The 115,343-nt window shown below is 40.7% G+C and carries 108 protein-coding genes and 1 pseudogene (2 of these 109 cut by a window edge); 63 read left to right on the top strand and 46 right to left on the bottom strand.

Annotated features, from left to right (window positions below):
• On the bottom strand, positions 1 to 1,189 hold the 5' end (the start) of the coding sequence (gene ponA, locus B9T33_RS07130; RefSeq protein ID WP_086178245.1) for a penicillin-binding protein PBP1a. Its footprint begins 1,364 nt before the window's first position; 1,189 of the gene's 2,553 nt are visible here — the first part of the coding sequence; its start codon is at positions 1,187 to 1,189; its stop codon lies beyond the left edge, outside the window.
• Positions 1,190 to 1,353: 164 nt separating this feature from the next.
• On the opposite strand from ponA, the gene B9T33_RS07125 reads away from it, so the two are divergent.
• The 16 genes from B9T33_RS07125 (at position 1,354) to B9T33_RS07050 (ending at position 23,340) form a co-directional block, all read left to right on the top strand.
• The gene (locus B9T33_RS07125; protein ID WP_086178244.1) at positions 1,354 to 2,412 is read left to right on the top strand and encodes a pilus assembly protein PilM; all 1,059 of its coding nucleotides are present in this window, start codon (positions 1,354 to 1,356) and stop codon (positions 2,410 to 2,412) included.
• A complete protein-coding gene (locus B9T33_RS07120; protein WP_086178243.1) occupies positions 2,412 to 3,095 on the top strand; it encodes a PilN domain-containing protein in 684 nt (227 codons plus the stop codon). Before B9T33_RS07125 ends, B9T33_RS07120 begins: the two co-directional genes overlap by 1 nt.
• Entirely contained in the window at positions 3,092 to 3,814 is a 723-nt protein-coding gene (locus B9T33_RS07115) for a type 4a pilus biogenesis protein PilO (protein WP_086178242.1), read from the top strand. The genes B9T33_RS07120 and B9T33_RS07115 overlap by 4 nt, the downstream gene beginning before the upstream one ends.
• Positions 3,811 to 4,338 carry a pilus assembly protein PilP gene (locus B9T33_RS07110; RefSeq protein WP_086178241.1) on the top strand — a complete coding sequence of 176 codons (528 nt, stop codon included), beginning with the start codon at positions 3,811 to 3,813 and terminating at the stop codon, positions 4,336 to 4,338. The genes B9T33_RS07115 and B9T33_RS07110 overlap by 4 nt, the downstream gene beginning before the upstream one ends.
• 62 nt (positions 4,339 to 4,400) lie before the next feature.
• Entirely contained in the window at positions 4,401 to 6,533 is a 2,133-nt protein-coding gene (gene pilQ, locus B9T33_RS07105) for a type IV pilus secretin PilQ family protein (RefSeq protein WP_171263602.1), read from the top strand.
• A 36-nt stretch (positions 6,534 to 6,569) separates the two neighbouring features.
• Entirely contained in the window at positions 6,570 to 7,115 is a 546-nt protein-coding gene (gene aroK, locus B9T33_RS07100; protein ID WP_086178239.1) for a shikimate kinase AroK, read from the top strand.
• Between the two features lie 16 nt (positions 7,116 to 7,131).
• A complete protein-coding gene (gene aroB / locus B9T33_RS07095; protein ID WP_086178238.1) occupies positions 7,132 to 8,211 on the top strand; it encodes a 3-dehydroquinate synthase in 1,080 nt (359 codons plus the stop codon).
• An 11-nt stretch (positions 8,212 to 8,222) separates the two neighbouring features.
• On the top strand, positions 8,223 to 9,062 hold the full coding sequence (locus tag B9T33_RS07090; protein WP_086178237.1) for a hypothetical protein: 840 nt from the start codon (positions 8,223 to 8,225) through the stop codon (positions 9,060 to 9,062).
• 445 nt (positions 9,063 to 9,507) lie between these two features.
• Positions 9,508 to 13,983, top strand: coding sequence for a glutamate synthase large subunit (gene gltB / locus B9T33_RS07085; RefSeq protein WP_086178316.1), 4,476 nt, complete (start codon positions 9,508 to 9,510; stop codon positions 13,981 to 13,983).
• A gap of 72 nt (positions 13,984 to 14,055) precedes the next feature.
• Positions 14,056 to 15,477: an FAD-dependent oxidoreductase gene (locus tag B9T33_RS07080; protein ID WP_086178236.1), complete on the top strand. Its 1,422-nt coding sequence runs from the start codon at positions 14,056 to 14,058 to the stop codon at positions 15,475 to 15,477.
• Between the two features lie 243 nt (positions 15,478 to 15,720).
• Positions 15,721 to 16,605 (top strand): metal-dependent hydrolase, encoded by an 885-nt coding sequence (locus B9T33_RS07075; RefSeq protein WP_086178235.1) that lies wholly within the window; start codon positions 15,721 to 15,723, stop codon positions 16,603 to 16,605.
• A gap of 165 nt (positions 16,606 to 16,770) precedes the next feature.
• Positions 16,771 to 17,361, top strand: coding sequence for a LemA family protein (locus tag B9T33_RS07070; RefSeq protein WP_086178234.1), 591 nt, complete (start codon positions 16,771 to 16,773; stop codon positions 17,359 to 17,361).
• Positions 17,362 to 17,384: 23 nt separating this feature from the next.
• A complete protein-coding gene (locus B9T33_RS07065; protein ID WP_416202588.1) occupies positions 17,385 to 18,473 on the top strand; it encodes a TPM domain-containing protein in 1,089 nt (362 codons plus the stop codon).
• Positions 18,467 to 19,027: a TPM domain-containing protein gene (locus B9T33_RS07060; RefSeq protein WP_086178232.1), complete on the top strand. Its 561-nt coding sequence runs from the start codon at positions 18,467 to 18,469 to the stop codon at positions 19,025 to 19,027. The genes B9T33_RS07065 and B9T33_RS07060 overlap by 7 nt, the downstream gene beginning before the upstream one ends.
• Before the next feature lie 205 nt (positions 19,028 to 19,232).
• On the top strand, positions 19,233 to 19,646 hold the full coding sequence (locus tag B9T33_RS07055; protein WP_086178231.1) for a pilin: 414 nt from the start codon (positions 19,233 to 19,235) through the stop codon (positions 19,644 to 19,646).
• Between the two features lie 58 nt (positions 19,647 to 19,704).
• Positions 19,705 to 23,340, top strand: a complete 3,636-nt coding sequence (locus B9T33_RS07050) for a fused MFS/spermidine synthase (protein WP_086178230.1) — start codon at positions 19,705 to 19,707, stop codon at positions 23,338 to 23,340.
• Between the two features lie 94 nt (positions 23,341 to 23,434).
• On the opposite strand, the gene bfr is transcribed toward B9T33_RS07050, so the two are convergent.
• The 6 genes from bfr to gmk form a co-directional block, all read right to left on the bottom strand.
• On the bottom strand, positions 23,435 to 23,899 hold the full coding sequence (bfr, locus tag B9T33_RS07045; protein WP_086178229.1) for a heteropolymeric bacterioferritin subunit Bfr: 465 nt from the start codon (positions 23,897 to 23,899) through the stop codon (positions 23,435 to 23,437).
• A 253-nt stretch (positions 23,900 to 24,152) separates the two neighbouring features.
• Entirely contained in the window at positions 24,153 to 24,347 is a 195-nt protein-coding gene (locus tag B9T33_RS07040) for a bacterioferritin-associated ferredoxin (protein ID WP_086178228.1), read from the bottom strand.
• Positions 24,348 to 24,565: 218 nt separating this feature from the next.
• A complete protein-coding gene (locus B9T33_RS07035; RefSeq protein ID WP_086178227.1) occupies positions 24,566 to 24,949 on the bottom strand; it encodes a RidA family protein in 384 nt (127 codons plus the stop codon).
• 55 nt (positions 24,950 to 25,004) lie between these two features.
• On the bottom strand, positions 25,005 to 27,113 hold the full coding sequence (locus tag B9T33_RS07030) for a RelA/SpoT family protein (protein WP_086178226.1): 2,109 nt from the start codon (positions 27,111 to 27,113) through the stop codon (positions 25,005 to 25,007).
• Between the two features lie 219 nt (positions 27,114 to 27,332).
• Positions 27,333 to 27,614 carry a DNA-directed RNA polymerase subunit omega gene (gene rpoZ, locus B9T33_RS07025; protein WP_086178225.1) on the bottom strand — a complete coding sequence of 94 codons (282 nt, stop codon included), beginning with the start codon at positions 27,612 to 27,614 and terminating at the stop codon, positions 27,333 to 27,335.
• A gap of 76 nt (positions 27,615 to 27,690) precedes the next feature.
• Entirely contained in the window at positions 27,691 to 28,314 is a 624-nt protein-coding gene (gene gmk / locus B9T33_RS07020; RefSeq protein ID WP_086178224.1) for a guanylate kinase, read from the bottom strand.
• A 134-nt stretch (positions 28,315 to 28,448) separates the two neighbouring features.
• Here gmk and ispH point away from each other — a divergent pair, with 134 nt between their 5' ends.
• The 12 genes and pseudogenes from ispH to rplS all read left to right on the top strand — a co-directional run bounded on the left by ispH (position 28,449) and on the right by rplS (position 39,928).
• Complete coding sequence (ispH, locus tag B9T33_RS07015) at positions 28,449 to 29,399, top strand: 4-hydroxy-3-methylbut-2-enyl diphosphate reductase (RefSeq protein ID WP_086178223.1); 951 nt, start codon at positions 28,449 to 28,451, stop codon at positions 29,397 to 29,399.
• Between the two features lie 163 nt (positions 29,400 to 29,562).
• Positions 29,563 to 29,985, top strand: a complete 423-nt coding sequence (locus tag B9T33_RS07010) for a pilus assembly FimT family protein (RefSeq protein ID WP_086178222.1) — start codon at positions 29,563 to 29,565, stop codon at positions 29,983 to 29,985.
• Positions 29,986 to 30,002: 17 nt separating this feature from the next.
• A complete protein-coding gene (gene pilV / locus B9T33_RS07005; protein ID WP_086178221.1) occupies positions 30,003 to 30,491 on the top strand; it encodes a type IV pilus modification protein PilV in 489 nt (162 codons plus the stop codon).
• Entirely contained in the window at positions 30,481 to 31,476 is a 996-nt protein-coding gene (locus B9T33_RS07000; protein ID WP_086178220.1) for a PilW family protein, read from the top strand. The genes pilV and B9T33_RS07000 overlap by 11 nt, the downstream gene beginning before the upstream one ends.
• Positions 31,476 to 32,162, top strand: coding sequence for a pilus assembly protein PilX (locus B9T33_RS06995; protein WP_086178219.1), 687 nt, complete (start codon positions 31,476 to 31,478; stop codon positions 32,160 to 32,162). Before B9T33_RS07000 ends, B9T33_RS06995 begins: the two co-directional genes overlap by 1 nt.
• A 17-nt stretch (positions 32,163 to 32,179) precedes the next feature.
• Complete coding sequence (locus B9T33_RS06990) at positions 32,180 to 36,517, top strand: pilus assembly protein PilC (protein WP_086178218.1); 4,338 nt, start codon at positions 32,180 to 32,182, stop codon at positions 36,515 to 36,517.
• 133 nt (positions 36,518 to 36,650) lie between these two features.
• Positions 36,651 to 36,714 (top strand): annotated as a pseudogene (locus B9T33_RS16675) (pilin); the annotation flags it as partial.
• A 493-nt stretch (positions 36,715 to 37,207) separates the two neighbouring features.
• Positions 37,208 to 37,618, top strand: coding sequence for a type IV pilin protein (locus tag B9T33_RS06980; RefSeq protein WP_086178315.1), 411 nt, complete (start codon positions 37,208 to 37,210; stop codon positions 37,616 to 37,618).
• 144 nt (positions 37,619 to 37,762) lie between these two features.
• A complete protein-coding gene (gene rpsP / locus B9T33_RS06975; RefSeq protein ID WP_086178216.1) occupies positions 37,763 to 38,020 on the top strand; it encodes a 30S ribosomal protein S16 in 258 nt (85 codons plus the stop codon).
• A gap of 17 nt (positions 38,021 to 38,037) precedes the next feature.
• Positions 38,038 to 38,586, top strand: a complete 549-nt coding sequence (rimM, locus tag B9T33_RS06970) for a ribosome maturation factor RimM (protein ID WP_086178215.1) — start codon at positions 38,038 to 38,040, stop codon at positions 38,584 to 38,586.
• Between the two features lie 27 nt (positions 38,587 to 38,613).
• On the top strand, positions 38,614 to 39,360 hold the full coding sequence (gene trmD / locus B9T33_RS06965; RefSeq protein WP_086178214.1) for a tRNA (guanosine(37)-N1)-methyltransferase TrmD: 747 nt from the start codon (positions 38,614 to 38,616) through the stop codon (positions 39,358 to 39,360).
• Between the two features lie 196 nt (positions 39,361 to 39,556).
• Positions 39,557 to 39,928, top strand: coding sequence for a 50S ribosomal protein L19 (gene rplS / locus B9T33_RS06960; protein WP_086178213.1), 372 nt, complete (start codon positions 39,557 to 39,559; stop codon positions 39,926 to 39,928).
• Positions 39,929 to 39,989: 61 nt separating this feature from the next.
• Here rplS and B9T33_RS06955 read toward each other — a convergent pair whose 3' ends face one another.
• The 5 genes from B9T33_RS06955 to B9T33_RS06940 all read right to left on the bottom strand — a co-directional run bounded on the left by B9T33_RS06955 (position 39,990) and on the right by B9T33_RS06940 (position 44,604).
• Positions 39,990 to 40,955, bottom strand: a complete 966-nt coding sequence (locus tag B9T33_RS06955) for an esterase/lipase family protein (protein WP_086178212.1) — start codon at positions 40,953 to 40,955, stop codon at positions 39,990 to 39,992.
• Positions 40,956 to 41,178: 223 nt separating this feature from the next.
• Complete coding sequence (locus tag B9T33_RS06950) at positions 41,179 to 42,162, bottom strand: esterase/lipase family protein (RefSeq protein WP_416202589.1); 984 nt, start codon at positions 42,160 to 42,162, stop codon at positions 41,179 to 41,181.
• Between the two features lie 14 nt (positions 42,163 to 42,176).
• Entirely contained in the window at positions 42,177 to 42,350 is a 174-nt protein-coding gene (locus B9T33_RS16455; protein ID WP_171263592.1) for a hypothetical protein, read from the bottom strand.
• A 205-nt stretch (positions 42,351 to 42,555) separates the two neighbouring features.
• Positions 42,556 to 43,536, bottom strand: a complete 981-nt coding sequence (locus tag B9T33_RS06945; protein ID WP_086178210.1) for an esterase/lipase family protein — start codon at positions 43,534 to 43,536, stop codon at positions 42,556 to 42,558.
• Positions 43,537 to 43,575: 39 nt separating this feature from the next.
• Positions 43,576 to 44,604, bottom strand: coding sequence for a lipase secretion chaperone (locus B9T33_RS06940; RefSeq protein WP_086178209.1), 1,029 nt, complete (start codon positions 44,602 to 44,604; stop codon positions 43,576 to 43,578).
• A gap of 152 nt (positions 44,605 to 44,756) precedes the next feature.
• Between B9T33_RS06940 and truB the strand changes: the two genes are divergently transcribed.
• The 3 genes from truB to B9T33_RS06925 all read left to right on the top strand — a co-directional run bounded on the left by truB (position 44,757) and on the right by B9T33_RS06925 (position 47,052).
• Complete coding sequence (truB, locus tag B9T33_RS06935; RefSeq protein ID WP_086178208.1) at positions 44,757 to 45,665, top strand: tRNA pseudouridine(55) synthase TruB; 909 nt, start codon at positions 44,757 to 44,759, stop codon at positions 45,663 to 45,665.
• Positions 45,666 to 45,691: 26 nt separating this feature from the next.
• Positions 45,692 to 46,465, top strand: coding sequence for a sulfite exporter TauE/SafE family protein (locus B9T33_RS06930; protein WP_086178207.1), 774 nt, complete (start codon positions 45,692 to 45,694; stop codon positions 46,463 to 46,465).
• Positions 46,466 to 46,590: 125 nt separating this feature from the next.
• A complete protein-coding gene (locus B9T33_RS06925; protein ID WP_086178206.1) occupies positions 46,591 to 47,052 on the top strand; it encodes a hemerythrin domain-containing protein in 462 nt (153 codons plus the stop codon).
• 70 nt (positions 47,053 to 47,122) lie between these two features.
• On the opposite strand, the gene B9T33_RS06920 is transcribed toward B9T33_RS06925, so the two are convergent.
• From B9T33_RS06920 to serA, 3 genes are all read right to left on the bottom strand, one after another.
• Entirely contained in the window at positions 47,123 to 47,998 is an 876-nt protein-coding gene (locus B9T33_RS06920; protein ID WP_086178205.1) for an EamA family transporter, read from the bottom strand.
• A gap of 205 nt (positions 47,999 to 48,203) precedes the next feature.
• On the bottom strand, positions 48,204 to 49,073 hold the full coding sequence (locus B9T33_RS06915) for an EamA family transporter (protein WP_086178204.1): 870 nt from the start codon (positions 49,071 to 49,073) through the stop codon (positions 48,204 to 48,206).
• Between the two features lie 114 nt (positions 49,074 to 49,187).
• Entirely contained in the window at positions 49,188 to 50,420 is a 1,233-nt protein-coding gene (serA, locus tag B9T33_RS06910; protein ID WP_086178203.1) for a phosphoglycerate dehydrogenase, read from the bottom strand.
• 351 nt (positions 50,421 to 50,771) lie between these two features.
• Between serA and B9T33_RS06905 the strand changes: the two genes are divergently transcribed.
• The 4 genes from B9T33_RS06905 (at position 50,772) to B9T33_RS06890 (ending at position 55,477) form a co-directional block, all read left to right on the top strand.
• Complete coding sequence (locus tag B9T33_RS06905; protein ID WP_086178202.1) at positions 50,772 to 52,181, top strand: FAD-binding oxidoreductase; 1,410 nt, start codon at positions 50,772 to 50,774, stop codon at positions 52,179 to 52,181.
• 185 nt (positions 52,182 to 52,366) lie between these two features.
• Positions 52,367 to 52,738 (top strand): hypothetical protein, encoded by a 372-nt coding sequence (locus tag B9T33_RS06900; RefSeq protein WP_086178201.1) that lies wholly within the window; start codon positions 52,367 to 52,369, stop codon positions 52,736 to 52,738.
• Positions 52,739 to 53,112: 374 nt separating this feature from the next.
• Entirely contained in the window at positions 53,113 to 53,997 is an 885-nt protein-coding gene (locus B9T33_RS06895) for a pirin family protein (protein ID WP_086178314.1), read from the top strand.
• Between the two features lie 250 nt (positions 53,998 to 54,247).
• A complete protein-coding gene (locus B9T33_RS06890; protein ID WP_086178200.1) occupies positions 54,248 to 55,477 on the top strand; it encodes an MFS transporter in 1,230 nt (409 codons plus the stop codon).
• Positions 55,478 to 55,573: 96 nt separating this feature from the next.
• On the opposite strand, the gene B9T33_RS06885 is transcribed toward B9T33_RS06890, so the two are convergent.
• The 6 genes from B9T33_RS06885 to B9T33_RS06860 all read right to left on the bottom strand — a co-directional run bounded on the left by B9T33_RS06885 (position 55,574) and on the right by B9T33_RS06860 (position 61,441).
• On the bottom strand, positions 55,574 to 55,873 hold the full coding sequence (locus B9T33_RS06885; RefSeq protein WP_086178199.1) for a DUF3817 domain-containing protein: 300 nt from the start codon (positions 55,871 to 55,873) through the stop codon (positions 55,574 to 55,576).
• 130 nt (positions 55,874 to 56,003) lie between these two features.
• Entirely contained in the window at positions 56,004 to 56,570 is a 567-nt protein-coding gene (locus B9T33_RS06880; RefSeq protein WP_086178198.1) for a hypothetical protein, read from the bottom strand.
• A gap of 19 nt (positions 56,571 to 56,589) precedes the next feature.
• Complete coding sequence (gene yccS, locus B9T33_RS06875; protein ID WP_416202587.1) at positions 56,590 to 58,740, bottom strand: YccS family putative transporter; 2,151 nt, start codon at positions 58,738 to 58,740, stop codon at positions 56,590 to 56,592.
• Between the two features lie 119 nt (positions 58,741 to 58,859).
• Positions 58,860 to 59,408: a superoxide dismutase family protein gene (sodC, locus tag B9T33_RS06870; protein ID WP_171263591.1), complete on the bottom strand. Its 549-nt coding sequence runs from the start codon at positions 59,406 to 59,408 to the stop codon at positions 58,860 to 58,862.
• A 118-nt stretch (positions 59,409 to 59,526) separates the two neighbouring features.
• The gene (locus B9T33_RS06865) at positions 59,527 to 60,645 is read right to left on the bottom strand and encodes an AI-2E family transporter (protein WP_086178313.1); all 1,119 of its coding nucleotides are present in this window, start codon (positions 60,643 to 60,645) and stop codon (positions 59,527 to 59,529) included.
• 151 nt (positions 60,646 to 60,796) lie between these two features.
• Positions 60,797 to 61,441 carry a ParA family protein gene (locus B9T33_RS06860; protein ID WP_086178195.1) on the bottom strand — a complete coding sequence of 215 codons (645 nt, stop codon included), beginning with the start codon at positions 61,439 to 61,441 and terminating at the stop codon, positions 60,797 to 60,799.
• Between the two features lie 132 nt (positions 61,442 to 61,573).
• On the opposite strand from B9T33_RS06860, the gene B9T33_RS06855 reads away from it, so the two are divergent.
• On the top strand, positions 61,574 to 62,044 hold the full coding sequence (locus B9T33_RS06855; protein ID WP_086178194.1) for a Holliday junction resolvase-like protein: 471 nt from the start codon (positions 61,574 to 61,576) through the stop codon (positions 62,042 to 62,044).
• A 48-nt stretch (positions 62,045 to 62,092) separates the two neighbouring features.
• Positions 62,093 to 62,683, top strand: a complete 591-nt coding sequence (locus B9T33_RS06850; protein WP_086178193.1) for a hypothetical protein — start codon at positions 62,093 to 62,095, stop codon at positions 62,681 to 62,683.
• A 65-nt stretch (positions 62,684 to 62,748) separates the two neighbouring features.
• Here the strand turns inward: B9T33_RS06850 and B9T33_RS06845 are convergent, their stop codons facing one another.
• On the bottom strand, positions 62,749 to 63,375 hold the full coding sequence (locus tag B9T33_RS06845) for a class I SAM-dependent methyltransferase (RefSeq protein ID WP_086178192.1): 627 nt from the start codon (positions 63,373 to 63,375) through the stop codon (positions 62,749 to 62,751).
• Between the two features lie 339 nt (positions 63,376 to 63,714).
• On the opposite strand from B9T33_RS06845, the gene B9T33_RS06840 reads away from it, so the two are divergent.
• Both B9T33_RS06840 and B9T33_RS06835 read left to right on the top strand, forming a co-directional pair.
• Positions 63,715 to 64,275 (top strand): hypothetical protein, encoded by a 561-nt coding sequence (locus B9T33_RS06840; RefSeq protein WP_086178191.1) that lies wholly within the window; start codon positions 63,715 to 63,717, stop codon positions 64,273 to 64,275.
• A 56-nt stretch (positions 64,276 to 64,331) separates the two neighbouring features.
• Entirely contained in the window at positions 64,332 to 64,748 is a 417-nt protein-coding gene (locus tag B9T33_RS06835) for a protease inhibitor I42 family protein (protein WP_086178312.1), read from the top strand.
• Positions 64,749 to 64,956: 208 nt separating this feature from the next.
• Here B9T33_RS06835 and B9T33_RS06830 read toward each other — a convergent pair whose 3' ends face one another.
• Positions 64,957 to 65,289, bottom strand: coding sequence for a HopJ type III effector protein (locus B9T33_RS06830; protein WP_086178190.1), 333 nt, complete (start codon positions 65,287 to 65,289; stop codon positions 64,957 to 64,959).
• A 163-nt stretch (positions 65,290 to 65,452) separates the two neighbouring features.
• Between B9T33_RS06830 and crcB the strand changes: the two genes are divergently transcribed.
• Positions 65,453 to 65,833, top strand: a complete 381-nt coding sequence (crcB, locus tag B9T33_RS06825; protein WP_086178189.1) for a fluoride efflux transporter CrcB — start codon at positions 65,453 to 65,455, stop codon at positions 65,831 to 65,833.
• A 125-nt stretch (positions 65,834 to 65,958) separates the two neighbouring features.
• On the opposite strand, the gene B9T33_RS06820 is transcribed toward crcB, so the two are convergent.
• Both B9T33_RS06820 and B9T33_RS06815 read right to left on the bottom strand, forming a co-directional pair.
• Positions 65,959 to 66,213 (bottom strand): type B 50S ribosomal protein L31, encoded by a 255-nt coding sequence (locus B9T33_RS06820; protein ID WP_086178188.1) that lies wholly within the window; start codon positions 66,211 to 66,213, stop codon positions 65,959 to 65,961.
• 109 nt (positions 66,214 to 66,322) lie between these two features.
• Complete coding sequence (locus tag B9T33_RS06815) at positions 66,323 to 67,621, bottom strand: ABC1 kinase family protein (RefSeq protein WP_086178187.1); 1,299 nt, start codon at positions 67,619 to 67,621, stop codon at positions 66,323 to 66,325.
• Positions 67,622 to 67,825: 204 nt separating this feature from the next.
• Between B9T33_RS06815 and B9T33_RS06810 the strand changes: the two genes are divergently transcribed.
• Positions 67,826 to 68,038, top strand: a complete 213-nt coding sequence (locus B9T33_RS06810; RefSeq protein ID WP_086178186.1) for a DUF1737 domain-containing protein — start codon at positions 67,826 to 67,828, stop codon at positions 68,036 to 68,038.
• A 1-nt stretch (position 68,039) separates the two neighbouring features.
• Here B9T33_RS06810 and B9T33_RS06805 read toward each other — a convergent pair whose 3' ends face one another.
• The 3 genes from B9T33_RS06805 to B9T33_RS06795 form a co-directional block, all read right to left on the bottom strand.
• A complete protein-coding gene (locus B9T33_RS06805) occupies positions 68,040 to 68,465 on the bottom strand; it encodes a hypothetical protein (RefSeq protein ID WP_086178185.1) in 426 nt (141 codons plus the stop codon).
• A 144-nt stretch (positions 68,466 to 68,609) separates the two neighbouring features.
• A complete protein-coding gene (locus B9T33_RS06800) occupies positions 68,610 to 69,908 on the bottom strand; it encodes an MATE family efflux transporter (RefSeq protein WP_171263599.1) in 1,299 nt (432 codons plus the stop codon).
• 101 nt (positions 69,909 to 70,009) lie between these two features.
• Positions 70,010 to 70,468 (bottom strand): DMT family transporter, encoded by a 459-nt coding sequence (locus B9T33_RS06795; protein ID WP_086178183.1) that lies wholly within the window; start codon positions 70,466 to 70,468, stop codon positions 70,010 to 70,012.
• 124 nt (positions 70,469 to 70,592) lie between these two features.
• On the opposite strand from B9T33_RS06795, the gene hemW reads away from it, so the two are divergent.
• The 4 genes from hemW (at position 70,593) to B9T33_RS06775 (ending at position 75,528) form a co-directional block, all read left to right on the top strand.
• Positions 70,593 to 71,747, top strand: a complete 1,155-nt coding sequence (hemW, locus tag B9T33_RS06790; RefSeq protein ID WP_086178311.1) for a radical SAM family heme chaperone HemW — start codon at positions 70,593 to 70,595, stop codon at positions 71,745 to 71,747.
• Between the two features lie 1,234 nt (positions 71,748 to 72,981).
• The gene (locus tag B9T33_RS06785) at positions 72,982 to 73,362 is read left to right on the top strand and encodes a hypothetical protein (protein ID WP_086178310.1); all 381 of its coding nucleotides are present in this window, start codon (positions 72,982 to 72,984) and stop codon (positions 73,360 to 73,362) included.
• On the top strand, positions 73,356 to 74,606 hold the full coding sequence (locus B9T33_RS06780) for a CsgG/HfaB family protein (protein WP_086178182.1): 1,251 nt from the start codon (positions 73,356 to 73,358) through the stop codon (positions 74,604 to 74,606). Before B9T33_RS06785 ends, B9T33_RS06780 begins: the two co-directional genes overlap by 7 nt.
• Positions 74,607 to 74,688: 82 nt before the next feature.
• Positions 74,689 to 75,528 (top strand): hypothetical protein, encoded by an 840-nt coding sequence (locus B9T33_RS06775; RefSeq protein ID WP_086178181.1) that lies wholly within the window; start codon positions 74,689 to 74,691, stop codon positions 75,526 to 75,528.
• A 123-nt stretch (positions 75,529 to 75,651) separates the two neighbouring features.
• Here the strand turns inward: B9T33_RS06775 and B9T33_RS06770 are convergent, their stop codons facing one another.
• Positions 75,652 to 77,475: an acyl-CoA dehydrogenase C-terminal domain-containing protein gene (locus tag B9T33_RS06770; protein ID WP_086178180.1), complete on the bottom strand. Its 1,824-nt coding sequence runs from the start codon at positions 77,473 to 77,475 to the stop codon at positions 75,652 to 75,654.
• Positions 77,476 to 77,706: 231 nt separating this feature from the next.
• On the opposite strand from B9T33_RS06770, the gene B9T33_RS06765 reads away from it, so the two are divergent.
• Complete coding sequence (locus tag B9T33_RS06765) at positions 77,707 to 80,217, top strand: hypothetical protein (protein ID WP_086178179.1); 2,511 nt, start codon at positions 77,707 to 77,709, stop codon at positions 80,215 to 80,217.
• Between the two features lie 78 nt (positions 80,218 to 80,295).
• Here the strand turns inward: B9T33_RS06765 and aroE are convergent, their stop codons facing one another.
• The 3 genes from aroE to hemF form a co-directional block, all read right to left on the bottom strand.
• Complete coding sequence (aroE, locus tag B9T33_RS06760) at positions 80,296 to 81,084, bottom strand: shikimate dehydrogenase (RefSeq protein WP_086178178.1); 789 nt, start codon at positions 81,082 to 81,084, stop codon at positions 80,296 to 80,298.
• A 145-nt stretch (positions 81,085 to 81,229) separates the two neighbouring features.
• The gene (locus tag B9T33_RS06755) at positions 81,230 to 81,505 is read right to left on the bottom strand and encodes a hypothetical protein (RefSeq protein WP_228145793.1); all 276 of its coding nucleotides are present in this window, start codon (positions 81,503 to 81,505) and stop codon (positions 81,230 to 81,232) included.
• A 165-nt stretch (positions 81,506 to 81,670) separates the two neighbouring features.
• Positions 81,671 to 82,612 (bottom strand): oxygen-dependent coproporphyrinogen oxidase, encoded by a 942-nt coding sequence (hemF, locus tag B9T33_RS06750; protein ID WP_086178176.1) that lies wholly within the window; start codon positions 82,610 to 82,612, stop codon positions 81,671 to 81,673.
• Positions 82,613 to 82,859: 247 nt separating this feature from the next.
• Between hemF and hemN the strand changes: the two genes are divergently transcribed.
• On the top strand, positions 82,860 to 84,233 hold the full coding sequence (gene hemN, locus B9T33_RS06745) for an oxygen-independent coproporphyrinogen III oxidase (protein WP_086178309.1): 1,374 nt from the start codon (positions 82,860 to 82,862) through the stop codon (positions 84,231 to 84,233).
• Between the two features lie 94 nt (positions 84,234 to 84,327).
• Here hemN and ribA read toward each other — a convergent pair whose 3' ends face one another.
• Positions 84,328 to 84,930, bottom strand: coding sequence for a GTP cyclohydrolase II (gene ribA, locus B9T33_RS06740; protein ID WP_086178175.1), 603 nt, complete (start codon positions 84,928 to 84,930; stop codon positions 84,328 to 84,330).
• A gap of 311 nt (positions 84,931 to 85,241) precedes the next feature.
• Here ribA and dxs point away from each other — a divergent pair, with 311 nt between their 5' ends.
• The 8 genes from dxs (at position 85,242) to B9T33_RS06700 (ending at position 94,076) form a co-directional block, all read left to right on the top strand.
• Entirely contained in the window at positions 85,242 to 87,152 is a 1,911-nt protein-coding gene (gene dxs, locus B9T33_RS06735) for a 1-deoxy-D-xylulose-5-phosphate synthase (protein WP_086178174.1), read from the top strand.
• A 112-nt stretch (positions 87,153 to 87,264) separates the two neighbouring features.
• On the top strand, positions 87,265 to 88,095 hold the full coding sequence (locus B9T33_RS06730; protein ID WP_086178173.1) for an inositol monophosphatase family protein: 831 nt from the start codon (positions 87,265 to 87,267) through the stop codon (positions 88,093 to 88,095).
• Positions 88,096 to 88,617: 522 nt separating this feature from the next.
• The gene (locus tag B9T33_RS06725; RefSeq protein WP_086178172.1) at positions 88,618 to 90,450 is read left to right on the top strand and encodes a DEAD/DEAH box helicase; all 1,833 of its coding nucleotides are present in this window, start codon (positions 88,618 to 88,620) and stop codon (positions 90,448 to 90,450) included.
• Between the two features lie 402 nt (positions 90,451 to 90,852).
• A complete protein-coding gene (locus tag B9T33_RS06720; RefSeq protein ID WP_086178171.1) occupies positions 90,853 to 91,671 on the top strand; it encodes an ABC transporter ATP-binding protein in 819 nt (272 codons plus the stop codon).
• Entirely contained in the window at positions 91,668 to 92,447 is a 780-nt protein-coding gene (mlaE, locus tag B9T33_RS06715) for a lipid asymmetry maintenance ABC transporter permease subunit MlaE (RefSeq protein WP_086178170.1), read from the top strand. The genes B9T33_RS06720 and mlaE overlap by 4 nt, the downstream gene beginning before the upstream one ends.
• Positions 92,447 to 93,124 carry an outer membrane lipid asymmetry maintenance protein MlaD gene (locus B9T33_RS06710; protein ID WP_086178169.1) on the top strand — a complete coding sequence of 226 codons (678 nt, stop codon included), beginning with the start codon at positions 92,447 to 92,449 and terminating at the stop codon, positions 93,122 to 93,124. The genes mlaE and B9T33_RS06710 overlap by 1 nt, the downstream gene beginning before the upstream one ends.
• Positions 93,125 to 93,140: 16 nt before the next feature.
• Positions 93,141 to 93,776 (top strand): MlaC/ttg2D family ABC transporter substrate-binding protein, encoded by a 636-nt coding sequence (locus tag B9T33_RS06705; RefSeq protein ID WP_086178168.1) that lies wholly within the window; start codon positions 93,141 to 93,143, stop codon positions 93,774 to 93,776.
• 12 nt (positions 93,777 to 93,788) lie between these two features.
• A complete protein-coding gene (locus tag B9T33_RS06700) occupies positions 93,789 to 94,076 on the top strand; it encodes an STAS domain-containing protein (protein ID WP_086178167.1) in 288 nt (95 codons plus the stop codon).
• Positions 94,077 to 94,293: 217 nt separating this feature from the next.
• Here the strand turns inward: B9T33_RS06700 and B9T33_RS06695 are convergent, their stop codons facing one another.
• Positions 94,294 to 95,310, bottom strand: coding sequence for a CorA family divalent cation transporter (locus B9T33_RS06695; protein WP_086178166.1), 1,017 nt, complete (start codon positions 95,308 to 95,310; stop codon positions 94,294 to 94,296).
• Between the two features lie 156 nt (positions 95,311 to 95,466).
• Here B9T33_RS06695 and B9T33_RS06690 point away from each other — a divergent pair, with 156 nt between their 5' ends.
• On the top strand, positions 95,467 to 96,069 hold the full coding sequence (locus B9T33_RS06690) for a TIGR00730 family Rossman fold protein (RefSeq protein ID WP_086178165.1): 603 nt from the start codon (positions 95,467 to 95,469) through the stop codon (positions 96,067 to 96,069).
• Positions 96,070 to 96,071: 2 nt separating this feature from the next.
• Positions 96,072 to 96,476: an NUDIX hydrolase gene (locus B9T33_RS06685; RefSeq protein WP_086178164.1), complete on the top strand. Its 405-nt coding sequence runs from the start codon at positions 96,072 to 96,074 to the stop codon at positions 96,474 to 96,476.
• A 42-nt stretch (positions 96,477 to 96,518) separates the two neighbouring features.
• Here B9T33_RS06685 and B9T33_RS06680 read toward each other — a convergent pair whose 3' ends face one another.
• Both B9T33_RS06680 and recG read right to left on the bottom strand, forming a co-directional pair.
• Positions 96,519 to 97,151 carry a ComF family protein gene (locus tag B9T33_RS06680; RefSeq protein ID WP_086178163.1) on the bottom strand — a complete coding sequence of 211 codons (633 nt, stop codon included), beginning with the start codon at positions 97,149 to 97,151 and terminating at the stop codon, positions 96,519 to 96,521.
• Between the two features lie 102 nt (positions 97,152 to 97,253).
• A complete protein-coding gene (gene recG, locus B9T33_RS06675; RefSeq protein ID WP_086178162.1) occupies positions 97,254 to 99,299 on the bottom strand; it encodes an ATP-dependent DNA helicase RecG in 2,046 nt (681 codons plus the stop codon).
• 33 nt (positions 99,300 to 99,332) lie between these two features.
• Between recG and B9T33_RS06670 the strand changes: the two genes are divergently transcribed.
• A complete protein-coding gene (locus tag B9T33_RS06670; protein WP_086178161.1) occupies positions 99,333 to 100,130 on the top strand; it encodes an NAD(P)H-binding protein in 798 nt (265 codons plus the stop codon).
• Between the two features lie 36 nt (positions 100,131 to 100,166).
• Here the strand turns inward: B9T33_RS06670 and B9T33_RS06665 are convergent, their stop codons facing one another.
• Together B9T33_RS06665 and plsB are read right to left on the bottom strand one after the other, a co-directional pair.
• Positions 100,167 to 100,592, bottom strand: a complete 426-nt coding sequence (locus tag B9T33_RS06665; protein ID WP_086178160.1) for an acetyltransferase — start codon at positions 100,590 to 100,592, stop codon at positions 100,167 to 100,169.
• 95 nt (positions 100,593 to 100,687) lie between these two features.
• The gene (gene plsB / locus B9T33_RS06660) at positions 100,688 to 103,261 is read right to left on the bottom strand and encodes a glycerol-3-phosphate 1-O-acyltransferase PlsB (protein ID WP_086178159.1); all 2,574 of its coding nucleotides are present in this window, start codon (positions 103,259 to 103,261) and stop codon (positions 100,688 to 100,690) included.
• Positions 103,262 to 103,549: 288 nt separating this feature from the next.
• Between plsB and B9T33_RS06655 the strand changes: the two genes are divergently transcribed.
• On the top strand, positions 103,550 to 104,422 hold the full coding sequence (locus B9T33_RS06655) for an acyl-CoA thioesterase (protein WP_086178158.1): 873 nt from the start codon (positions 103,550 to 103,552) through the stop codon (positions 104,420 to 104,422).
• A 62-nt stretch (positions 104,423 to 104,484) separates the two neighbouring features.
• Here the strand turns inward: B9T33_RS06655 and B9T33_RS16645 are convergent, their stop codons facing one another.
• Positions 104,485 to 104,613 carry a YHYH domain-containing protein gene (locus B9T33_RS16645; protein WP_213033191.1) on the bottom strand — a complete coding sequence of 43 codons (129 nt, stop codon included), beginning with the start codon at positions 104,611 to 104,613 and terminating at the stop codon, positions 104,485 to 104,487.
• 199 nt (positions 104,614 to 104,812) lie between these two features.
• Here B9T33_RS16645 and B9T33_RS06650 point away from each other — a divergent pair, with 199 nt between their 5' ends.
• The gene (locus tag B9T33_RS06650; RefSeq protein ID WP_086178157.1) at positions 104,813 to 106,066 is read left to right on the top strand and encodes a dicarboxylate/amino acid:cation symporter; all 1,254 of its coding nucleotides are present in this window, start codon (positions 104,813 to 104,815) and stop codon (positions 106,064 to 106,066) included.
• A 23-nt stretch (positions 106,067 to 106,089) separates the two neighbouring features.
• On the opposite strand, the gene B9T33_RS06645 is transcribed toward B9T33_RS06650, so the two are convergent.
• From B9T33_RS06645 to B9T33_RS06615, 7 genes are all read right to left on the bottom strand, one after another.
• Positions 106,090 to 106,509 (bottom strand): VOC family protein, encoded by a 420-nt coding sequence (locus tag B9T33_RS06645; protein ID WP_086178156.1) that lies wholly within the window; start codon positions 106,507 to 106,509, stop codon positions 106,090 to 106,092.
• A 162-nt stretch (positions 106,510 to 106,671) separates the two neighbouring features.
• A complete protein-coding gene (locus tag B9T33_RS06640) occupies positions 106,672 to 107,616 on the bottom strand; it encodes a metal-dependent hydrolase (protein ID WP_086178155.1) in 945 nt (314 codons plus the stop codon).
• A gap of 154 nt (positions 107,617 to 107,770) precedes the next feature.
• Positions 107,771 to 108,637, bottom strand: a complete 867-nt coding sequence (gene yihA / locus B9T33_RS06635; RefSeq protein WP_086178154.1) for a ribosome biogenesis GTP-binding protein YihA/YsxC — start codon at positions 108,635 to 108,637, stop codon at positions 107,771 to 107,773.
• A 112-nt stretch (positions 108,638 to 108,749) separates the two neighbouring features.
• Positions 108,750 to 109,193 carry an RrF2 family transcriptional regulator gene (locus B9T33_RS06630; protein ID WP_086178153.1) on the bottom strand — a complete coding sequence of 148 codons (444 nt, stop codon included), beginning with the start codon at positions 109,191 to 109,193 and terminating at the stop codon, positions 108,750 to 108,752.
• 87 nt (positions 109,194 to 109,280) lie between these two features.
• A complete protein-coding gene (gene hmpA / locus B9T33_RS06625) occupies positions 109,281 to 110,489 on the bottom strand; it encodes an NO-inducible flavohemoprotein (protein ID WP_086178152.1) in 1,209 nt (402 codons plus the stop codon).
• A gap of 172 nt (positions 110,490 to 110,661) precedes the next feature.
• Complete coding sequence (locus B9T33_RS06620) at positions 110,662 to 112,245, bottom strand: helicase HerA-like domain-containing protein (RefSeq protein ID WP_086178151.1); 1,584 nt, start codon at positions 112,243 to 112,245, stop codon at positions 110,662 to 110,664.
• A gap of 14 nt (positions 112,246 to 112,259) precedes the next feature.
• Entirely contained in the window at positions 112,260 to 113,462 is a 1,203-nt protein-coding gene (locus B9T33_RS06615) for a PLP-dependent transferase (RefSeq protein WP_086178150.1), read from the bottom strand.
• 159 nt (positions 113,463 to 113,621) lie between these two features.
• On the opposite strand from B9T33_RS06615, the gene B9T33_RS06610 reads away from it, so the two are divergent.
• From B9T33_RS06610 to rplC, 3 genes are all read left to right on the top strand, one after another.
• Positions 113,622 to 114,359, top strand: a complete 738-nt coding sequence (locus B9T33_RS06610) for a type 1 glutamine amidotransferase (RefSeq protein WP_086178149.1) — start codon at positions 113,622 to 113,624, stop codon at positions 114,357 to 114,359.
• 271 nt (positions 114,360 to 114,630) lie between these two features.
• Positions 114,631 to 114,942: a 30S ribosomal protein S10 gene (gene rpsJ / locus B9T33_RS06605; RefSeq protein ID WP_000070912.1), complete on the top strand. Its 312-nt coding sequence runs from the start codon at positions 114,631 to 114,633 to the stop codon at positions 114,940 to 114,942.
• Positions 114,943 to 115,001: 59 nt separating this feature from the next.
• A protein-coding gene (gene rplC, locus B9T33_RS06600; protein WP_086178148.1) for a 50S ribosomal protein L3 crosses the window boundary here: on the top strand, positions 115,002 to 115,343 show its 5' portion. 297 nt of this gene lie beyond the right edge of the window; 342 of the gene's 639 nt are visible here — the first part of the coding sequence; its start codon is at positions 115,002 to 115,004; the stop codon falls past the right edge of the window.

Raw genomic sequence — 115,343 nt, 5'->3', positions numbered from 1 at the left:
TAACTTTTACAATTTGTGATGCATTGCTGGGCGCATTACCTACACTGTTTGCATTACGATAGGGACGTGCCCAAGAAAGGCCTGACCAAGGTACGGTCACAGTGCTGCCATCTTGCATTAAGGCTTCAATACTGGTGTTGTTGACCTTGGTGACTTCAGCAGGATAAGTGTTTGCATATGGAGTGAAATTTTTTAAAGGCTCATCATGTGCTTCTGCGCCACGCCAGCCGTGACGTCGGTCATAGTCTTCTAGACCATCTTGTACCGCTTGTTCAGCATAGGCTTGGCGTTGACTGTTAATGGTGGTGTAAACTTTATAACCAGAATCGACCGCTTGATCACCAAACTTCTCAACCAGTTCAGAGCGCACCATTTCACCTACATAGGGAAATTTGTTACTCACTCCACGATCGGGCATATCGAGATTAATCGGTTCAGCAATCGCTTTTTGATATTCAGATTGATTGATGTAGCCCAATTGCAGCATACGGCCTAAAATCCAGTTACGGCGTTCAAGTGCACGCTTTGGATTGGCAACAGGATTATATTTCGAAGGTGCTTTAGGTAAACCCGATATCATGGCCATTTGAGCCAAACTGAGTTCATCTAAGTTTTTGTTATAATAAATTTTAGCAGCCGCTGCGATACCATAAGCATTTTTTCCTAAGAAAATTTTATTGACATATAAGGTTAAAATTTCTTGCTTACTTAGATTTTGTTCGATTTTTCGAGCAAGAAATACCTCAGTCAATTTCCGCTTTAAGGTACGCTCTGAACTTAAATAATAGTTCTTAGCCACCTGCATGGTAATGGTAGAGCCACCTGTTTGAACATCAGAGCCCGTAATGGTTTCGCTGACTGCACGGCCTAAGCCTTTAAAGCTAATGCCACTATGTTCAAAGAAAGATGAGTCTTCAGCCGCTAAGAAACCATGAATGAAATGCGCTGGAATTTGATCGTATTCCACAGGCACGGAAAGTTTGCCGCCATACTCTGCAATGAGCTCATTATCAGCACTATAAACCTGTAAGGGTTTTAATAATGGTGCCTTTTTTAAAATGGACATTTCAGGCAAAGACGGGGCAATATAGAGATACATGCCATAGAAACCCATTGGAATTGCGACCAAAATAATAATAATGACCAAAAAAAATGGATGAACAAGGCCTGAACAAGATAGCTTTTTCATAACAAGTAAGTTTTAATAAGAGCTAATGGCAAACTAATTGGTGGTCAGTATATCCTTTCGATATACGGATTGTTAGATGAGTTATTGTATCTGTAGAAAATTATAGACCAATACTAATTAGTGGGTTACTTTTTTGGGGATAAAAAAATAATAGGAAATATATTGTGCTCAGGTTATATCGTAAGCCAAATAAGGGGTTGATGGGAGTAGATATTAGTTCGACTTCTGTTAAGGTTTTGGAACTTTCTGTAAAAAGTGGACGGTATTGGGTTGAAAGCTATGCTTTGGTCCCGCTACCAGAAGGAAGTGTTGTTGAAAAGAACATATTGAATCCAGAAGCCGTAGGTGACTGTTTAGAGCGCGCAATTAATTTGGCCAATACTCAGACATCAAATGCGGCTTTGGCTGTTCCAACTTCGATGGTGATTACTAAAATCATCGAAATGGATGCAGATATGAATGATGATGAACGTGAAATTCAGATTCGTGATGACGCTGAGCAATATATTCCTTTCCCACTTGATGAAGCGAGTCTCGATTTTGAGGTCTTGCCGGATCGTTTATCCAATCCAAATCGTGTCAATGTATTACTCGTTGCAACTCGAATTGAAAATGTTGAAGGTCGCGCTGAAGTTTTACAGCTAGCAGGTTTAACACCGAAAATTGGTGATGTTGAAAGCTTTGCTTTAGAAAATGCCTTTAAAGTATTTTCAGATACCTTGCCAATGGGTGTAAACACAGTCGGTATTTTGGATATTGGTCACAGCATGACGACACTTTCTGTCATGCAAAATAATAAAGTGATCTATACCCGTGAGCAGGTGTTTGGGGGGAAACAGCTGACTCAAGAAATTCAAAATCGTTATGCGCTTTCATTTGAAGAAGCGGGCCGTGCGAAAAAAACACGCGCATTGCCAGATGATTATGATGTTGAAGTCTTAGAGCCTTTCCTTGAAGCAGTTGTTCAACAAGCTGCACGCTCATTACAATTCTTCTTTTCATCATCTCAGTTTAACGAGATTGATCATATTTTATTGGCTGGAGGAAATGCCAATATTCCGGGGCTTGCGAAACTGCTGCAACAAAAACTGGGTTATCGTGTGACCATTGCCAATCCATTTTTACAAATGGGTTTTTCACCTCAAATTGATATTAAAAAAATTGAAAATGATGCTTCATCACTCATGGTGGCATGCGGTCTAGCATTGAGGAGTTTTGATTAATGGCAAGAATTAACTTACTCCCTTGGCGTGATGAGCTAAGAGAGAAACGAAAAAAAGAATTTATAGCACTGTGTGCTGGGGCATTTTTAGTTGGGGCACTTGGGGTTGGGTCGACTTGGTTGTATTACGATCATAAACTGGAAGATCAAGAACAAGCCAATCAATTAATTATTAGTCATAACCAAAATTTAGATGTGCAGTTGAAATCACTCGATGGTTTGCAAGAACAGCGTAATGCCATTATTGAGCGTATGAAATTGATTCAAGGCTTGCAAAGTCAGCGTCCAATTGCAGTGCATTTGATTGATGAATTGGTTCGTGTCACACCTGCGAATATGTACATCACGAAATTTGAGCGTACGGGCGATAAGTTTACCATCGAAGGTCGTGCGGAAAGTCCAAACACAGTGGCTGAATTATTACGTAATTTGGAAGCTTCACCTTGGTATCGCAATGCCTTTATGAGTTCCTTCTTGGTTACTGAAGAGAAAAAGGACAAAGCGCCAAGTTCAGTGGTTCCACGTGTTGAAGAAACTTATGGTTCATTCATTGTGACTGCGGATTTAGATCAAATTACGCAGCCAACAATTACTGATCCTGCGGCGACAACTGCATCTGGGGCAGCATCTGCTCCAGCAACCAGTACTCCTGCTGCAACGTCAACTACGGAGGCTGCAAAATGAGTCGTGATGAATTTGAACAATTGAATCAAGAAGCGGTTATTGCTCCGAAAAAGAAAATGACCCTTGAAAAATTCATGCAGCAATTTAATACCTTAGATCCAAATAATTATGGTAGTTGGCCGCTGTCGGTTAAAATTACTTGCTGGATTTTTATTATTATTCTTGTAGTAATTTTGGGTTACTTTTTAGCAATCAAGAGCAAAATAGAAGCAATTTCAAGTGCAAATGCGCAAGAACAGAACTTGTTAAATGAATTTCGTGAAAAAGATTCTAAATTACGTAATTTACAACAATACGAAATGCAATTGCAGGACATGGAAGCGCGTTTTAATCAGCAATTAGAACAGTTGCCTAAAGAAACTGAAATTCCAGGATTGGTTGAGGATATTAACTTAACAGGGGTAAATTCAGGTCTGAAATTTAAAACAATTCGTCTTGAGCCTGAGGTTAAACAAGAATTCTTTATTGAACAACCAATTAGTATAGATGCAACTGGCGATTACCATGCCTTTGGTTCGTTTGTTAGTGGAATTGCTGGTCTTTCACGTATTGTCACTTTGCATGACTTCACGATTATTGCAACTGAAAATAAAGAGAAAAAATCAGATATTCCAAAAGTGGATTATGTATTAAAAGCAAAAACATATCGCTATGTTGGAAATGCTGAAACTGCAGCAACCGCAGCGGACACTGCAAGTACAACGGAGGCTCCAAAATGAAAATGAATAAATTGGTTGTTTCTGTTGCGACAGTGATGCTGCTGGCAGGATGTGAATCACGGATTGATGTGGTAAATCAGGAAATGGCGAATATTCGAAATCAGGCACCTATGGCGATTGAGCCTGCACCTGATTTTGTGCCTGTTGAGACTTTTAATTATGCAGCACATTCATTAAAGAGCCCATTTTTACCAAGTTCACTCGCTGCAGAATTAAAAATTATGGCGGGCAAACGTGTTTATCCGAATTTGAACCGTCAACCACAACCATTAGAAAGTTATGCGCTTGAAACATTAAATATGAAAGGCAGCATGCGGAATCAATCTGGTCAAACATTGGCATTGATTCAGACGCCTGATGGTGAGGTTGAGCGTATTCAACGCGGAAGTTATATGGGGCTGAATCATGGTCGTGTGGTTAATATTACTCCGACTCAAATTGATTTAATTGAGATTATTCCTGATGGTCGTGAAGGCTATGTGGAGCGTCCGAGAAGTTTGATCTTAATCGGGCCAGCGCCATAAGCGAAAGGAATAAAAAAATGAAAAATACTGTACAAGATTTTATATTTGGGGATGGCAATACAATGAAGCATGTGTTTCGTCAGTTTTCGATGGGTGCTGTTGCAATGGCGATTATGCAAGTTGCTAATGCACAAGTAAGTGTAACCAATATTGTGCCGATGCAGATTCCGGGTCAAGGTACTGAAATTCGTGTGATGTTTAATGGTTTACCACCACAACCACAAGCTTACCAACTGGATCAGCCTTCACGTCTGGTTTTGGACTTTGATAAGACACAACAAAATTTAAAGCAAAGTTCAATTCCTGTGGCAACCAATGAGGCAAGTTCTGTTGATGTTACTTCGGATGCACAGCGTGCGCGTTTAACGGTAAATTTAACCAATGCAGGTGCATTTACCACACGTGTTGAAGGCAATACTTTTATTTTAAAAATTAATTCTGCTCAAGCGGCTAATGTTGCACAACCGGTTGCTCAGCGTCAGCAACAAGGGATTTCAAATATTGGTTTCCACCGTGGTTCAAATGGTGAAGGTCAAGTTGTGGTCGATCTTTTAGGTGGTAATACACCTGTGGATGTGCAGCAACAAGGCAGTAAAGTGGTAATTCGTACACTTGGTAATAAAATCCCAGCACATTTGACACGTCGTTTAAACGTCAATGATTTTGCAACACCTGTAGTAACTGTTGATGCGCATAATGATGGTGGTAATGGCATCATTACCATTCAGTCGACGGGGAGTTATGAGTATATGGCATATCAGTCAGATAATAAGCTGACGGTAAGTTTAAAACGCCCTGAAGATAAGAATCCATTACGTCCGAAAGCTGCAAATCACTATACCGGTAAAAAGATTTCTTTAGATTTTCAAGATATTGAAGTGCGTCGTGTACTACAACTGTTGGCTGATTTTACAGAAATCAATATGGTTGCAGCAGATACGGTTCAAGGTAATATTACACTACGTTTAAAAGATGTGCCGTGGGATCAAGCACTCGATATCGTACTGAAAACTAAAAATCTGGATAAGCGTCGTAATGGTAATGTGATCTGGATTGCACCCGTTTCTGAGCTAATTAAAGCGGAAGAAGAAGAAGCCAAAGCGATTGCACAAAGTGTTAAGTTAGCTCCACTTCAAACTGAATACATTCAACTCAGTTATGCCAAAGCTTCAGATGTTGAAAAGCTTATTACAGAAGGTCGGAATTCTAAAAACTCAAATTCAAACTCAAACTCAAATTCATCAAATAGTAATGATTTTACAGGTGAAAATGTAGGAAGCTTGCTTAGCCCGCGCGGAACTGTATCAACAGACCCGCGGACCAATACTTTAATTATTAATGATACCTCAACAAAAATTGATCAAATTCGTAAGATGATTGATCTATTAGATGTGTCGGTAAAACAGGTGATGGTTGAGGCGCGTATTGTTAAAGCTTCTACGGATTTCACTAAAGAGATGGGTGTGAAATGGGGAATCTTGTCTCAAGGGATTAACCAAAATAGCGACCTTTTGGTTGGTGGTAGTGATACTACACTTTGGGATCTTAAAACACCTGATGATGATGGTAAATATACCATCCAACGTCCAAGCAACCTGAACGTAGATTTAGGTGTGACCAAGGCAGGCGCAAGTCGTATAGCTTTTGGTTTGATTAGTTTATCTGACTTTATGCTAGATTTAGAGCTTTCGGCGCTTCAAGCTGATGGTTATGGTGAGGTCATTTCTACACCAAAAGTACTGACAGCTGATAAACAGCAAGCTAAAGTTGCATCTGGTCAAGAAATTCCGTATCAAACCACAACAGGTACAGGATCTAATGCGACTTCATCAACAGAGTTTAAAGATGCTTTACTAAGTTTAGATGTAACACCGAGTATTACACCTGATGGTAAGGTCCAGATGAAGCTTAATATTAAGAGTGATTCACCTGCGGGTTATGCACAAAATGGTGAAATCATTTTAAATAAAAATGAAATCAATACAGATGTACTCGTAAATAATGGCGAAACTGTTGTGCTAGGTGGTATTTTTGAACAACAAAATACTTTAAGTCAAACTAAAGTGCCGTTCTTAGGGGATTTGCCATATGTTGGTCGTTTGTTCCGTAAGGATACAAAGTCTGATAAAAAGACTGAGTTGCTAATTTTTGTTACACCACGAATTGTTAATGACAGTGTTACCAGAAATCATTAATATATTTTCAATTTAACAAAAGAAATAGGTGACTCCTTGCCAAGCAAAGAGTTTGAAACCCTACCAAATATATATTTGGTAGGGCCAATGGGGGCAGGAAAAACAACCGTAGGGCGACATTTAGCAGAATTGTTAGGGCGTGAATTTCTAGATAGTGATCATGAAATTGAGCGTAAAACTGGCGCAACAATTCCTTGGATTTTTGAGAAAGAAGGGGAAGTTGGCTTTCGAAGTCGTGAAACGAATGTGATTGATGAGTTGACTACAAAAAAGCAACTGGTTTTAGCAACTGGTGGTGGTGCAGTCACTCAGCCCCCAAATCGTGAATTTTTAAAACAACGCGGCATAGTTGTTTACTTATATACTCCGGTTGAGATACAACTTCAACGGACCTATCGCGACAAAAACCGTCCACTCCTTCAAGTTGAAAATCCAGAGCAAAAGCTTCGTGATTTATTGGCTATACGCGATCCACTTTATCGCGAAGTGGCACATTATATTATTGAAACAAATCAGGGTGCAGCGCGTGATCTAGCGCAACGAATCTTCAATTTGATTGTTTCACAAAATACATCTCGTTAGAAAATCGGTTAAATTCATGCAAACTTTACATGTTGAACTAGGTGAACGTCGTTACCCCATTTTTATTGGGAGTGATTTAAACCCAGAAGTCTTACTTGAACCTTATATTCATGGTAAACAAGTCATGATTGTGTCAAATACAACAGTTGCACCGTTGTATTTACAGCATTATGTTGATGCCATTGATCGTTTAGGTAAGAAAGTTGCGACATGTATTTTACCGGATGGTGAGAAATACAAAAATAGTGAACACTTGAATTTAATATTTGATGCTCTGCTTGAGGCAGGCTTTAATCGTGATTGTACCGTGTTGGCATTAGGTGGTGGTGTCATTGGGGATATGGCGGGTTTTGCTTCTGCATGTTTTCAGCGCAGTGTCTATTTTATACAGGTACCAACGACATTATTGTCTCAGGTCGATTCAAGTGTTGGCGGGAAAACGGGGATTAACCATCCACTGGGTAAAAATATGATTGGAGCCTTCCAGCAGCCACAAGTGGTGATGGCGGATATGGCACAGTTAAAAACATTACCTCCACGTGAACTTTCAGCGGGTTTGGCTGAAGTGATTAAGTATGCATTGTTGGGTGATGTTGAATTTTTAAGTTGGCTTGAACAGCATATGGATGCTTTGGTTGCTGGTGACGCGGCATTATTAGCTGAAGCGGTGTATCGTTCATGTGCACATAAAGCACGTATTGTGGCGAATGACGAGAAAGAGCAGGGTGAACGTGCGCTTTTAAACTTAGGTCATACCTTTGGTCATGCGATTGAATCCTATCTTGGTTATGGTGTTTGGTTGCATGGTGAAGCAGTTGCAACAGGGATGGTCATGGCGGCAGATTTGTCACAGCGTATGGGCTGGATTTCTGCAGAAGATTTAGAACGTACAAAAAAAATCATTTTACGTGCACAATTACCGATAGTTTGCCCTAAAATTCCGCTAGAAGAATTCTTATCTTATATGGCTCATGACAAAAAAGTCTTAAATGGTCAATTAAGATTGGTTTTGATGCAATCATTAGGTCAGGCGATCATTACCAAAGAGTTTGATGTTGAGTTAATGAAACAAGCAATTTTGGCAAATCAGGCATAAGCAGGTACAACATGGCAGCGCGTCAGTCACAGTGGCAAAAGATTCATCACTATGTATGGTTGGTGGGCGGTGCTGTATGTCTATTCGCTGCCTTGGTATTTTGGGCGATTACCGATAGCAAAGAATTGATTGAAGTTGAAAAAAAGGCTGAAACTGAGGTTGATCTGCAAATTCAACCTGAAAAAGTTGCTGCAATGTCCCATCTTGGTGCATTAACGGAGGAAGTTCGTCCCTTAGAGATGACGACACGTGTAGTCGCTACTGCACAACATGAGCCGGAATTCCGTGGCACCAAATTTATCAATGAAGCCTCGAAACAATATGCAATTGAGCTGTTTCGTGTTTCTGAAGAAGATATTTTAAAAAGCTTTTTGCGTAAGCAACCGACACGCAATAAATTTATTTATTTACGACTTTCAGGTGAAGATCATCCTGAACAATATGTGATTTTAACTGGTCCATATAAGTCAGAAAATGATGCCAAAACTGCATTGGCTGGATTCGATCTGAAGCTTCCTGCATCCATTAAACCTGTTGTCGTTGAACTTAAACAATATCAAGCCTATGTTAACGATTTGGGTTCAGATGAAATGTCTTCAAATCAAAAAATGTATGTGGTTAAGTTGAAATCGGTTCCGCTACCAAAAGTAGATGAAGCACAAATTGCTGCACGTAAGGCCGAAGAACGTCAGGCTGCCACAAGCACTCCAACGCAAACTACTAATACAACAGTGACACGCCGTGATGCATCTGGCAATGTGGTGGATGTGCAAAAATCACAAAGCAGTGTCGATGCGCCACGTCAGAAACCTGCACCGGTTGAACAAGAAGTCACAGACCCGTTTAATTAGAACTAAAATAGCGCAGCTTATCGCTTAAAATAAATTTAATGCACATTTAGAGTGCATAAATAAGTATAAAAAACGGAACTAAAAATAGGCTGAGAATAAAACTGCTTGAGAATAGGTGAGTTAAAAGAAAATGCATTAAGTTGGCATATAAATTGCTTAATTGGTGCATGTATCGAAATTTTCTCCCTATTTTGGCGCGAAAATGATTCGATAAAAGTGCGAAGTCATTAATCTAGTCGTTATCCCTGATCTGAACTGCAAAAGCAGAAAATTGACTTTTTATTCATGCATGGAAGATAAATTCAGTTTATCTTAAGAGTATGTCTAAGAAAAAATTTTGCTCGACAGAACAATTCATGAGAGTAACTTAAGACATATCGCAATAAGAAATTAGTTTGTTCAGTGCTCGCAAGAGCTGTAAAGAAAAGAAGGGTACGCTATGCACATGCCATCGCCAAATACTGTAGCTCCCGCTCAAGGTTTATACCAACCGGATGAGTTTAAAGATAACTGTGGTTTCGGTTTAATCGCCCATATGCAGGGTGATGCAAGCCATGATCTCGTCAAAACCGCAATGCATAGTTTAAGTTGTATGACCCACCGTGGTGGTATTGCCGCAGATGGCAAAACCGGTGACGGCTGTGGTTTGCTCCTTGCTATGCCTAAAGAATTCTTCCGTGAAGAAGCGAAGAAGCTGAGTGACATTACACTAAGTGAAATTTTTGCTGTCGGTACGGTGTTCTTAAATTTAGATCCTGCATTAGCTGCGCACGCAAAACAAGTTTTAGCCAAAGAAATTGAAGAAGAAGGCTGTAAAGTATTGGGCTGGCGTGTGGTGCCAACCAATAATGATGCGCTAGGTTCGATTGCGATGCAGTCTTTACCTGCATTTGAACAAATTATCGTGAATTGCCCAATGGGTGTGTCAGAAGTTGAGTTCAATCGTAAGTTGGTCATGGCGCGTCGTCGTGCAGAGCAACAACTCACTGCTGACCCATATTTCTATGTAACGACTTTATGCTCAACTGTGATCAGCTATAAAGGTTTAATGATGCCAGCAGCCATTGCTGACTTCTATACAGACTTAGCTGATGAGCGTTTAAAGTCTCATATTGTGGTGTTCCACCAGCGTTTCTCGACCAACACTTTACCGCGTTGGCCTTTGGCACAGCCGTTCCGTTACTTAGCACATAATGGTGAAATCAATACCATCACTGCTAACCGTAACTGGGCAATGGCGCGTACACCAAAATTTGAAAACCCATTACTACCTGGCTTAACGGAACTTAACCCAATTGTGAACCGTACAGGCTCGGATTCTTCAAGCTTAGACAATATGCTTGAAATCCTTGTGGGGGGTGGTATGGACTTATTCCGTGCCCTTCGTATGTTGGTTCCGCCTGCTTGGCAAAACGTTGAAACACTCGATGCGGACTTACGTGCATTTTATGAATTCAACTCAAAACATATGGAAGCGTGGGATGGTCCAGCAGGTCTAGTGATCCAAGATGGTCGTCATGCGATTTGTATGCTTGACCGAAATGGTTTACGTCCAGCACGTTGGGTGATCACGAAAAATGGTTACATCACTCTTGCATCAGAAATTGGTGTTTGGGGTTATGAGCCTGAAGATGTCGTTTCAAAAGGTCGTGTAGGTCCAGGTCAAATTCTGGTCATTGATACTCACACGGGCAAAATGCTAGACACACAAGATGTCAGCAATCACTTGAAACGTATGCGTCCATACCGTGAATGGTTACGTGAAAACTCTGTGCGTGTTCAAGGTAGTCCTGAACTCGAAGAATATTTATGTGATCAAGGCTTGAAAGGCGATAACCTAAAAGCATCACAAAAAATGTTCATGGTCACTTTTGAAGAACGTGATCAGTTGCTTCGTCCAATCGCTGAAAGCGGTCAAGAAGCTGTCGGTTCAATGGGTGATGATACGCCTATGGCTGTCTTGTCTCGTCAAGTTCGCCATGTATCTGACTACTTCCGTCAGCAATTTGCGCAGGTGACCAATCCACCTATCGATCCACTTCGTGAATCTATCGTGATGTCGTTGGAAACATGTTTTGGTCGTGAGCAAAACGTGTTTGAACAAGGCCCAGAACATGCCGATCGTCTAATTGTTTCAAGTCCTGTACTTTCAAATTCAAAAATGCATCAAATCCGCACCATTGGTCGTAAAGGCTATGAGATTGCAGATATTGATTTGAACTATGCTGAAGCTGAAGGCTTAGAAGCAGCAATCGCACGTATTTGTGAAGAATCTGCACAAGCGATTCGTGACGGCAAAACATTATTAGTGCTTTCAGATAAAAAAATTCGTGAAGGTTATTTACCAGCCAATGCCTTAATGGCGACTGGTGCAATACACCACTACTTGATTAATGTTGGTCTACGTACAGATGCCAACATCATCGTGGAAACGGGTCTTGCACGTGATGCACATCAATTTGCGGTTATTCTTGGTTTTGGTGCAACGGCAATCTATCCATACCTTGCTTATGACGTGATCAATGACTTGATCGCAAAAGGTGAGTTATTGGGTGACCCAATCCATGCTCAAGCCAACTTCCGTAAAGGGATTGAGAAAGGCTTATTGAAAGTTCTTTCTAAAATGGGCATCTCAACCGTTGCTTCATACCGCGGCGGTCAATTGTTTGAAGCAGTTGGTCTGTCTGATGAAGTGGTTGCAAAATGCTTCACAGGCGTACCAAGCCGTATTAAAGGTGCAACTTTCTCTGACCTTGAAAATGATTTGAAAAAATTGGCAGATTTGGCGTGGAAATCACGTAAACCAATCGATCAAGGCGGTATGTTGAAGTTTGTATTCGGCAAGGAATACCACGCATTTAACCCAGACGTGATTAATGCACTGCATAAATCAGTACGTTCAGGTAACTATGCAGACTTTAAAGAATATGCAGAGCTAGTGAATAACCGTCCAATCGCAACGATTCGTGACTTATTCAAACTCAAAACTGACAATTCAATTGCACTTGATCAAGTTGAATCAGTTGAAGAGATTCTTCCACGTTTTGACTCAGCAGGGATGTCTTTAGGTGCACTTTCACCTGAAGCGCATGAAGCGATTGCGATTGCGATGAACACCATTGGTGGTCGTTCGAACTCTGGTGAGGGCGGTGAAGACCCTGCGCGTTACGGTACAATTCGTAACTCGAAAATCAAACAAATTGCATCTGGCCGTTTTGGTGTAACTCCTGCATATCTAACGTCTGCAGAAGTACTTCAAATTAAAGTGGCACAAGGTGCAAAACCAGGTGAAGGTGGTCAGTTGCCGGGCGGTAAAGTGAATGGCTTAATTGCACGTTTACGTTATTCAGTACCAGGTGTAACACTGATTTCTCCGCCTCCGCATCACGACATCTACTCAATCGAAGATTTATCACAGTTAATTTTCGATTTGAAACAGGTTAACCCACAGGCGATGGTGTCAGTTAAGCTGGTTTCTGAGCCGGGTGTTGGTACGATTGCGGCAGGTGTAGCGAAAGCTTACGCAGACTTCATTACCATTTCTGGTTATGACGGTGGTACAGCGGCTTCTCCACTTTCTTCAATTCACCATGCAGGTTCACCATGGGAACTAGGTTTATCTGAAGCGCATCAAGCACTTCGCGTAAATGACTTGCGTGGCAAAGTCCGTGTTCAAACGGATGGTGGTTTGAAAACAGGTCTAGATGTTGTTAAAGCAGCAATTTTGGGTGCTGAAAGTTTCGGTTTTGGTTCTACACCAATGATCGCATTAGGTTGTAAATACCTACGTATTTGCCACTTAAATAACTGTGCGACTGGTGTTGCAACACAGCAAGACCATTTACGTCAGGAACACTATATCGGTGAACCTGAAATGCTCATCAACTTCTTCCACTTTATTGCAGAAGAAACGCGTGAATGGTTGGCGGCACTCGGTGTGTCTAGCCTGAAAGATTTGATTGGTCGTACAGATTTACTGGAAATGTTACCGGGTGAAACTGAGAAACATGCACACCTTGATCTCAGTGCATTGCTTGAGTCGCATCCATCTGCTGAAGGTAAAGCGCAGTACTGTGAAGTACAAGGCAATGCGCCATTCGACAAAGGCTTATTGGCTGAAAAAATGGTAGCAGAAATGCTTCCAGCGATTGAAGCAGGCACAAGCGGCGAATATGGCTTCAAGATCGGTAACTGTGACCGTTCAATTGGTGCGCGTATTTCAGGTGAGATTGCAAAACGTTATGGCAATCTCAGTATGGAAGCGCATCCAGTTAAAGTGAACTTAAATGGTACTGCAGGTCAGTCATTGGGTGTATGGAATGCCGGTGGTCTACATATTAGCCTTGAAGGCGATGCAAACGACTACGTGGGTAAAGGTATGGCAGGTGGTCGTATTTCGATCTTCCCACCAAAAGGTTCACCATTCCAAACACAAAATACAGCGATCATTGGTAACACGTGTTTGTACGGTGCAACAGGCGGTAAATTGTTTGCTGCGGGTACTGCGGGTGAACGTTTTGCGGTACGTAACTCAGGTGCCTTCGCTGTGATAGAAGGCGCGGGCGACCATTGCTGTGAATACATGACAGGCGGTATCGTGACTGTACTGGGCAAAGTGGGTCATAACTTCGGTGCGGGCATGACAGGCGGTTTTGCTTATGTACTCGACCTAGACAATGACTTCGTTGACCATTACAACCATGAGTTAATTGAATTGAACCGTATCTCTACAGAATCGATGGAAGAACACAAAGAGTTCTTGTGCCGAATCTTAGATGAACATATTAAAGAAACAGGTAGTGCTTGGGCGTACAAGATCCGCCATGAGTTTGATTTCTACGGCCGTAAATTCTGGCTTGTGAAACCAAAAGCTGCTAATTTGCAGACTTTGTTGAAAACAACTCAAGCTGATCCACAATAATTCCACTACTGCAGATTTGATAGGCAGGTGTAGCGCGGTTAACACAGACTACACCTACCCACGGAGAGAGACATGGCAGAACGCCTAAATAATGACTTTCAGTTCCTGGATGTAGCACGCCAAGATCCAGAGAAAAAAGATCTAGTTGTCCGCAAAGCAGAATTTGTGGAAATTTATAAACCGTTTACAGCTGAAGTTGCAGCAAATCAAACTCACCGTTGCTTAGGTTGCGGTAACCCATATTGCGAATGGAAATGTCCAGTACACAACTACATTCCAAACTGGTTAAAATTGATTGCAGAAGGTCGCATTTTCCAAGCGGCGGAATTATGCCATCAAACCAATACATTGCCTGAAGTATGTGGTCGTGTTTGTCCACAAGACCGTTTATGTGAAGGTGCTTGTACCTTAAATGACGGCTTTGGTGCAGTCACCATTGGTAATGCAGAAAAATATATCAACGATACCGCCTTCGCGTTAGGCTGGCGTCCAGATATGTCACACGTGAAATGGACAGATAAAAAAGTCGCAATTATTGGTGCAGGCCCTGCAGGTTTAGGCTGTGCTGACATTTTGGTCCGTAATGGTGTGAAACCCGTTGTCTTTGACAAACGTCCTGAAATTGGTGGCTTACTCACTTTCGGTATTCCAGAATTTAAAATGGAAAAAGACGTGATGAAACGCCGCCGTGAAATTTTCACGGGTATGGGTGTGGAATTCCGATTAAATACTGAAATTGGTACAGATGTGACCATTGATCAACTCCTTGCAGACTATGATGCTGTATTCATGGGTATGGGGACTTATACCTACATGAAAGGTGGCTTCGCAGGTGAAGATCTAAATGGCGTATACGATGCACTAGATTTCTTAATTGCCAACGTTAACCGTACTCAAGGTTGGGAAAAAGATCCTGCTGAATACATCAGCATGGAAGGCAAAAAAGTGATTGTATTGGGTGGTGGTGACACCGCGATGGACTGTAACCGTACCTCAATTCGCCAAGGTGCTGAATCCGTTGTATGTGCTTACCGTCGTGATGAAGAAAACATGCCGGGTTCTCGTCGTGAAGTAAAAAATGCGCGTGAAGAAGGAGTAGATTTCCAATTCAACCGTCAGCCAATTGAAATTGTGGGCGAAAATGGCAAAGTGACTGGTGTGAAAGTTGTTACGACCCAGTTGGGTGAGCCAGATAGCCGCGGTCGTCGTAGTCCTGAGCCTGTTCCAGGCTCTGAAGAAATTCTACCTGCTGATGCTGTTTTATTGGCATTCGGTTTCCGTACCAGTCCTGCAGATTGGTTTAGCACATCAAATATCAATATGGATGGTTCAGGTCGTGTAATTGCTGCTGAACAGCAAGAATTCAAATTCCAAACATCAAATCCGAAAATTTTCGCAGGCGGTGACATGGTACGTGGTTCTGACTTGGTGGTGACTGCGATTTGGGAAGGTCGTCAAGCTGCTGAAGGTATCTTGGATTACCTAGATGTTTAAGTAATCAAGTTTTAGTCCTAAGACTCGATTCATTCAAAAAAACCCGCTTAAGCGGGTTTTTTTATTGTCTCGGATTTTGCCTGAAATGATAAGAACTTGGTGTCTACAGATAATTTCAAATCTAAATTGTTCGACAGCAGCTTAATTTGGCTAAATATGCAAATCTGCTTAGATTTTTTGCCATGTGTTGTACATCTTGTTATCGACATACTGCATGCATTCTTTGAATTTTTGAAAACTACAATGACTCAAGTGACGGCACAAAAAACATATCTCAATCGTCCTAAAGCCTTGGGAATTACCGTGCGTCGACCACAATTTAATCCTAAAGCCATACGGCGTCACTATTTTGCCAACTCACCTGTGATGTCGCATTTACTCACGGCATTGTCTTCGACATTTCCCATTGGAGAGCAGTTTTTTGTGCATAGTGTGAGAAATGTCCGCGATAAAATTACAGATGAAAAATTGCAGGCTGAAATTGCTGCGTTCATCGGGCAGGAGGCCATGCATTCTAAGGCGCATGCCGAATTTAATGATGCATGGCGTCGAGATGATTATAATTTAGATCGTTTCCAAGCTTGGCTTGCGCGCAAAGATAGCTATGTGAAAAGCCTACATCCCAAAATTCAACTGGCCATGACCTGTGCATTTGAGCATTTTACCGCTTTACTGGGTGGTTATATTTTAAGACATCCTGAAGTGTTGAGTACATTAGATGACGATGCCGTAAAACTTTGGGTCTGGCATGCGATTGAAGAAATTGAACATCGGGCCGTGGCTTTTGATGTCTATCAACATGTATATGGTGATGACAAAATTCGCCGCTTGATCATGCGCAGTGTGACCACTGGTTTTGCAAGTTTAACCTTCTATTCAGCAACACGCTTATTTATGCAAGATAAGAAAAAGAGCCTACCGAAAATAGGCGGAAATCTATTTGGTATCTATTTATTGGGCAAAATGTTTATCCAACTCCTGCCCGAATATTTATCCTATTACAAAGCCGAATTTCACCCAACTGAAATTGACTACAATAATCTAATCGCGTATTGGAAAAAGCGGTTGGCAGAAGACTATCATCATGCAAGCTTTGAGCAGCAACCGAATCAAATGCTATATAGCTAGAAAATAAACAATAATTGCCCTCAATTTGAGGGCATTTTTTATGAGGAAAAAATAACCTTTAAAAGGATGAAATCAGTCACAAAGAAAATACATAAGAATCATCAAAAATAAGGTTAGAATGAATTTATTTAAACAAATACAAATAAATACTTGAGGTTTAGGGATATGAATTTAGTTAAAAAAAGCATGCTCACTATCGCTCTAGTGAGTACATTAACCCTTAGTGGTTGTGGTTATAACACCTTACAAGTTAAAGATGAGGCAGTCACCGCAGCATGGTCTGAAGTACAAAACCAATATCAACGTCGTGCGGATTTGGTGCCAAATTTGGTCAATGTCGTGAAAGGCTATGCCAAACATGAAGAACAAGTGCTGACAGAAGTGACTCAAGCCCGTGCCAATGTGGCAGGATTAAAAGTAGATAAAGAAGTCTTGGAAGATCCTGCATTGTTCCAAAAATATCAAGAAGCCCAAGCACAGATGACCGGTGCATTATCACGATTGATTGCTGTGTCAGAAAATTATCCAGACTTAAAAGCCAACGAACAATTCCGTGATTTACAGGTTCAGTTAGAGGGCACAGAAAACCGTATCGCTGTAGCACGGAATCGTTACATTACCACGGTACAAGACTTCAACGGTTATGCACGCCAGTTCCCACAAGTGATGACAGCCAAAGTGATTGGAATGGATACCAAACCAAACTTTAGCGCTGAGCAAAGTGCACAAACCGCACCAAAGGTTGATTTTAACTAATCTGACTTGTTGTTACTGAGGGAATGCTGATGGTTCGATCTCAAAAATACAATTCATGGCGGCATATTGTTCAGTATTTTGTATTGTTTAGCTTGTTAGGTTTCGCTGCTGTTGTTCAAGCCGAAACTGCAACGGCTGTTGACAATTCGGATGCTGAAACTGTTGTTGTGGGAAAAATTTTAAAAGATCAACAAGCAGCAAATCAAAAAACCAATCCGATAGATGCGACAGCACAGCCCGAAATTAAAATTCAGCAACCACAAATTGCGAACGATATGGCAGAGGGTGAATCGATTCGTGGTTTACCTACATTAAATGAGCCTGTAATCGATCAGGCAAATTTGCTGACTGCCTCTGAAAAGCAAGCCATTAGCCAAAAAATTTTACAATTGCATGAGCAAGGTAAAGCACAAATTGGCGTCGTAATTGTACCAACGACAGGGCAGGAAGATATTTTTGACTATGCCATGCGCGTGGCTGAAAAATGGCAACTCGGTTCAGCTAAGCGAGATAATGGCATATTAATGGCGATTGCTGTGAATGATCGCCGCATTCAAATTTTAACAGGCTATGGCTTGGAAGGCATAATGCCAGATATTATTGTTAGTCGAATTATCCGTAACCAAATCACGCCATACTTTAAGCAAGCGCAATACGCTCAAGGGATTGATGCTGGCTTAAATGAAATCACCAATATATTAAATCAAGATCCTGAAGTTGCGGCACAGGCAGCGCAAGATTTAAAAGAACGTCAGGAACAAGCTTTACACGAGCAACAAGCCCAAGAAAAAACTTTGACGACCGCACTCATTATTTTGGTAGTCGGGATATTTGCCTCGTTTATTGTCGGGAAACGTTTGAGTGCATCGACAGCTGCTGTCGCTGGAACTGTAGCGGGCTTGGTTAATGGTGCAGGTTTATTAACGAGTTTACTGATGGGCGGAGCAATCTTCTTTTTGCTGATTACGGCTATCGCACAAACCATTTTCCAAATGTTCCTTGCGGGCGGTGTCGGTAGAGGTGGTCGCAGCGGAGGCGGCGGCTTTGGTGGCGGTGGATTTAGCGGAGGCGGTGGTGGCTTCGGCGGTGGGGGAGCATCAGGTTCATGGTAACGAAAACAGAAACGACAGAAATTGTCACTTGTCCAAAAACACAAGAAATTCATAAGCCAAGTTTTAAACGCTGGTTTAAACATTTCTTTTATATGCCTGCGGCGAATCGCTATTTTAATAAGCAGGATCAGCATGCTATTGCACAAGCAGTAACAGCAGCTGAGCAAGGACATGTAGGAGAGATTCAAGTGGTCATTGAAGGTCACATTCCTTCAAATCAAGCCTACTATCAAAATACCCGCGCGAGAGCTGAACAGCTCTTTGCTGAGCTAGGCGTTTGGGATACGGAATATAACAGTGGCGTTTTGCTTTATTTAAATTTGTGTGAGCGCCAAGTTGAGATTGTGATTGATCGTGGTATAAGACAAGCGACTGAAGCGCAAATTTGGCAAGAGATTTGTCAAAATATAATTATAAAAATGCAAAATAAAGATTATCGTGATGCCTTAATCAATGGTGTCGAAAACATTGGCAAGGTCATGAATGATTTTTATGCAGGCAAAACAATAGATCGAGCAAATGAACTTTCGAATGAACCTATAATATTGAGGTAAGAAAACAGCAGGAAAGTGACACAAATCGTCACTTTTATACACAAAAAGAGACGGAATATTTACAAAAATAAAAAATATTTTTTTAAAGTGCTGTTTTTTCTGTCATTTTCACTATAATAAATCTTGGCACGATCTGTGCTATTTATAAAACAAGCTACATAGCTTTATTAAATAATTAAATTAAAAAACATTTGTGGAGAATGTTATGAAATCAGTTCAAAAAGGTTTTACCCTTATCGAATTAATGATCGTTGTTGCAATTATCGGTATTCTTGCTGCGATTGCGATTCCTGCTTATCAAGACTACACAGCACGTGCAAAAATGGCTGAAGTTATTGCTCAAGCAGCTCCAGCAAAATTAGCTGTAGCAGAAACGGCAAGTTCTTTAGGTGCCTTATCTGGTGTTACTGCTACAAACACTGGCTATGATTTCCCAGGTGCTACTAACTACGTTAGTGGTGTTGCAATTGCTGCTTCAGGTGTAATTACTGTGGATTCTACTGTACCTAATGCATCAGGTGCCCTTGTTCTAACACCAACTGGTACAACTGGCAACTTAACATGGGTTTGCTCTAGTTCAGCTATCTCAGCAAAATTCTTACCAACCAATTGCCGTTAATAGAATATTGAAGAAAAAGAGGGCTATGCCCTCTTTTTTTGTAAGAATAGGTTAATAAATGCGACTTAATAATGATTTAAAATTTTGGTTATTCATAGCCTTATCCTCAACGATAGTTTTACAAATAACAGCTCTAATTCTTTTTAATACAAATATTTCATTAAATTTGTTTAATAAAAGTAATATATTTTTGAATTTAGGTAGTTTTTTAGGTGTTAGTGGGCTAATGTTCGCGTTAGCAAAACCTAAAAATATAAATTATAAAATTTTATTAATTTTAATATTATTAGGATGTGTTTTATATATATATATATATAATTTTAAACAAGATTTAGTTTTTTTTAGTCCTGTTAATAACTTAATGACAATTTTAAGTTTATTGGGTTTTATTATTTTTTTATTTAACTTAAAAGAATTATATTTAAATAAAAATAAAGAAAATTATCTTCTTTATTTTTATTTAACTTTACTTTTTATATTAATGGCCTTGTCAACTTCATCAGCCTTATCCATTACAAAGGTAATCTATCCTTTCACCTTTGATCAAATCATATATAAAATTGACTCAGCTTTTTTAAATATAAATATACCAATCGTAAATTTTTATGAAAAATCTCATCCAATAATTATCACGATAGTTATGGAAGCATATAGTCTATTATCTTTTTTACTATTTATGGTTGTTGCTTTATTTATAAGAGAGTCAAAACATGAAAAATATCATATAGTAAGAGTTTTAGTTGTACCATTTGGATTGGCTTTTATATGTTATAGCATAATACCTCTTACAGGCCCAATATATGCGTTTGGCACACAGTATTTTCCATCAAATATGCCAAACTCAAATGAACTTCTTGCAAATACAATTTTTGTAACTCCTGCCGCTAGAAATGCTATGCCATCTATGCACTTAACTGGTGCGCTTTTAATTTTTTTATTGACAGCAGCACTCAATAAAAAAATATATTTTTACGCATCAATATTATTTTTGTTTTTAACAGCTTATGCCACATTAGCATTAGGAGAGCACTATGTTCTCGATTTGGTTGTAGCATTACCATTTTCAGCCTTTATAGGTATTGGATTGGCAAATCCTGATAATTTTATATTCAAAAATAAAAAAGTTACTACCCTCTGGGTTGGGGCAGGTATAACGTTCACTCTATGGATGCTCATGCTATTAACATCAGCAGAATGGCTATCCAATAATTTATTATTGGTACAAGTATTTGCCTTTTGGAGTGTATTGGTAGCAACTATTTTATTCAGTATATATATCAAATATGTATGGAATGATACTGAACTAAAAATTCCTAGCTTGGAAATAGAGGATGCTAAAGAATTAGAAACATCGACTACCCCTCGCTGGGTGATTGGTGTATTTGTTGCTTCGGGTTTTGCAGGTTTATTGTATGAAGTGGTTTATGCAAAAAGTTTAGCAGTTACATTTGGTAGTACCTCTTTAGCTTCATATACTGTTTTAACAACCTATATGTCTGGTATGGCTTTGGGGGCTTGGTTAGGTGGGTATATTGCTGATAAAGTAAAAAAACCGCTTTTGTATTATGCAGGCATAGAAGCATTTATTGGTCTATATGCAGTTATTACCCCATTTTTATTTAAGTTCATTCAGAATATTTATGTTATATCTGTCACTGGATTATCCGCAGATGACCCATATGTAACATTTTTACGAGTGGCGTTGGGTGTGGTTGTTTTAGGTATTCCTACTATTCTGATGGGGGCAACTTTACCCATCATGTTTAAATATTTAAAACAACTCAACATCCAAAGTGATACAGCAATTAGCCGCCTATATAGTGCCAATGTGATCGGTGCTGCATTAGGTTCATTTGTAGGTGGATATTTCTTTATTTCTGCAATAGGACGAATCGGTGCGACTAATTTAGCTGCTGTCTTTAGTTTGATGATTGCGCTATATACTATAGAGCAGTTTAAAAAACAAAAAAAACAAACTCAGGAAATTAATGATCATCCATCTATCATTTCTCCAGTTTATGTACCAAAAATATTTGGCATAGTCGCACTAATTGTATTAACTGTTGGTGGAGCAGTTACGCTAGGCCTAGAAGTTGTTTCAATTCATATGCTAGCAGTAGTTGCTGGTAATAGTGTTTATGCTTTTGCCTTAATGCTTGCGGTATTTTTATTGGGTCTAGGTTTAGGCTCAATCTTTGGTAAAAAAGCACTTAACTATATAGATAGAACAACATTAATTGTTCTTGCCCAATGTGGAATTGCTGCATCTATTATTATTACAGCATTATTGTGGGATAAAATTCCTGCTTATTTTGCTAGTTTTGGTGAGATGCAAAACTATATTCATTTAGGATTTTGGGCAAGAGAGATTTTAAGAGGAGTAATTTGTGCTTTGGCCATGCTGCCAGCAACACTCTTTATCGGTGCAAGCTATCCTGCGGCAATGAGTTTAGCAGCGGATTGGTTGGGACAAGGTAGTGCAAGAGGTTTAGGTATTTCAAGCGCATTAAATACTATTGGTAATATATCTGGAGTCTTATTGGTAGGATTTTTATTGTTACCATTAATGGGTTCAAATAAGGTTTTTTTATTACTTGCTGTAATTTCATTAATCTTGGCGGTATTGGTATTATTATGCGTAATTAAAATAAATTATAAATTTAATCCATATACTGCTGGAGTTGTAACATCAATTTTTCTACTTTTTCTTATCTATCCAAAAAATTGGAATTTTACCAGTTTGGCACAAGGGGCGAATGTTTACTTTATGCCATCATATTGGGGAGATGTGATAGATCATACTGAAAGTATAGAAGGCGGCGTGACTTCCGTTACACGTAGTTCTGATGGAAAATATATAACATTACTAACTAATGGTAAATTCCAAGGGAATAATTCGGGAGAAACGCTAGCACAGGAATCCTTTGCTTTGATTCCTCTTATGCATAATAGTGAACGGAAAAGCGCTTTAGCCATTGGTTATGGTACAGGTATGACCGCTCGGGTATTACATGAGCAAGGCTTCGAAAACCTTGATGTTGTTGAGTTATCTAAAGATATTGTATTTATGGCAAATAAATATTTTTCTGATATCAACCATAATGTAATAAATCAATCAGGTGTGAATTTAATTTATACAGATGGTCGGAATTTCTTATTAACTCAAGATGAGAAATATGACTTAATTAGTTTAGAAATTACTAGTATTTGGTTTGCTGGTGCAGCAAATCTCTACAATAAAGAATTCTATGAGTTATCTCAAAAGCGATTAAATAAAGAAGGTGTTTTACAGCAATGGGTTCAACTACATCATATGCATCCGATTGATTTGGTGTATATTTTGAATACAGTTCGCTCTGTCTATAAACATGTGTGGCTTTATTCTGCTGGGGGGCAAGGCATTATTGTTGCCTCGAATAGTGATGAAGCATTAAAATCGCATAGCTTAAAATATCCTTATAATAATTTAACGATTGATGAACTAAAGAATAAAGAAAAATCCTTTAAAGAGTCTATCGTTTTGTCACCTAAAGGAGTAGATAATCTTGCAAATAATACAGATAAGACATTAAGTCGATTAATTTCGACTGATAGTAATTTATATTTAGAATACGCAACACCAAAAGGTAATGCTATTATGAGTGATAGTCTAAAAAATAATTTAGATTATCTTTCTAAATTTGAACCACATTAATTTTTATAGGTTTAAATATATTAGCTAAAGAAGTTGCTAATTAACAATTTAATTGATTCATTGAAAACCCGCATCTGCGGGTTTTTTTATAATTTTAAATCTGACTTTGAATATAATTCTCTATACCCACAGACTCAACTAAGTCTAATTGGGTTGTTGTCCAATCCAACCATTCTTCTTCTTTCTCTAAAATTTCTTGAACTAAATCGCGCGTCACATAGTCCAGTTGTTCTTCTGCAAGCTTCACAGTGGCTTGTATAGACTCAATATTCTCTTTGACTTTACGCACATCACAATTCAGTACTTCAACCGTGTGTTGACCAATATACAGCTTACCGAGGTGCTGTAAGTTTGGCAGGCCTTCTAAAAATAGAATACGTTCAATAATTTTGTCGGCATGCTTCATTTGACGGATCGATTCTTTATATTCAGCAGAACCCAGTTGTTCAATGCCCCAATCATTAAACATACGTGAATGAAGAAAGTATTGATTGATCGCAGTTAAATGATGATAAAGCACCTGATTTAACTGATTAATTACATCACGATTGCCTTTCATGTCAGACTCCTTAACTGCATGTATTTAAATGAATTCATTTAAAATTTAATTTCGACTAGAAATATCTTAAACAACAATAGGCGACTTTGCGAGTGTTTTATAGAACAGCAAATGAAAATCACAATCAAAACAATGAGCTGATGATATAAGTGCTTGCAAATAAAAACCCGCTTAGAGTCATAAGCGGGGGAGGAGGAATGGTCGAAGACCATTAAATTTATAATTATGGTTGTTGGGGGATTTAAAATTGATGTTAAGCGGCTATAGCAATACGTGCAGCGATTTGGGAAACTTCGTCACTGATGATCATGCGTGCTTCAGGTGCGCAGCGACCACAGCAAGTCCCAAGGTCAAGCATATCACGTACGTCACGATAGCTTTCAGCACCATTGGCGATAGCATCTTTAATATCTTGATCGGTAATACCACGGCACAAACAAACGTACATGAAAGTAAACCAAATGAATAATGGGATAAGTGATATTATTGATAATTATTATCGTTTGTCAATAAAAATCATTTAAAAAAACATTTAATGTGATTGGGTTTTTGAATAAAAAATGCCACTTGAGCGGAAATCTGAGTGTTGCTCAGATTAACGCGCAAGATTGATAGATTGTATAGAATTAAGTTTCAAAACTTATTTTAGAGAATTTGTGTTTTAAGCTATTGATTAATAATAACCACACCATCCATTTCTACTAAAGCACCTTTGGGTAGGCTCGCAACACCAAGTGCGGCACGTGCAGGGTAGGGTTGAGCAAAATACTCGCCCATAATTTGATTGACCAATTGGAAGTTTGAAAGATCAGTTAGGAAAATATTGAGTTTTGCAATATCGGCCAAAGAGCCACCAGCGGCTTCACACACTGCTTTTAAATTATCAAATACACGACGAATTTGAGCTTCAATGCCATCTACCAATTCCATGCTGTATGGATCCAAGCCAATTTGTCCTGATAAATACAAAGTATCGCCCACTAAAATGGCTTGTGAGTACGTACCAATTGCAGCGGGTGCATTTTCAGTATGAATTACTTGGCGGGACATCTATTTCTCCTATTATCATCTCAGAGATAAGTCAAACGATTTGTCTTATCTCTTGTTAACTGGCTACTTTCGCGGATTCAGTTATGGCAATGGGTTGTGCCAAACGGCTGATACGAGGGAAGCCAAAATGCATTCTTAAATTACGGATAACTTCGGCAATTTGTTTACGATTGTGTACAACGATATTAACGTAAGTTTTATCTTCGTGCGATCGAACAGTTTCAACACCGACTTTTTCTTTACGACATAAATAAATTAGTTCTGAAATTTGTTCATCATTTAATAACATGTTTAAGCAAAGGTAAGCAGTAAAGCTGATATCTTCACTATCTTCAGTTGTCCATTGTAATGGCATGATATTTTCAGGATGTTGCTGTTGTTCATGCAGTAAATTATGGCAACGTGCACGATGTACGATTAAACCGCGACGTGAAAGATGACCTTGAATAGGGTCGCCCAATACAGGATTGCAGCAATGTGCGTATTTCACATCAATGCCATCTGTCCCTAAAATTAAGCGTGATGAATTGTTTGATGTCTGAATCGTATCTTGGGAAAATAAATGATTGGCAACCAGCTGTGGGAGTAGATCTCCAACCGCAATTTGTTCAAATAATTGTTCTTTGTCATTTAAATGACGCCAATTGAGGAGATTTTCCCAGTCTGCAAGGCTAAGGTCGCTGACGGAACGATTAAATAGCTTTAACGCACGGTTTAATGCTTGTTGACCCACAAGACGCTGTTCGTCTTGGTCTTGATCTCGCAGGATATTTTGCAATGCCCGACGAGCTTTTTGCGTATTAATAAAACTGAGCCAATCAGGATTTGGTGTTGCAAGTACATCCGTGATGATTTCAATCACTTGACCACTGAGTAATGGGGTGGATAGTGGCTTAGTTTCACCGTTAATTTTTGCACCCACTGCATGGTTTCCAAGAAACAAACTTGCGGAGTAGGCAAAATCTACAGCAGTTGCCCCTTGTGGTAATTCATGTAAATGACCATGTGGGGTATAGACCCAAATTTTTTCCTGATGTAGATAATCTAGTAATTCACTAAAAGTGGTTTTTGCGCATTCACCATCAACCAGCACGTTGAGGTTTTGCATTGATGCTTGAATTGCGGAGCGGCAGGCTTGAGGAGCATTTTCACCCAACACAACGCCGAAACGAGCCGCTTTACGCATCAATTCAGTTTGAATGGTTAGAGAAAGCGTAGTTTTTTCGCCTTTTAGACGCAGCATCAAAGATTGGTTCCCACCGGGAAGGGGGCGACGAATATGATCCGCATAACTGAGAACTTTAAAGCTTTCTTTCAGGATCTCTGCTAGACGGTCACAGTCAGCAATGCTTTGTAGAATAATTTCAAAAGCATGGCTGTGAGTGAGTTCTTGTAAATCGATATCGTTTTTAACAAAGTGTCGCAGTAATTCAATATTATTATTTTTCTTTTTAATTCGACCTGTAATCTGGTGTTGTTCGAGTAGTGTGGTGAGATTATTTTCCCACTTGGTTTGATATTCGCAGCGTTTTGGTTTGGTTTGTAATAAAGCTTCTTGAACATTGTTATACATATCTAAATCAAGATTTTGATAACACAGATGCTCAAGGTTGTCGGCCATTTCATTCATGCCGACTAAACGTGCCATCGGCACAAAAATTTCAAATGTTTCTTGTGCAATACGCGCACGTTTATCTGGGCGTAAAGCACCTAAGGTTGTCATATTATGATAGCGATCGGCTAATTTAATAATAATGACACGTGGGTCTTGTAGAGTCGCTTGCAGAATTTTACGGAAGGATGCTGCTTTATTATATTCTTTATCGCTCGATTGACTCAGTTTGGTTACGCCATCAACCAATTCCGCTACAGTCAGTCCAAATTTTTCAGTGATATCTTGCTTGGTAAATTCGGTGTCTTCAATCACGTCATGTAGTAGGGCTGCCATGAGTGTTTCAGCATCAAGACGCATATGTGCCAAAATACAACTGACGGCAATCGGGTGTAAAATATAGGGTTCGCCACTTTTACGCGCCACGCCGTCATGGGCAGTATCTGCATAGTCGCAAGCTACAAGCACACGTTCGACATCACTTACGGAAAGGTAAGCGTCGATAATTGCATTTAACTGTTGCTTGGCTTGGCTGACCATTGGGCCTGGCATAGAACACCCTTTTACTGCTGATATTACGATTGGAACGGTTAATGCTTTAATGAAATGCATATTGAATGACTTGTCAATTTTTTATTGAAAAAAATGAAAATCTTTTTTGGGTTGCTTAGCACTTCTTAAGCTTATGTTATAACTGTTCTGAGCAAAATATTAAAGACAATCCATAAAAAAAGCCTAGTTAAAAACTAGGCTTTTTTTATCTGGTTGATCTTATTGGAAAGAAAAACCATCTAAGTTGAGATTATTTGCAGAAAGTGCAAGATCTAAACTTGAAGTTTGGTAGTCTTGTTCACGTTGTTTCAAAATATCTTTAGAAACGTGACCAGCTGCAATTTCACGAAGTGAAACAACAGTTGGTTTGTCATTATCCCATTCTACAGTTGGTTCAATGCCTTGACGTGCCAATTGACGCGCGCGTTTGCTTGCCACTAGTACAAGCTCAAAGCGGTTGTCTACATGGTCTAAACAATCTTCAACGGTTACGCGTGCCATAAGAATTCTCGTTTGAATATAAATTTTTAACAGACTGTGCAGTATAAGGTGCTTTGTCTATAGACTCAAGTTTTAATCATTGATCACTGGGCGTGATTAATTTTTGAATCAAGTTCTCATGGCGAGTTGCTTGCTGTTTTAAAACAAGGCGATTGGCAATAATCACAGATTCAAGATCATGCAATGCTTTATTAAAGTCGTCATTAATAATGACATAGTCAAAATTGACATATTGCTGCATATCTTCAACCGCACAACTTAAGCGATGTTCAATGACTTCAACAGAGTCCGTGCCGCGATTGGATAAACGTTGACGCAAATCGAACTGACTTGGAGGGAGAATGAAAATTTGTCTAGATTCAGGAAAAAGCTTACGAACTTGTTCAGCACCTTGCCAATCAATTTCAAGTAAAACGTCATGACCTTTTGCCAATTGGTCTTTTACAGTACGCTGAGCAGTACCATAGTAGTTGCCAAAAACTTCTGCATATTCAATGAAACCACCTTCATTTACGAGCGCTAAAAAGTCTTCTTTTTTTGCAAAATGGTAATGAACGCCATCTAATTCGCCAGGACGCTGACCACGAGTCGTATGAGAAACAGAGACATGTAAATTGTTTACACGTTCAAGCAGGGCTTTAACGAGGGATGTTTTGCCTGTTCCCGAAGCAGCAGAAACGACAAACAAGAGACCCGACATGATATTTTTCCTGATATGATAAAATATCTTCTCTATTTTAGAGTAGACGCGCGCCAAACAAAATAGTCAGACGTCTATTGTTTGCATTTATTTCAAGTGATACCCGTAAAAAATGAGTGGGCATTGAGGATTCTATGGAAATTGTTTTAGCTAATCCACGTGGTTTCTGTGCAGGGGTAGATCGTGCTATCGCGATTGTAAACCGTGCACTTGAATGCTTTAACCCGCCTATTTATGTACGTCATGAAGTAGTGCACAACAAATTTGTCGTGGATGATCTTCGTCAACGTGGCGCAATTTTTGTCGATGAACTTGATGAAGTGCCGGATGACAATATCGTGATCTTCAGTGCGCATGGTGTATCTAAAGCGGTACAACAAGAAGCGGAACGCCGTGGTTTAAAAGTGTTTGATGCGACATGTCCACTGGTCACGAAAGTACATATAGAAGTCACTAAGTATGCGCGTGAAGGTGTTGAAGCAATTTTGATTGGGCATGAAGGGCACCCAGAAGTTGAAGGTACAATGGGGCAATATGACACCAAAAATGGTGGCTCAATTTATTTGGTTGAAGATGAACAAGATGTTGCTGATTTAGATGTTCGAAATCCAGAAAAAGTAGCTTTCGTTACTCAGACTACACTATCTATAGATGATACAGCGAAGGTGATTGATGCCTTACGTCAGAAGTTTCCTGAAATTCAAGGCCCACGCAAAGATGATATTTGCTATGCCACACAAAACCGTCAAGATGCGGTGCGTGATTTGGCGGAGCAATGTGATGTTGTGTTGGTTGTGGGTTCGCCAAATTCATCGAATTCAAACCGACTACGTGAACTCGCTGAGCGTATGGGGAAACATGCTTATTTGGTCGATAATGCCGATCAATTACAACAAGAATGGTTTAATGATCAGACTAAAATTGGTGTCACCGCAGGTGCATCTGCGCCAGAAATTTTAATTAAGCAAGTGATTCAGCGTTTACAGGATTGGGGGGCAAAAGCACCACAAGAGCTAGATGGGCGTGAAGAAAATATTACATTTAGTTTGCCAAAAGAGTTACGTATTCCTGTAACTCAGGCTTAAAGTGTTAATCGCTTAACATTCTGAATTTTTTTAAGAATTGACAGATAATTGCTTTTTGGCAATTATCTGTTTTTTTATGCCATTTATCCTTATTTGTGTTGGTTTTGTAAAATTATTAGATATTATTTTTAATAGGGTAAAGTTTTGGTGCCTTGGGGGGAGTATGCAGAAAAATAAAGGTTTTACGTTAATTGAGTTGATGGTGACGATCGCTGTATTGGCGATTATTGCCATGATGGCTGCACCTTCATTTATTAATTTAGTTCGAAATTATCAGTTAACGACAGATACTCGTGATTTTATTGACCTGTTGGCTGAAACTCGTTCGGAAGCCATTTTTAAGCAGAAACCACAGATTTTAGCTGTAAATGCAACGGTTGCTGATTCATATAAAACTTGGGAGCCGTCTTATATTCAAAAAGATAGTGGTGAGACGTCGATAACATTTAAACGCTTAGGTCAAACAGATAATGCAGAGTGCTTTATTTTTTCGCACAAAAGTGATTCAACATTAAAAGCTTATGTCTTTGTACAAAAAGGTGGAACAGTCGTGTACAACAAATCTTTAACCAGTTGCCCAACCTAAAATTAGGGAAAAATATAATGATAAATTCTCAAAAAGGTGTTGGTTTGATTGAGGTGTTGGTCGCGCTTATATTGCTTAGTATCGCAGTATTGGGTTTTGTTGCATTACAAATTCGAGCTGTTACAGCAACGACTGAAGCCAGTATGAATGTTCAAGCAACTAATATTGCACGTGATTTGGCAGAAAGAATGCGTATGAATCGTGAAGGCCTACTTGACTATAAAAGTGATGAGAGTGCGGCAACAAAATGTGCTGCAGAATTTTGTACACCTACGGAAATGGCTCAATACGACTATGCGCAAGTAAGTAAACATGCTACCGATTTAGGTATGAATATGAATGTTTTAAATTGCCAAGGCTCAACATTGGTTCGTAAATGTGTATATGTTGCATGGGGTGGTACTACAGCAACAAATGGCACGGCAGCAACAGACTGTACAAACGGTGCCGCATATATCCCAAATGCACAATGTATCATTATGGAGGTCTATAACTATGGGAGCTAATAGACATACGACTTCTTATCACTCGACCTATGGTAATCGAGTAAATGCTGGTTTCACCTTAATCGAGCTTATGATTGCATTGGCATTGGGGCTAATCATCGTTGCTGCGGGCTTAGCTATCTTCTTTAGCAGCTCGAGATCCTTAAATTTACAAAACAGCATGGGCGAATTACAACAAAATGCGAATTTTGGCTTATCTGTAGTTACGCATGATATTCGTCATACAAATCTAAATACATTGTCTTCTCAGCGCGTCAACAATATTACTAATGGTTCAGGTGTCATTTTTACTAAAGAAAATCTTCCAACCACTTTAGCTGCTTTTAGTGATTTAGAAAGTAAATATGCGACTGCACAAAATAATGATGCTGATAATACTTCGGGGAATAGTGACCAATTTACAATGCAATATGTTCCTGCGGAAGAAATAATCACAGATTGCGAAGGGAATGATATTGACGATGCTTCATCAAAGATTATTGTACAACGCTATTTTGTAGCTGAAACACCACAACAAGTTGCAGGGGAGCCAAAGTCTTATTCTTTGTATTGTGATGCAGGTTCTTACGAATCGACTAGCACAACGATAGATGGTTTGGGCGCGAATGCACAACAAATTATGCAACGAGTGGATGCATTTAGAATACGTTTAGGTGTTAAGAATCCAGCTGGAAACTTAAGATATATGACGATAAGTGATTATAAAGATGAGATGAATGGTATTTTAGATGCCGAGCCTTGTGAGGCTGATAAATATGCGACATCTTGTACAAAGACTTATTTAAATGTGGTTTCAATTGATGTTGGCGTATTATCTCGTTCGACTGGCACAATTGGGGCAGATGCAAGTCTAAATACAAAAAAGACATTTGAAGTGGCAGGACAGAATGTGACTTTAAAAGGTGATGAGGCATTAAACAAAAAATATCTTCGCCAAGCTGTAAATCAAGTTGTTGCCATTCGTAATACATTGGGGGCATCGTAATGAATCAACAAAAAGGTGCGACATTAATTACAGTATTAATTATTTTAGTCATTATTACTTTAATAGGAACAATTGCGGTGAAGTCGGGTATTTTGGGGCTTAAAATTGCTACGAATAGCCAGGTTAATTCGCTACTTATGGGGAATTCTGACTCAGCATTATTTAATATTGAAAACCCAAATCAAATTGCAAGACAAATGGCATTAGATGGCATGTTTGCTTATTTTAACTCTGCGGCGAATGCAAAAGATGAATTGGTTTTTTGCTATAGAGCTAGTGAAAGTAGTTTTTTTAAGTTGTCTAAAGCAAGTGCAATTTCTGCAGATGGTTCAACGACTAAGCAAGGTGTCAGTGGATTTTGTAAAGCAAATCAGTTTTCAATGGGGCGTTCAGCTGTTATTTCCCAAATTTATTTAACTAAAAATACAACGACCGAAGCACCATTTAGTAGTGTTCCTAAGGGTACCAGTGTTGGTCAAAGTCCAGTTCCATCAAGCACCAATAATATTGGTGCAACAGTAATTTCTATACTACCAAGTTTTTCTGCTGCATCTAAAGCTGATATTGAGGCTTGCTTTAAAGAGAAAAGTTCAGAAGTAGCAGCATGTTTTGATGGCTTAAATATTCCATACAATATGCAACATTCTGATTATGTCGTTGGCGGTCAGCCAAAATTGGTATCGTAAGGAAAGAGGATTTAGTGATGAAAAAGTTATATCAAAAAAATATACTTTCGGCTTCGGTATCAATGATGATGACTTTGGCACTATGTCAAAGTGTGGCAACGCAAGCCAGTGATATTGATATTTATACAAATGCGACTGGTGGGCAAACTTCGATTTTACTAATGTTAGATACTTCAGGGAGTATGGGGATTAGTTCTTTGGTTATGCCTAAGAATTATCTTTGGGGAAGTCCTGGAGATGTTGATGGGGCATCTTTATGTAGTAGGACAGATGTTTCAGAAACAGGAAGTGGCACTAGAAATTTTAAAGCTTGGACTTATAATTTAGCAGGATTTCAAAATTCTATTCCTGTAAAGGCGGAAACAACCTCTACAAACGCTACGGCAATATCTAAAACTGTCACTATTGTAAATTCTGAAAACTCTAACGAGAGTACTACAATTACATATTATCTGCGTGGTTGTACTAATGGTGTTAATTGGCAGTATGATCGGTTGTCGCGTTTAAAGGATGCAATAATTCCTTTATTGGCTGGTAATGATTTATCAGATAAGGTCGTAATGGGTTTGGGGCAATTTTCTGCAAAAACTGGGCTAAATGTATCTGGTTCTGAATTAAAGTTAATTGACGGACATTCAGGTGCTATTTTAGTAAAAAACCATGAGCTTGATTATGGCCATCGTGTTGAGTTGGCTAAGAAAGTGGCATCGTTTCAATCGTTGGATAATAAAACATATGGGAATGGGAGGCAAAAGGTAAGTTTGGGTGTAGATGGTGAGTCATATATTTCTGCAACTAGTGATACAAAATACGTATCAAATATATTGCGTAAATCTAGTAATTTATATCCTTTAGGAACTAAGCAGTATAAAACTGCTGGCGGTACACCTGCTGTTCAAGCTTATGCTGAAGCTGGAGCTTATATGATGGGTACCACAACGGGGGTTAATAATTCACATTCATCTTTAACCGCCATAGAGTGGATATATGATGGTTCAATGACTATGCAGAATGTTAATTCTCCATATGATCAAGTGCATTTTATTTGTGTAGAACTTACAACAGGAGCGAATGCCTTAACTTCTTCTGATTTTAAAATTTCAGGTAAAGCAAATGATGTTAAGCAATGTATTAATAATTGGCCAAGTGTAGATGCTGGCAATAAAACAGTTAGTACCAATGTTGTAAATGGCGTTTATCAAAATAGTAATCAAAGTGGAACGGTTTTTAGACCAGATGGAAATGGTGGTTGGATTCAAATTGTAGGGCAGACTAATTTTAAAAATGCTTTAAAAGCGGCTGGTGTCTCTAGTAATGGTGAAATGACTAGTGGTTGGGAGACATTAAGTAAGTTGCCTGCAGGTTGGCGTTATGGTGGTTGGATGAAGGTGGATCAAGAGCCATTGGATATTGAGCCGATAGTAGGTAAGGTTTGGGGACCATATGCAAACAATTCGGCATATGGCATTGTTGCATACAGGAGTAATCCATTTGCTTTAGTTGAAAAAGCAAGTACTAATTTAGCAGATTCTTACACTGATAATTTGGTAGGTGGTTACAGGTACTCAGTCGAAAATAGTAAGAATATATCTACAGGTAAATATCATCCAGCAGGAAGTGCAAATACATGTAATGGTAATGGGATTTACTTTTTAACAGATGGAGCTCCTAACTCAACAAAAGATAATATGGCACAAGCCATTATGAATACAACTCTAAGTTCAGTGGATTATGAATTTAAAGGTAAGCCATCTGGAACTGGAACGTTAATTTCACCTAGGTTAAAATCAAATCTATTTTCTGGTGAAACAGGTGGTTGGGAATATATTGGTGAATACTCGAAGAAGATTTTAGATCCGACCAAAAATCCCGGCAGAATGAAAATTAAAACGGCTGTCGTTGGTTTTGGTTCTTCTTTTTCAGGTTTAACAAAAAATACAGATGATACATATAATTGTGCAAGTGCACCCAATGATGATGCAAAAAATGCATGTTTATGGGGAAGCTCAGCCTATGGTGATGGTGGTTTCTACTATGCTGAAGATGCGGATGATATTAAAAATAGTATTATAAAATTCGTCACTAATGTAACCCCTGATTTTGAACCTATTGCAACAGGTTCACCTACACTACCGCAAGATGCCTTAAATCCATTAACAATCCAACCTTATGGTTATTACGCATCATTTACACCAAAGCCCCAGGCGGAATACCGTTTGTGGATGGGTAATCTTAATAAATATAATATCCATAATGGCCAACTTTATAATAGTTCTAATACTATTAAGTTGATTAAAGACGATGGTTCGCTTAACTCAAATGCAAACGGACTTTGGAGCGGAGGCGTGCTCGGTCAATTGGCTTTAGGTACCGCACTTAATTCGGAGAGTGAAGCATATGTTCGACGGACTATTTTTACCAATAGAGAGATTAGTTCGTCGACGCCATATACCGCAAATGAAACAAATTCTCTAAAAGAATTAAATGTAAATGCATTGTTTGGTACAGGTACGAACGCCTCATTTGTTAATGATCCACAAAAAAATTATTGGTTGAACTTGTTGGGTTACAACGTTGCTGCTAATGCAACTGGAATTACCTTAAATAGTTTGTCTTCTGCTACTGAACTTCGTCAGTTTGGTACAGTAATGCACTCAACACCAATTTTACTTACCCAACGTGGTGCAATTAAAGTTGATGTTGCAACGGGCGCATTAGATACAACAGATCGTGATGATTATTTGCTCTTTGGTAGCTCACAAGGGCTTTTACATGTTGTAGATGTTAAAACAGGTAAAGAAAAATTTGCATTTGCTCCTCATGAGATGATGGAAAGGCAGCGAGATGCATTTTTAGCTGAAAAATCGACCACTGGCGGATCTGCTAATTTGTTTTATGGGATTGATGCACCATGGACTGCGTATACTCAATATGTTTCAAAAGAGGATGGTTCATTAACAGTTCAAACTTCCGATAAGACAAGTGATGGTGGTACAAACACAGATTTAGCACTCAAAGGCTTACAGTGGGTATATGGTGGTCTGCGCATGGGCGGTAACAGTTACTATGCATTGGACCTTACTAACTTAGATAAGCCTAGCTTGAAATTCCATATAGATCCAAAATTAACAGGCTCGAAAATATATAAATCTGGCTCCACTGTGTCTGTAGAAGCACTAGATTACATGGGGCAAAGTTGGTCTAAACCGACGCTGGCTTATGTAAACTTTGGGGGTGAAAAACGTCCAGTGATGTTTGTAGGTGGTGGTTATGATGCAGGTTATGAAGCTGCTGATTACAATCAAACTACAACCAACGGTGGTGGTGCTGGTGTTTATATGTTTGATGCAGATACGGGTGATTTACTGTGGTGGACAAGCGCAAATGCTACAAAAGCCTTAGGAGCTCAGGCATTCACTGATGCGAGCGACGCAAATATCAATATGAAATACAGTGTTGTGAGTCAGATTAATGCAGTCGATCGTGATAATGATGGTTTAGTGGATAATCTTTATTTTGGCGATTTAGCAGGGCAAGGCTTCCGTGTTGATTTAAACAATCTTGCAACGGGTACAGATGAAAATGCTAAAAAAGCTAACTTTGCTAAACGCGTTGTTCGCTTATTTGATGAGCATGCAGCGGGTGGTGCAAGCCCACGTTTCTATGAAATGCCAAGTGTATCGATTCATGAAAGTAACAATGGCTATATCGCCGCAGTTGCTTTTAGCTCAGGGAATAGAAGTAAGCCTTTAGTCGGTGCTACAGGAACAAACCATAATGGGTCTACAGTTAGTGCAGATGATGGTGTATTTGTTGTTTATGACAAAGATGTTGCTAAACCAGCACTATATGATGAATTGACACTTGTAACGAATAATATAGCCTTAGAATCGTTAAATCATGTAATGGATGATGGTGTTCCTGTCGCCGATAACGATGGCTGGAAATATACTTATTCTGACAAGGCAGGTGTGTATAAAGGCATGAATGAACTTTATGCACTGGATAGCATGCTCTATGTAAACGTATTCCATCGCGATGGTACGGGTATTGGTGGTAATTGTGGTGCTGGTGTTAAAGGTGATTCCTATGTGTATCAGTTCTGCTTACCAACAGGAAAATGTCCGTTTGCAACAACAACATCAGGTGAACCTAATAAAGTTAAAATAGGTGCTGGTATTTTAGGTTCTGGCCTTGGATTAGGTCATAACAATAATAAAGATAATACTGGCTTGGTAGTGCCACGTCCGGGTAGTGTGGATTGTGAAGTTACTGCAAATAAAAACTTGCCTGAATGTCAATTGTTTAGTACGACCGCAAATTTAAGACAATTGCGTTGGTATGAAACACGCTAGGAGTAAAGAGATGAACTTTTTTTCTAGTTTAATACGAACGCATAATACACAGCTGACTGTTTCTGCTACAGCTGTGCAATTAAATTCGGTAGCGCAATTAAAAAAGGCAAAAGGTTTTACATTAATTGAGTTGATGATCGTGGTTGTTGTTGTTGCAATTTTGGCAGCAATCGCGATCCCAAGTTACAGTCAATATATTGAACGTAAAGATCTTGCCATCGCTCGTCAAGAAGCCTTGCGGTTGGCAGGAGAGCTTGAGCGTTTTAAATCTAAAAATTTTAGTTATAAGGGTTTTGATGCAACTTATTTATATGGTTATCAAGGTACTGATTCCGATGGGAATTCTACCAGTGAAAGCTATTATGACAAAGCGACAGGAAAATTGTCATTGCCTTTAGGTGCGAGTGGCGCAGATGTTAAATATATCATTACCTTAGTTGATGGTGGTACTGGTCATAAACCTTTGACAATTGTAAATAGTGAGGGTACAGAAACAACTGATTCTGAAAGCGTTAATGGATTGAGTTGGGCTATTTCTGTGGAACGTGCTAAAGACGGTTCGGAGCCTAAACAGCCACGTAATTATGATTTGCTTTTAACCAATACGGGCCTTCGTTGTATGACAAAAGTAAAAAATGTTGTGACAACATTCGTAGACTGTGGTGATGATGATAATAGTGAGTCATGGTAATGAAGAGCGTGAAAGGATTTACATTAATTGAGCTGATGATTGTTGTGGTTATTATTGCAATTCTTGCGGCAATTGCTTATCCCTCATATCAAAACTATGTACAGAGAACTAAACGTGCTGATGCGCAAGCAGAAATGATGCAAATTGCACAAAAAATGCAGAGCTATTATGTTATCAATCATAATTATTCATCTGCTACGATAGATGGTTCAAATACTACAGTAGACTTCCCTAGCCATGATGCATTGTACTCACTAGATTTAGATGCAGGGGATCAAACTTGGACACTCACAGCAACTCCTAAAACTACTGGCGCAATGAAAAGTACAGGAAGTTTAACTATAGACAGCACAGGTAAACAATGTTGGGAAAAAACATCGGGTACGTGTGAACCATGGGACGGCAAATAACCTCAAATTCAAAATTGTGGATAAACAATTTTTGATCTTTCATTCGGGGCAAATTTCACGTAAAATATTGCCCTCTATGAAAGGGGTTTGAAATGTATCGATGGTCGGTACAGGGATAATCCGTAAAAACTATAAGGTTCTATCATGGTTGTTATTCGTCTTGCACGCGGTGGTGCTAAAAAACGTCCATTCTATCAAATCATTGTGACTGATAGCCGTAATGCACGTGATGGTCGTTTCATCGAACGTATCGGTTTCTTCAACCCTACAGCTCAAGGTAAAGCAGAAAAACTTCGTTTAGATGCTGACCGTTTTGCTCACTGGGTTTCACAAGGTGCTCAACCTTCTGAACGTGTTGCTTCTTTAGCTGCTGAAGCTAAGAAAGCTACAGCTGCTGCTTAATTCGTAGTAGGTTACCCATGACACCAACACAGAATGTTCCCGAAGATCGTATTCAGATTGGACAGCTACGTTCAGCATATGGATTAAATGGGTGGCTCTGGGTCTATTCCAATACAGAACCTATGAGCAACATCTTTGACTACCTTCCTTGGTACATTGAGACCAAAGCGGGTTGGCAAACGACAGATGTTAAACGTTGGAAACCACATGGCAAAGGTTTGGTTGTTTCGCTAAAAGGTGTGATTGATCGCACTGCAGCAGACAATTTAGTCGGCGCAAATATCTGGATTTCAAAATCGCAACTGCCTCAACCGGGCGTGGACGAGTACTATTGGTCAGATTTGAAAGGCTTAACTGTGTTAGGTCTTGGCGATGAAGAGCAAGAAGTAAATCTCGGTCAAATTCACGAACTGTTTGAAACAGGTGCTAACGATGTGATGGTGGTTCGTGCCACTGCCGAAAGCGTCGATAGTGAAGAGCGAATGATTCCATGGCATAAAGATGTGGTACAGCGTGTTGATCTCGAAGCTGGTCGTATTTACGTAAATTGGGGCGTAGATTACTAATATTTTTTGGAAATAAGGGAGTCTGCGATGTTTTTTGCAGTCATTACGCTTTTTCCTGAAATGTTTGAAGCGATTACAGCCCACGGAATTAGCGGGCGCGCGGCAAAACGTGATTTGATACAAGTTCATTGTATCAATCCACGCGAATTTGCTGAGGGCAACTACAAACGAGTGGATGAACGTCCATTTGGTGGTGGCCCAGGCATGGTGATGATGGCTGAGCCTTTGGCAAAAGCAATCCAACGTGCTAAAGAGCTTGCAGTGCAAGCGGGTGCAGTTCATGTTCCTGTGGTGTATATGTCACCGCAAGGCAAAACCTTAAATGAACCTGCGGTACAAGATTTCGTCAAATATGACGGGTTGATTGTATTGTGTGGTCGTTATGAAGGGGTAGATGAACGTTTGATCCAAAAATATGTTGATCAGGAATGGTCAATAGGCGATTACGTATTATCGGGTGGTGAACTCCCTGCAATGGTTCTGTTAGACAGTATTATTCGGAGACTTCCGGGTGCGATGTCTGATGAACAATCACATGTGCAAGACTCATTTGTGGATGGTCTTTTAGATTGCCCACAATATACCAAGCCAGACCATTTTGAAGGTTTGGATGTTCCTGAAATTTTAAAGTCAGGACATCATGCAAACATTGATAAATGGCGGTTTTTGCAGCGATATCAGCGCACTTTAGAACGCCGACCTGAGTTGGTTGAAAAAGTTGAGTTGACGAAGCAGCAAAAAAAATGGCTCAAAGATTCGCACATTCAAAAGTAGTCTCTATTTTTGAGTTTGCAAAATCAGAAGCATAGCTTCAAACAGATACTTAGAAATGATTTTAAGTATTTTAATAGGCTCTTAATACATTGAAGTGGTCAAGTATTGAGAGAAAGTTAAACGGGTAACATGCGCTTTAGCCTCTATACCCTGCGATGATCAGACCTCTTCTGACTCGCGTAATCGGAGATACCCCATGAGCGGTAAACATCCTTTAGTACAAGCTGTTGAAAATGCACAGTTGAAACAAAACATCCCTGCTTTTGCTCCTGGTGACACAGTAGTTGTTCAAGTAAAAGTAAAAGAAGGTGAGCGTGAACGTCTTCAGGCATTTGAAGGTGTTGTAATTGCTAAGAAAAACCGTGGTTTGAACTCTGCGTTCACAGTACGTAAAATTTCTAGCGGTTTCGGTGTTGAGCGTGTATTCCAAACTCACTCACCAATCGTTGCTGGTATCGAAGTGAAACGTCGTGGTGACGTTCGTCGTGCTAAACTTTACTACCTACGTGAATTGTCTGGTAAAGCTGCACGTATTCGTGAAAAATTACCAGCTCGTAAAGCAAAATAATTTGTTTTACAACGCTGAAAAAAATGCGCCTTTTGGCGCATTTTTTTATGTGAGAAAAATATTATAAACCTTGAAGTTTTAAACGATTGGCATGTTGACGATAGACATCCACTGGATCAGGTGCGAATAATGCTTTCAAGCCCAAGACTTGATTGACTTCATCCAGATGGTTCCAATTGTAGTTGTCGCGGATGGTTTTACCGAATTTAGCGCTGCATTTTGAAACTAATCCATCATTGTCCTTACCACCGTCAATCAGTAGCGCAGTCACTTTTAGGGCAGAATCCAAATCGAGAATATTGGTCACTTGCCCGACCCCAGTAAATGAATAGTTGTAAATTCCCTTCTCTACACTGTTGCCTTCAGCACAAGCGGACTTAGGTAAGCCAAGAGGGAATGCGGCATTAAATTTTGCAGAGCCAGCGAGAGTTAGGCTACCACCACCTGCCAGTGAATCATGCGGGTATGTGTTTGGATCCAGTCCTTGTGCCCAGACAATTGCTTTAGAGACAAAATTGACTACACTCACCAGTGGCTTTTCCACCGCTGTTCCTTCAGCTTTTAATATTAAATCCGCGACTGGCGAGCCTTGATGTGGCCCACCGATACTGGTGAGTGATGCCACGACATCTGGGCGCACACCCGCAACATAACGAATAGTCGGGCCGCCATGACTATGTCCCACCAAATTCACTTTAGCTGCACCTGTAATGGCACGTATTTCCAAAACTTGTTGGAGGAGTTGTTCACCACGAACTTCAGTGGAATTAAAAGGAGACACACGTGATGCCCAGACATTCGCACCATTACGTGCTAAGTCGGGTAAAATTTGATACCAGTAGTCTAGTCCAAAAGCGTCTGTACCAACTTTAATAAAACCACCCATGCCATGGTTAAACACAATTGGATATTGAGTTTTAGCGTAAGTGGATGTTGCTTTTGCAGTTACTTGAGAAGCTTGAGATGCCGATGCGCTACTGATAACCGTCGCAGCAAGCAGACCTGCAATGAGTGTTAAGTATTTCATGAGTGATCCTCAAATATTTTTGTTTTATGACAATTTTTATTGTCATCTTTAATAAATCAATCAACGCTTTCCTTTGCAAACAGAACTAGATTAAGTGAACGTAGAGATGTAACAAAAATCACAAGAGTGATAGCGGTTTATGACGAATTCATAGCAAATTTATTTTTAATAAAAAATAGGAGGACAGCAGCCCTCCTATTTATAACTATTTAGCAAATAAGATTTATAGGCCTTGAAGTTTTAAGCGATTGGCATGTTGACGATATAAGGCTACAGGGTCTTGAGCGAATAGACCGGTTAAGCCGAACATCATGTTCGCCAAGTCTGTATGGTTTAGTTTATAGCTGTCATTAATCACTTTACCCATGTACGCGCTGCAACGAGAAACCATACCGTCGTTATCTTTGTTTCCGTAAGATAAAGGCCCAAGCTGCATCAGAATAGTATCAATATCCAGAAGGTTGGTGGTTTGAGCGACACCTGTCCACGAATAGTATTGAATCCCTTTACTGTCGACTTGCTTAAGGTTCTTACTACAATTCTCAGAAGCTGCCAATACGCCATCAGAAATTGCAGATTTTGCCACAGTGCTATTAAATGTCGCTGAACCTGTTTGACTTAAAGATTTCATTGACGCATCAAAATCAATTTCAAGTTCAGGTTTTGCCTGACCTAAAGCAATCAGTGGACCAACAATATAATCGCCTAAAATGTTGAAAGCGGTACGAGATATCTTATTGCCTTGAATATCATCAGCCACTTTAGAACCATGATAAGTTCCTGCGACACCTGTGATTGATGCGATGTATTGTGGTTTGGTCTGTGCAACATACAGCACAGTTGGACCGCCATGTGAGTGACCAATTAAGTTCACTTTACTTTTGCCTGTAATCGCCATCACATCTTCAACTTGCGCGATCAGTTGCTCACCACGATGGGCAGTGGTATTTGCTGGAGATAATTGTGCTGCGAAGACCGTTGAACCGTTACGTGCCATATCCGGAAGGATTTGGTACCAATAATCTAATCCGACAGAGTCAGTACCAATGCGTGACCAACCTAACCAACCATGTACCATTAAAATCGGATACTTGGTTTTGGCATAGTCTGATTTTGCAGTTTCCTTAACTTGTAGGACACTTGGAGCTGCTTGTGCGCTTGCCGATAATCCTATCGCTAAGCCTGTGAGTGCAGCAAATGAAGCCATCTTGGCCTTGTTGATTAAAGTTTGCATAAACTTTCCCTTATTGATGTTGTTTTTATTGCTTTGTAATAATTTGAAGCATTCTCTCTTTGTTCTTTCGCATCTTTGCTGTTGGCAAAACCAACACATTTGAGAGTGATTAAGGCACAAAGACGCCACAACATTTTTTCATGCTTAACTTGAAATTCCATGTCATTTTAGGACATGGAATGTGCTGAAATGACAGTGAAAATTATATACATTTGTCCTTTAATGACATGTGAATGCTTAACTGTTGTTATTTAATATATTATTGAAAATATTCAGTTTATATTTACAAATAAAAACATTGTAAATAAAAAAGGACGCCAAGTAGGCATCCTTTTTTTAATTTGAAACTCGTAAAATTGATGCCAATTACAATCCTTGTAATTTTAAGCGATTGGCATGTTGACGATATAAGGCCACAGGGTCTGGAGAAAATAAACTGCGTAATCCAAATACCATATTTACTTCATCGAGATGGTTATGGTTATAGTCATCACGAATAACCTGACCTAAATGTGCGCTGCAACGGCCGACCAAACCATCATTGTCTTTATTGCCATAGGCCAATGGGCCTAGTTGGCTAATGACGGTATCTAATACATCAAGTACATTGGTCGTCTGAGCTGTCCCTGTCCAAGAATAATAGTAGATTCCTTTATCGATTTTAGCACCTGATTTATTACAGTCAGATGCTAAGGCTGCTGTTGGAAATTTAGCATTAAAAACAGCAGAACCTTTTTCACTGATAGATGTTAATGAAGCATCAATGCTGTTTGGTAGGTTTGAATTGCCTTCTGCCCAAGTAATAATTGGTGCGAGCAATTTGTCACCGAGTACCCCAAAAACCGTATTCAGACCTTTATTGGCTTGAATTTTATCGGCAACCAATGACCCTCGGAATGTCCCCGCAACCCCTGTAATCGATGCGACATATTGTGGTTTTACCGCAGCAATGTAACGTGTGGTGGGTCCACCATGAGAGTGACCGATTAAATTCACTTTAGCTTGGCCTGTTAAAGCCAATACATCTTCGACTTGGGCAAGCAGTTGCTCGCCACGAACTTCGGTCGACTCAAGCGGGGAAACTTGCGCGGCAAAAGTATTGGCACCATTACGTGCCAAGTCTGGCAAAATTTGATAGAAATAGTCCATGCCAAAGCTATCAAAGCCAATGCGCGTAAATCCAAACATACCGTGGGTAAATACAATCGGATATTTAGTTTTGGCGTAGGTTGCTGTGGTCTTTGCCGTCACATGTTGTAAACCTTCTCCAGCTTGAGCTGCTGACATCGCAAGCACGCTAGAGCAGGCAAGTAGGGCAGTGCAGGCGATATTCTTTTTGTTTTGCATAATTTCATCCTGAAATGATGGTGTTGTTTTATGATCCTATTATTCTGAAAAAGGCAGTTTTCCACCTTGATCATGGACCGCTTCAAAAGTGCTTAAGCGCAATTGATCTTCTTTAGATTTAAATTGTTGATTACGTAATTGTTGAACCGCTTGTAGTTTGGCGCTATCACTCATATTGCTTTTCATAATGGTGTCGCGTTCATTCAGATATTGGTTCACATTTCCTTTCCACTCACTGCGTTGACTATCAAGATTTTCAAGGCGTTGCGTTGCTTCAGCGCCCACCAGATTTAAACGCATTTGACGGATTTCATCACTTGAGCCACCACGAGCTTTAATGTCTGAGGTTAGTTTGCGTAGATCATCCAGTTTATTGATTTGTTCTAAACTTTCTTTCCAATCTTCTGGCAGCTCATCAAACAGTGCTTTGAGTTTTTGGGCTTTTTCAGCTTCAGAGAGCTTTTTGTCGTTAACCACTTCCATTCGTTTCAACGTATATTCATGGTAGGTATTTTCCTTACCAAATAGACCTTCAATTTCATAGTCCGAGAAGAACTGTTTACGCAGATTTTGCGTGCTGTTGTAAATTGAACGGTAATACTGTGGTGATTCTTTATCATCACCCGGTGGTTGTAAGTCGCCTAAACGTTCACGATATTTCATGTAGCGATCCCACAAATCATAAATTTGCGAGAGTGCAGGTTCTTTATGACCTTGAGCGATATAGGTTTTAAAATCTTTTTTGATTTGATCAATCGATTTTTCACCATATTGGGTAATGAAATATTCAAAGCAATTGCGAGTTTGTTCATTTACAATTAGGCGGTTTGAACCATCCATACTAATTTGACAGTTCACTTCAGTGTCGCTTTGACTTGGACTCATGAGTGACGAGCCAGCGCTATTTGCTAAAGTTGCTGTTTCCCCAGATGCAGCCATGGCAGTTTGTTGCAGTTCAGCATTTGGATTGTTCTCGTTTTGAGTTGCTTTCGGTGAAAGCCAATAAATAAAAGCCGCAGCAATGATGATGACTGAGGCTAAAATGAGCCAGAGTTTATTTTTTTGCATATCCCAATGCACCTTTTTTCCGTTTTAATTGTTTTATGAGTTCTAAATGTGAACTGAATATGACATAAAAGTTCGATAAAAATATAGAAGAGTTGTAAATATTTCATTTAGATTGATACCATGGCGCTGTACTTTTTTAGCCCGATTTTTTCATGAAAAAAGCTTCTCCTAAAATTCAGCGCCGTCCTGTACATGGTGTATTTCTTTTAAATAAACCGCTTGGCATTAGTTCAAATGCTGCCCTACAAAAGGTACGTTGGTTATTTAGAGCCCAAAAAGCAGGACATACGGGTGCACTTGATCCAATGGCTTCAGGTTTATTGCCAATCTGTTTAGGTGAGGCGACCAAGTTTTCACATTTCTTATTGGATTCGACCAAGCGTTATCAAACCACGGTTTTTTTAGGGCATAGCACAACCACGGGCGATGTCGAAGGAGAGGTACTGCTAGAACAAGCCGTTCCAACATTGACTGAAGAAAATATTCAAAATGTCTTGGCGCAATTTGTGGGGGATATTCAACAAATTCCACCCATGTATTCGGCACTGAAAAAAGAAGGCCGCCCTTTATATGAATTGGCACGTAAAGGGATAGAAATTGAACGAGAAGCACGCCCAATCACCATATATGCCATCGAGTTATTATCATTCAATGAGAATAGTATTACACTCGACATTACTTGTTCGAAGGGTACGTATATCCGTGTTTTAGGCGAAGATATCGCAAAAGCCATGGGCACTTACGGACATTTAACCTATCTACATCGTATTCAAACCGGTCATTTTGACCTCAACCCAAGTTATACCATTGAATATTTAGAGAGCTTGACCGAAGCTGAACGTGAAGCCTTGCTATTGCCCGTGTTTTCACCTGTGGATCATTTTACCAAGATCCAAGCACCTGAAGGTCGAGCTGAATATTTTAGTCGGGGTATGGAAAGTAATATTGAGCATGCTGCGGAAGCTCAGGTTTTGGTGTTTGATGGGGAGCGTTGTTTGGGCCTAGCGGAAATTACTGATCGTAAACGTTTAGTGCCAAAACGTGTATTAAATCTTGAATAGTCATTAACAGCAATTGAAGCCACATTATGGAAATTGAACTGATCCTCAGCCTGCTATTTTTTGCATTTTTTGCTGGCGCAATTGATGCGGCTGTTGGCGGCGGTGGATTAATTCAAATTCCTGCCATTATGAATGCCATGCCGCAACTGTCGCCTGCGACAGTTTTTGGTACCAATAAACTTTCATCAATTTGTGGTACGGCTTCAGCAGCTGTGACCTTTTTAAAAAAGGTGAAGCTGCGCTGGAAATTATTGGCAGTCATTGCCAGTTGTGCATTTGTTGCGTCTTTTGCAGGCGCAGCTTGCGTGTCAATGATTCCGAAAGAAGTGCTGCGTCCTTTTGTTTTGGTGATGTTAATTATCATTGCGATATATACCTTTGCAAAAAAACAATTTGGTCAGGTGCATGTGCGTCAGGAACTCACACCTAAGATTTTAATCTTGGCAGCAGTGGGTAGTTTGGCGATTGGATTCTATGATGGGATCTTTGGACCGGGCACAGGCAGCTTCTTTATTTTCTTTTTTATACGCTATTTGCAGGCAGACTTTTTACATGCATCAGCGTTATCCAAAGTCGCCAACCTCACCACTAACCTTGCAGCCCTAAGTTTCTTTATACCGACAGGACATGTGTTATTTGCGATTGGTGCCATGATGGCGGTGGCGAATATTATCGGTTCGATTGTAGGTGTGCGTGCTGCAATCAAATATGGCAGCGGCTTTATTCGAATTTTATTTTTGATTTTGGTGAGTATTTTAATTATTCGTTTAGGCTATCAAACATTTACTGGTCAAGCTTGAACAAATCTTAACAGAGCGACGCTGTTTTCTGCTGCTGATGTGGTTAGTATAAAAAATAAGCATTTTAAGATTGCTGAATAAAAATAGATGAACTAGCCCATTAAGCATCAGAGGACATCATCCACATGAATATTTTTGAAGCTTTACGCCAAAGTCATGAAAAACAAAGAGCACTTTCAGAACAACTAATTCAGACATCGGGTGATACACCTGAGCGACGTGATTTATTTGAACGTCTCAAAAATGAATTATTTGCCCATGCCGTAGGGGAAGATCGGTATTTTTATATTCCTTTAATGATGACCGATTCAGGACTGAATATTACTCGACATGCATTGTCCGAACATCATGAAATGGATGAACTTTTGGAGCAGTTGACGGAAACGGAATTTAGCAATCCGGGTTGGTTAGCGATTGCCAAAAAACTCTCAGAAATAGTTCATCACCATTTGAAGGAAGAAGAACATGGCTTCTTTCAGCAAGCAGGTAAAATTTTAAATGACAAGCAAAAGGAAACGCTAGCAACCCAATATTTGGCTGAATATAAAAAATATAAAAAAGCCGATAAAGATAGTCTCACAGGTTAGAACTTGATCTTGTATGAATGAAAAAAGACGGCATGACCGTCTTTTTTATGCGATTTACTTTTTATCGATTTTAATTTGCAGTGTTGGTTGTTGCTTTAGCAGATCTAAAGGTCACGCCTACAGAAGCCAACATAATGCAGACTAAGGCCAACCATTGCCACATGCCAATGGTTTCACCTAGTAAGACCATCCCAGTGATTGCAGCAAGTGCAGGGGAGATACTCGATAAGGTGCCATAGCTCAGTTTACTCAGAATCTTTAACGCTTTTAAATCCAGTGCATAAGGAATGGCGGTTGCTAAAACCGCGATAACCAATGCTTTAGGCCAATATTGGGTGTCTAGCAATGCAGGCGCATCACGATATAAACCAATCGGCAATAAGGACAACGCAGATAAAGTAATGGCAATGGTGAGCGCATGCATGCCAATATTTTGATGTACGACCTTTTGACCAAAATAAATATAGAAGGCCCAACATAGTCCTGCGGCTAAGGCACATGCTGCACCGAACAGGGAGAAATTTCCGCCCTGCGCTTGTCCCCAAGGCACCATGAGTGCAATACCCAAAATTGCTAAAAACACCCAAATATAGTCACTGCGATTTTTAATTGAAAGCAATGCTAAACCGAGAGGTCCTATGAACTCTAAACCCACCGCAATGCCTTGAGGCAATTTGCCCAGTGACATGTAAAACAACACATTCATTAAACACAGTGCAGCACTATAGCACAGCAGATCACGCCATTTCAGGAAGGACAATCGTTTTAAAATCTGCCATGAGCGAAACATTAAACAAATGATGATGGACGCAAAGCAGAGTCTTAAAATAGTGACGCTGAGCGGATCGAGTACTAAAAATAATTGTTTAGCAAATGAAGCACTGATCTGATATGAAATCATCGACAGCACCATGAACACGACAGCAATGAGTTGTGAATTTGGCATGTGGCACGCAGTTGGTGGGGCAGTGAAGGCCCTATTTTTGAATGTACACAGTATAGCGGTTTAGATCGAATGTGGCGTGATGTTGAGCGTCGGAAAATGAATTTAAAGCCAGTTTCAGCACTTTGAATTTAAAAATATATTGGTTGTTATCGCTTGAACATAGAGCGTAAAAGTTTAAATTCAAAGTTTCCGTATAGATTTGAATTTAAAGTTGTTTAGCCTTTTGCGTGGTATAGGTACAACCTATGGAGGCGCAAATAATTACTGCCAATGCCATCCATTGTGTCCAAAGTAGCTGTTCATGCAAAAAGACAAAACCAGAGAGAGCAGCAATTGCTGGTTCTAAACTCATGAGCGTACCAAAGCTCAGCGCGCTTAAATTACGTAGCGCAATCATTTCTAAGCTAAACGGTAAAGCACTTGCCAGTGTCGCTAATGCGACAAAGTATAAAAGGCTCATGGGTTCAAAAGTCTGCGCGGGAATACCCGCAAATAGAGCAATGGGCATCAAGACACACATGCCGACAAACATGCCTAAGCACACGGTATGATTGCCCGAAACCCCTGACGGTTTTTGACCTGCCACGATGTATAGTGCCCAACACGCGCCTGCACCTAAGGCAAATAAAATTCCAATCGGGTCAAGTCGCTGAGCAGCTTGATCAAATGGGAACAAGAGAATTAGACCAAGAATGGCCAGTCCGACCCAAACAAAATCGAACTTTCGACGTGCTGCAAATAAGGCAACGGAAAGCGGGCCAATAAATTCAAAAGAAACGGCAATGCCGAGTGGGAGACGATCAATCGACAAGTAAAACAGCATGTTCATACCCGCTAAAGCAATGCCATAGCTGATAATCGCTGACCATTTCACCTGTTTGAAATTGATCTGCCAAATTTTAAAAATAAGCGCCAAAATCAATGCACCCAGTAATAGGCGCATGGCGGAAACTGTCAAAATGGGAAATTGCCCAAACAGATATTTGGCAAAAGAACCACTGCTTTGCATGCTGATCATGGCAATGAGTAAAATCAACGGAGCTTGTATCGCAGGGGCAACTTTAAAATTTGGCATACTAAATTTGGATCGATAGTTTAAATAGCGGGAGATTGGCAAAGGCCAGATGGTAAAAACTATCTAAAATAAAAAACCACAGCCCGAAGGCTGTGGCTTCAATATTTGAATAACTTAGAACAATACGCGAACGCGAATCGTACCTTCAACTTCGTGAAGTGTATCCAAAGCTTCTTTAGATGCAGTTGCATCAACGTCCATCACTAAGTAACCCACATCACCTTTAGTCATTAAAGACTGACCAGAGATGTTGATACCGTGTTCAGCAAACAAGTTGTTGATTTTTGAAAGAACGCCCGGCACGTTTTTGTGGATATGAAGTAAACGGTGTTTACCTTCAGTCAACGGTAACGCGATTTCTGGGAAGTTCACTGCAGATAAAGTCATACCTTTATCAGAGTAAGCCACGAATTTTTCAGCAACTTCTAGACCGATGTTCGCTTGCGCTTCCATCGTTGAACCGCCCACGTGAGGAGTCAAAATCACGTTGTCTAAGCCACGAAGTGGAGAAACGAATTCTTCACCGTTTGCTTTAGGTTCTTTAGGGAATACGTCAACCGCAGCACCAGCAATGTGACCAGATTTGATCGCATCTGCAAGGTCTTCAATGATTACACATGTACCACGTGCAGCATTTAGGAAGATTGAGCCTTCTTTCATTTGAGCAAATTGGTCTTTGCCGAAGAAGTTACGAGTTGATGGAACGTCTGGAACGTGTAGAGATACGACGTCTGCATTGGCAAGAAGTTCACCCATAGAACCGACTTGACGTGCATTACCCATTGGAAGTTTAGTCACTGCATCGTAATAAATCACGTGCATACCTAAGCCTTCAGCAAGTACAGAAAGTTGCGAGCCAATCGAACCGTAACCAACAATACCTAAAGTTTTACCACGAGTTTCAAATGAACCAACTGCAGATTTGTTCCAACCACCACGGTGAGTTGAAGCAGATTTAGCAGGAACACCGCGAAGCAATAGAATTGCTTCAGCAAGTACAAGTTCAGCAACCGAACGTGTATTTGAGTATGGTGCGTTGAATACTGGAATACCGCGAATCATGGCAGCATTTAAGTTCACTTGGTTTGTACCGATACAGAAACAACCCACAGCAATCAGTTTGTTCGCAGCTTCAAAAACTTCTTCAGTGAGTTGAGTACGTGAACGAATACCGATGAAGTGAGCATCTTTAACCGCTTCTTTCAACGCTTCACCCTCAAGCGCAGTTTTACGGGAATCGATGTTGGTGTATCCAGCAGCATTTAAAGTGTCGACAGCGTTTTGGTGAACGCCTTCTAACAACAAGAAACGAATTTTATCTTTAGGTAGAGAAAGATGTTGGCTCATTACGGCTCCGCTACAAAGGCCAAATTTAGTGCGCACATAATAGCATAGGACAAGCGCTGATATATATTTCCTTTATGACCGCAGTGTGAGTTATTTGGGCAATAGATGTGTCAAAACTTGTCGCGGTTGGTCTAATTAAACCTGTAATTTCAAAGGTGACATTGGAAAAACCGCTTTTTCTACGGGTTTTGCCTAAAAATACTTTATAATATGCACTCGTGAAAAAAGGTCATTTAATTTGGCTCCTTTTTAATCACGAATGCCTATTCAAAATTTTAATCATTTTGTATTCAACTGAATGATTAATAGGCTATTTATTACTTGTTTTACTTCTTGCAAGGTCTGAAAACGATGAATGCTCCAGTCGCTTTAACCCCAGAGTTATTAACCCAATTGACCGCTATTGTTGGCGAAAGCCGAATTAAAACTGATGCGGATTCCCTTCAAAATTGGGGTCGTGACCATACTAAGCACTTCGATCCAAATCCATCGGTCGTCGTTTTCCCTTCAAGCACTGAGCAAGTTCAACAAATTGTAAAACTTGCCAACCAATTTAATGTGGCGATTACCCCAAGTGGCGGTCGTACTGGTTTGTCTGCTGGCGCTGTTGCGGCCAACGGTGAAATCGTGGTGAGCATGGACAAGATGAACCAAATCTTGGAATTCTTCCCCGCTGACCGTATGGTTCGTGTACAAGCAGGTGTAGTGACTGAACAACTTCAGAATTATGCTGAAGAACAAGGTATGTATTACCCAGTCGATTTTGCATCTTCAGGTTCGTCTCAAATTGGCGGTAACATTGGTACCAATGCTGGCGGTATTAAAGTTATTAAATACGGCATGACACGTAACTGGGTGTTGGGCATGACTGTTGTTACAGGTAAGGGAGACATCCTACGCTTGAACAAAGGCATGGTTAAGAACGCAACGGGTTATGCGCTTCAACACTTATTTATTGGTGGTGAAGGGACTTTGGGTCTAGTGACAGAAGCTGAAATCAAACTTGAACGTCAACCACATGACTTACAAGTGTTGGTGTTGGGCGTGCCTGACTTCGATGCGATTATGCCTGTACTGCATGCCTTCCAAAATAAAATTGACCTCACAGCATTTGAGTTCTTTGGTGAGCTTGCGATGCAAAAAGTATTGGACAATGGTCATGTTCAACGTCCGTTTGAAACACCATGTCCGTTCTATGTATTACTTGAGTTTGAAGCGCCATTTGAGCCGATCATGGATGCGGCAATGGAAATCTTTGAACATTGTATGGAACAAGGTTGGGTGCTTGATGGCGTGATGAGCCAAAGCCTAGACCAAGTACATAGCTTATGGCGTTTACGTGAAGACATTTCTGAGTCAATCGCACCGTTTACACCATACAAAAATGACATCTCAGTTCTGATTACACATGTACCTGCATTCATTAAAGAAATTGATGCGATTGTGGAAGCGAACTACCCAGACTTTGAAATCTGTTGGTTCGGTCACATTGGTGACGGTAACTTGCACTTAAATATTTTGAAACCTGCGGATTTAAGCAAAGATGAATTCTTTGCGAAATGCCAAGTGGTGAACAAATATGTATTTGAAACCGTGAAAAAATATGACGGTTCAATTTCAGCAGAACATGGTGTGGGTATGACTAAAAAACCTTACCTTGATTACACCCGTTCAGCAGAAGAAATCGAATACATGAAAGCGTTGAAAAAAGTGTTCGATCCAAATGCGATTATGAACCCAGGTAAATTGTTCGATCTTTAATTTTTAAAGACGATAAAAAACGCATCTTAGGATGCGTTTTTTTATGCTTCAACATTTTCCAATTTAAGGTTTATGTTTTGAGCGGAGTAGGCATTTGTTTTGTCATGCTTATTTACATTGCTTAAATAGTGTTTTGGACAAATGATCGGCATGATAGGACTGAATAATAAATTTGAGTTGGTTCTATGTATCGTTTAATTGCTGTGTCTGCATTGTGTATGGGGATGTTGGCGGGTTGTGCGACAACGCAGAAAATTGTGTCTAAAGTGGGTTCTTCTGCTACGCCACTCGATCAGGTGTTAAAAGAACGTCCTGATTTGCGTAAAGAGCTGGCGACTGTGGAAATTCGTCAGTACTTTAACCGTGTTGAGTCACCAAATGCAGGGCAGGTAAAAGTCACTGAAACGGGTTTGATGGATGATTCGGTGAAATCGGTTCGTACCATTTATAGTTTTAAATTGGTGGATGGCGACTGGCAGCGTGTAAATACGCAGAAGGAATATCAGTGCCAACGTGGTAAAAATACCAAGACTTTCCAAACAGCGAAGTGTCCTTAATTTATAAAAAGTTAAGGTCTAAATTTTTTATTAAATATTCAGCATGACGGGATCCTTTCATTTTAAATTCGATGATTGGAGCTCGTATCTACTTTTGTTTCGGCAAAATGAGAAGCGTGCTTCGTAAGGAAACCAACTTGCGTAGCATGCTCCTCACCGCAAAACTCGTCAAATGTCATCTTCTATTGTGTAGGTCGCAGAAACTTTACATATTGAAGTATGTCCTGACTCGGACAATTGCGGATGAGTTTCCGCGTACCTTAACTTTTCATCCTAAACATAGAATATTCAATCCTAAAAATATTCTAGTGAATTTGTATAGTTCTTAATAATATTGAACCGAATTCAAATCATTATCAGATTTCAATTGTATGATGAAAACCCTAGCCTTTATCCACGTCAATGACTCAGGCGCACCTGTGGGTGACTTCTCCCCAGTCACCTCGGTATTTTCCCATTATGAATTGGGCAATACGGTCTCACCATTTTTATTGCTCGACCATTTAGGGCCTGGGGTGCTTAAGCCAACAAAACTGAAAAAAGGTGTACTCGAACATCCACATCGCGGTTTTGAAACCGTGACCATGGTGTTTAAAGGTGAGCTTGAACATCGCGACAGTACGGGCGGTGGCGGTGTGATTGGCGAGGGCGATGTGCAGTGGATGACGGCAGCATCTGGTATTTTGCATGAAGAAGTGTTCAGCCAAGCTTTTGCACAGCGGGGTGGGCCATTTGAAATATTGCAACTCTGGGTGAATCTTCCTGCCAAAGATAAAATGAATCCTGCACGCTATCAAAGCTTAGCCAAAGCCAGTATTCCTGTAGTGAATTTAGCGCATGACGCAGGTTATGTACGTGTGATTGCAGGTGAATATGAAAAACACCGAGGCATTGCAGAAACTCATACCCCCATGCAGGTGTTTGATGTATATCTACGTGCAGGGCAAACACTGAATTTACCCGCATCGTCTGGTGATACCACATTGTTGTATCTACGTTCGGGGCAGTTACAGTTTACTGAGGCGGATGAACGTTTAAACGCACAGCATATGGCGGTCATGTCGAGTCAAGATGAAAATGTCGAATTTACGGCAATGGAAGACAGCCATCTTTTATATTTGTCAGCACAGCCTTTAAATGAACCTCTATATGGTCGAGGCTATTTTGTGATGAATCATTTTGATGAAGTGATGCAAGCCTATGAAGACTTAAAACAAAATCGTTTTTTTGCATGTAAATGTGAAAGCGCCAGATTTTAAGTCAGGCAAAAAATAAGCATACAAGTCCAGAAAACGCTGCTAGAATATTCAGACTTGTACAGTAGAATCACTGTGCAATATTTAATTATTTCGCATTAGCGTCTTGTGAATACGGCGCAAACCTCGCAGTTTTCCAGCAATCTCCAAATTTTATATTTTAATATTTTACAGTGCTTGTCATTGGGCTGACGTGTCTCTTCTCGAAAATAGACCTTGCCTGATCGTGACACTTCATTATACGTAGATAAAAATGCAAAAGGTTCATACGACAACGTTAAGCCGTGCCACATTGATGTTTCCATTGGCATTGGTTTTATTCGAATTTTCAGTCTATATCGGTAACGATTTAGTCCAGCCTGCGATGCTCGCCATTACCCAAGACTTTGGGGTGAGTAGCTCATGGGCACCATCTTCTATGTCTTTTTATTTACTCGGCGGTGCATGTGTTGCAGCAATATTAGGACCTTTGTCAGATCGGCTTGGACGCAAAACCGTACTGCTTGGTGGCGTGGCATTTTTTACCTTATGTTGTTTAGCTATTTTACTGACCCATAATATTGAAAGCTTTTTGACTTTACGCTTTTTACAAGGCTTTGGCTTATCTGTCATTTCTGCTGTCGGATATGCTGCGATTCAGGAAACCTTTGAAGAACGTGACGCCATTAAAGTCATGGCGCTCATGGCGAATATTTCCTTGCTCGCCCCTTTAATTGGTCCTGTGCTCGGTGCGTTTATGATTGACCACGTGTCATGGCATTGGGGCTTTATTGGTATCGCTTTTTTATCTTTTCTGAGTTGGTTTGGTTTAAAAGCCAAAATGCCAAAACAGCAAATCAGTATTCCTAAGCAGCCGATCAGTTATATTTTTGATGACTTTAAACAGGTGTTTAAAAATAAGCGCTTTTTAGCACTGACATTTGGTCTACCCATGGTGGCGATGCCTTTGATGCTATGGATTGCACTGTCACCCGTGATCTTGGTGGAACAGCTTGGACTCAGCAGCATGCAATATGGCTTGGCACAATTTCCAGTGTTGGGCGGTCTGATTATCGGTAATTTAGTGTTAATTAAAATCATCGATAAATCGCCTTTAGGCCAGTCGGTAATGATCGGCTTGCCACTCATGCTTTTGGGAACAGTATTCGTCGTGATGGGTACATTTAGCCAAACTTATTTTCTGACATTGCTGATTTTAGGCATGACCTTGGTGAGCTTTGGGGAAGGCATTAGTTTTTCGGTGTTGTATCGTTTTGCCTTAATGTCCTCAGATGTTTCCAAAGGCACGGTGGCAGCAGCAGTTTCAGTATTGATGATGGTGTCTTTCTTTGCTGTGATCGAGTTGGTACGCGTACTTTATGAAAGCTTTGGTTTGTGGGCGTATAGCTTGGCAGGTCTGGTTTTAATTGCGCTGTGGTTTAGTTTTCCACGTTCGATTGTGAAGCAAATTATGCAGCAGCGAAAAGCGGAAGGTGAGTTTTAAACGGATTCAACCTCGCATGTAGAGCTTAGGTAGCGTGAAATAAAAAAAGCCCAACAGCGTGATGAGACATGCTGTTGGGCTTTTTCATTGCAAGCTTTAATTTTGTGTTGCAGGTTGCTCAGACTGTTTTAATTTACGGTCAAAGATAAAAGGACCGAATGGGAGAATCGAAGCGATGAGACCCATTAGAAATACGCTGAGTGACCATTTCTGTTTTTCACAAACGACAAACAGCACTGCCAAGAAGGCAATAAACAAAACCCCATGACCCATACCGACATATTTCACCATAATTGGATTGTCCATGAGATATTTCATAGGCATGGCAATAAACAACAATAAGAGAAAGGAGATGCCTTCAAGTAGGCCCACAATACGTAAGGTCTTGATATTCATATGAAGTCTAAATTCAAAATAATTGAATCTTCGAGTGTACCTGAAACTCCAACAGGAACGAAGCGTTCCTGTTGAAATATATGATTCTAAGTTTTTGTATTTAAAGTTAATTCTGAGTTTTTAACTCGGATTAATCTTCTAAGCTAGCAAGCGCTTCTTCAAGCGAGCCTTGGTCAAATTCATAATTACAACCGAGTAAGACCATTGGACTTTTTCCAGTCATTTCAGACAAGCTCAGTTTATGATTAATCGCATGTAGGTCATTGGTTTCAGGCTCTGTACGCAAGATTTTTTCACCGCGGAAAAAAGGCTGATCGGCAAACATTGGATGCTGTTCAATGCCGAATTTCTTTGCCATTTTTTGCACATCAGCTTGGCGATAAATAGCAAATACAGCGTTGGAAGATAAGCCAATCTCTTGGGTTGGCATGCCAAAAAACTCAACAGGTTGCTTATTTTTATAGATATAAATAAAAGGTTGGTGAGGGTCATCATGACGCTTCCAACCTAGCTTCGGTAGGTCTTTTTCATAGTCTGATAAGACTTGACTATAATCGTCATAGTCGGACTGACATTCTAAAACACGTTTTAATTCGTTGGCAGTGGGTGCTGCAAATACGCTGCTTGCAGTGAAAGCACTTACTGCCAAGAGTATAGAAATTCTAAGGTTTTTAAATAATTGTGTGGAAAGTTGCATTGTTATCTCTATTTCAAAGTTATTTAATTTCAGCATGAATTAATTGCGTTCTGAGTCGTATTAACTCTGGCAAGGTTTCTAATAATAAACTGATCTGCTTGAGCACCAGTTGCAGGTGATTAGACAGTATTTCTTCGGTATTGATTGTTTGAATTTCGAAAAGTTTTTGCTGTATATGAGTCATATCTAACGGTATGTGTTGTCGCAGCACCTCATCCAGCGTTTGTTGGCACCATTGCAGCAGTTCCAATACTTGCGCATCCAGTACTTGCTCTCGATGACTGCCCAAGGCAGAAATATAACTGAGCTGACTATGGCTATAGACCAAGTAGCGAAAGGCATGATGAATCAAGTTTTGGTCAGGTTCTGGTTCAGTACTGAGGCTGGAAATCATGCTTGCCAGTTCGGTCTGGGCATTATGTGCAGCACGACGTGCACGGCGGTAAGCAATGCTATTGGTTTTACCTTGTACATATTGCTCAACCACGGCATCAAAATAATTTAAGGTTGCGTCAGAACTTTTTTCTATGGTTTTGGATATGTTTCGAAAATTCCAATCTGGCCAAATGGTGTTGACAGCAATCCATGCAATCAAGCAACCAATCAGTGTATCTATAATGCGGGGTAAAATGACCGCATAGCCTGCACCTTTTAAGTTGAAAATAAGCAGGACCATCAGTGTAGCCATTAAGGTTGCCATGGCGTATTTTTTGGCACTTAAATAGAAAAAGCACACACCAAAAATAATGGTAAGGAGCAGTTGTCCTTCTACACTGGGTACAAAATACAAGACGGGTATGCCGAGCAAGACCCCTAACAATGTGCCTAATGTGCGCATTTTGAGTCGACTTTTGGTCGCAAAATAGCGCATTTGGCAGACAAATAAACTGGTCAGCAAAATCCAATAACCGTTTTTAGCAAAAGGCAGTAGCGAAATGGCGTAGCCCAGTGCAAAGACAAAGGCAATGCGTACAGCATGGCGAAACAGCGCGGATTCAGGTGTTAGGTGTTGCTTTAATTTGAGCCATAAGTCATGTACGCCATGAATATCGTCATCCAATAAATTGAGATTGTCGACATGCTGTTGATAGTGTTGCTGTTGCTGACGATCTAAATCATTTATATGGTTAAAACGCTCTTGCACACTGTCTAAATTGCTTAAAATCAATTGCAGATTTTTCACTTCAATATTTTGCGGGTTGTCACGAATCCATTCTTGCATAGAGTCATGCAAGTTATTCAACGCTTGGGCAGCAACGGGGTTGGGTTGAAATGGCTGCTGATGCAAAATGCAGCGCGCGAGTTGTTGGCAGGCTTGGGCTTGCAGACGAATATTTTTCTGAAAGCGAAAAATCAAATCGGTACGACTAAAATTTTGATGAATTTGCTCGTAGTGCAAATAATTGGCGCTGGCTTGCTCATGTATGTCTTGGGCAAGGAAATATAAATTGAGCCAATACATGGTGTTTTTATTGGCGCGAGAGGCTTTAAGTCGGGTTAATAGCGAGGCTTTGGTAGTATTGAAGCTTTGGACCACCTCGCTATTTTTGAGTGATAATTGGTATAAAAGTCCTTCAACATTTTCGACATTATCAGGGTCAAATAAACGGGCTTTGGCATCTAATAGAGCGGCAATTTGGCTAAAACAACGGGACAAATTGTCTTGTACAGGCAAAGAGGGCTTAATTAAATAGAACACAATGGCGATCAGCCCATACCATAAAACCCCTAAAACATAGCATGTGGGCTGAAAATACCAATCTTGATATTCTCCCAAGCCGAACATGGTATAGATAGAGAGCAGAATGGTGCCAAAGGAGATTGTGGCGTAACGTTGCCCCAACGCACCCAATAAAATAAAGCCTGCACTCGATAGGGATAAATATAAAATAAACAGTAATTTATAGGGATATAGAAAATCTAAAATACTGCTCACGCAAAAAAATAACAGGCAGACAAAAGCAAGGTTGCGTAGTCGTATGCTGAGTCGGTCATCAAAATCAGTCAGGGCAGTGGCGATTGCACCGAGTGTGACAGGAACAATCAGTTGATTCTGCCCCAAAAAATACAGTCCTAAGGTGCTACCCGACAGCACGATACAAATTTGCAGGCAATACATCACGATTGCACTAGATTGAAACTGCTGAAACCAAGAGAGTCGCGTGTTCACAGGCAATGACATGCTCAGTATGTTTTGGAAATTAGACTGAGCTTTTTTCGCTGTACTGTCAATTTTTATTCAATAAAAAAGCGGACTTAAAGTCCGCTTCTAAAGGCATGTAATTTCGATTATTTAATCACACCACAGGCAATGCGATCACCGCCACCGCCTAATGGTTTAGGATCATCAGAGTAGTTATCACCACCAGCATGAACCATGATTGCTAAGCCTTGAACATCTGCCAATTTTAGACGTGGCGCAATTAAATTAACTTTCGCTGTACCGTCGGTTTGAACTTGTAGAATTGGTAAATCACCCATGTGTCCAGTTAAAGGCGTACCATGGTTAGGTGCAGCTTTCGGATTAAAATGACCACCTGCTGCAAGAGCAGCACCGGCTTTTCCATCTTTTTCCGCAGGAGAACAAGAGCCTTTCTCATGGATATGGAAACCATGTGGGCCGGGTGGTAATTGGCTTAAATTTGTATTGATGACGAGCCCAGCAGGGCTATCGATCAATTGAATTTGACCAATACTTGGACCAACACCTTGCGCCGATACAGCATTCACCGTAACGGTTTTAGCATTTAAGCCAGTAGAGGTTGGGGTATTGGCACAGCCTGTGAAAATGAAAGCGCTGATTGCGGCTAAGGCACTCAGTTTAAATAAAGAAGACATCATGGGCATCCTGTCTGTTTTATGGTTTAAACCATTGAAGCAGAAGCTTCGACAGGATGACAGCCAATTTAAGTATTTGATTGTAAAGTTTGTTTAAGCCAACTGGATGATTTACATCTTATTTGCTAGGTGTATCGTCCGAAGCATCCAACTCGTGAGCCATCGTGGCTTTAGGCATCATCACGGGTTCAATATTGGTTTCGTGTAGCCATTCACGCCAAATAGCGAGGAGTACAGCCAAAATAACAGGACCAATAAATAAACCGACCAAACCGAAGCTAGCAATACCGCCTAGTACACCGAACATGATCAACAGGAATGGAATTTGAGTCGCCCCTGAAATCACCAATGGACGAATGACATTGTCGGCAGTACTGACGATACATACACCCCATGCCATGACACCAATGGCTTCGATCGTTTGACCTTGTGAAAATAACCACAACGAAACGGCGGTATAAGAAATCGGTGGACCAAATGGGATCAATGCCAACATGAATGTAATGATGGTCAGCAGCATCGGATTAGGCACACCTGCCACAAAGTAACTGAGACCAGCCAGCAAAGCTTGGGCAATCGCGGTTAAGCCTATGCCATAAACCACAGCACGTGTGGTGTCTGAAATAGTCGCAAGATAATGATGAATACGTGGACCAATCACCATCTCTAGTGCTTTACTTACCTGACTTAAAATGGTTTGACCATCACGGTAGAAGAAGAACAACGACATCACGGCAAAACACAGTTTGAAAATATTTTTGCTGACTTCGCTAAATAACACTTTGCCGTAATTGAGATGACCTTGGAACCAAATTTGCACGGATTGAATAATACTGTTTGGATCACTGTTCAGCTCATTCAGCGTGCGAGTAATTTCTTTGCCAACAAAAGGCAAATGACGAATAAAGTCAGGAACGTTGACATGACCTGAGAACACTTGCTTTTGTAGTTCAAAATACAAATTACGACCTTCATGCTGTAACAGGAAAATCGAAAAAATCACGGGTAAGCCAACCACCAAGATGACCAATAAAATCATTAAAGTCGCGCTTAAATTGGCACGATTACCACAAAAACGATGTACAGACTGATATAAAGGCCACGTCATATAGGCAATAATCGCCGCCCAAACGACAGGTACAATAAAGTATTTGAGGACACTAAAGCTCAAAAAAATCAGGATAAAGAATAATCCAAATAACAACACTTTTTGTAAAGTTGGTGCGAAGGTTGGCAATGATGTCTCGGTATTTTTCTTCAAGGTGTGCTCAATCTTAACTGAAAAAAAAGCTCCCGAAAACGAGAGCTTGTTAAGTTATGGTGAATATCTTTCAATCTCGATTGCGGATTGATATATCAATGACGTTGAATATGACGTGCTAAATGGATTAAAACCATTCCGATTCATCTTCAATAATGGCATTGAGCACAGGTTGCCATTGTTGTTGCATTGCCAAATAGGCTTTTTGAGGCTTATCAAACACCGTTAAACCTTGCATTGCCAATTGTCCGTATGCGCTACGTTCAGAGATCCATGCCACTGGTTGTTGCTCGACTTTATGAAAGAAATCTTGAATCTCTTTGGAATTGGCTGAATTGGGTTTGACACGATTGGCTAACAGTAAAATTTGTACTTTGCCTTTACGTATGCGTTTGATGTCTTGTAAATGCTTTAGAAATCGACGGGTCGAATCAATATCAAAGAACGAGGGTTGTAGTGGCGTGATAATCGCATGTGCTTCACTGACCAACTGATCGGCGTGATCCCCAGACAGTGCACCCGGTGCATCAATAATTAAATATTCAATGCCTTTCGGTACATCACCAATCGATTTTTCATGACGCCAATCTAAGCTCTGAATCGGCGCAGCATTTTCAGGTCGATGTTTCAGCCATTGACGAGCAGACTTTTGATTATCGGCATCTGCCAATCCGACTTTATAGCCTTTTTGTGCTAAAGCCGATGCTAAACTGATTGCTGTAATGGTTTTGCCACAACCACCTTTCTGATTGGCAATTAAGATTGTTTTCATTGACCTAAATCGATTTTATTCTGCTCATCCCTAGCATATCATTCTTTAATGCGAGGAATATGACAAAGGACTAAAGTCTTGGGTATTCCTGAAAATAGTCATGTAGCAAATTAAAATATTTAGGAATTTTAAATGTCTGTCTGGATGGCCATGTTAATTGGCGCAGCTATAGGAATTGTACTGACCACCCTAATTTTAAGTGGCAGTCGCAATGGTCGAATTAAGGCAGAGTACGAGCAATATATTGCAGAGCTAGAACTAGAACATCAGCAAGCTTTGGCACATGCACAAAAGCGCAGCGTCAATACCAGTCGTGCAGTGCTCAAAGGTAAAATGGCGGAGCAAATGGCACCGATCATGCCTCAATTTCAATACTTACCGAGTGATGCGAAATTTTTAGGCGATCCCATCGACTATATGGTATTTGACGGTTATACCGACTATCGTGATGGTGACGGTCGCGCTGAAGACATTGAAGTGGTACTGATTGATATTAAAAGTGGGGGCGCGCGTTTAACCAAAGGTCAGCAAGCGATTGCGCAAGCGGTTGCTGAAGGACGCGTACGCTTTGAAACCATTCGCATTGATTTTGAAGAACTATAAGTTTGCTGTGACATACGCTGAATATTGGCGAAGGACTGTATCTCTTTCATGCAAAAATTACTAATAGCAGCTGCGCTTTTTGCCCTCATGCTGTGGATTTGGTCTGAATATTTTCGTGCCATTCCAAATTTGCAACAAACTGGCGTACTGAAAAACTTTCAGGTTACGCCTAGCACGGCATTTTCGGGTCAATATTTAGTGTTGGATAAACGCTACTACAGTGCGAGTGGCCGTACCTTACACCCTGCATCACCGACCGTCGTGGGTGGCTTTCAAGACTTGGCTTATGTCAGTAATATTGACCTGTTACTGAGTTCAGGATCAGCAGATATTCAGTCTTTAGAAGACCAGCTTGATTGGTCGCAGCAAAACCGATGTTTTAGTGTAAAAGAGAAAAAGGTTCCATCGACACAATTTGAACAGTTAAAAGCTGAATTGCAAAATGTCAGTGTCATTGCACAATCAGAAGCAGTTGCAAATCGTATTCGTCGCTTAAAATCAGGTGATCGCGTAGAAATCCAAGGTGAATGGGTGGATGTGCATTCAATCAAAACTGGGAAGTCGTATAACACCTTTAATGTGTTGAATAAAAAGCCCTGTCACATCCTAAAAATCAATAGCATAACCCGCATAAAATAATGCAGTTGAAGAGACTCACGCGCTGAATGCAAATGGTGTATTTATATTGGGATATAACTACACCATTAATCTAATTTTCGTGCCCGTGCCAGTAGCATACGTCGTCCAATTTTAGGAATGCCTTCTGCATCAAAATATTCACATTGCATGAACTCAAATTGGGCATCTTTAAGTAATTTCTCCATATTTCGGTTGAGATGACAGCCATCTGCAACTTTTTTCTGAATGGGTGTGAGGAGATGTTGAAGCTGCTGAATGCGTTGATTTTCATTGTGTAGCACATGTTCGAGCAAATGAAAGGTGCCGCTAGGTTTTAGCACACGATAGATTTCATCAAGAGCTTGCTGCACATGGGCAATGCTGCACAGTGTCCACGTACTCACAATATGGTCTAAGCTCGCGTCGGCAAAGGGGAGTTTCTCTGCACTTGCTTGGACATGGTGCACTTCAAACGGTGTGGCATGAATACGCTCTGCAGCCAAATGGTAAATATCTGCATTCGGTTCAAGTGCATATAAAGTATTGACATTTTGGTAAAATGCTAAATTTAATCCAGTGCCAAAACCAATTTCCAAAACTTCACCAGAGAGCGGCAAAAGCAATTCACGGCGTTTATCCATCAAACTTGGCGTTTGCATCACCTGATTGAGTAAATGCGGAAAAATATGCTGCTGATAAAACTTATAAATCATTTTTAATCTTTATTGTTTACTATGAGCGTGAGTGTACTGGAACTGGTTCTGAGCTGTCATGCTTAGACTGACTGAATTACTGTATTTTGTTACCAAGTTCATAAGGTTTATACCCAACATCTGCGTAATATAGAGTTACAACTACCACCAATACATTTCAAAACTGAATTTAAGCCTTCAGTTTAAGTTTATTTTCAGCTTTGAATTTTAGCCTGACGAGATTGTAACTATTGCAGAACGCCAAAATGCATTTTTGGCAATCAATTTACAGTCGATGATTTGGTCGTTGCATGAAGTGTAAATTGTAGAATATAAGTTAGAGATAAAGAGGATAACTTGATGATCAAACGAATAGTATTAAGTACTGTACTGGCAGGCTTATTATTGAATGTCGGTGTTCAAGCCTCTACAGATAATAATATTGCCAAAGGGCTCTCGCCAGTGGCTAAAGGTCAGTCCATTTCATCCCTGAAAGAATTTAAAGGTGATTTTCGAATTTTAGGTTCAAAAACCTACCAGTCTGATGAACAAGCCAAATTTTCACCGATTGATTATGCAGTGAGTTGGGGGCTATTTGCAGAGCCTGAAATTGCACGAACTATTTCAGTTAATCAATATGACCGTTTCCTGAACTGGAAAATGGATCGTGTTCCTGTACCTCAAAAGCAAGCCATGATGATGGTCTCGAATATGCACATTATTCCGGCCAATCCACACATTGCGAAACAAATTACCCAAGTGAAACGTGGTGATTTGGTGCGTCTAAAAGGCGATTTGGTTGAAGTGAAGGATAATGATTTGGTCTGGACATCTTCACTAACCCCAACCGATACTGGTGATGGCGCATGTGAAGTATTTCGGGTGAGTTCGATTCAGTGGATTGAGAAAGTGAAAGGCTAATCGGTCGATATTCACTTTTTCGTTTAATAATTAAGTATGAGATGATGAAAAATACGATGAAGCAGCTTTTTATTGGGCTGACGATGGCCTTTGGTTTAACTTTAGCGGGATGTACCAGCATCAGTTCTACAGTCGATGGTAAAACGCATGTCTTTACCGAACAGCAAAATTGCCCTGCATTGTTGGAAATGGATCGTGGGCAAACCCTAGAACTTCTACTGAATGAGAACCCAAGTACAGGTTTTATGTGGTCCTTGGTTGCACAACCAAAATTATTCAAAGTTGAAGAAATTTATCAATCTGATCAGCAAAAAATTGAAAACGACCAAGCTCCAATGGTGGATGTGGGTGGGAAAAAAGTCTATCGGTTTACTGCCATACAGGCGGGTGAAGAGTTGCTGCATTTAAAACATGCAAGAACTTGGGAACAGGCGCCTATTGATGAATGGACATGCCGAGTTCGAATTTCTTAATGTATTGCTTTTAATTAAGTAGATTCTTTAGCTTTGATTAGCGCAAATGAATCTCATTGGGAAGTGACTTTACTTTTGTCGGGCCAAAAGTAACAAAAGCCCTTTGTTTTTCTGATGATGCATCCCTGCATCACAGAAAAACGGCCAGCATCCCTGCTGGCTTCCGCGTATCGATGAGCAGTTGAGCGTCAGCAATACGGCTAGTGTATTATTTCGCTGTCAGCGCTTGACCATCAAACTGGATGCCTTCCCAACCATTTTGCATAAACTGACGAATGTTTTGATGATCGCTGGCTTCAGGTGTTGCCAATACAGATGCATAATGTTCAGCAAACAGGCTCAAGGTTTCAGCTTGGTTTAAACCATTCAATTGAGCAAAAGAAAATACTTTTGCACTGCCTTGATTTTCAGTCGCAGCATTCACTTGTTTACCATTGGTAAAAGCGGTCGGTGTATGATTGTAACGTGTTTCGATATATGCAATTACATCTGAAAATTGAGCAGTCCCTGCTTGAAGCTGTGCCAATAATTCCTGAGCCATAGTGTCCTCAAATCATAAAAAATGTTGCAAAGTGTGCCGACTATAGCAAGTTTTTCGCTAAATTTTTAAGACTATTTGCGTAAATTAAATGCGTGTATAGTGGTTTATCGAAGCAGGTGAATGTATCTGCTAGATCGGTATGAAATAACCCAATAGGAAAATTATGAACTGGCTTTTGGTCGCACTGGGCGGTGCAATCGGTGCAACTTTTCGTTATGGCACTGGTGTTTTACTGATAAAACCGACAGGTTTATTTCCATGGACGACGTGGTGGGTCAATATTTTTGGTTGTTTCCTTGCTGGTGTGTTCTTTGCATTTAGTCAAAAATATCCAGCGCTACAAACGGAAGCACGTTTATTTTTGATGGTGGGTATATTGGGTGGCTTTACCACATTTTCGAGTTTTGGCTTGGAAACCTTTCAGCTCCTTCGTCAGGGACAAAGTGCTATGGCGTTTAGTTATGCACTTTCGAGTTTAATAATTGGTGTTATTGTATTGGGGTTGGGCTATTACCTATTCCAAAGTATTCTAAAATTTGAATAAAAATAACAAATAATTAATCGATTTAAAAAATGACAGATAAAAAAAGAAGCTCAGGCTGGAGGAGGGGATCCCTGAACTTCTTTAATAGTTTTACTTTAAAAGCAGAAACTTAACTGAATATGAACTTATTGTGAGCGTTTGAAACGTGCAAAACGTTTATTAAAGTTCGCAATACGACCTTCATTATTGGCTTGACGTTGTTCACCCGTATAAAAAGGATGTGATGCGCTCGAAATATCCAGTGTCACATAAGGATAAGTCTTCCCTTCATACTCTTTGGTTTGATTGCTGTTTAAGGTGCTGCCAATGACAAAAAAGGCATTGGCATTGGTGTCATGAAATAACACTTCACGGTATTCGGGATGAATGTTTGTACGCATTTTAGTCTTCCTCAAATTGAGTGATATAAGATATGTTATAACATAACAACTAAAAATGCAAATATTGCCCGAACAGTGTCGGGCAATACTGATGTTACTTAGATCATACTTAAGCAGTGGGTGGCACTAATTCATTAAAGAGATCTGTTAAATCATCATTCACTTTCAAATGAATCAAGTTCCAATAATGACCAGACACTGTACGATTCACCATTAAAGTATCTGGTGATGGCTTAAATACATCCCAATATTTCAGTGACGGTTTGATCAGCTCCACACCATCATGATGGGCAGAGTTTTCTGCAAAATCATATTGCGTGGTGAGTGGACGCATAAGGACTTCAAGCCACTGCTCATAAAGTGCTTCAGGGAATTTACCGAGTTCATTCAAGGATTGAAGCGCATCTAAATGTTGTTCCATTTGTGCAATATCATGCTGACGTGCAGCATTAATCAACTGTTTAAAATGGGACACGATGTCAGGAGATATGGTTTTGACACCACCATAGTCATAGACGATGACCGAACCATCTTCACGAAAGGCAAAGTTCCCAGGATGCGGATCACAGTGGAAGCGCTTGAGGAAGAATATTTCTTGTCCGATGGCTCTGAATAGACGTCGGCCTAATTCGTTACGTGTTTGCTGTGACCATGTACTTGCAGTTTCCATACTTTCCCCAAGCTCAAGGCTCAGGGTTAAAATATGCCGCGAAGAGTAGTCGTTAAAGACCTGTGGAATAATGATTTTACTATCAAGGGCACTGTGAAAAGCACGTGCCACATCGAGGTTTTGAGCCTCAATTTCATAGTTCAGCTCATTGTCCAAACTTTCTTGAATTTCTTTAAATAGCTTGTCTTGTAGCTTACGGTCAATTTTTAATACACCCATCAGGCGTAGTGCCAAACGGACTTGTTTTAAGTCACTCTCACAGGCTTCATCTACACCTGGGTATTGCACTTTCACCACGACTTGCTGACCATTTGGCAGCACAGCTTTGTGCACTTGACCAATCGACGCTGCGGCAAAAGGCGTTTCATCAAAACTTTTAAAAATTTGGGTGAGGGGTTTACCAAGCTCTTTTTCGACTTGTGCCTTAATGTCAGCAAAGGGCATTGGTGGCGCTTGGCGTTGTAATTTACTAATCGCCTTCGCCACTTCAGGTGGGAAAATATCTTTGTACTGTGAGGCAATTTGCCCCACTTTCATCACGGCACCTTTCATTTCACCGAGCGTATCTGCAATTTGCAGACCGATGTCCTGAAAAAGTTTGCTACGAGAGGCATTTTTCTGCTCTTCGTCAGCAGTGAGATTACGAATTGAATTTGAGACGGTTTTGGTTGCAATACTTGCGGTCATGCCTGCAAGCTTCATAAAGCGACGACCGGGAGTACTAGCCGTTTTTGCCATGTGATGTTCCTCAAGATCATCAATTTATTATCTATGACTGATCATAGGTGACAAAACACAAACTGCATACTTTAATTTGTTAAGACTTTATTTCTGTTGATAAAGCGCTTGGCAAAAATGTAAGTCATGAAAAAATTTCAGGCAAATTTAAGCTACATACAGAATGGTTTAAAATAGCCATCGTATCTAGATGGAAAGTTGAAAATGAAGTTATATCGTTATTTAACAGGTAAAGATGATGTGAACTTTTGTGCACGCGTGACCAAAGCGTTGAATGAAGGCTACGAACTATATGGCGCACCAACCATGACTTTTAATGGTACAGATGTGATCGTGGGGCAAGCAATTGTTAAAGAAGTTGAGGATGAGACAGCAGTGCCTCAAGGTTTGAAAAAGGCCTTATCTGCTCTCGATTAAGTTATTGCTTCACTGAGTCTCCTGATTCTGTATCTAATTCTAAGTGTGGCGTTAAATATTTGCTGCATTGGTTATGGTGCAAATTCGCATTAAATTCGATTAGATTTTTCGTTACCAAGAAATCTTGATCGTCATGAGAGGCAAATTTTTTATTGGCTTCAATAAAATCTTGATAGGCATAAGCCATACCTGTTTGCTGACAACTTAGTTTTAAGCGTGCGTTATAGGAATCTGGCTGTTGTTCATGATAAAAACGAAAAGCAGTCCATAAATAGCCATTGATGTAATCAAATTCCTGTTGGTTTTGTACCTTGATTGGGGCTTGATAAAGTGGGAACTCTTGCGGGTTGCTGGTTTCTTCTGCGTGCGTGCTCAAAGCAACAATTAAGAGTGTGATGCCACAGATGGGGCGAAATATTTTTAACATTGTTCTGATCCTATCATTTAAGTTTTTATAAATGATTTGAGCCTGCTTCGCATTAGATGCATACAGCAGTAATACAAAACAGGCTCATGACTTATATTTTTAGGGCTTCAATTTTTAGAGCTGACAATATTTGTAACTGAAAGCTTAGCTGGAGTGTGCCAGACGCTTATTCATCATAAACAAACGAGTTAATAACAAAACACAAGCCACTGTTAAACCGACGATCAGACCAATCCAGACCCCAGCAGCGCCAGTGTCTGTAAAGCGGGCCAAATAAATACCCACAGGGAAAGCCACAATCCAATAGGCCACCATGGTAATCCACATCGGGCCTTTGGTATCTTGCATGCCGCGTAGGCAGCCTGCTGCACTAACTTGCCATGCATCCATGAGCTGATAAGCAATCGCAAAGAAAACTAAATACACTGCAAGTTTTGCAACATCGTAATCATTGGTATACAGCGAAACAATTTCATTGCGCAGTAGCCAAAGGAGCAACATGGTAATGAGGGCAAAGACAGTACCCGTCAGCATGCCAACTTTTTGCACTTTGCGCATTGCCAACCAGTTCTTTTCGCCATAATAGGTCCCAACTCGAATCGTCAGTGCAATCGCTAAAGACATGGGAATCATAAATAGCTGTGAGGTAATCGAAATCGCAATTTGATGCGCAGCGACGGTAATTTCTCCTAAAGGACTGAGGACGATGGCTGCCGTACTGAAAATACTCACTTCAAAGAAAATCGCCAGACCAATCGGCAAGCCGAGTTTTAAGATGCGCTTGATCCAATAGCCATTCATTTTTTCAAATGCAGCAAAGGGCTGAGTTTTTTGATAGACCGAACCTTTAAATACATAGGTGGCTAAGGCAAAAAACATTAACCATTGCAAAATAGCGGTAGCAAAACCACATCCTGCCGAGCCTAATTCAGGAATCGGGCCTAAGCCATACATGAAAATAAAGTTCAGCGGAATGAGCACCAACAGCGCGATGAGACTTAAGGCTGTCACAGGTCGTGGATAACCCAATGCTTCAGAATAACCACGCAGTGCTGCGTACATGGTTACGGCAGGCATCCCTAAGCTAATCGCATGTAAAAATAAATTGGCTTTTGGCAATAAGACTGCAGGCACACCTAAAATCGGCAATAACAGTGGCATGGCTTGTAAAATCAGAGCCGCAATAATGCCAAGAAATAATGCAACCCATAAAGATTGGCGTGCAATGGTGGCAATTTTCTCAGGCGTGCGCGCACCATTGGCTTCTGCCACCAGCGGCGTAGTGGCAATCATAATGCCGCTAAACAGCAGCATCACAGGTATCCATAGACCCACACCCACTGCAATTGCTGCGAGGTCATTGGCAGACATATGCCCCGCCATAATGGTATCAATCAGACCAAATCCCGCTTGCGCAAATTGCGTAATCAAAATCGGGATCATCAGGTGGAACAAATGTTTTAATTCATACTTGCTGCTGGTTGCAGCCGTGACAGTAGACACAGAACGTACTCATTTCTTGTGAGGTGCTTAGGAATGAGGTCTTAGCGTTGTAAAGTGAGAAGCACACCAATAAAAATCACTACGCCACCCAAAAAGCGTTGCCAGTTAATCGGTGTTTTATCCGTCCCCAATAGACCAAACTGATCGACAATCATCGACGTAATGATCTGTCCAAAAATGATTAACCCTGACAGGGTTAAAAATCCAAGTTTCGGCACGGTATAAATGCTTGCACTAATGGCATAGACGCCAAGACATCCGCCAATCCATGAAAACCATGGAATTTGACCGAATGTTGAAAGATCTGGTTTTTCAGCCGATTGAAAAAACACGATAAAGGCGAGGACTATTGTACCAACCAAAAAAGAAAAAAGGGCAGCTTGAAAGGGAGAATATAAATATTCACGTAATTGGCTATTAATGGCAGTTTGAAATGTCATCGCAATGCCAATACCCATCGCCAAGGGCATGAGGAGCAACAATTGAGAGCTAAATTTCATGTTCTGATCTTCTAATTCTTCTTTAATTTTATCAGTCTACTGCATTGCTCTAACGAATTCACAAGCACTGTGATGCAGTCATGTTAAAATGAGCGACTCTTCATTGTTCCTTTTGAGCTTTTCCTTGGCTGAATTAAATCCTGCACTGATTCCTTTGTCTTTATACATCCACATGCCGTGGTGCGTGCGTAAATGTCCGTATTGTGATTTTAATTCGCATGCCGTACCGAATGGCGAATTGTCTCTGGATTTGGAGCAAGAATATTTGCAAGCATTGGTGGAAGACTTTAAAACCCAAGTCGATTTTGCCCAAGGCCGCGTCATTCATAGTGTGTTTATTGGTGGAGGCACACCGTCGCTTATTTCAGCCAAAGGTTATCAATGGTTATTTGATCAGTTGCGTGCAGTGATTCCCTTTGAAGCAGGCTGTGAAATTACCTTAGAAGCCAATCCCGGCACGGTAGAACACGATCCTTTTGCAGGTTATTTAGAGGCAGGCATCAACCGACTTTCAATTGGTGTACAAAGTTTTAATCCAGAGCATTTACAAAAACTGGGTCGTATCCATTCCAATAATGACGCAATTCAAGCCATTCAACATGCGCGAGAAGCAGGCTTTGAGCGAGTGAATGTTGACTTAATGCATGGCTTACCTGAGCAAACCTTGGAACAAGCACTGTTGGATTTAAAACTTGCTGTTGAAAATGGGGCAACGCATGTGTCGTGGTATCAATTGACCATTGAACCCAATACGGTTTTCTTCCGCACAAAACCGATTTTACCTGTCGATGATGTATTGGAAGACATTCAGGAACAAGGCGAAGCGTATCTAATTGAACAAGGCTTTATCAATTATGAAGTGTCGGCTTGGCGTAAAGAAAAGCCTTCTGCACATAATTTAAATTATTGGCAGTTTGGCGATTATCTTGCGATTGGCGCAGGTGCACACGGTAAAGTGACCCAGCCTGATGGGGTGTACCGTTATCAAAAAACCCGTCTGCCAAAAGACTATTTAGCCAAAGTGCCTGCAGAGCATTTGCAATATCACCGTATTGAAGCAGCCGACATGCCCTTTGAATTTATGATGAATGCGCTGCGCTTAAATCATGGGGTGGAAGCCAAGCTATATAGCGAGCGTACAGGAGAAAGTTTAGAGCCGATTGCTGAGTTATTGGATTCATTACGTGAACGTAAATTGATGGTCAGTGATCCAACACGTTTGTCTTGTACTGAGCAGGGGCATATCTTTTTAAATTCGGTGTTGGAAGAGTTTCTTTAGAATGACAGATTCTACCTGCGAAAAATGATCAAAGAACTTGTGTGAAACCTGAAGAATGATCAAAAGTCCACTGAGCAATATGTGGGCTTATTTTTTTAAGATTTGGCGTTTGTAAATATTTAACATAAAAAAGCCCAGACAGGGATGTTAGGGCCAGAAAGCAGAAACTACAGCATCATTTCTAAAAAGAACTGTATTTCACTATAGGTTGGAATGAGGTAGGTTTAGCCAATAAAAAATGAATAAATTTTTTAAATTAAAACAATTTTTTATTGATTTTGTAAGACGTGATTTTTTAGCTAATGAAACTATTTTTTGATGGATTGAGCATCGCCTCAGCATCATACAAACGATACGTGTGGTTCCACTGTGCGAAAATCTTAGTTTAGCCCCTTGCAAAATGAAAGATATTGTATGTATTTAAATAAGCAATATTGTGTTGGATGCTTTTATGTATTTTAAATATATATAATAGGTTCTTATAAGATAATATTTTTTATGTATATTGTTTTTAATTTATTTTGATGATTTAGGTTGGGGGTGTCTATTTGATTTTTTAGTTTGACTTTAAAAAGTATTATTGTTTATTAAGAAAATAGTGTTGTTATATTTTTTTGGGTTTGTTTTTTTGGGTTTTGTATTCTGGTGATAGGTTGTTTTTATGGTTTCTTATAATATCTACGGCTTTATTTTAAAAAATAAACTCATAACTCTGTAAAAATTAAAACATTAATAGGTAATATATGTATTACTGAAGTCTAGGCTAAAAAGATGTAGAAGCACATTGAAGCAAAGCTAAGGTTAAGAACAAAGCATGGGGTTCGAGCTCAAGAGATCACACAGTAGAGTAGAAAAGGCATTCAGTTTATGCCTGTATCTGTGAGATGCTTAAATATTTGACCTAATGTTTAAATTAATTCTTAGAATTTAAACTAGTTTAATATATGAAGTGTTTTAATTAAATTATTTCTTTGGCATTATTTTTACTTCAATAGACGATTTTATTAAAAAACTAGAAATAATTTATTACATTTAAAATTATATACCAATTTTCAGTTATTAAAAAAGAAAACAATAAGATGTATTTGATTCTATTTTATTTCATTTATTTATTTTTTTGGTGCTTGTTTGTATTTATTTTTTATGTGATTTAATGATTTTAGATTAAATTCAATTTTAAATTTATTGAACTGAGAGTGTGAAAGTAATATGGGCTAAAAGGATGGTTAAGGTCATGAAAGTATTAGCAATCAATATAGGATTATGTTTTTTATTTATTCTAAATAATACCTATGCGGCAGATGCTTGGAGTCAACGCTGGGAGTCATCGAGAACACGTGCAGCGGAGCATTTGGCCCAAGCCAATCTAATTGAGCTCATGGACTCTGATTATTATGATGGGCTAGGAAAAACCACAATTTATAGCAATACAACATCAACGAGTTCGATCGGCACAGTCAATTCATCTACGAGTAACGTTAACCTGAATGGTTCAGACAACAATGTTGATATTTCTAGCGATGCGGTGAATGAGGCCGAAGTTAATTCGACGACCAATAAAGCCAGTCAAGCATGTCCTAATTTAGGGACCCTAACGGGAGCGACGCTATGCTGAATTGTCGAATTAAAGGAACCCTATCTTCTTTGGGTGTTGTGATTGCCATAAGTCAAGTTGTAGCAGGTTGTACTGGACTAGCGCCCTCCAACAAGAAACCTGTAGCTTTGGTACAGGGACCTCCAATTACAGATATTTTTACCCCTTTTGATATGGCTTTGTCTTGTTTAAAAGGGCAGTTGCGTAATGATGTGAATTTCTCTGTTGGTGCGATTTTAGACCAGACAGGTAAAGATTTAGTCACTGATGGGGGAACTGGCAAAATGGTCACCCAAGGTGCAGGTGATATGGTGCAGTCTGCATTGTTCCAAGCTGGTGTCAGCCTATTAAATCGACGTGATCCCCGTATTATTGAAAGTGAGGCGAAGTGGGGGATTCGCGATCCAAGAAATATTCAGGCTTCGAATTATTATGTCACGGGCAGTATTAATAGTTTGGATTTCATCCCCGGCGGTGGATTTGATATGCAAATAGGCGGTGTTGGGCCGACCTATAGCCAAACTCGGATTATGGTCGGTCTGGATTTATCGCTTACCGATACGCGTACCAGTCGAGTGGTGGCGAATGTTTCACTGCAAAAGCAAATTGTTGCACAAGATTATGGTGTGAATGCAGGTCGATTTGCAGGACATACCTTACTGAATATTCAAATAGGTAAGGGGGAGCGTGAGGCGACTAACTTTGCCTTACGCCAAATGTTGAATCTGGCGACCTTTGAGCTGTTAAGTCAGGTGATTCCGCCAAATGCATTTGAAAGTTGCCGAACTGTTATTCCGCCTGAATATGGACAGCTCAATTTAACGCGAAGTGCAGTAGCGTTGCATAGGTATCGAACCAGTCAGCAACAGCAGTCTCAAACTGAAAACACAGTTCCGCAGGCTTCCCCGACAAATGAAACGACTGCTGTAGTAGACCCAAATAAGTCAGCCGACCTAACTCATAATGGTACGGCAGTAACGGATAAGAATAAATTAACAGATAAGCCGAATAAAGGTACTCAGCCGCCTAAGCAAAAAGAGTCTGATTTGATTCAGGATCCTGATGCAGAGCCTGAGATGAGTAAACAAGATCTTATTAAATATATTAGTAAAGATCAGCCAACTCCATTAAAGCAGACCAAGGTTGGAAAAGTTGGAGATCTAAAAAAAGTTGAAAATGAAAAAGAAGATGATCAGTTACAACAGCTTTGGAGTGTAAACCCAGCAGTTGTTGAAAACTATTGGTCTACACCCCAGCGTGATTAAAAAATCTTAATAGGCTCGCTCCCCTATGGCGATAAAAGAAGTACTTGGCGAGGAGTATTTCAGCATAAACAAGGAAATGAATATGAAAACGTCAATTAAAACAATTGTCTTATCAGTATCAACGGCCTGTCTATCAAGTGTGGCTATGGCAGGTGGTGGTGGTCATGGTACAGTCGTATCTGTTGATACCAATTTAACAAATACGTTAGATGCCATATCCAAACAAGGTAAAAATGGTGTTGCATTGAATCTTGCCGTGAACACTGGTGATGTGGATGCAAGTGTGAACACAATTGGCAAGGGCTCTTATGTTAGCGGTCACCCTTTTCAGTATGATAGTACATCTATAAATGCTTTGCAGGGAGAGATTAAAACCACAGCAATTGGTGCAGTCAACAATGGTACCATCTCATTGCAACAAGGTAATATGACTTCAGGAAGTGGAGGAGAGTTTTCTAAAGAACTTTCGGGTTATGTGGAGCATTCAGTAAGTAATGCGACTACAAGTACTAGTTCGGGAGCAGAACAATCTTCAGCAGCACATCAGGCTGCATCAGCACATCAAGCTGCAGAATCTGCATATTCTGAAGGATGGCATCATAGTGTATCTGATGAGGCCTCTAACCACAGTAATAGTGCTAACCACAGTGCAAGTAATAGCGATGCAAGTAATTATTACTCAAATGCTACTACAGATTTCTCGGCAGGAGCTGCGGCTGGGATGAACTCTGCAATCAGTGGTAGTCATTATGACTATGATACAAGCACTTTAAGTAATTACGGCGCTGCCAACGTTGCCTTTAACTCGGGTTCTATCGATGCTTCTGTGAATACCACAGGATTTGATAATACACTGGGTAATATCACTACAACAGCAATTGGTGCTGCAAATACTGGAACCATTACTGTTACTGTAAAATAAATCCTATGCCATTAATTAAAAAAAAGAACCTAACTTTCGATAGAAAATTAGGTTCTTTATTTTTGTAGATGCTCATCCTATTGTATGTGTACATCTACAGGATGAGGCACTTAATTTCTTTACTTAGTAGTCAAAGCTAAAATGTTCAGCAGCCAATGAAGTCATGGTTTTCGATGGATTAACCATTGCTTCAGCATGACCTTGTGAGCGAGGAAGCATACGTTCAAAGTAGAAATCAGCCACTTTGATTTTCGCTTTATAGAATTCAGGAATTTCAGCACCATTGCCTTCTGCTAATTTCTCAGAAGCAACCGCAGCTTGTTGAGCCCAGAAATACGCCATCATCACATAGCCAGAGAACATCAAGAAATCAACTGAAGCAGAAGATACGATGTCACGGTCTTTACGTGCAGCAAGCATGATACGAACGGTTAATGCGTTCCACTGTGCACAAAGCTTAGTTAAATCCCATGCAAAACGACGCATGTATTTGTTACGTGCATGTTGACCGCAGAATTTTAAGATTTCAGCAGTGTAGTCACGAATCACTTTGCCTTTAGAAGTCAGTAATACTTTACGACCAATCAAGTCCAATGCTTGAACGCCGGTTGTACCTTCGTACAGGGTAGAAATACGTGAGTCACGTACGATTTGTTCCATACCCCATTCTTTAATATAACCGTGGCCGCCGTAAACTTGCATACCGTGGTTTGCGGCTTCATAACCCAATTCAGTTAAGAAACCTTTCAAAATAGGGGTGTAGAAACCTAAATGATCGTCATGCGCTTCAAACGCTGCTGTATCACCACGCGTTAACGCATCTGCCATTTTGTCGGCAATTTGTGCAGCGTAGTAAATCATTGAACGACCGCCTTCAGCGATGGCTTTTTGCGTCAATAACATACGACGGACATCTGCATGGTGAATAATTGCATCTGCAACTTTTTCAGGATCCTTTTTACCTGATAGTGCACGCATAGACATACGTTCTTTTGCGTATGGTAGCGCGCCTTGGAATGCCAATTCAGCATGTGCAATCCCTTGGATCGCTGTACCGATACGTGCAGTGTTCATGAATGTGAACATTGCATGTAAGCCTTTATGCTTTTCACCAATAAGGTAACCAATGGCATTGTCAAAGTTTAATACCGCCGTTGCAGATGCACGGATCCCCATTTTGTGTTCGATTGAACCACAGCTGACAGGGTTACGTTCGCCGATTGAACCGTCTGCATTCACAAGGAATTTAGGAACGATGAACAATGAAATGCCTTTGGTGCCGGCAGGTGCATCTGGAAGGCGTGCAAGAACAATGTGTACGATGTTATCTGTTAAATCGTGTTCACCCGCAGAGATGAAGATTTTTGTACCAGAAATCGCATAGCTACCATCGGCTTGAGGCTCTGCTTTAGATTTTACCTGACCTAAGTCGGTACCACATTGAGGTTCAGTTAAGCACATCGTGCCTGACCATGTACCTGATACAAGGTTTGGCAAATATTGGTTTTTCTGTTCATCTGAACCAAACTGCATGATGGTGTTGATACAACCTACGCTGAGGCCTGGATACATTTGGAATGACCAGTTTGCTGTACCCATCATTTCGGATTTGATTAGGTTTAATGATTGTGGCAAGTTTTGACCGCCAAATTCTTCAGGGAACGACAGACCTTGCCAGCCACCTTGAACGAATTGGTCGTATGCTTCTTTAAAACCTTTTGGCGTTTTTACTTCGCCATTTTCAAAATGACAGCCTTCTTCGTCGCCAGATTGATTAAGCGGTGAAAGAATATTTTCACAAAAGTCAGCTGCACCTTCCAAAATCATGTCAACAGTGTCTGCATCTGCAGCTTCACCATTAGAAAGTGTTTGGTAGTGTGCAGGGTAATCGAGCACTTCATTCATTAAGAAACGAATATCGTGTAAAGGCGCTTTGTATGCAGGCATAGTCTTAATCCTAATTTCGAAATTTTTTTGGATTATCTGTATTGATGATTTGATTATTCATAGTTTTGGCTAAAAAACATTGATAAATACGCCTTAAAAAAATGTCAGAAAGGCGAATTGTAATATTAAACCAACAAGTGAAAAGTAATGTTCTGATAGACTTAAAGTTGATCTTTTGATCAATTTTTTCTTTTAATAAATCATAAAGAACTTAGGTTTTCAGCGAATATTATGCGTTTAAAATATATAACACTTTGTTTACTGGGTTTGAGCATTAGTGGGTGTGCTCAACATGTCATTAAAACCAATCAGTCAGATCAGACCTTGGGGCAACAAGCCACACAGGGTCTCAATGCGATGTTTGAAAATTCAAGCTATGACATGAAAGGTCAATTTTCAATTCAAACGGATATTCAATTTGAATCGGAACAGCCAACAGCTAAGCCTGCAGCATTGCCAGAGAAGAAAGCTGAACTTGATCCGCAATTAAAAAAGCAGTTGGATCAACTCATTAAAGCACAGAATATTCCATTTAGTCAGAAAGAGAAAAAGCAGCTTTATCAAGCTTTGGCAGAGGAAAATACGCCAACATTATATTCTGATTATGGCCATAGTAATGGCAGTTCGACTAAATCGAAAATCGCTTCGTCTTTGCAAAATCTTTTGAATGACTTGCAATTTAGCTATACCAGTTCGGTGCATTTCCGCCAAAAAATCGCGGCATTAACTTTACAGCTGAATTATCAAAAACCAACGTTACAGGTTCAAGCTCAGCTACCGATGGTGGTTGATTTTAATGAAAAGAAATTTTATACCAACTACTTTGCGTTCATGCCATTTATGGTCAATCGTGAAAGCCAAGGCAGTTTTGCGTATGTCGATTTTTCCAAACATAAAGATAGTTTAGAGAAGATTGATTTAAAGAAATTTGCAGTCTTACTCAAAGAAATGAATGCTTTGCCATATGAACTGGCGGAGCCAAATCAAGTTCAAAATGTCGCATTGAGTCATGCAGAAAAAGATGCGGGTATTACCAAAAAAATTCGTTTCGTTGGTGATGTAGAAACCCTGCATACGCAGCTAGAATTATATGATTATATCAATGAAATTTATTATACCGAGCAAATTAAAGGTCAGAAGTTTGTTGAATCTGAAGTAGACGCTGAACAAGAAGCTAATGTAGCTGCTGCAGAAGCCTATGCAGCTGCAGAAGCATATGCTACGGCTGAAGCTGCAACCGCAGCGGCAACTGCTGCGGCGGAGGAAGTAGATTCAGATGAAGAAGAAATTGATACTGCATATGCCTCTGTAGAGCGTGTCTATGGCGTTGTAAATAGTAAAATGCATAGCTTGATGTACCATGAGCATGCTGATGCCGAAACTGAAGAAGTAGAGGAGGCAGATGAAGCATATGATGCAGGTTATGCAGCGGATGCTACAGCGTCAGGTGGCTCTGAGTATGAAGAATATGCAGAGGCAAGTGAATATGCTGACGACGAAGAAACAGCAAAGCAAAGCGTGTCTGAAGAACAATGTTTAGCATTACAAACAGCCAAAAATGTGCCGATTGGTAAAGTTACACTCTGTCGAGATTATCGAGATGTACGTGTAATTTCTAATAACGCAGAGCAGCATGAGCATGCAAGTGAAGTGGCTGATGCAAGTGAAGAAGAGAGTCTTTCTTCCACTGCGATTGATCAATTAAAACCCGTGTTTAAGCCTTATCGCACACAGCAACTCATCACTGCACAACAATTCAAACAGTTGTGGCAACAACATCAAGCTGAAATTGCCCAAGCGATGAAGTCAACCAAAACCACAACTGCAAGTTTCGTGGCGGATGTTGGCTTGGATCAAAAAGGTCGCGTTCAAAATATGGATTACAACCTAGCTTTTTCTGACCTACGTATCGGGAAAGTGAACCTCAAAAGTACTAACCAGATTTTCAATTATGGCAATGCGACGCCAATTGATCGTCAAGCATTGAAACAAGCAAAATCGATTGAAGAAGTCAGTAAAGATTCACTGTTTGAAAATATGGTGAAAGGCTTACTTTCTCCAATTACAGGTCAAGACCCATATGCTGAGGAAGCTGAAACGGCATCAGCCGATGATGTAAATCATCAAGATTCTATTGAATTACCTGAGTATTTAAGTACCGTTGCAGCACAAAGTTATGCACGTCATCATTCTGAAGTGAAAGCCTATCAAGCGGCTTTTGCAGTGGCATTTGCTGCTTATCGCCCAGAATATGTGAAATATTATTCAGCAGCTGCATTAAATGAAATTTCAGAAGTGTATGCATATCAATTCCTTGAGGATTTAGATAAGCCAAAAGGTAATGCTTTGAAGCGCTTAAATCAGTTGCGTGAAAAGCATGTGTTAAACACCTATGAAGATTTTGATGATCTGGGTTCAACAGTACGTGCGTATATGCAAGAGGGCATTCGCGAAGCGAAGGAAAAGCACGAGTTTAATCAGTTGCTGAAAACTTATAAAACTAAGCAAGCGATCTTTGCTCAGCTTTATCAGCAAAAATATTTAGCGATGTATGACTTGGAGGGTGCTGAAAAAGCAGAATTGGCGAAAGCAGCTAAAGTCTATGCCAAAGCGTTTGTTGATGACACCAAAGGTCAGTTATCTGAAGCATCGGTTAATGGCTTAACGGTTGCACATGAAGATCTTTTCAGTCAGTCGGCTTATTATGAAGCTTATAAAGTTGTGCAAAAACAAATGAAGTAATCTTAGAAGTTTTTTGAATCTAAGAATAAAAAAGAACCTCAATGGAGGTTCTTTTTTGTCTTTGAAAGGAGTGAACCGTTAGAGAAAATCTTTTAGTTCAGGTTTGACACCATTCCAAATCGAAAATGATTCAATTGCCTGACCGACTAACATGCCAAATCCTTCTGATGTGGGTACATGACGGGCTTTGGCTTGATCTAAGAATGTTGACGGTTTGCCATACGCCATTTCATAAGCATGCTTAAATTGCAGATTTTCTGGCAAAACCAGTGCCTCACCGCTTAAGCTAGCAGAGGTCGCATTAATGACTAAATCAAAATCGCCATTTAAATCATTTAACGCAATTGCTTGCAGTTCAGCATTGGGCACAGCAGCTTTTAAATCAACAACCAATTGTTCAGCACGTGCAAGCGTGCGGTTCGCGATCACAATTTTTTTCACACCCGCCTGAACCAATGGATAAATAACACCACGAGTTGCACCACCTGCACCAATAATTAAAATATCCGTATTTTCAAGCGACCAGTCCAAGGCATGAATGGCATTCACCAAGCCTTGACCATCAGTATTGTCACCATGTAATTGACCATCTTGCATCCATAGTGTGTTTACGGCACCTGCAATTTTGGCACGTTCAGTCAGTACCGCACATTGTGCAAAAGCTTGTTCTTTAAATGGCACAGTGACATTCATGCCGATACCACCTTCGGCAAAAAAGCGTTCTACGCTATCTTTAAAACCATCAAGAGGAGCAAGTCGTTTGCTGTACTGAATGTCGAGGCCAGTTTTTTGAGCAAAGGCATGATGCAGTTCAGGGGAACGTGATTGTTCAATTGGGTTACCAATCACGGCAAATTGTTTGCTCATTGTAGCGTCCATGTCGGAGTGAATTAGAGCAGACAATATACGCCAAATTCTTGAACTAAAGTTCGGGCAGCTTAGAAAAGCTGAATATTGCAAGGGAATTTGCGAATAGGTTACAGCTAATTAATGGATGTACAAGCGCATGATCTTAGGGATTACAAATTTCTAAAACGCTTTTAATCAAAATGATTGCAGCACTGAATACCAGTCCAATGAGTGCAAAAACCATAAAGCCAATGGCTAAATTATCGTTCAGTGATGTTTCAGAAAAAATATTGGTACTGATTGCACTTACCAATACAACAGCAAAACTCCAAAATACCAGAGCAGCGTAGCTAAATGCATTTGGTTTTTGAGTAAGTTGAGTTGGCATACGAGCGATACTCCGTCCAATTAAAAAATCAGCGACTAGTGTAAACGTCATCAGCGTCACTATGTAGGGCTAAGCTGTGTGAAACTTGTGTCATTGTTGATGATTATCATTACAAAGTAAATGACTATAAAAGGTATTTTTTATGCTCAGGTCGTTACAAAGTGAGCAGTAAATCACTGAATTTAAAAAGCCTCTGAAGTCAGAGGCTTTTTTGTGTTATTTCAACTGATTTAACCAGTCTTGTGGTTTTAAATAAAAGTCTGTGAGCTTTTTCTCAGCAGAATTTTCTTCCCATTCAGGACGATAAGACCAGCCTGCTAAGGGAGGCATGCTCACTAAAATTGACTCAATACGACCACCTGTTTGTAAACCAAACAATGTGCCTCGGTCATAAACTAAATTGTATTCAACATAGCGTCCACGACGGTAAAGTTGGAAGTCACGCTGTGCTTCTGTATAGGCTTTATCTTGGTTTTTTTGGAAAATCGGCAAAATGGCTTCTAAATAACCATTTCCAACCGCTTGCATATATTGGAAGCACGTTTCAAAGTCCCATTGATTAAGATCATCAAAAAATAAACCGCCAACGCCGCGTTGTTCATCACGATGTTTTAAATAGAAATAGTCATCACACCATTTTTTATGTTCTTGGTAGATGTTGTCACCAAATGGCGCACAGAGGTCATGTGCTGTTTGATGCCATGACAAAACATCTTCATCGTTTGGATAATAGGGTGTTAAATCAAAACCGCCGCCAAACCACCAAATTGGGTCTTGACCTTCTTTTTCAGCGACAAATAAACGAACATTGGCATGTGAGGTTGGTACGTTAGGATTTTTGGGATGAATCACCAATGAAACACCCATGGCTTGCGCTTTTGCACCGGCAATGGCGGGGTGGCGCTCAGTTGCGGATGCAGGCAGTTTAGAAATATTGATGTGCGAGAACATTACACCACCTTTTTCGATCACGCTGCCATTTTGCAGTACACGTGAACGTCCACCGCCACCTTCAGGACGCTCCCAATCATCAATGATAAATTCAGCCTCACCGCCACCTGCGCGTTCTTGTTGTTCCAATGCGGCACAAATACGGGCCTGTAAATCTCGAAGGAAATCATCTACACGTTGTATATCTGCTGAAGTTGGATTCTGCATGGTGACCTTTATGGCAAGACTCAAAGATAAGTATCATCAAAGCATAATTTGGCTTAAAACTTAAGGGGAATTTCCTGATACTTCACATCGATATTGGGACTCTATGTTTGAATCGGAACTTATAAGGATAAAAAGAAGGGGGGCATTTCCGACTAAGTTGCTTGGTTGAATTCAAAGCAGAAGCTCAGCACAATATTCGCAGGGAGATTCAAATTGAATCTCATTGATTGATCGAAATGGTGCATCTATGTCCTTACAGGCGAGTTCCTTAATTCAAAAATATAATGTACCCGGCCCACGCTATACCAGTTACCCAACGGTACCTTATTGGGAAGAAGCGGAATTTTCATTGGCGCAATGGAAGCAGGGGCTTAAACGATCTTTTGATGAGTCGAATCAAAGCGAAGGTATTAGTCTCTATATTCATCTGCCATTTTGTGAAAGCTTATGTACTTTTTGCGGTTGCCATAAAAAGGTGACCAAAAAGCATGAAATGGAACTGCCTTACATTCAAGCTGTATTAAAAGAATGGGACTTGTATTGCCAATTATTGGTAGAAAAACCAATGATTAAAGAAATTCATTTGGGCGGGGGAACACCGACATTTTTCTCCCCTGAACATTTAACCCAATTGATTCAAGGGATTTTGGCTCACGCAACAGTTGCAGATCAGCATGAATTTAGTTTCGAAGGCCATCCCAACAACACCACGCGCGAACATTTACAATCCTTGTATGATTTGGGCTTTCGTCGTGTGAGTTATGGGGTACAGGATTATAATGAAAATGTGCAAAAAGCCATTCACCGCATTCAACCTTTTGAACATGTCGAGCAAGTGACCCAATGGGCACGGGACATTGGCTATACCTCAATTTCACATGACTTGGTGTTTGGTCTGCCATTTCAAGATTTAAAAGATGTGCTACATACCATTGATCAAACGAATCGCTTAATGCCAGATCGTTTGGCTTTTTATAGTTATGCGCATGTGCCGTGGATTAAAGGCAATGGGCAACGTGGTTTTAAAGATGCCGATGTGCCGAAAGATGATTTAAAACGTCAATGCTATGAAGAAGGTAAGAAGCAACTGCTTGCACATGGCTATCATGAAATAGGGATGGACCATTTTGCCTTGCCGTCAGATGAAATGGCAAAAGCCTTTGCAGAGGGGAGTCTGCATCGTAATTTTATGGGGTATACCGCATCGAAAACTCAGGTGATGATCGGTCTGGGCTTATCATCTATTAGTGACAGCTGGTACAGTTTTGCGCAAAATGAAAAGAAAATTGAAGACTACTATGCACGCTTAGATGCAAATGAAATTCCTGTCTATCGTGGGCATGTCTTGAGTTCTGAAGATTTAATTATTCGTAAACATATTCTGAATTTGATGTGTACTTTTAGTACCTCTTGGGACAGTGCAGAAATGGCATTTCCTGAAATTGAAGAAGTCTTAGCTCAGTTGCAAGAAATGCAGGAAGATCAACTTTTGAAGATTGATGGGCAGCAGATCCAGATCACTGAAAAGGGCAAACCGTTTGTGCGTAATATCTGCATGGCCTTTGATTTACGATTAAAACGTCGTGTACCTGAAAATCGTATTTTTTCGATGACGATTTGAATCTCCCCTAACCCCTCTTTAATAAAGAGGGGAAAGCCTCCCTTTTGGAAAGGGAGGTTTGGAGGGATTAATTTATAGAGAATTAAAAGGACTTTTAAAAATCATCCTTTTGATACATATGCGACATACGATCATGTTTGGTTTTTAAATATTGTTCATTAAAGGGATTTAAACCTACGGTGAGCGGTACGCGATCAACCACATTTACACCTTGTTCTTGCAGTGCTGCAATTTTTAAAGGGTTATTGGTAATTAAACGGACTTCTTTAATGTGTAGATGGTTCAGCATGATGGGACACATGTCATATCGACGTGCATCAGCAGGTAGATTTAACATCAGGTTAGCATCGACTGTATCGTGACCTTGATCTTGTAAGGCATAGGCACGAATTTTATTGGTGAGACCAATACCACGACCTTCTTGTCGTAAATATAAAATTACGCCTTGTCCTGCTTCATTAATCAGTTTTTGTGTCGCTTGAAGTTGTGGACCACAATCACATTTAAGCGAAGCGAAGGCATCGCCTGTGAGGCACTCAGAATGGATACGCACCAATACAGGTTCTGTTGGTGCTTCCTCTAATCCTTTAGAGAGGGCAACATGTTCTTCACCAGTTTCAGGATCCTGAAAAACGGTAATATTGAATTCACCAAAAGCGGTCGGTAATCTTGACGTTGCGACAAATTCTATAGGCACTGCTTAACCCGTTTATTCGATTATAAATTGGCTAAAGTATAGCGTAATGCTAGGACATTGGTAGAATTGCAACGATGATTTTATGCAGAACATTTTCTTTTTTGTATAAAGCGAACGATAATAGTTGATAAATAGGAAGATTATTCAGGATAATCTGACTCATTCAAAATCTCCCCTGCGAGATCATTGCTAAAAATTACATCGCTACAAGTTTGGCTGATTGTAAGGTGATACAATTCGACAATATGATCGAATTACCCATTTAGACCGAGCTTAGGAATTTGCCAGGCTTTAGAAGGCTTTGCCACATTATGCTGTATAAAGAAATACCATCTCAACGCCCTGTAACACCGTTGCTGGATACAATTAACCATCCACAACAACTTCGTTTACTCGAGCGCAGCCAATTAGAGCAAGTGGCGGATGAGTTACGTCAGTTCATTTTGTATGCAGCTGGACAAAGTGGTGGGCATTTTGGTGCCAATCTCGGGGTAATTGAGCTGACGGTCGCGCTGCATTATTGTTTTGACACGCCGAATGATCGCTTAATTTGGGATGTGGGGCATCAAGCTTATCCACATAAAGCCTTAACAGGTCGTCGTGAGCAACTTGTGACGATTCGTGCTAAAGATGGCTTAGCCGCATTCCCAGCACGCGAAGAATCAGAATTTGATACCTTTGGTGTCGGACATTCATCGACTGCAATTTCAGCTGGTCTTGGTATGTCTTTGGCACGCCGCTTTAAACAAGACCCATGCCATGTGGTGGCGATTGTCGGTGATGGCGCTATGACGGCAGGTATGGCGTTTGAAGCCATGAATGATGCTGTAGCGCATGATGCTGACCTTATGGTGGTGTTAAACGACAATGATATGTCGATCTCATGCAGTACCGGTGGTTTTGCCAAACACCTCGCTGCCATTTGGGAAAGTGGTCAGTCGGTGAATATTTCTGAAGATGGCGAAGCATTTGTGCAGCCACATCCAGAATGGACTTATAACTCACGCCTACATTGTGCTGCGACCGATGCAGCAGATAACTTATTTAAAGCCATTGGTTTTGATTATTTTGGTCCTTTTGATGGTCATGATGTAACACAGCTGAGCCATGTGTTCGAGGCTTTGAAAAAGCGTAAAGGCCCACGTTTAGTACATGTCTATACAAAAAAAGGCAAAGGCTTTGAACCTGCTGAAGCAGACCAAATTAAATACCATGCGATTGGCAAGTTGAATGCACCTACTGCGACAGCAACAGCACCTAAATATTCAGATGTGTTTGGTCAGTGGTTATGTGACGAAGCGGCACAAGATGATCGTTTGTTGGCGATTACACCTGCAATGTGTGAAGGCTCAGGTATGGTGAAATTCGCCAAGCAATATCCTGAACGTTTCTTTGATGTTGCTATTGCTGAACAACATGCCGTCACGCTTGCTGCGGGTATGGCGTGTGAAGGGGTAAAACCTGTAGTCGCAATTTATTCTACTTTCTTGCAACGTGGTTATGATCAATTAATTCATGATGTGGCATTGCAAAATTTAGATGTGACCTTTGGCATTGACCGTGCTGGTTTAGTCGGTGAAGACGGCCCAACACATGCAGGGGCGTATGATTATGCCTTTATGCGTACAGTCCCAAATATAGTCATCATGGCACCAAAAGATGAAAATGAGTGCCGTCAAATGTTGCATACAGCGTATTTGTATAAAGGCCCCGCTGCGGTACGTTATCCACGTGGAAATGGCGTAGGTGTTGAAATTCAACAAGCGCTGACCGAACTTGAAATCGGTCGTGGTGAAATTCTCGCAACTTTCAATGGTTCGCAAGAATCGACCATTTCGATTTTGGCTTTTGGCAGTCGCGTTCAAGCTGCGCTAGAAGCAGGTCAAGCCATCGCTGAAAAACTCGATGTGGCTGTTCGCGTTCTGAATATGCGCTTCGTGAAACCGCTTGATACACAGTTGATTGATCAAATTGCTGATTCAACGCAGTTATTTGTGACTGTTGAAGAACATGCGGTGATGGCAGGTGCAGGTAGTGCAGTCAATGAATACTTAGCACAGGCAGCTATTGTGAAACCAATCCTCAATCTTGGATTGGCGGATGATTTCATGCACCAAGCATCACATGCTCAAATGCTACAACAAGCAGGATTGGATGCAGCGGGCATTACAGCATCGATTGAACAGGTCTGGTTAAAATCCACACAAACAGTCGTTTGCTGATATTCTAATTTTTAGAAACATTTTTTCCCTAAAAGCCCTTATATTTGATAAGATATAAGGGCTTTTATGCATTATTCTTTATCAGTATCTTCAAATTTGTAGTGGGTGTTCAATGGAACCTATGGTGGTTATGGCTGCGCGTGCGGCTCAATTAGTTGGTCAAGAGCTTTTAAAAGCGCATCAAAATCGTCATAAACTCGATCTACAAGTCGAAGAAAAAGGAATTGATGGTCCTGTAACGCGTGTTGATCGTTACTTGGAACAATTGACTATCGATACCCTACGTAAAAGCTATAAAAATCACAGCTTCCTTGGTGAAGAGTTTGGTCTACAAGAAGGTAAAGGTCACGACGCTGATTGGTGTTGGATCATTGACCCACTTGATGGCACGCTTAACTTCGTTAACGGTGTACCGCATTTCTGTATCTCTATCGCAGTTCAACATAAAGGTGTAACTCAACACGGTGTTATTTATGACCCGGTGAAAGATGAGTTGTTCTCTGCAAGTCGTGGTCGTGGCGCGATGATGAACCAACGCCGTATTCGTGTAAATGTAAAAGACAGCTTGGAAAATACATTCCTTTCAGTGGGTCATGCATACCGTAAAATACGTAATGGTGAAGTGGTTTCTTTTGCAAAAAATCATTTTGACTCATTGTTAAATGTGACTGAAGCTGGCGCACAATACCGTCGTACAGGTTCTGCTGCACTTGACCTTGCTTATGTTGCTGCTGGACGTTTTGATGGTTATTTCGAACTTGGTTTGAAACCATGGGACATCGCTGCGGGTGAGTTAATTGTGAAAGAAGCGGGCGGTACTGTGGTTGATGCTCGTGGTGGTAACGACTCTATGGATAATGGTCAAGTACTTGCATGTTCTATGAAAATGCTTAAGCCTTTAATGCAAGCTGTAGTTCCAGCTTGGGCTGACGCAGCTAAATAATAGAACGCTGATTCGAGTTTATTGACAGAATAATTAAATAAAGCTCTCTTTAAGGGGGCTTTATTTTTGTCTAGATTACGGTCAAAGTATTTTAAAGTGAGAGCTGTAAAGGGTTGCTAAAATAGTATTAAATAGGATTTCTACGAAATAAAATGGACGCCAACACCTTATAAATAGGCGTTTTATGAATTATTTGTGACAAACCAACTAAAATAGATGACTTTTCAAAATATTCTGCTATAATCCGCCCACGCACTAAATTTCGTTCATTACCTGAACATTCTCTTCTATCATTGTGTATGCGCGTTCCGGTCCAAAGAGAGGACGATATTTCGCGCCCCACCCAATCGCTAAGCGATTCTTTCAGGTTGCGGCTGTTATCATGTGTGCGTTATACGCATCGTCGTTCTCGGATCGCCGCTGATTCTATATTTTCAGCGTTTATTGCTGTGCCGCTTTTTGCCGATGTTCATCTGAATTTATATTTTTAATGGAGCACCCACATTCGGGGTGAAATACTCTATGAGCAAAACTTTTGCTGATTTTCCTTTACATGAGTCGTTACAACTGGCATTACAAGGTCTAGGTTTTACTACACCAACTCCAGTACAAGAACAATCAATTCCAGCGGCACTTGAAGGTAAAGATCTTCTTGTATCAAGCCAAACTGGTTCTGGTAAAACAGCTGCATTCTTACTCCCAACTGTGAATGCTTTGGCTGGTCAAGACACTTTGTTGTCTTTCAAAGAGCGCATGAAAGCGGTTACTGCACCGTCTATTCTTGTACTTTGCCCAACTCGTGAATTGGCTCAACAAGTTAGCCAAGACGCAATTGCTTTAGTTCGTCACATGAAAGGTGTACGTATTGCAGCAATCATGGGTGGTATGCCTTTCGGTAAACAAATCCAACAGCTTAAAGGTGCACAAGTTGTCGTTGCGACTCCAGGTCGTTTACTTGACCTTGTTAACCGTCGTCAAATTAAATTAGACAACGTTGATGCATTAATCGTCGACGAAGCTGACCGTATGCTTGACCTAGGTTTCTCTGAAGACCTTGAAGCAATCAGTGATTTAGCGGCTAACCGTAAACAAACATTGATGTTCTCTGCAACATTTGCTGGCCGTATTATTACGCTTGCAGAACGTATGATGAATGATCCAGTACGTATTGCAATTGAAACTGGTCACTCTACAAACACTGATATCACTCAGACACTTCACTGGACTGATGGTTTCGAGCACAAGAAAAAATTATTAACACACTGGTTGAACGCTGAAGACGTAGACCAAGCTGTGGTATTCGCTTCAACTCAAGAAGACACAGATATGTTGGCTGAAGAGCTAGCTGAAGCAGGTCTTTCAGTTGTAGCACTTCACGGTGCAATGCCACAAACTGTACGTAACCGTCGTTTACGCAGCATCCGTGAAGGTCGCGCAAAAATCTTAGTTGCAACTGACGTTGCAGCACGTGGTCTTGACGTACCAACAATCTCTCACGTAATTAACTTCGGTCTTCCAATGAAGAACGAAGACTATGTACACCGTATCGGTCGTACAGGTCGTGCGGGTCGTACAGGTAACGCAATCACTTTAGCGACTTACCGTGAACGCGGTAAAATCCGTGCTTTAGAAGACTTCTTAGATGCACGTTTAAATGTATCTGAAATTGAAGGTCTTGAGCCATCTCCACCTCCTGCACGTGGTAGCCGTGATGGTCGTCGTGATGGCGGTCGTGGTCGTGACGGTGGTCGCGGTGGTCGCGGTGGTTTCGGTGGCGGTCGTCGTTTTGAAGGCGAATCAAACTTCAAACGTCGTGAAGGCAACCGTGATGGCGAACGTCGTTCATTCGGTGGCGAAGATCGTCCACGTCGTGAAGGCGGTTTTGAAGATCGTCCACGTCGCGAATACAACAACGATCGTCCACGTCGTGAAGGCGGTTTTGAAGATCGTCCACGTCGCGAATTTAACAACGATCGTCCACGTCGTGAAGGCGGTTTTGAAGATCGTCCACGTCGCGAATTTAACAACGATCGTCCACGTCGTGAAGGCGGTTTTGAAGATCGTCCACGTCGCGAAGGTGGTTTCGGTGATCGTCCTCGTTCTAACGATGACAACCGTGGCAACCGTGTAGATTACAAACCACGTGAAAATGGTTTTGGTGATCGTCCTAAGCGTTCATTTAGTGAAGATCGTCCACGTCGTGAATTTAATGGCGACCGTCCACAACGTTCATTTAGCGGCGAAGATCGTCCAAAACGTTTCGGTGATGATCGTCCAAAACGTTTTGGTGATGATAAGCCACGTGGCGAGCGCACTTTCGGTGAAGACCGTCCACGTCGTAAATTCAATGACTAATTGAATTTCGAAAGAAATATCGAAAAAAACCGGTGGAAACACCGGTTTTTTTTATGGAATTAAATTAGCTTTTTAAATAAAAAAATGTATACTTGATCATACTTTATATGTTTAATGATAATTATGAATAATGATTTATCTTTTTTTCGTACAGTGATGTTTGAGGTGCTTATGTCTTATATCGGCTTGACTCTGCTGTTATGTAATATTGTTTACTATATTTACAACTATCTTAACTAAATTAGCCTAGTCCTCTTTTTACATCTATACCAAAATTATTATTAATAAGAAAAAACAAATTACCTGATGGAATGCAGGGAACTCTGCGCATGCAGAGGTAACATTTTGAACATCAATCCTTTATAGTATGCATGCTGAAAAAATGCAGGAAAATCCTCAGCTATGAATAATCAAACGTCTTCTCAGACTCAGGCACTGATTGAAGTGAAAGACCTGAGTTTTAAACGAGGGGAACGCGTCATTTATGACAATGTCAGTTTAAAAATTCGTCGTGGTCAAATTACTGCAATTATGGGGCCTTCGGGCACCGGTAAAACGACTTTACTACGCTTAATCGGTGGGCAATTAATCCCCGATTCGGGTCAAGTCATGCTTGATGGTCAAGATATTGCAAGAATGTCACGACATGAATTGTTTGCAGCACGTGCACGTATGGGCATGTTATTTCAAAGCGGCGCTTTATTTACCGATATGTCGGTCTATGAAAATGTCGCTTTTCCAATTCGTGCACATACCAAACTCCCTGAACATTTAATTGCAGAAATTGTGGCATTAAAACAGGAGTCAGTGGGTTTACGTGGTGCAGAACAAATGATGCCTTCGGAACTGTCTGGTGGTATGAATCGTCGTGTGGCATTGGCGCGCGCGATAGCGCTCGATCCAGAACTGATCATGTACGATGAGCCATTTGCAGGGCAAGACCCGATTGTGATGGGTGTATTGACGCGTTTAATTCGTTCTTTGCGTGAAGCCCTCGATCTCACCACGATTATTGTCTCGCATGATGTCGCAGAAACATTATCGATTGCCGATTACATTTATGTTGTGGCGGAAGGCAAAGTGCAGGGTGAAGGGACGCCTGAACAGTTGAAAGCAAATGCTTCACCATTTGTGAAGCAGTTCTTGACTGGTTCTGTTGAAGGTCCGGTTGATTATCAATTCAGCCATCAGCCCTATTTAAATCAAGAGGTTCGTTCATGAATGCTATTGCCGCTTTAGGTAGACGTGTTATTGAGCGTGTTGAAGGCATTGGTGTGGCAACCATTATGTTGCTGCAAATCTTATTTTCCATGCCGACTGTCATGGGTGTGAAACTGTTTATTTATCAAATGTATCGTGTAGGTGTGTTATCCCTACTGATCATTGTAGTTTCAGGCTTGTTTATTGGTTCAGTACTCGGTTTGCAGATGTATAGCATCTTGTCGACCTTCGGTAGTGAGGCCATGTTAGGGACAGCAGTTGCCTTAACCTTACTGCGTGAATTGGCTCCAGTTGTCGCTGCACTTCTTTTTGCAGGGCGTGCGGGTTCTGCCTTAACCGCTGAAATTGGTTTGATGAAAGCCACAGAACAATTGTCCAGTATGGAAATGATTGGTGTTGATCCACTCAAACGTGTTATTTCACCGCGACTGTGGGCCGGTGTTTTTAGCTTACCGATGTTGTCTGTAATTTTTGCTGCTGTTGGCATTATGGGCGGTAAATTGGTGGGTGTGGATTTTCTGGGTGCCGATGAAGGTTCGTACTGGAGTGGCATTGAGAATAGTGTGCAATTCTTTAAAGATGTGTTTAACGGCACGATCATTAAAAGTTTTGTATTTGCATTAATTTGTACCTGGATTGCGGTGTATCAGGGTTATGCCTGTGTACCAACTTCAGAAGGTATTGCAACGTCGACAACCCGTACTGTGGTGTACTCGTCGTTGTGTGTTTTAGGTTCAGATTTCGTGTTGACTGCGGTCATGTTCGGAGGTATTTAATGAAATCACGTACGAGTGAACTGGCCGTCGGTATTTTTGTCATTTTATTTGCGATAGCTATTTTTTTCTTGGCAATGCGAGTAAGTGGCTTGGTGGGTAATAATTTAAAAGATAGTTATGAACTTACAGCGACTTTTGAAAATGTAAACGGGATTAAACCGCGTGCAAAAGTGACTTTAAGTGGTGTGAAAGTCGGACAAGTTGAATCTTTGAAACTTGATCCTGTAACGCGCTTAGTGACAGCGCATTTAAAAATGGATGGGTCTTTGACCTCTTATACTCCAGAACAATTAAAAGAAGTGCAAAAAAATGCATTAGAAGAACTGCGTTATAGCGCTGAATATGAAGCCGCTGATCCAAAGAAACAAAAAGAAATGGAACAGCAACTGATTGCTAACATGAAATCCATCACCAATATCGACGAAGATGCTTACATTATGGTAGCAACCAATGGTCTATTGGGTGAGAAATATTTGAAAATCGTGCCGGGTGGTGGTGTCAACTTCCTGAAACGTGGTGATCAAATTGGAAATACCCAAGGTACGATGGAAATTGAAGATTTAGTGTCGAAGTTTGTGACCGGTGGTGCTGGGAACAAATCAGACAATACAGCAGAGCCTGAACAAAAAACTGAAGCTGCTGAAACAACCGATGCAGAACCTGCATTTGTTGAATAATTTGAGGAGAAATTAAGTGAATACATTGTTAAAACATACGCTTACTGCAAGTATATTATCAACTATGATGGCAGGTACGGCATTTGCAGCACCAAGCGAAGCGCCTCCAGCATTTGTAAAAAAAGTAGCGGATGGTCTGATTTCTCGTTTAAAAGCTGATCATGCAAAACTACAAAATAACCCTGCTGCAGTAAAAGCGATTGTGCGTCAAAACCTTGACCCGTACATTGATTCACAATCATTTACCCGTATTGTGATGGGTACCTATGCAACAAACCAATATAGTTCTGCGGCGCAGCGCGCACAGTTCGAACGTAACTTCCGTGAAACGCTCATTGAAAACTATGGTTCGGCATTCTCTAAGTTTAGTAATCAAACTTACACAATGCGTCCATACAAAGCTTCAACCAGCAAAAACCCTGTTGTGACCATCGACTTCAATAACAATGGTGAAAAAATTCCTGTGTCTTTCCAGTTGGCAGACAAAGGTTCACAATGGAAAATCCGTAACATCAACGTTTCAGGTATCGACTTAGGTCTTCAATTCCGTAACCAGTTTGCGGCAACTGTAAAACGTAATGGCGGTAACATTGATAAAGCAATTGCAAACTTCAAGCCAGATGCTGAAGCTGCCATTGATAAGAAAAAATAAGATAGGTGATGCGTGATTAAACTTCATCAGCAAGAGTTAGTTGTTTCAGGCAAAATTGATTATGAAAATGCTGAGCAATATTATCAAGATGGTTTGAAACTGATCCAACAACAGCAAGCTTTTCCATTGGTGGTTAATCTTGCTGAACTTGAGCATGGCAGTACATTGGCACTGGCAGTATTGGTGCGTTGGTTACGTCAAACGCCAAAAACACAGGGCTTACAATTTAAGGCTGTCCCTGAGAAAATGATGAAGATTATTCAAGCTTGTCATTTAGAACATGACTTGCAGCTGATCTAAATAAAAAAAGCACCGTAAGGTGCTTTTTTTATTGCTCCAAAATTTCCCTCTCCTTTTAGGAGAGGGGTAGGGTGAGGTTGTATATAGCAAAGTTTTTACAGATATTTCAGTTTCAGCATACTGGCGAGAGTGAATTTATTACCCTAGTAAAGCTGATCAATTACCATAGAATCAACACGGTTCTGGAATTAGGCAAAAGATGGCATTCAAACCCAACTTAAATCCATTTTTTCCAACGGAAGTAAATCAGTGGCCCAATAAAGAAGGCGATCAGAATCAAACTCACAATCACAAAACTGGTGGTTCCATGCGCAAATGGCAGGACCTCAGTATTCATACCATAAACGCTGGCAACCAACATAGGTGGCGCAAGCATACTTGGTAAGATCGAGAATCGACGAATCGTGTCATTCTGTTCGGTGTTAATGAATCCTGATGTGGTATCCAAGAGGAATCGAACCTTTTGGAACAAGAAGGCATCATGTTCGACCAGTGAGCGAACGTCTTCACTGAGTTCTCGAATATCGGCATCATAAATATGACTGCCCAGAGCACGTGGACGTGACAAGAAGGTGAGAACACGACGTAAATCGATTAAACACAGTTGCGCTTTCCCGAGCATATCTTCTAAATGCGCGAGTCGGGTAATCATGTCATCCAAATCTAAAATCATTTCACGATGACGGTTGTTCAATACTTCTGTGGAATACTTTTCCAAGTCCTTGTGGATATCTTCTAAGATATCCGCAAGTTCATCGAGCTTCGCTTCTAACAAACCCAATAAAATCCAAGTCGGATCTTTATAGTCAATTTCATAGTCATTGCGACGCGCACGTGCACGAAAGGCACGGAACGCCACGAGTTTTTCACCACGTAAGGTAAATAAACGTTCTTTATGCAAAATAAAGGCAACAGTTTGAACGGTTGCTAAGGCACCAGAGTTTTCTTCATCTGGTTCGCCGTCGACTTGAAAGTTTTTATTTTTCGTTAAAAAATACGTACTGATATGTAAAATACCGTCATCATCACGGTAAAATCGCGCACTCGATGAAATGTCTTCCAGCGATTTTAATGTCGGTAAATTTTGATCATAGGCATCCATAATCCATTGCTGTTCTTCTTGAGATGGAGCAATGAGATCGAGCCAAACTAAATCCTGATGTAAATCAAAGTCACCATTGATGGTGACATCTTCCAGGCTACCGCGCTCTGTGGCATAAAAGGCTTCAAGCATGTTGTCTTTTCCCCTTGCGCAGTATGTAAAAAATGAATGGGTGTATTTTAGACAAGGATTGGCTGAAAAACACTGTTCAATTGCTTATTTTATGAAAAAATCTGTTTTAAAGTTGATTTTTCCAGCTTTGCATTCCCAATCTGATGGTGATTATAAATGAAATCGATCGCAATATTCTGTGGTTCAGCTTTAGGTAAAGATACCGTATACCTCCAAGTGGCTGAATGTGTTGGACGTTGTTTGGCACAACAAGGAATTACATTGGTGTATGGAGGTGGCCGTTCAGGACTAATGGGCGTTGTTGCGGACAGTGCCTTACAAGCAGGTGGGAAAGTCATTGGGGTGATTCCACGGGTATTGGTTGATAAAGAATTGGCGCATCCCAATTTAACCGCATTGCATGTGGTTGAAGATATGCAGCAGCGTAAAACCAAGATGTCAGAATTATCTGATGGTTTTATCGCAATTCCGGGTGGTGCTGGGACATTGGAAGAGATTTTTGAACAATGGACATGGGCGCAATTGGGGATTCACTTAAAACCGTGTGCATTTTTGAATGTAGATGGTTTTTATGACGATTTATTGAAATTCTTAAACACTACAGCGGAAAAAGGCTTTACCCATCCGAGATTTATGCAAGGTTTAGTGGCTGAAAATAATATTGAAGCGATTGTTGAAAAATTTAAGCACTTTGTCGCACCTGAACCGAAATGGGGGATGGTTGATAAAACTGAATTTATTGCGGCGCTGGAGCAATGAAAATGAACACAATTACCGTAGCCGCTGCCATTATCTTAAATCCACAACATGAGCTTTTGGTGGTGCGGAAAAAGCACACTGAATTTTTCATGCAAGTGGGTGGCAAGCTTGAGTCCAATGAGGCACCTGATGTGACCATTTTGCGGGAAATACAGGAAGAAATTGGCTGTGCAGCAGAAATAGAACAATTCGTAGGTCGTTTTGAAACCCTCGCAGCCAATGAACCTGATCATTTATTGGTGAGCTATGTTTATGTGATCAATTTACATGATCAGCCGAAAATTGATGCTGAAATTGCTGCAATGCAATGGGTAAGCTTAGATGATCAGCACACCCAACTGGCGCCATTAACACGTGAGGTCGTGATTCCTTGGGTGAAGCAAAATTTAATTGCTCACATGGCTTAATTGGCACAGTTCTCAGCACAATTGGATCATACATTTTAATGTTTAAGATTGTGCCGCGGCGATACATGCAGCATAAATTTGCTTGCAGCCAACTTTATATAAAGCCGAACTGAGTGCATGGATAGAACTTCCTGTCGTGACCACATCATCAATAATTAAGACTTTACGAAAACGTCTTTTTTCAGTTCGATCAACTTCAAATTGTTGATCAATATTTTCGAGTCGTTCTATACGAGATAAGCCTTTTTGTGAGTGTTGATGCTTTCGAATAATCGGCTGCCAAATAGGGATATTCAGCTGTTTGGAGACATGTTTTGCTATTACGACTGATTGGTTAAAACCACGTTTACGCAGGCGTTCAACTGAAATAGGCATCGGTACAATGGCTTGCACCCGAGGCAATTTTAACTGCATGAGCGTGCCTGCCAGTACTTGCTGATAATGTAACTGCTGTTCATATTTAAATTGTTGAATCATGCGATCGAGTGGATAGTGATATTCACAGGCACTCAAAATTTCTAACTCATGTCGATGTACGCTTTGCTGCGACCAAGGCAGGTTGTTCCAACAGTGCTCACATAGGTTCTGTTTTTGCTGTACGTCGATACCGCAGAGTAGGCAAGGTAAGATTTGTTTAAAGCCAGCTTTGATAAAGTCGCTGATGATTCTCGGCATCATTTTCTCTTTTATGGTTATTTTTATTGTTTTTGCTTTACACCCTCATTTAAACATCATGCAGATGAGGGCGTAATTTATGATTATTTCAATGTATCAATGTTAGACATAGGCATACCGTGGTGCTTCAGGTAGCCAACGTTTTAACAAAGCATCTGCTTGTTTCGGATAATCTTTGAGGACTTGCTGCGCTACATAATGCGCTTGGCTCAGCAAATGGTCATCACGTTTTAGCTTGGCTACACGAAAACCCATATCTCCCGTTTGTTTCGTACCGAGCAATTCACCCGGCCCTCGAATCTCTAAATCCTTCTCTGCAATGATAAAGCCATCATTGGTTTCACGCATAATACGTAAACGTTCCTGACCATTTTGCGATAACGGATTTTTATACAGCAGGGCACAGAAACTGGCTTTTGCACCTCGCCCCACACGTCCTCGTAGCTGATGCAATTGTGAAAGTCCTAAACGCTCGGCATTTTCAATGACCATAATGGATGCATTGGGTACATCGACACCAACTTCAATGACAGTGGTCGCAATCAGAAGTTGCAGTTCATTATTTTTAAATTGCTGCATCACCACCTGTTTTTCATCGGCTTTCATTTTGCCGTGAACCAGACCAATATTGAGTTCTGGGAAGCGTTCTTTAATTTCATTAAAGGTGGCTTCTGCTGCCTGAGCATCTAATGTTTCAGATTCTTCAACCAAGGTGCACACCCAATAAGCCTGTTTACCCTCAGCACAATTAGTCGCGATACGCTGCAAGACTTCTTCACGGCGATCGAGTGGAATGGTCACAGTTTGAATAGGGGTACGACCGGGTGGTAGTTCGTCAATTACTGAGGTATCAAGGTCACCATAAGCGGACATCGCCAAGGTCCGTGGAATTGGCGTTGCTGTCATGACCAATTGATGTGGTGTCATGCCATTTAGACCTTTATTGCGCAGGGCTAAACGTTGATCGACCCCGAAACGATGTTGTTCATCAATAATCACTAAACCCAGTTTGGCAAATTGGACATTTTCCTGAAACAGGGCATGCGTCCCCACCACTAGATTGGCACTCCCATCTTGAATGCTTTGTTCTGCTGCGGCGCGGACCTTGCCTTTTTGTTTGCCTGATAACCATGACACAGTGAGTCCCATGGGTTCAAACCATTTCTTGAAATTTAAATAATGCTGTTCTGCCAAAATTTCAGTCGGTGCCATCATGGCGACTTGCCAGCCTTCTTCAAGCGCATGACAGGCTGCAACACCTGCAACCAATGTTTTACCCGCACCTACATCACCTTGAACTAAACGCAGCATCGGTTTGTTTGCCTTTAGGTCGATGGCAATTTCTTTGGACACACGCTTTTGTGCACCTGTCATTTCAAAAGGCAAAGTGCTTAAAAGTTGTTTGGCAAACTTTTTACTTGGACTAAATGAGGGTGCTTCAATTTGCTGAATGTAGGCTCTGCGTGTCAATAAACTCACTTGATGTGCCACCAATTCTTCAAAGATAAGGCGCTGCTGTGCAGGGTGAGCACCTTGAGTCAGTTGCAGCATATTGGCATCCACGGGCGGATGGTGAATATAGTCCAGTGCTTGTTTGAGCGCATAGCCATTGGTAAATTTTTCAGGCAACAGTTCAGGTAAGTCATCACTATATTGAGCAAGGGCTTGTTTGACGTACTCACGGAGCTTCGGTTGGGTTAAACCTTCAGTTGCAGGATAAATCGCGGTGAGTTGCGTTTGTGGCAGCGGTGTATGTTCAGTAATCACTTGCAGTTCAGGGTGATACATTTCCAAACCGCGTGCACCTACACGGACTTCACCAAAGACTCGCAGGCGGGCACCCATTTTGGCGCGGTCAGTAATGCCTTTATAAATATGATAAAAACGTAAGGTGACTTTACCGCAGTCATCATCGAGCAGCGCTGCCATGGATTTACGCTTTCCGGGTGGGAAATCGACACCTTTAACAGTACCTTCAAGTAAATAGCTGCGCCCCACGATCAATTGGTTCATGGCAATGATCGTGCTACGATCTTCATAGTCGCGTGGCAGATGAAACAGCAGATCATCTGTCGTGAAAATATTCAGCTTTTCAAGTAAAGCCGCAGAGGCTGATCCGACCCCTTGCAACTGATGGACTGCAGCCATGTCCCCTCAACTTTGTCAGTGATTTGGTGCTAAATGCATATTTTATTTATTGGTTATGGTAAAACATCTCAGCGTGTTGCTAAACAATTATTTGAGCAGAATCACCAAATTACCACAGTGAGCCGTACGCCTAAAGCTGCTGATTTTGCGCAGCATTTAACCCAAGATGTTCAGCAATTGGATTTGTCCCAGATTAAAGCTGTTGACGTGGTTTATGTGCTGCTTGCGCCTTCTCGAAATGCGACTTTAAGTTCGATTGAGATGTATCAACACACCTATATCGACTCAGTACAACCCATTGTACGGGCGCTTAAGTCACATCCTTTAAAACGTATCATTGTCGTGTCATCGACACGAGTTTATGGGGAAAATGCAGGTGAATCTGTTGATGATGAAACCGTTCCCAAGCCAAGCGATGCGCAGGGTAGGTTATTGTTGGAAATGGAGCAACACTATCTTCAGGCTTTTCCTGAGCAATGCGTAATTGTACGACCAACAGGAATCTATGGCACATCGACTGCACGTATGCAAAAGATGGCCGAAACTACACAGCACTACCCAAATATTCATTGGTCAAATCGAATTCATATTGATGATCTTGCGAGTTTCTTAGTGCATTTGCTTCACGTGGAACATGTTGAAAAATCATATATTTGTACGAATAACCGACCACAACCCTTACATGAAAGAATTCTTGAGTTGCAAAAAGCCATGCATTTCCCTGAATTAGTTTTAGAGAGTAAAACAGAAACAGGGAAAAAGATTTATGCCAAGCGAATACTGGAGAGTGGGTTTGTGTTAAAGAGTGAAGATGAAATAAGAAATAATTAAAGATGCTGTATAAGAAGTATTTATATATTTAAAAAACTAAATTTTTAAATGCAAAATGGGGTAGGGCTTACCTTGACCATCTAATTCAGATCGCCCGATAATTTTAAATCCGAGTTTTTTATAAAACCCAACGGCTTGAAGGTTTTGCTCATTTACATCAACTTTTTCTATTTTTAAAGCTGTGATTGCAAAGTTGGTTAAAATGCGTCCTACGCCTTGCCCTCTAAAATCAGGATCAATAAATAGCATTTCGATATTGTCACTACTGGTACCGATAAAACCGATGATTTTTTCATCTTGAACATATTTATGCAGTAATACATGATGGAAATATTCATTCAAAATTAATGGTTTTAAGTGATTAATCTCCTCCTCTGGTAAAAAGTCATGGGTTGCTCTAACTGATCTTTCCCAAAGATCAATCAGATGCGGAAAATCGAGTTCAGTCGCTTTTTGTAACATACACTATCCTAAAAAGATTCTTTATTTCATTAATTCATAGCATAGGCATCTACAAAAATGTAAATGCCTATGCCTTTTAAGGCGGGAGAAGGAGCTTACTTCTTCTTACGCTTTAAACGTTTCTTCGCTTGTTCAGCAGCAACTTTATCTAAAGCTTCTTTAAGTTCTTCATCACTAAAGGTGGTAATGTGCTGAAGCATCTGTAAGGTAACATCATCCAAAACAAGGTTGGCGTACTGCGCCACGTTTTGGAAGTTCTCATCAAAGACAATCGCATTTTCTTCGTTGGTGCTGATATAGCCTTGCTGAGTCAATACCTTAATGAAGCTTTGGAATAAAGACTTATCAAAGAATTCAGGTGAATTGAACTCATAAAGTACAGACAAACGCTGACCCACAAGATGACTTAATTCTTCAACCTGACGTGTTGAAATATTGCCAGAACCACGTTGAGTGATTAAAGCCAGAGTCATGTAATAACGCTCTAGACTTTGCATAACAGGTGCGGCAAGTACTACCAACTGGTTGTGTTGCTCTGAGTTTGGCGCTGGAGAAATTAAATTACCCTCAGCATCTTGCGTGATTAATTTTGCTTTAATCAGCACGCCAGCATAGGCACAAATTTGATCTTTCAGCTCTTCATCTTCCCATTTAAGGAATAGCTCAGCTTTTAAGAATGGATACAGTGTGCGAATGACATTGATTAAATCGCCATGACGAATCGAACCATTGTGTTCAACCAATGCTGCGATTAAAGACGGTAAAATAAATGCATGCAAAATGTTATTGCGGAAGTAAGTCAGTAAAATCGCTTGATTATCTGCAATCGCAATAATGTCACCTAAAACGTGATTCACACGTTTAATCAGTTTCAGTTTTAAACCGTAGGCAATGATTTCTTTACCAGATAAAGGTGTCACTTGCATACGTTGGTCATATGGCAAAGCTGTTAACAAATCGCGATAGGTGTCGAGCTGCTTCACGCAGATTTCTTCATCTAAAGTATGTTTAGAGGTTGCAAGTAAAATCAGTGAAAGCAAGGAAACAGGGTTAACCACAGCCGCACGGTTGATATTTTCTAAAATCGCATGTGCAGAGCTGTTAATTGCATTAGATACTTCTTGCGGAATAGGATCGTCATTTTTCTCGATTTTGATGTTGTCTGCATTGTGCATTTTCAACATATCATCAAGGAAAACCGGCTCACCAAAGTTCAAATGCACTTTACCAAAAATACGCTCAATTTTACGCAAGGTTTTCACAATGCCTAAAATCGATTCGCCTTCTTTCGGCTTACCATTCATTTCACCTACGTAGGTTGCACCTTCCATCAAGCGTTCATAACCAATATAAGTCGGCAAGAACACAATCGGTTTAGCAGGGTTACGCAAATGACTATGTACAGTCATTGCCAACATCCCAGTTTTTGGTGGTAACAAACGACCTGTACGTGAACGACCGCCTTCAATGAAGTATTCTAAAGGCGTGTTACGAGACAAAATGCTGTAAAGATATTCTTTAAATACAGTAGTGTATAAGCCATTTCCACGGAAGGTACGGCGAATAAAGAATGCGCCACCACCACGTAAAATTTGCCCTACAAATGGCATGTTCAAGTTGTCACCTGCCGCAATGTACGGCACCATCAAACCACGTTTATAAATCACATAAGACAGCAATAAATAGTCGATATGACTACGGTGACATGGCGTATAGACGATTTCATAGTCTTTTGCGAGTTCACGCACAGTACTGAAGTTATGGACTTCAACACCGTCATATAACTGTGTCCAAAGACGTGTTAGCGCAAGGTCGGCAAAACGGACAGTCGAAGCTGAATAGTCAGAAACGATTTCATTTAAATAACCAATTGCACGACGCTCGGCTTCAACCATGCTGATTTTACTGCGAATACTTTCACGGCGAATGGCATCTTGCACGTCTGAAGATTTGATCAGACCATGCATGATATTGCGACGATCCGATAAATCGGGGCCCAATACCACTTCACGTTGACCATCTAAATAGTTATTCAGCGAATTTACAATATAGGTGGCAGGAGAGAGGTTTGGATGTGTGGTTTTTGCGTATTCAATCAAGCTACGTAAGGATTGCACCTCATGGAACTCTAAATACGATTGACGACCATGAAGACCAATATTCACCAACTGTTTAACTTTACTTGGGGTTGACCAAGTATCAGTAAATAGCAGTTTGAACCATGAATCTTCTTTATCAGGTTCACGTCCCCAAAGTACAGTTACAGGAACCAATTCCACGTCTAGCTCTGGATTTTTTTCTAAGAGTTCAATTAGACGAAGTAAACGCGGTGGGAATGCGTGTGGTGGCGGATTGAGTAGGTTATCTTCATCATGATGCTGTAAAAACAGCACAGATGCTTTTTCAGTTTGTACACCCAATTGCATTGGATCGAGCGCAGGATGCAATTTTAAGCGTCGAGTTTCGCCATCGACAATTAAAGCATTACTGCGTGAATGATTTTGTAAAACGTAACAGGTAATTTTCGTTGTCTGTACGCCGGTATCAGTATCGGTTTGTGCTACGACAGGCTCAACCGGAACTTCACCTAAAACGTGCGGTGTAACTACGAGGTCAAGCAGTTTACTCGAAAGCTTACGATACATTTGACCAAAGCCGCTCTTGGACATACAAACTCCTACTTTTCATGACCAAAACCACAGAGATTCTGAGGGGGATCTATTCTGCGTAATTGTAAATAAAAACAGTATGTCATTTTCTGACAAATTGCATAGATATTGTAAGATTTTATCGTTAAAAAACGTATTTTTAGCAGATATATTGCATCAATACTGTGACAGATGAGTCAGTCAATCTTTAGGGTTTTAGTCAGAATTTATGGCAAAATAGATTCAATTTATTATACATCTGTTGATATTGCCTCGCTTAGGTAATCGCAAATTAGAGATAGGTTCATTATGAATGCCTTAACACAAGAGTTGGTTGATCTGCTCAGCCTTGAGAAATTGGAAGAAAATATATTCCGTGGGCAAAGCCGTAATTTAGTCGGCAAACGTGTTTTTGGTGGGCAGGTGCTCGGGCAGGCGCTACGTGCTGCATCGTATACAACGGATCGTCCTGCGCATTCATTACATGCCTATTTCTTATTTGGCGGTGATATTAATGCCCCGATTATTTACGAAGTTGATCGTATTCGTGATGGTCGTAGTTTTGTAAGTCGACAGGTACGTGCGATTCAACACGGTCAAACCATTTTTATGTGCATGGTGTCATTTGCGGAGCAGGAAGAAGGGCTAAATTATCAGGTTGCTGAGCCTGAGTACCCAGCAGTTGAAAGTGTAAAATCGGAAGCTGAACTTAAAAATATGCTGGTCGAGTTTATCCCTGAAAACGTCCGTGCTTCGTTTATGCGAGATCGTCATGTAGAAATTCGCCCAATTGATCCGCAAAATCCGTTCCAACCGCAACCTGCTGCGCCATCATATGCGCATTACATTCGTACCCATGATGCAATTGCAGCAGACGTTGACGAAATCTCGTTACATCAGGCGATTGCAGCTTTCTACTCAGATTTCACTTTAATGACCACTGCGCTACGTCCACATGGTTTAAGTTATTTATCTCCAAGCTTACAGTGCGCCAGCATTGACCATGCCATGTATTTCCATAAACCTTTCCGTGTAGATGAATGGATGTTGTATGACATGGATGCGACTGTGAGTTCAAATTCACGTGGTTTGAACTTTGGACGCATGTGGCAAAATGGTGAATTGGTCTGTAGCACGACCCAAGAAGGCTTAATTCGTTTACGTGAAATCGAATCGCAATAAACGCTATGCTTTCAATAAAAAACCGAATCATCTGATTCGGTTTTTTATTTTAGATTAGGCAGTTAATGGCAATGCGGAAGGTTGTTGGGCGCATGTTGATGACAGCCTTGTTTGCCTGATGTGCCCGATGAATGTGCGAAAACCTGCCCGATGCAGCAAAGTAGTGCGCTTGCCAATAGAATTCTTTTCATAAAGGTGCTCTTTTATAGCCTGTATTAAATTTCTTGCACGAAAAGATGCACAGAGTGTGCCAGCTTATTTAAATTTATAGGTGATTTGATTGTACCGTCTTTAGCAACTTGTCTGCAAAGGTTGTGACAAAAAAATCCTCGATTATCAGTATCTCGCATGGCATAGTGCCTGCATAAAGGATGATAAAAGCAAAGCACAATGAGCTTAAATACGCAGATATTAGTTGCCGCAATATTAGGTGTGGCTTTTGGGTTTCTATTATTACAGTTCCCTGAAACGCAGTTTTTAGCGGGTAGTCTGTACGGGTTGGGTATTGCCAGTAGTATTTTTATTGGCTTACTCAAAATGTTGCTTATTCCATTAATTTTTAGCTCCATCGTGGTTGGGGTTTCTAGCTTACAAGCGGGTGGGCAACTGAGTCGGACGTGGAAAATCACCTTGGCTTGCTGTGTTACGACCACCACTTTGGCCCTGATATTGGGTCTGGTTTGTGCCCATGTGTTTAAAGTGGGGCAAGGCGTAGATATTGTGATGTTCCAAGATGCCATGAATCAGCATCAAACGCCTGACACCCTAACGCCTGGTTCGTTCTTTACCAACTTTATTCAAAATATCCTCATTAATCCTTTCAAAGCCTTTAGCGAAGGCAATGTTTTGGCCGTTGTAGTGTTCTCGCTGTTTTTAGGGGTGGCGCTGGTTAAAGGTGGTGAGAAATTTAAAAGTGTACGTAAGCTCAGTCAGCAGTTCTTTGACATCATGATGATGATGATCGGCTGGGTGATGAAGCTAGCGCCTTTAGGGATTTTCGCCTTACTGGCAAAGCTGATTGCTACTGAAGATATTAGCGTGCTCAGTCGTTTAGCAGAGTTTGCTGCGGTGGTAACAGGAACCACAATTTTTCATGGTGTCGTGGTTTTGCCTTTACTGCTTTGGGTGTTTGGGAAAATGAACCCGATTACCTTCTTTAAAGGTACGCGCGCGGCACTCATTACAGCCTTTGCCACCAGTTCCAGTTCAGCAACCATGCCACTTTCAATGAAATGCGCGCAGGAAAATTTAGGCGTGCGTCCGCAAACGGCAGGTTTTGTGATTCCTTTGGGTACACAGTTGAATATGGATGGCACAGCCTTGTATGAAGCTGCGGCAGCTTTATTTATTGCCAACTTGATGGGCTTGGACTTAACCATTGGTCAGCAACTGATTGTATGTGCCACCGCAATGATTGCATCCCTCGGTGCACCGGGTATTCCAAGTGCCGGCATGGTCACGATGATCATGGTATTACAATCGGTTGGGCTGCCTGCGGAAGCGATCGCCATCCTGCTGCCGATCGATCGTTTACTTGATACTGTACGCACAGTGGTCAACGTCCAAGGTGATATGATGATTAGTGTGGTGGTGGACCATCACACCAAAGATTTGGATGAAGCAGCTTTGGTGAAACCGAATTAAACGCTAAATCAAATTAAAACAGCTTAGATTAAATCGAGATGCGGATTGTAGACAATCTCCCAAAGATGTCCGTCTAGGTCTTGAAAATAGCCTGCGTAGCCGCCGTAAAAGGTGGGTTGTGCAGGCTTAATTTCTTTGGCTCCTGCGAGTTGGGCTTGCTGCATGATTTCATCGACCACATCAGGACTATTCACGTTATGGCCTAAAGTCATTTGTATTGGACAAAAGGCAGAAGGGCTTAAACCTGTGTCATGACTGAGACTGTCTTGTGGCCAGAGTGCCAGTTTTAATCCATGCTGTAATTCAAAAAATGCCACGGCACCATATTCAAATTCTGTACCCATGATGCCCTTACTGGGGAATCCGAGTCCTTCATGATAAAACGCAAAGGATGCGGCTAAATCTTTGACAGCAAGGGTAATAACGCTGAGGTGAGCATGCATGTTGTGCTCCTTAACTTTTTTATGATCCTGTATATATTGAAGATAAACCCGAATGGTTAAAGTGTCTGTTGCTGAGCAGTAGATTATTAAAAAAAAGCAGGGCGAACCCTGCGTTTATTGAAGCGATTGATGATTTAAACCATTACTTATACGGGGAATGATTTAAGCCACTTTAAGTAATGCGCGTTTTGCTGCAGGAGATTGATCCAGATAGGCAATGGCATCTTCAGTTTTTGCTTCATGTACAGGGTCATACCACGGCATTAAGTAGCCTAGCTGTTGAGATACGAGCCAAAGCGGATGCGGTAATAATCGATTATCCTTTTGAGCAATGCGTGCCCATTCACGCCAAATCCATGGTTTGTAAACCGCAGGTTTAATCGAAGCATAGCGTAAATCTTGTTTCATAATATGTGCTGCACCATCGACCCATAAACCCAGCACCGCAGCAATGACGATCACACTTTGATAATAGCGTGCAATATAACTTCCACCTAAATGACGATAAAGGTCGAATGCGACAGTGCGATGTTCAATTTCTTCTGCACCGTGCCATTTCACCAAATCCAACATATTGGCGTCAGCACCTAGGTTTTCCCATTCGGTGTTGTAAAGAGCATATTTGCCGAGTACACAAGTCATGTGTTCAACGGTTGCGACTATACCTAGTCGAAACACATCCCATTGATGGTCTAAAATTTTCGGGACAGTCAGACCAAGCGGCTGATCGGCCAATAGCTTGCTAAACAGCAAATCCATCACGTCTAAGTTACGCTGAATGCCAATTTTACGTTGAGTTAAATATTCTTTATTGGCAGAGTTATGGGCTTGTGCATGCATGGCTTCTTGACGAATGAAGGCTTGTACATCTGCTTTAAGTTTTTCATCCGTGATTTGCGGTAATACCTTGTTGTAGAGACGGCAAAACCAAAATTCTCCAGCGGGCAAAATCATATTAATTTCATTAATGAAATAGCTGACAAAAGGTTGGTTCGGCACCCAGTCAACTTGGGTGTCTTGCCACTCAAATTTTACTTTACGCGGTTTGATTCTATATTCGATTGAAGAGCCAATTTTAGAATTTCTAAGGCGGGAGAGTAGCTTCATGATCTGTCCTTGTTTTTATGTGATGTTGTGCACATTGAGCAAGATCAGTATCCAAAAAAAATCCTGTATTGTGATTAGCAATACAGGACATTTCATTATCATCATCTGCTGATTTTTGTCAGACAATCATCAGATGAACATTGAGATATTTAAATTATTGGTCTTCAGGTTTAGCCACAGTCGAATTCGTTTCAGTATCTAATTCAGATTCTTCAATATTATCGTCTTGATCATCATTTAAGTCGATTTCAATATCATCTTCAGATGCTTCAGGGATGCTGTCGAGATCAAAATTTTGTGATTGCTCAAGTGTGAAGTTCAAGCGTCCAGCCATTACGCTGGCAAGTTCTTCTAAGCCTTGTTTGTTGAGTGATGAAAACAGTTGAATCGAGAAATTCAACTTCATCTTTTTCAATGCAGCTTTTACTTCTTGCAATGCTTTTGATGCAGGACCACGGTTGAGTTTGTCGGACTTGGTTAATAGCACATGTACGAACAATTTACGTGAATACGCCCATTCCAACATCATCACGTCAAAGTGTTGAAGTGGATGACGAATATCCATTAACAAGACTAAGCCCTGTAAGCTTTCACGGTGAATCAGGTAATTTTCGAGTTCTTTTTGCCAAACGATTTTCATTGCTTCAGGTACGGCAGCATAGCCATAACCCGGTAAATCGACCAAGCGTTGGTCTGGATTACCTAAGCTAAAGAAGTTGATCATTTGCGTACGACCGGGTTTTTTTGATGCACGTGCCAATTGCTTTTGATTGGTTAATGCATTAATCGCACTCGATTTTCCGGCGTTTGAACGACCCGCAAATGCGACTTCATAACCCGTGTCTTCAACACACAGGTTAAGTTTTGGTGCACTCATCAAAAATTCAGCTTTGTGTAGCCAGTTGAGTGAGCGAACAGCGTATTCAGTAACGGCAGAATCTACTTTTTTCTCATAAGTAATCTTTTGCTTTGGCGCGGTTGCCGTTTTACTGTTTCGTGACTTTCCTCGGTGCTGATGCATAACCCAACTTCAATAACTGATTTACAAGCACGTATTATAAAGGAAGTCGGGCAGGCAAGCGAACTTTGATCTGTAAGAAGAGGCGTTCGTTTAGAAAATTGGTTAAATCAAATTACAGATTGATCATCTGAATCGGAGATTGGGTGGTGTATTTTGAGGAGGGTGGGGTGGCAAGGACAGCACCTAAGTTATATTGGTCTAGGCTTTGGTAAAACTGTTCCATGGCTTGATCTAAAATACCTTTCAATCCACAGTTGCTGCGTAACACACACGGAGGCGTATTACATTCCACAATCGGGTTTTCACGTTGTAAAATTCGGACTATTTCACCCAGTCGCAGTGTGAGTGCCTGAGGATTGAGGCGAATGCCACCGCCTTTACCGCGGGTAGTAATCAACCAGTTTTGCTTAGCCATAAAATGCACAATTTTGACCAAGTGATTCTGTGACACATGCAGATCTGCCGCAATTTCCGAAACGGTATAAGGCATCTCTTTTGGCTGAGCGATATACATCAGAACACGTAAGGCGTAATCGGTAAATTTATTCAGCTGCATGATTAATACTGTGAGTCTAGTAGAAATAAATAAGGGCTAGTCTAGCATAACTAAACTAACCCTTTGTCTTTCAGGCTAATCGCTTAGTTAGTGTTTTACACCACCTGTGCCGAAAGCTTCGCTGTGTATATTGTCAGCAGGAACGCCTCGAGCAATTAAACTTTTCTGCTGTTCAGCCATAAATGCCATTGGACCGCAGAGGTAGTAATCGGCATTGATCGGTAATAGTGCAGTATCCATACTGCCTAAGTCTAGACGACCAGCAGTATCATAATCTTCACCTAACTTGTCATTGGCATGAGGGAACTCATACGCTGTAAAGGTGCTAAGACGTGGATATTTTGCTTCCAAATCCTGAATGTGTTTATGCATCGCATGCACTTGTTTGCTACGGCACGCATGGATAAAGGTTACAGGTTGTGGCATGTCTAAAGTTACCAGCTGATTCAGCATCGCAATCATTGGTGTGAGGCCTACACCACCACTGATGAAGACATTGCGCTTTTGTGAGTCGATCAGGAAGAAGTTCCCTGTTGGTGCAGACACTTCAATTTCTGAACCGATATCCAAGCCATGTAGCGTATTCGATACCCAACCCGGAACCAAGTCTGCTTTTTGATCTTCACGTTTTACGGAGATACGTAAGTAGTTGGCTTGAGGGCTAGTAGACAGCGTATATTGACGTGGCTGTTTTAGACCCAATTCTTCGACAAATACACGGACTGAGATGTACTGACCCGCTTCATATTTTGGTAAATCACCACCATCAGAAGGTTCAAGGTAGAATGATGTGATTTCATCACTCTCAACCACTTTTTTCGCAATTTTGAAATTGCGCCAACCTAACCAGCTACCTTTAGTTTGCTGATGTTGTTCATAAATCGCTTTTTCAGTGCTGATAAATAAATCTGCCAATTGGCCATATGCTGCTGCCCAAGCTCCAATCAGTGGATCTTCCATTGGAATACTTAATACTTCACTAATCGAGTGCAGCAGGTTTTCACCGACAATATTGTAGTCAGGTGCTTGAATGTTGAGGCTCACATGTTTGTGCGCAATTAATTCTACAACTGGTAAAAGTACAGACGGATCTTCAATGTTTTCAGCATAGGCCAATACAGCACCGGCCAAGGCTTGCGCCTGAGCGCCACTGCGCTGATGTCCCATGTTAAAGGTTTCTTTAAGATCTGGGTTATTACCCAACATACGGTTATAGAAGTAACCAGTCAGCGCGACACCATTTTCACGTAGAACAGGAACAGTAGCTTTTACTAGGTCAATTTGCTGCGGAGTCATAGCTGATCTCTCATGGCTGTTATTTATAAGATGTATTTAAAATACATGTTTAAAACTTTATTCGCAATACATGTTTTAGCAAAAACCATAAAAAAAATATGGAATATAAAAATATCCCATAATTCTGTACTTCTTGATTGAGCTTTTAGATTGCTTTCTAAACTTTGGCTAATTATTTTTTGCCAAACAGCGAACCTAATATGCCACGCATAATTTTCTGTCCAGTACTGCCACCTAAGCTTCGCGCTGCACTTTTGGCGAAGGTGCCAACCGTGTCATTAATCAGTTTTTCGCGTTGCTTGGCTGAGCGTTCATCTTCTTTTTGCTGCTCACGAGCCAAGCGTTCTTGTTCACGTGCTTGCTGCTTTTCAAACATGGCCTGATCTTTGGCTTGCTGTTTGGCTAAAGCTTCTTGCTCTTTGGCTTGGACTTTATCAACTTCAGCCTGCTGTGCTTGTTGCTGACGTTCCTGCACTTTGTTTTGCAGTAATTCAAAAGCACTGTCACGATCAACTTCATTGTCATAGACACCATTGACAATACTTTGTGCCATCAGTGCTTTGCGTTCATCTAGACTGATTGGACTAAAGGAAGAGTAGGGTGGCATGACCCAAGCACGTTCAACTATTTGAGGTGTGCCTTGTTCATCAAGGCAGCTAATTAACGCTTCGCCCACGGCCAATTCAGTAATCGCTTGATCGACTTTAAAATCAGGATTGGCACGAAAGGTATCTGCCGCAGTTTTTACGGCTTTTTGGTCTTTCGGTGTAAAGGCGCGAAGCGCATGTTGTACGCGGTTACCGAGCTGGCCCAAAACGCTTTCTGGTAAGTCGAGCGGATTTTGTGTGATAAAATAAATGCCAACACCTTTAGATCGAATTAAGCGAACAACTTGTTCTATTTTTTCTTGTAGAGCAGGGCTGGCATTATCAAACAGTAAATGCGCCTCATCAAAGAAGAACACCATTTTCGGTTTATCCATATCGCCGACTTCAGGTAGACGTTCAAACAATTCTGACAACATCCATAATAAGAAGGTGGCATATAGTTTTGGCGTGTTCATCAACTTGTCAGCAGCCAGTAAATTGATATTGCCACGACCTTCGGCATCGGTTTGGATAAAATCCATAATATCGAGTGCGGGCTCACCAAAGAATTTATCGCCACCTTGGTCTGCGAGTGCCAGTAAGTTGCGTTGAATTGCACCTAAACTTGCAGGAGAAAGATTGCCATATTCATTTTTAAACTCAGCAGCATGTTCACTGACATAACTAATCATGGCTTTGAGATCTTTAAAATCGAGCAATAATAAGCCTTGATCGTCGGCAATTCGGAACACTGCAGATAACACACCTTCTTGTGTGTCATTCAGGTTTAAAATACGGGCCAATAAGAGAGGGCCAATTTCAGAAACAGTGGTGCGGATCGGATGACCTTGCTCACCAAATAAATCCCAAAACACCACAGGTGATGCAGCAAAAGGGATGGAATCGATATTTAAACTTTGAAGCCGTGCATCAAATTTAGCGTTACTTTCACCAGCTTTGGCTAAACTTGATACATCACCTTTGGCATCGGCTAAAAATACAGGTACACCAATTCGAGAAAAACTTTCTGCCAAAACTTTCAAGGTGACGGTTTTACCCGTACCTGTAGCACCTGCAATTAAGCCATGGCGATTGGCAAATTGAGAATGTAATACCACGTCTTGTGTCGTGTCTTTGGTCTTTTTCGCAATAACAATTGGTGTACCCATAGATTGTCCTGTATTTATTTGAGTGAACGTTTATTTAAGTGTTGTAATGCGTTTTCTATATCTTGTATTAAGTCGGCAGGGTGCTCAAGCCCAATGCAGAAGCGAACTAAAAGTCCTGCTTTGATGTGTGAATGTTCAAGCACGCGCATATCTTTTAAGTTATATAACATGACTAAGCTAACAGGGCCACCCCAACTAAAACCCAATTTAAATAGTTTTAATGCATCACAAAAGCTTCGAATATCTTGCACATCGTATTTGGGATCAAATACCACACTGACTAGACCAGCACTGTGTTGTTCTGTGCAAATATCCTTCCAATAAGTATGTCCAGCAGAAGACTCATCGGCAGGATGGAGCACTTGAACAAAGGCGGTTTGTTGTTTGAGCCACTGCAACAGCTGAAGCGCACTTTGCGATTGATGTTCATAACGAAGTCGCATCGATGCAAGACTACGTTGAACCTGTGCAGCATCGTCACCTGAAATACTAATGCCTTGAATTGCATGAGTACGGAACAGTTTGTGATGCAGCTTTTTATCGCGCGTCACCACTGAGCCCATTAAAATATCGCCACCGCCACTCGGGTATTTGGTGAGGGCATGCACGCTAATGTCCACACTTAAATGCTCTATACCAAAATCAAAAGCATTAAACGCAAGACCTGCGCCCCAAGTATTGTCTAGTGCTGTGAGCATATTGTGGGCTTGGGCTTTTTGAACTAAGCCGATTAAATCTGGAAATTCCAAAGTGACAGAACCCGCAGCTTCTAACCAAATCAGTTTGGCATTTATTGAGGGGGTAAAAGTATCCACATCAATGGGGTTGTATACTTGAACCACGATACCGTAACGCTTTTCAAGGTTACGTAGATGTTCCATGTTAGGACCATAAATGTTATCTGCGACCCAAACTTCATCGCCATGGCTTAGGAAGCAAGAATTAACCAAGTTAATCGCAGATAAACCACTTGGCGCGAGCAGATGATGTAAACCACCTTCAATCTGTGCAATTTGATCGCCTAAAGTAAAGGTTGTGGGTGTGCCATGTGTACCATAACTATAGTCATAATCGTCCGTCCAATGACGATCGAATAATGCATTGGTATTTTCAAAAATAATGGTCGATGCACGAAACAGGGGAGGTTGAACCGTAGAAATATATTGTGGGGCCTTTCTTGGTGCATGAATTAATTCAGTCTGAGGATTTTTTTTCACGGCATGACTCTAATAGTGTGTGTTAAATCAGGTTTTAGAAGAGAATACGTGTAAATGAGATGGATTTCAGAAGATTTTGTATAGAAAAATGATACCTATATAAAGTTGGCTTCATTTTTGCAAAACCTTGTTTAGAGCAACAACAATAGGTCTTAGCGCATGAAGTCGCATTTAAAAGTACATTATTTTCAGCATATTGCTGGCGAAGGGTTCGGCAGTTGTTATGAATTTCTGAAAGAACAAAACGCTGAAATAACGGCGACAGAGTTTTTTGCTTTACCCACAGATCAGCCACTCGATTTAGAAGCCTTACCACGTGTGGAAGATGTTGATTTACTGATCATTATGGGCGGAACCATGAGCGTGAATGATGAAGCAAATTTTCCATGGTTAAAAATAGAAAAACGTTGGTTACGTCGTTATTTGGCATTGGGCAAACCTGCTATAGGTTTGTGCTTAGGCGGACAGCTCATTGCAAATGCATTGGGAGGGGCTGTGAGTCGTAACCCAGAGCAGGAATTGGGTTGGACGACTATCCGTAAGGTTACCAATGTATCGAAGGAGTGTTTTATATTGCCTGAGGAATTTAAAGTGATGCAGTGGCATAGCGAGACTTTTGAAATTCCGCGCGGTGCAGTTTTACTGGCAGAAAATGACGTGTGCCGCAATCAAATGTATCAGATCGGAACAAACGTTTTGGGTTTCCAATTTCATCCTGAAATTACACCTGAAGTCCTCGACATGTTTTTGGAAAATGATGATGAGGTAGCAATCTTTTCGGGTCACCATGTACAGCAGCCAACCGAGCTGCGTAAAAGTGCAAAAAGTAAATTTATTCAAGGAAATCAAATATTAAATCAAGCAATCGCATATGTTTTAAGAAAAACAGCATATTGATTAAATCTTAAACAATTGATCTTGCGTATAAAATGAAAAATAAATGAAAAACAGTAAAAGAGATTTGCTTATGCAATAAACAATAGCTATAATGGGCGACCCTTTAATGAAAGGGGGTTAGCTACGAATAAAGTAGTTAACATCGTGACAGTCGCGGCATCGATCGTGACCTTAGTGATAATTCACTGCTCTTGACACTTGCCTTCTTTAAAAAGTGGGGTGAGATGCGTCAAGGGTGATTCTTTATATATTTGGCTTGGAGTTAACTGGTATGTCTAACCAGAGAATTCGTATCCGTCTTAAGTCTTTTGATCACCGTCTAATTGATCAATCAGCTCAAGAAATCGTAGAAACAGCAAAACGTACTGGCGCACAAGTTTGTGGTCCAATTCCGATGCCTACACGTATCGAACGTTTTAACGTTTTAACATCACCACACGTTAATAAAGATGCGCGTGACCAATACGAGATCCGCACTTACAAACGTTTGATCGATATCGTTCAACCTACAGATAAAACTGTTGATGCATTGATGAAATTAGATCTTGCAGCTGGTGTTGATGTTCAGATCGCTTTGGGTTAAGGCTTTCGGTTAATTAACGCTCTAAGTTAATTAGGCCGCTTTTTTAGAGGTTTATGCACATGGCTATTGGTTTAGTCGGTCGCAAGTGCGGTATGACACGTATCTTTACAGATGCTGGTGTTTCTGTACCTGTAACAGTGATTGAGGTTGATCCTAACCGCATCACACAAATCAAAACGCTTGAAACTGATGGTTATCAAGCGATTCAAATCACTACTGGTGAACGTCGCGAATCTCGCGTAACTAACGCTCAAAAAGGCCACTTTGCGAAAGCTGGTGTTGCTGCTGGTCGTTTGGTACAAGAATTCCGCGCTACAGAAGCTGATCTTGAAGGTCGTGAAGTTGGTGGTACTCTTACTGTTGAGTTGTTCCAAGTTGGTCAAATCGTTGATGTAACTGGT

This window comes from Acinetobacter sp. ANC 5054, from assembly GCF_002135295.1.
Taxonomy (GTDB): Bacteria; Pseudomonadota; Gammaproteobacteria; order Pseudomonadales; family Moraxellaceae; genus Acinetobacter.
Note: the sequence above shows the minus strand (reverse complement) of the source record. Positions and strands in the feature narration are given on the sequence as shown.

Excerpts from the sequence above, each read along its gene's own strand:
- ispH (WP_086178223.1), top strand. The coding sequence starts at position 28,449 with ATGGAAATTGTTTTAGCTAATCCACGTGGTTTCTGTGCAGGGGTAGAT.
- B9T33_RS06900 (WP_086178201.1), top strand. The coding sequence starts at position 52,367 with ATGTATCGTTTAATTGCTGTGTCTGCATTGTGTATGGGGATGTTGGCG.
- aroB (WP_086178238.1), top strand. The coding sequence starts at position 7,132 with ATGCAAACTTTACATGTTGAACTAGGTGAACGTCGTTACCCCATTTTT.
- B9T33_RS06630 (WP_086178153.1), bottom strand. The coding sequence starts at position 109,193 with ATGCAGCTGAATAAATTTACCGATTACGCCTTACGTGTTCTGATGTAT.
- B9T33_RS06940 (WP_086178209.1), bottom strand. The coding sequence starts at position 44,604 with ATGCAAAAAAATAAACTCTGGCTCATTTTAGCCTCAGTCATCATCATT.
- B9T33_RS06920 (WP_086178205.1), bottom strand. The coding sequence starts at position 47,998 with ATGCCAAATTCACAACTCATTGCTGTCGTGTTCATGGTGCTGTCGATG.
- B9T33_RS07000 (WP_086178220.1), top strand. The coding sequence starts at position 30,481 with ATGGGAGCTAATAGACATACGACTTCTTATCACTCGACCTATGGTAAT.
- recG (WP_086178162.1), bottom strand. The coding sequence starts at position 99,299 with ATGGCTGCAGTCCATCAGTTGCAAGGGGTCGGATCAGCCTCTGCGGCT.
- rpsP (WP_086178216.1), top strand. The coding sequence starts at position 37,763 with ATGGTTGTTATTCGTCTTGCACGCGGTGGTGCTAAAAAACGTCCATTC.
- B9T33_RS06990 (WP_086178218.1), top strand. The coding sequence starts at position 32,180 with ATGAAAAAGTTATATCAAAAAAATATACTTTCGGCTTCGGTATCAATG.
- B9T33_RS07040 (WP_086178228.1), bottom strand. The coding sequence starts at position 24,347 with ATGTACGTTTGTTTGTGCCGTGGTATTACCGATCAAGATATTAAAGAT.
- B9T33_RS06775 (WP_086178181.1), top strand. The coding sequence starts at position 74,689 with ATGAAAACGTCAATTAAAACAATTGTCTTATCAGTATCAACGGCCTGT.
- B9T33_RS06770 (WP_086178180.1), bottom strand. The coding sequence starts at position 77,475 with ATGCCTGCATACAAAGCGCCTTTACACGATATTCGTTTCTTAATGAAT.
- B9T33_RS06840 (WP_086178191.1), top strand. The coding sequence starts at position 63,715 with ATGATCAAACGAATAGTATTAAGTACTGTACTGGCAGGCTTATTATTG.
- B9T33_RS06720 (WP_086178171.1), top strand. The coding sequence starts at position 90,853 with ATGAATAATCAAACGTCTTCTCAGACTCAGGCACTGATTGAAGTGAAA.
- B9T33_RS06710 (WP_086178169.1), top strand. The coding sequence starts at position 92,447 with ATGAAATCACGTACGAGTGAACTGGCCGTCGGTATTTTTGTCATTTTA.
- B9T33_RS06930 (WP_086178207.1), top strand. The coding sequence starts at position 45,692 with ATGGAAATTGAACTGATCCTCAGCCTGCTATTTTTTGCATTTTTTGCT.
- B9T33_RS06830 (WP_086178190.1), bottom strand. The coding sequence starts at position 65,289 with ATGGCTCAGGAATTATTGGCACAGCTTCAAGCAGGGACTGCTCAATTT.
- B9T33_RS06905 (WP_086178202.1), top strand. The coding sequence starts at position 50,772 with ATGAATGCTCCAGTCGCTTTAACCCCAGAGTTATTAACCCAATTGACC.
- aroE (WP_086178178.1), bottom strand. The coding sequence starts at position 81,084 with ATGAGCAAACAATTTGCCGTGATTGGTAACCCAATTGAACAATCACGT.
- B9T33_RS06860 (WP_086178195.1), bottom strand. The coding sequence starts at position 61,441 with ATGAAAACAATCTTAATTGCCAATCAGAAAGGTGGTTGTGGCAAAACC.
- B9T33_RS07055 (WP_086178231.1), top strand. The coding sequence starts at position 19,233 with ATGAAATCAGTTCAAAAAGGTTTTACCCTTATCGAATTAATGATCGTT.
- B9T33_RS06695 (WP_086178166.1), bottom strand. The coding sequence starts at position 95,310 with ATGCTTGAAGCCTTTTATGCCACAGAGCGCGGTAGCCTGGAAGATGTC.
- B9T33_RS06780 (WP_086178182.1), top strand. The coding sequence starts at position 73,356 with ATGCTGAATTGTCGAATTAAAGGAACCCTATCTTCTTTGGGTGTTGTG.
- B9T33_RS06995 (WP_086178219.1), top strand. The coding sequence starts at position 31,476 with ATGAATCAACAAAAAGGTGCGACATTAATTACAGTATTAATTATTTTA.
- crcB (WP_086178189.1), top strand. The coding sequence starts at position 65,453 with ATGAACTGGCTTTTGGTCGCACTGGGCGGTGCAATCGGTGCAACTTTT.
- B9T33_RS06610 (WP_086178149.1), top strand. The coding sequence starts at position 113,622 with ATGAAGTCGCATTTAAAAGTACATTATTTTCAGCATATTGCTGGCGAA.
- B9T33_RS06795 (WP_086178183.1), bottom strand. The coding sequence starts at position 70,468 with ATGAAATTTAGCTCTCAATTGTTGCTCCTCATGCCCTTGGCGATGGGT.
- B9T33_RS07050 (WP_086178230.1), top strand. The coding sequence starts at position 19,705 with ATGCGACTTAATAATGATTTAAAATTTTGGTTATTCATAGCCTTATCC.
- B9T33_RS06650 (WP_086178157.1), top strand. The coding sequence starts at position 104,813 with ATGAGCTTAAATACGCAGATATTAGTTGCCGCAATATTAGGTGTGGCT.
- gltB (WP_086178316.1), top strand. The coding sequence starts at position 9,508 with ATGCCATCGCCAAATACTGTAGCTCCCGCTCAAGGTTTATACCAACCG.
- B9T33_RS06670 (WP_086178161.1), top strand. The coding sequence starts at position 99,333 with ATGCATATTTTATTTATTGGTTATGGTAAAACATCTCAGCGTGTTGCT.
- B9T33_RS06805 (WP_086178185.1), bottom strand. The coding sequence starts at position 68,465 with ATGTTAAAAATATTTCGCCCCATCTGTGGCATCACACTCTTAATTGTT.
- B9T33_RS06915 (WP_086178204.1), bottom strand. The coding sequence starts at position 49,073 with ATGCCAAATTTTAAAGTTGCCCCTGCGATACAAGCTCCGTTGATTTTA.
- B9T33_RS06815 (WP_086178187.1), bottom strand. The coding sequence starts at position 67,621 with ATGGCAAAAACGGCTAGTACTCCCGGTCGTCGCTTTATGAAGCTTGCA.
- B9T33_RS07030 (WP_086178226.1), bottom strand. The coding sequence starts at position 27,113 with ATGCCAGGCCCAATGGTCAGCCAAGCCAAGCAACAGTTAAATGCAATT.
- dxs (WP_086178174.1), top strand. The coding sequence starts at position 85,242 with ATGCTGTATAAAGAAATACCATCTCAACGCCCTGTAACACCGTTGCTG.
- B9T33_RS07070 (WP_086178234.1), top strand. The coding sequence starts at position 16,771 with ATGAATTTAGTTAAAAAAAGCATGCTCACTATCGCTCTAGTGAGTACA.
- bfr (WP_086178229.1), bottom strand. The coding sequence starts at position 23,899 with ATGAAAGGCAATCGTGATGTAATTAATCAGTTAAATCAGGTGCTTTAT.
- B9T33_RS07115 (WP_086178242.1), top strand. The coding sequence starts at position 3,092 with ATGAGTCGTGATGAATTTGAACAATTGAATCAAGAAGCGGTTATTGCT.
- B9T33_RS07120 (WP_086178243.1), top strand. The coding sequence starts at position 2,412 with ATGGCAAGAATTAACTTACTCCCTTGGCGTGATGAGCTAAGAGAGAAA.
- mlaE (WP_086178170.1), top strand. The coding sequence starts at position 91,668 with ATGAATGCTATTGCCGCTTTAGGTAGACGTGTTATTGAGCGTGTTGAA.
- B9T33_RS06890 (WP_086178200.1), top strand. The coding sequence starts at position 54,248 with ATGCAAAAGGTTCATACGACAACGTTAAGCCGTGCCACATTGATGTTT.
- B9T33_RS06820 (WP_086178188.1), bottom strand. The coding sequence starts at position 66,213 with ATGCGTACAAACATTCATCCCGAATACCGTGAAGTGTTATTTCATGAC.
- B9T33_RS07075 (WP_086178235.1), top strand. The coding sequence starts at position 15,721 with ATGACTCAAGTGACGGCACAAAAAACATATCTCAATCGTCCTAAAGCC.
- B9T33_RS06685 (WP_086178164.1), top strand. The coding sequence starts at position 96,072 with ATGAACACAATTACCGTAGCCGCTGCCATTATCTTAAATCCACAACAT.
- B9T33_RS07090 (WP_086178237.1), top strand. The coding sequence starts at position 8,223 with ATGGCAGCGCGTCAGTCACAGTGGCAAAAGATTCATCACTATGTATGG.
- B9T33_RS06730 (WP_086178173.1), top strand. The coding sequence starts at position 87,265 with ATGGAACCTATGGTGGTTATGGCTGCGCGTGCGGCTCAATTAGTTGGT.
- B9T33_RS07035 (WP_086178227.1), bottom strand. The coding sequence starts at position 24,949 with ATGTCCCGCCAAGTAATTCATACTGAAAATGCACCCGCTGCAATTGGT.
- gmk (WP_086178224.1), bottom strand. The coding sequence starts at position 28,314 with ATGTCGGGTCTCTTGTTTGTCGTTTCTGCTGCTTCGGGAACAGGCAAA.
- B9T33_RS06880 (WP_086178198.1), bottom strand. The coding sequence starts at position 56,570 with ATGCAACTTTCCACACAATTATTTAAAAACCTTAGAATTTCTATACTC.
- B9T33_RS06955 (WP_086178212.1), bottom strand. The coding sequence starts at position 40,955 with ATGAAATACTTAACACTCATTGCAGGTCTGCTTGCTGCGACGGTTATC.
- rplS (WP_086178213.1), top strand. The coding sequence starts at position 39,557 with ATGAGCGGTAAACATCCTTTAGTACAAGCTGTTGAAAATGCACAGTTG.
- B9T33_RS06725 (WP_086178172.1), top strand. The coding sequence starts at position 88,618 with ATGAGCAAAACTTTTGCTGATTTTCCTTTACATGAGTCGTTACAACTG.
- B9T33_RS07010 (WP_086178222.1), top strand. The coding sequence starts at position 29,563 with ATGCAGAAAAATAAAGGTTTTACGTTAATTGAGTTGATGGTGACGATC.
- B9T33_RS06885 (WP_086178199.1), bottom strand. The coding sequence starts at position 55,873 with ATGAATATCAAGACCTTACGTATTGTGGGCCTACTTGAAGGCATCTCC.
- trmD (WP_086178214.1), top strand. The coding sequence starts at position 38,614 with ATGTTTTTTGCAGTCATTACGCTTTTTCCTGAAATGTTTGAAGCGATT.
- rpsJ (WP_000070912.1), top strand. The coding sequence starts at position 114,631 with ATGTCTAACCAGAGAATTCGTATCCGTCTTAAGTCTTTTGATCACCGT.
- hemF (WP_086178176.1), bottom strand. The coding sequence starts at position 82,612 with ATGCAGAATCCAACTTCAGCAGATATACAACGTGTAGATGATTTCCTT.
- B9T33_RS06620 (WP_086178151.1), bottom strand. The coding sequence starts at position 112,245 with ATGGGTACACCAATTGTTATTGCGAAAAAGACCAAAGACACGACACAA.
- yihA (WP_086178154.1), bottom strand. The coding sequence starts at position 108,637 with ATGCATCAGCACCGAGGAAAGTCACGAAACAGTAAAACGGCAACCGCG.
- hmpA (WP_086178152.1), bottom strand. The coding sequence starts at position 110,489 with ATGACTCCGCAGCAAATTGACCTAGTAAAAGCTACTGTTCCTGTTCTA.
- B9T33_RS06980 (WP_086178315.1), top strand. The coding sequence starts at position 37,208 with ATGAAGAGCGTGAAAGGATTTACATTAATTGAGCTGATGATTGTTGTG.
- rimM (WP_086178215.1), top strand. The coding sequence starts at position 38,038 with ATGACACCAACACAGAATGTTCCCGAAGATCGTATTCAGATTGGACAG.
- B9T33_RS06925 (WP_086178206.1), top strand. The coding sequence starts at position 46,591 with ATGAATATTTTTGAAGCTTTACGCCAAAGTCATGAAAAACAAAGAGCA.
- sodC (WP_171263591.1), bottom strand. The coding sequence starts at position 59,408 with ATGTCTTCTTTATTTAAACTGAGTGCCTTAGCCGCAATCAGCGCTTTC.
- B9T33_RS06665 (WP_086178160.1), bottom strand. The coding sequence starts at position 100,592 with ATGTTACAAAAAGCGACTGAACTCGATTTTCCGCATCTGATTGATCTT.
- B9T33_RS07065 (WP_416202588.1), top strand. The coding sequence starts at position 17,385 with ATGCTGATGGTTCGATCTCAAAAATACAATTCATGGCGGCATATTGTT.
- B9T33_RS06800 (WP_171263599.1), bottom strand. The coding sequence starts at position 69,908 with ATGATCCCGATTTTGATTACGCAATTTGCGCAAGCGGGATTTGGTCTG.
- B9T33_RS07110 (WP_086178241.1), top strand. The coding sequence starts at position 3,811 with ATGAAAATGAATAAATTGGTTGTTTCTGTTGCGACAGTGATGCTGCTG.
- B9T33_RS16645 (WP_213033191.1), bottom strand. The coding sequence starts at position 104,613 with ATGAAAAGAATTCTATTGGCAAGCGCACTACTTTGCTGCATCGGGCAG.
- B9T33_RS06835 (WP_086178312.1), top strand. The coding sequence starts at position 64,332 with ATGAAGCAGCTTTTTATTGGGCTGACGATGGCCTTTGGTTTAACTTTA.
- B9T33_RS06645 (WP_086178156.1), bottom strand. The coding sequence starts at position 106,509 with ATGCATGCTCACCTCAGCGTTATTACCCTTGCTGTCAAAGATTTAGCC.
- plsB (WP_086178159.1), bottom strand. The coding sequence starts at position 103,261 with ATGTCCAAGAGCGGCTTTGGTCAAATGTATCGTAAGCTTTCGAGTAAA.
- B9T33_RS06810 (WP_086178186.1), top strand. The coding sequence starts at position 67,826 with ATGAAGTTATATCGTTATTTAACAGGTAAAGATGATGTGAACTTTTGT.
- B9T33_RS06785 (WP_086178310.1), top strand. The coding sequence starts at position 72,982 with ATGAAAGTATTAGCAATCAATATAGGATTATGTTTTTTATTTATTCTA.
- B9T33_RS06755 (WP_228145793.1), bottom strand. The coding sequence starts at position 81,505 with ATGACGTTTACACTAGTCGCTGATTTTTTAATTGGACGGAGTATCGCT.
- B9T33_RS06950 (WP_416202589.1), bottom strand. The coding sequence starts at position 42,162 with ATGGCTTCATTTGCTGCACTCACAGGCTTAGCGATAGGATTATCGGCA.
- pilQ (WP_171263602.1), top strand. The coding sequence starts at position 4,401 with ATGAAGCATGTGTTTCGTCAGTTTTCGATGGGTGCTGTTGCAATGGCG.
- B9T33_RS06690 (WP_086178165.1), top strand. The coding sequence starts at position 95,467 with ATGAAATCGATCGCAATATTCTGTGGTTCAGCTTTAGGTAAAGATACC.
- B9T33_RS06855 (WP_086178194.1), top strand. The coding sequence starts at position 61,574 with ATGTCTGTCTGGATGGCCATGTTAATTGGCGCAGCTATAGGAATTGTA.
- B9T33_RS06655 (WP_086178158.1), top strand. The coding sequence starts at position 103,550 with ATGAATGCCTTAACACAAGAGTTGGTTGATCTGCTCAGCCTTGAGAAA.
- truB (WP_086178208.1), top strand. The coding sequence starts at position 44,757 with ATGAAAAAAGCTTCTCCTAAAATTCAGCGCCGTCCTGTACATGGTGTA.
- B9T33_RS06895 (WP_086178314.1), top strand. The coding sequence starts at position 53,113 with ATGAAAACCCTAGCCTTTATCCACGTCAATGACTCAGGCGCACCTGTG.
- B9T33_RS06640 (WP_086178155.1), bottom strand. The coding sequence starts at position 107,616 with ATGAAGCTACTCTCCCGCCTTAGAAATTCTAAAATTGGCTCTTCAATC.
- B9T33_RS06945 (WP_086178210.1), bottom strand. The coding sequence starts at position 43,536 with ATGCAAAACAAAAAGAATATCGCCTGCACTGCCCTACTTGCCTGCTCT.
- B9T33_RS06765 (WP_086178179.1), top strand. The coding sequence starts at position 77,707 with ATGCGTTTAAAATATATAACACTTTGTTTACTGGGTTTGAGCATTAGT.
- hemN (WP_086178309.1), top strand. The coding sequence starts at position 82,860 with ATGTCCTTACAGGCGAGTTCCTTAATTCAAAAATATAATGTACCCGGC.
- B9T33_RS07080 (WP_086178236.1), top strand. The coding sequence starts at position 14,056 with ATGGCAGAACGCCTAAATAATGACTTTCAGTTCCTGGATGTAGCACGC.
- B9T33_RS06680 (WP_086178163.1), bottom strand. The coding sequence starts at position 97,151 with ATGCCGAGAATCATCAGCGACTTTATCAAAGCTGGCTTTAAACAAATC.
- B9T33_RS07060 (WP_086178232.1), top strand. The coding sequence starts at position 18,467 with ATGGTAACGAAAACAGAAACGACAGAAATTGTCACTTGTCCAAAAACA.
- serA (WP_086178203.1), bottom strand. The coding sequence starts at position 50,420 with ATGAGCCAACATCTTTCTCTACCTAAAGATAAAATTCGTTTCTTGTTG.
- rpoZ (WP_086178225.1), bottom strand. The coding sequence starts at position 27,614 with ATGGCACGCGTAACCGTTGAAGATTGTTTAGACCATGTAGACAACCGC.
- B9T33_RS06845 (WP_086178192.1), bottom strand. The coding sequence starts at position 63,375 with ATGATTTATAAGTTTTATCAGCAGCATATTTTTCCGCATTTACTCAAT.
- pilV (WP_086178221.1), top strand. The coding sequence starts at position 30,003 with ATGATAAATTCTCAAAAAGGTGTTGGTTTGATTGAGGTGTTGGTCGCG.
- B9T33_RS06850 (WP_086178193.1), top strand. The coding sequence starts at position 62,093 with ATGCAAAAATTACTAATAGCAGCTGCGCTTTTTGCCCTCATGCTGTGG.
- B9T33_RS16455 (WP_171263592.1), bottom strand. The coding sequence starts at position 42,350 with ATGGAATTTCAAGTTAAGCATGAAAAAATGTTGTGGCGTCTTTGTGCC.